Source organism: Jujubicoccus corallicola, from assembly GCF_047345645.1.
Lineage (GTDB): Bacteria > Pseudomonadota > Alphaproteobacteria > Rhodobacterales > Rhodobacteraceae > JBLEFH01.
Genome location: NZ_JBLEFH010000002.1, coordinates 337,874 through 450,669, shown reverse-complemented (window position 1 = coordinate 450,669; position 112,796 = coordinate 337,874). Strand labels below are relative to the sequence as shown.

The following is a 112,796-nucleotide window of genomic DNA, read 5'->3' as shown; positions in this document are numbered from 1 at the left end:
GACACAGGCGGAATTTTGCGGGGATGTCTATCTGGCGCAAACTTTCTCCAATTGAGCCGCTGAGAGGCGCGCCGCGCGCTTGACGCGCTCCGCCGCGAATGCAGTATCGTGCTGATCTTTCCAAGGGAGGCACCCCATGCAGGACGCGGCGGATAACATCTTCGATTGCGGCGGGATTCTGATTATCGGCGCGGGTCTGGCGGGCCTCTTCACGGCGCTGAAACTCGCGCCGATCCCCGTGACCGTGATCTCGCCCGAAAAACTCGGTGTGGGGGCCTCCTCGGCCTGGGCGCAAGGCGGCATTGCCGCGGCGATTGGCGAGGATGATCCGGCGAACCACGCCGCCGACACCGTCGCCGCCGGTGCCGGAACGGTGGACGCGGAGATCGCCAAGCTGGTGACCGGCGCGGCGCAGGAGACGATTGACGACCTGCTCGCCCTCGGCACGCCTTTCGACCGCGACGAGACGGGGGCGCTCCTCAAGAGCCAGGAAGCAGCGCATGGCGTGGCTCGTGTGATCCGCGTCCTAGGAGACGGCGCGGGCCGGGCGATCATGGAGGCTGTGATCGACGGCGTGCGCAAAACGCCCTCCATCCGCATCGTCGAGGGCGTGATCGCCGACGATATCTGCGTCGAGGATGGCCGCGTCACCGGCTGTTTCGCGCGCCGCGTGAGTGACCCTTACGGCCTGCCCCTTCATTTCCGCGCCCGTGCGACGGTGCTGGCGACGGGCGGCCTCGGCTCGCTCTATGCGGTCACGACCAATCCAAGCCGCATCCGGGGTCAGGGCCTCGGCATGGCCGCCCGCGCGGGCGCGATCATCGCCGATGCGGAATTCGTGCAATTCCACCCCACAGCCATCGCGACCGAACGCGACCCTGCGCCGCTCGCCACAGAAGCGCTGCGCGGCCATGGCGCGACGCTGATCGACGAGACCGGCCACCGCTTCGTCTTTGACGACCACCCTGATGGCGAGTTGGCACCGCGCGACATCGTCGCCCGCGCGATCTTCGCCAAAAACAAGACGGGACAAGCCTTTCTCGACACCCGCGCCGCCATCGGTGCGCATATTTTCGAGGAGTTCCCGACCGTTGCGCAATATTGCCGTGAAGCCGGGATCGACCCGGTGCGCGAGCCGATCCCCGTCCGGCCCGCCCAGCATTTCCATATGGGCGGCGTGAAATGCGACGATTGGGGCCGCAGTTCCCTGCCAAGCCTTTGGGTTGCGGGGGAGATTTCCTCTACAGGCCTGCATGGTGCGAACCGGCTTGCCTCCAACTCCCTGCTCGAAGCGGCGGTCTTTGGCGCGCGGGTGGCGGAGGATATTTCGGGGCTGGAATCCTTCCGCGAACGGCCCGCGCTGGATCTGCCTCCCGTCCCGCAGTCGCGCCAGACCGGGCCGGGGTTGAGCACGCCGCCCGAGGCGGTCGCCAAGCTGCGGGCGATCATGTCGGACCATGTGGGCGTTGTGCGGGACGCAGACGGCCTGCGCCGGGCTTTGCGCGAAATTGCCCTGCTCGAAGAGGTTGCCGCGCCCGCCTCCCGCCCCTTCCTCAATATGTGTCAGGCGGCCACGCTGGTCGCGGCGGCGGCGCTCAAACGCGAGGAATCGCGCGGCGGGCATTACCGGCGCGACTTCCCGGAGACGGATGCGGCCATGGCGACCCGCTCGGAAATCACGCTCATTGAGGCTCTGGAGATCAGAAACGCCGCCCGTCAAAGCTGACGCGCGGCGTTCAATTCCAACGAAAAACCCGCCGAAGCGGGCTTTCTCTTAACGGTAGAAGAGGTGCGGGCCGACCTGCGTGGTGCGGGTCAGGCGGCGCGACCAGCTCGGGCGCACGGCGGTGGTGTGGTAGTAGGTCGCCCCGCCGGTGATGCCTGCGCCGCCGGAGCTGAGCATCCGGTTTGCCAGCGCGTTGAGGCGGCTCACCATGCTGCGATTGCCCATCGAGTCCGACCGGCCATCGCATTTATAGCTGAACTGGCAACGATATTTGCCGTTGCTCACGCCCTGATTGACGACGCCGCAGATCGAATTCGGGAACTTCCCCGACCGTGCGCGGTTGATAATGACCTCGGCGACCGCCATCTGGCCGCGCTCGCTCTCGCCGCGGGCTTCAAAATAGAGCGCTTCGGTGAGGCACTGGAGATCCGAGCCGCCGACCTTCATAATCTGCGTGTCTTTCGCAGCGGCGAAGGGAATGACCGCCGTTTGCGGCGTCAGCGCGGCGCCGACCTTCAGCATGAAGGGTTTCGGCTCGCCCTTGTCGCCGTCCACATTGGCGTTGGCGGCTCCGGCAAAGCTGCTCACAGCGATGGTGGCAGCGGCGATCAGTTTCGTCAGGTGCTTCATATCTCGTCTCGTCACGTCAGTCTTGCTCGTCAGGGCCGCTCAACGTTCTGCGTTTCGGCCCCTCGTTTTTGGACACACATGCTGCGGCCCGGCGTTGCGGCGGGTTTTATAAAATCGGGAATGAAAGTCCACTGATGCGTGCCTGATTTTGTGATGCCCGTTTTGGGAACCACATTACGCGACTTGAACGTCACCGATCAACACGCTGATTCGTATTGATTTTCAGGGAATGGAAAAATGCGCAAGAATTCGCCTACTCCAGCGGGACCGCGACGAGAAGACGCCTTCCTTGCTGCAACTGCGAAGATCGAAGGCTCGAATCGCAGCATCACCGCCCGCCTCGCGAAGCTGCGCGCGGAGCCAGATCTCGGCCTGTTTGCTGCGCCGTTCGGTGTCGATGATCTGGCCCGCCAGTGTCGCGATATCGCCGAGTGCGGCGTCGATCCCCTGCCCGGTTTCGGCGGAGACAACGGAGACGCCGGGCGGGGTGCCGCGCAAGGTGAGCGACAGCGCGCCGCGCAGATCGACCGCCGCGCGCTCGGCGATGCGGCCCATGTCGCCCTTGGTCACGAGCACATGGTCGGGGATTTCCATCACGCCCGCCTTCATGAATTGCAGCGCATCGCCGGAGCCGGGCTGAGCGCAAAAGACGATGAGGTCCGCGTGATCCGCGATGTCGGTTTCCGACTGACCGACGCCGACCGTCTCGATAATCACCACATCGAAAAGCGCGCGCATCAGCACCATGGCGGGAAACGTGAGGTCCGAGACGCCGCCAAGCCGGGTGCGCGCGGCCATGGAGCGCATGAAGACCTGCTGGTCGTCCGGGTCATGCTCGATCCGCGTCCGGTCGCCCAAAAGCGCACCGCCGGAATTGCGCGAGGACGGGTCCACCGCGATCACGCCGACGCTTTGCCCGGTCTTGCGCAGCGCCCGCAGGAAGGCGCCGGTCAGGGTGGATTTGCCAACGCCGGGCGGGCCGGTCAGGCCCAGTGCATAGCCTTTGGGGTTCGCGAACGCCTCGTCGAGCAGGGCAAGCACCGCATCGCTGTCCGGGTCCGCCTCCATCTGCGCGAGCGCGCGGGCGAGCGCCGCCTTGCCGCCCTGGCGCAGAGCCTCAAGCGTCATCGCCAAGGGCCGCTTGCGCGGCGGCGAGACGGGCGACGGCCACGCGGTATGGCGAGCAGCTCACATAATCGAGGCCGATTTTCCGGCAGAACCGAATAGATTGCGGATCGCCACCATGCTCCCCGCAAATGCCGAGCGACAGGTTGGGGTTGCGCTCGCGCCCGCGCTCGGTTGCAAGAGTCAGAAGTTCGCCCACCCCATGCTCGTCGAGCCGCAGGAACGGGTCCTCATCATAAACGCCGAGATTGACGTAGTCGCGCATGAAGCTGCCCGCATCGTCGCGCGAGAGACCGTAGGTCATTTGCGTCAGATCGTTGGTGCCGAAGGAGAGGAACGCGCAGCTATCGGCCAGATCCCCGGCCCGGAGCGCCGCGCGCGGTGTCTCCAGCATCACGCCGAGACGGTATTCCGGCACCTCACCATATTCCGCCTCCACCTCGCCCGCGATCTTCTCGATCCAGGACGAGACGAGGTCCACCTCGCGATGCGCGGAGACGAGCGGGATCATGATTTCGGGCACCACGGCCTTCATCCCGCGCTTGGAAATCTCATTCGCGGCTTCAAAAATCGCGCGGGCCTGCATGGCGTAAATCTCGGGCATGGTCACGCCGACGCGCACACCGCGCTTGCCGAGCATCGGGTTGACCTCGCGCATGGTTTCGGCCCGGTCGCGCAGCACTTCGGGGTCCTCGCCAAGGCGGCGGCCGAGCCAGTTGAACTCCGCCTCACCGCGCGGCAGGAACTCATGGAGCGGAGGATCGAGCAGACGGATCGTCACGGGAAGCCCCGCCATAATCTCGAAAAGCTCAATGAAATCCTCGCGCTGCATCGGCAGGAGCGAGGCCAGCGCCTTGTTGCGCTCCGCCTCATCCGTCGCCAAGATCATCGCGCGCATCACCGAGAGCCGTCCTTCGGTGAAGAACATATGCTCCGTGCGGCACAGCCCGATCCCATCGACGCGGAAATCGCGGGCGACACGCGCATCATCCGGTGTGTCGGCATTGGCGCGGATCTTGATGTCGCGGGTCTGGTCCGCCCAGTCGAGCAGAGTCGCGAGCGCGCCGCCCATTTCCGCTTGCAGCATCGGCACATCGCCCGCCAGCACATCGCCAGAACTGCCGTCGATGGTGATGATGTCGCCCTCGCGGAACGCCCGGCCATCGCGCGTAGTCATCACCCGCTTGGCCTCGTCGATCACCAGATGCCCGGCCCCGACCACGCAAGGCAGGCCAAGACCGCGGGCGATCACCGCCGCATGGCCGCTCATCCCGCCCTTCGCCGTCAAAACACCCGCCGCGGCGTGCATCCCGCGCACATCGGTGGAACTCGTCTCGGTTTTCACCAAAATCGCCGGATTGCCGCCCGCATGGGCCGCAATCGCCGCTTCCGCCGAAAACACAATCGGCCCGCTCGCCGCACCGGGCGACGCGCCGAGCCCTCTGGAAATCGGGTCGCGCCTGGCCTCCGGCGCGATGGAGCGGTGCAGATGCGCCAGCAGGCTCTGAATATCGGCGCGCTGGATCGCCTCGGCCTTGCTGATCCGCCCCGCCTTGGCGAGATCCACCAGCGTGCGGATCACCGCGCGCGGCCCGCGTTTGGCCGGAGCCATGTTGATGAGCCAGAGCCGGTCATCCTCGACCAGAATATCAAAACAAAAATGGTCGCCATAACGCTCCGACGTGGCCTGATCGACCTCTTCGAGACGGTGGCGAATGGTGTCGGGCAGTGCGTCGGCCTTGAGATCGCCGCCCGGCCCCGTGAGCGCGCCATTCAGCAAATGCTCCCCGGTCAGCGGCGCGATCATCTGGACCTCACCGCCAAGCGCGGCGGCCATGGAGCGCTGCATGACGAGGCCAAGCCCGGCATCCTCCGGCGCGCCTTTGGCCATCCGCAGCATCCGCGCCGAGGTGCTTTCCCAACGGGACAGCATCGCCTTGATCGCGGCCCGAAGCTGCGCCTCGGCGGTCTGCGGGAACGGCTCGCCGACCTCATCCTCATAGATCGCCAGCACCTCTTTGAGACTGGCCGCGTCCTCGAAATCCTCCGCATCCAGCCCCTCGGCGACGATGGCAAAACCCTGCACCAGCGTCGCATAGCGGTCCGCCGCCTCGGGATTGCCCGCAACACTGTCCTCCGTCACGCCGAGAAAATGGATCGACGCGGCCCCGCCCCAAACCGATTTTTGCGGCGACGAGCGGAGCGAGACCGGATGGGCGGCGACGAAATCCTGCTCCGTCTTGGTAAATTCCGCGCCCTCGGCCAGCGCCTTCACCCGCTCGGGCGGGAGCGCCAGCGCCGCAGGCACCGGCAAATCCAGCGCATCGAGCCGCGAGAGGTTGACCGCGCGCTCCCCATAATGGGCATCGAGAATGCCCGCGCCGTGGATATGCCGGGTGTCTGCCATCAGCCCTCCAGCTTGCCGAACATGGCGACGCGGTGCATCACGTCGCGGATTTCATTGAGCAAACACAACCGGTTGCGGCGCACGGCCTCGACCGGCGCGTTGACCTGCGTGTCCTCGAAAAATTGGTCAATCGGCGCGCGGAGCGAGGCCAGCACCTCCATCGCGGCGGCGAAATCGGCGTTTGCGAGGATCGGTTTGAGGTCCGCTTCGGCCTTCTGAAGCGCCGCGAACAGCGCCTTTTCGGCATCATTTTCAAAGAGTTTCGACTCCGGCGCGAGGGAATATTCGACCCCGTCCTTCTTCTCCTCGGCGGTGAGGATATTCACGGCGCGGCGATAGCCTTGCAGCAGATTTTCCCCGTTCTCCGAGTCCACCAGTGCCTGCAGCGCCCGTGCCCGCGCGGTGAGCAGGACCAGATCGTCCTGACCGTCGAGCGCAAAACAGGCGTCGATCACGTCGTGGCGGATGCCCTCGGATTTGAGGTGGACTTTGAGGCGGTCGGCGATGAAGGCGAGGAGGTCCGTGGTCCGATCTCGATCTTCAACAAGAGCATCGATGACTTGCTGCATTCGCCCTTCGTCAACGCTCTGCTGCATTTCCTTGAAACGCTGTAAGCCGCCTTCAGATAGAAGGTTGTATTTGGATAGCATATCCAACTCAGCTTTCGCGTCAGCCAAATCAGAGTCGCCTATATCTTGATGGGTCTTCATGCTCCCGAAATTCGTCGCAATATGGCGCAGCAGCACATCAGATAGTTCGACGTTTATATCGTTCCCCAACACCGTCCGGATCGCCCCAAGAGCCGCCCGTCGAAGCGCGAACGGGTCTTTGCTCCCGGTCGGTTTCTCGTCAATCGCCCAGAAGCCGGTGAGCAGGTCGATCTTGTCGGCGAGGGCGACGGCGATGGTCACGGGGGCAGTTGGCACGGCGTCATTTGGGCCGAGCGGTGCGTAATGACCTTCGGCGGCGGCGGCGACGTCGGGCGTCTCGCCCGCTTGCTCCGCGTAATAGCGGCCCATAAGCCCCTGCAATTCGGGGAATTCATAGACCATTTCCGAGGACAGATCCGCCTTGGCGATCTCTGCCGCGCGGCGCGCCTCGGCCGGGTCCGCCCCGACCAGCGGCGCAATCTCTTCGGCGAGTGCGGCGATGCGGGCGATCCGCGCGGCCTGCGTGCCGAGTTTGTTGTGGAAGGTCACATTTTCCAGCTTTTTCAGCCAGTCGCCCATGCCCGCCTTGGCGACCCGCAGGTCGTTTTCCCAGAAGAACAGCGCGTCGGAGAGGCGGGCGGCGAGGACCTTGGCGTTGCCCGCCAGAATGGTCGCGCCGCCGTCGCTCGTCTCGCGGTTGGCGACGGTGATGTAGTGGGTGATTTGGCCGCCCTTTTTGACGGAGAAGAATTTCTGGTGTTCCTTCATCGAGGTTTGCAGCACCTCGGGGGGGAGCGTCAGAAAGCGGTCCTCGATCTTACCGATGAGCGGGACCGGCCATTCGACAAGGCCCGCGACTTCGGTGAGCAGCCCGCGATCCTCCACCAGCTCGCCGCCTTGGGCGAAGGCGAGATTTTCGGCCTCGGCGCGGATGCGCTCGGCGCGGTCATCGGCGCGCAGCAGGACATGGGCGCGCTTGAGCTTCGCCTCGTAATCCTCGAAATTCGTGACGGAAAACGCATCCGGCGCCATGAATCGGTGGCCGCGTGTGATGTTACCTGCGATGATCCCGTCGATCTCGAAGGGCACCACCTCCGCACCCTCTTCACCCGACAGGATGCAGAGGATCGAATGGAGCGGGCGCACCCAGCGAAGGCTCCCGGTCCCCCACCGCATAGATTTCGGCCAGGGGAAATTGCGGATGGTCGTCTCAAGAGTTTCGGCAATGATCTCAGGCGCGTCGCGGCCTTCCTTCACAATGCTGGCGAAATAGACCTGCCCCTTTTTGTCGTCCCGCACCTCAAGTTGGTCCTTGGTCAGACCCGTCGAGCGCAGGAAGCCTTCCAGTGCCTTTTCCGGCGCATCGGTGCGCGGGCCTTTGCGTTCCTCCCGCAGCTCCGGCGAGCGCTCCAGAAGGCCCTCGACCGTCAGCGTCAGGCGGCGCGGCGTGGCGAAGGCGGCGGCGGAGCCGTAGGTCAGACCCGCCTCGACCAGCCCGTTCGTCATCAGCTTTTTCAGCGCCTCGGCGGCGTCGTTTTGCATCCGCGCCGGGATTTCCTCGGAGAAGAGTTCGAGAAGCAGGTCGGCCATGGTTAATTCTCGTATTTATCGTTGAGCTGGTTCCACTGATAGGCGCGGCCATCGGGATACCAGGCAATGTAACGGTCGGCGCCGTCATGGACTTCTTTTTCAGCCAGCATGGCGGTGGCGCGGCCAGCTTCGATGTCCTGGGCAAGCGTTTCGGCGTCGAAACAGTCGAACCAGAAGGGCGCGGTCAGCGGGGTGGCGTCGCCTTCATTGCCGAGGCCATCCACATCGCGCGGATCAATGCGGAAACAGGCGCGGGCCTTGATCGGGCTGGTCGGCGCGTCAATGCCCTGCCAGCCGGTGACGGCCACATCGAGCCCTTCGACGGTGATGACATCCTGCTCCGCAACCTCTTCGTAATAGGCGTAATTCTGGAACCAGAACAGCGCCACGCCGAAGAGGAGCGAGAAGGCGATCAGCCCGATGACGAGGATGCGGCCACTCATGCGGCGTCCCCAAGCGGGCTTTCGAGGAAGGCGTCGGCGCACATTTTGGCCAGCGCCCGGACGCGGCCGATATAGGCCTGACGCTCGGTCACGGAGATGACGCCGCGCGCATCCAGGAGGTTAAAGAGATGCGAGGCTTTGATGCACTGGTCGTAAGCGGGATGCGCCATGACGATGCGTTTGCCGGTTTTGGGGTCGTCCTTCGGGCTGGCGAGGATGCGGGCGCATTCGGCCTCGGCATCCTTGAAATGCTGAAGAAGCGTGTCCGTGTCCGCCACGTCGAAATTCCAGCGGGAATATTCCTCTTCGGTCACCTTGAACACATCGCCATAGGTGAGCGCGATTGGCGCTTCGGGATCATTGAAGGGCATGTCCATCACGTGATCGACACCGAGGACATACATGGCGAGACGCTCCAGGCCATAGGTCAGCTCGCCCGAGACGGGGCGGCAGTCATGCCCGCCAACCTGTTGGAAATAGGTGAATTGCGAGACTTCCATCCCGTCGCACCAGACCTCCCAACCCAGGCCCCATGCCCCGAGCGTCGGGCTTTCCCAGTCATCCTCGACAAAGCGGATATCGTGCAGGCTCATGTCGATCCCGATGGCGCGGAGCGAGCCGAGATAGAGCTCCTGCAAATCCGGCGGCGAAGGTTTGATGAGCACCTGATACTGGTAATAATGCTGGAGGCGGTTGGGGTTCTCCCCGTAGCGGCCATCGGTCGGGCGGCGCGACGGCTGGACATAGGCCGCGGCCCATGCCTTGGGCCCGAGCGAGCGCAGCGTGGTCGCCGGGTGGAATGTCCCTGCCCCGACCTCCATATCGTAAGGCTGCATGATCGCGCAGCCCTTCTCCGCCCAGTAATTTTGCAGGCGCAGGATGATCTCCTGAAAGCTTTTCGGCTTTGTGCTCGGCGTCTCGGTCATGGGCCCTCTTGGGGGTTGAACAGGTCTTAGAATCCGCTCCGTTCTAGGCGTCTCGCTGCGGCGCGTCAATCAACGGCAGCGGGCGGCGCGCTGCGGCTTATCCGCGCCAGAAGCGGGGCATGAAGAGGACGAGAACGGAGAGAATTTCGAGCCGCCCCATCAGCATGGCAATAATCAGCACCCATTTGGGCGCGTCCCCGAGGGTGGAGAAGTTGCCCGCCGGGCCGATGGTCGGGCCAAGGCCGGGGCCGATATTGGCGACAGCGGTGGTCGCGCCGGAAATGGCGGTGACGGTGTCGAGGCCCATGAGGGCGAGGATCACGGCGGTCACGCCAAGCGTCAGCAGGAAGAGCATGAAGAACGCCATGACCGAGGCGACGAGCTGTTCGTCGATCCGCACGCCGTCATAGCGCGGGACAAAGACGCCATGGGGCGAGTGGATCTGGCGGATCTGGGCGCGGACGGCTTGCAGCAGGATCTGGAAGCGGAAGATCTTGATGGAGCAACAGGTGGAGCCCGCGCAGCCGCCGATAAGGCCGGCGACAAACATCACGGTGGCGGCGAAACTGCCCCAGAGCCAATAGTCAGTCGAGGCATAGCCTGTGCCGGACATGATGGAGGTGGCGTTGAAAATCGCCTCGCGGAAGCTGTGTTCCAGCCCGTCATCGAGATGCAGGACGCGGTAGAGGGTGAGCGCGACGATGATGCTGGCCAGCACCACCATGAAGCCGCGCACCTGCACGTCTTTCCAGAACGGCACCGCCTCGCCTTTCGCCATCCGCACATAGAGAACGAAAGGCAGCGAGGCGAGGATCATGAACACGCTGGCGACATATTCGGGCGGTCCCTGGAACGCACCGAAGGAGGCGTCGTAATTGGAAAAGCCGCCTGTGGAGATGGTGGTGAGCGCGTGGATGATCGCGTCGAAACTCGACATACCGACGGCGTGATAGGCGAGGATGCAGAAAAGCGTCAGCCAGAGATAGACCTGAAAGAGCCCGCCCGCGATGCCCGAGGCGCTTGGCAGCACCTTGCCGAAGGTGTCGAAGCCCTCGGAGCGGAAGAACTGCATCCCACCAACCCCCATGCTCGGCAGGAAGGCGACGGCGACGACGACGATCCCGAGGCCCCCGGTCCATTGCAGCATGGAGCGCCAGAGCTGGGTGCCGCGCGGCAGCTCATCAAGCCCGGTAAAGACGGTCGAGCCGGTGGTGGTCATACCGGAGACGCTTTCGAAAATCGCGTCCGTGAAGCTGGCATGGGGCGCGCCGAGCAGGAAAGGCAGCGCGCCGAAGAAGGGGAGCACCAGCCACAGCCCCACGGTGATGAGGAAAATCTGCTGGATGTTCAGCGATTTGCTCTTCACATCGCGGGTCGCGAGCGCGGTGGCGAGGCCGACGCCCATAGTGATCAGGCCCGACTCGGCGAAAGTGTCCCAATGGCCCTCACGCTCGACAATATCGAAGAGCATCGGGATCAGCATGAGCGCGCCGAGCGCGGTCAGGAGCACGCCAATAAGATAGGCCACCGGGCGGATGAGCCAGCTCAGTGTGCTCCCTCTCGCCCGTGCGATATCCATCAGATGGCCCCGATCCTTGCCATGAATTCATCGCGGCGCGGCTGGTCCTTGAATTCGCCGAGGAACCGCGTGGTCATCATGGAGACGCCAGGTTTGTGGACGCCGCGGGTGGACATGCAGTGATGCTCGGCCTCGATCGCCACGGCCACACCGCGCGGCGCGAGCGCATCCTGTATGGAATCCGCGATCTGCGAGGTCATTTTCTCCTGCACCTGCAAGCGCTTGGCGAAGGCATCGACGAGCCGCGCCAGTTTGGAAATGCCGACAACGCGGCCCTTCGGCAGATAGGCGACATGCGCCCGGCCGATGATCGGCGCGAGGTGATGCTCGCAATGGCTCTCGAAGCGGATGCCGGAGAGCAGCACCATCTCGTCGTAGCCTTCGGTCTCGCCAAAAGTGGTCGAGAGGATCTCTTCGGGATCGGTGTGATAGCCGCCGAACCACTCGTCATACGCCTCCACGACCCGGCGCGGCGTGTCCAACAGACCCTCGCGCGCGGGATCATCGCCGGTATAGGCCAGCAGCGTTTTGATCGCCGCCTCAGCCTCGGCGCGGTTCGGTTTGCTCATCATCGTCTCCATCACGGATGCCAGTCGCGGCATTTGGCGCAATGTGCGGTGTGACGGGGGCGGATGCAAGGGGCGGCGATATCGGTTTTTGCGTGTGGTGCGCAGGGTTAGCTCACAAATCCCGTCGCGGTGCGGGCGCGGAGGGAGGCACGCGGCGCTCACCGCTTTTTCGCGCGGCCCATCCAGAGGAGCGCGGCCACGGCGAGCAGCACGCCGCCAAGCGCCGCCGGGACGGGCATGGAGCGCATATAAGGCGTGCCGGAGCGGACCCATTCACCAAAACCCGCGCTGACCGTGCCGTTTTCCGACCCCTCGACGCGGTTGCTGTGGCCGTAATTCTCCGCCTCGCCGTAAGAGCCGCTGGGTTGCAGGTCCGGGCCGATGGAGAAACGCACTTCGCCGCCCTCCCCGCTGCCGAAGAGAAATTCCTCGAACATGCCGCTGACGTCGATGCCATGTTCCTCGACCCGCAGATCCTCCACGCCTTCCAGAACCCCGGTGATTGAGTCGTGGGCATTGGTGAAGATGTAGCGGATTTCATAGCCGTTTTCGGTCTGGAACGAATCAAAGGCGAAGGTGGAGTTCCGCAGATCGCCTTGGGAGAAAATCCGGTCGTCGACGGTGATGCTGCCCTCGAAGCGATGGCCGAGCGCATCCTCGCCGCAATCGTCGTCCTCGCAGACCTGCGGCGCGCCGATATAGCTGTAGGTGATCGGGGCCGCGCCCACAGACGCACCCAAGCCGAGAAACCCGACTGCGACACAGATTATGGTCAGCCCCCGCAACATAATCGGTGAGCCTACCACAACTCTGCGTGAGACCCTAGCTCAGACGCGATCCAGCGCCTGACGGAAATCGGCGATCAGATCTTCGGCATCCTCAAGGCCGACCGAGAGGCGCAGAAGGCCGTCCGTGATCCCCAATTCGGCGCGCTGCTCGGGCGACAGGCGCTGGTGGGTCGTCGTCGCCGGGTGGGTGATGATCGACTTGGCATCGCCAAGATTGTTGGAAATCAGGATGATCTCCAGCGCGTTCATCACCGTGAAGGCCGCCTCTTTGCTCCCGAGATCAAGCGCGAGCATGGTGCCGCCCTTGGTCATCTGTTTCTTGGCAATCTCATATTGCGGATGGCTGGCAAGCCCTGGATAGATCAGGTTTTTCACCTTGTCATGCCCGTCCAGCGCCTCGGCAATCGCGAGCGCGCTGTCGGCTTGCGCATTCACGCGAAGATCGAGCGTTTCCAGACCCTTGAGCATGACCCAAGCCGTGAAGGGGTTCATCGCGCCACCGGTGTGTTTGAGGTACATTTCGACCGGGCCGCGCACGACCTCTTCCTTGCCGAGAATGACCCCGCCGAGCATCCGGCCCTGCCCGTCGATATGTTTCGTCGCCGAATAGACGACGAGATCGGCGCCAAGGTCGATGGATTTCTGCAAAACGGGTGTGGCAAACACATTGTCCACCACAAAAATCGCATTGGCCTCATGGGCGATATCGGCGACCGCCTGAATGTCGATCACCTCAAGGCAGGGGTTCGACATGGCCTCGCAAAAGAACATCTTGGTGTTCGGTTTGACCGCGTTTTTCCACGCCTCAAGATCGGTGCCATCAACCAGCGTGATCTCGATCCCGAATGTCGGGAGCAGCGTGTCGATGATGAAGAGGCAGGAGCCGAAAAGCGCCCGCGCGGAGACGACGTGATCGCCCGCTTGAAGCTGCGAGAACACCGCGCCATTGACCGCCGCCATACCGCTCGCGGTGGCAAAACCTGCTTCCGCGCCCTCGATCGCCGCGATCCGGTCCTCGAACATCGCCATGGTGGGGTTGCCGTAGCGCGCATAGATGAACTCTTCGCGCCCGCTTTCGATGAAACGCTGCTCGGCGGTTTCCGCATCGGGGTAGACGAACCCCTGCGTCAGGAACATCGCCTCGGACAGCTCCGCATACTGGCTGCGCCGCGTGCCTTTATGGACCGCTTTGGTCCGGCTCTTCCACTCTTTGGCCATATTGTTGCCCCTTTCACAGACGAAATCTGCCTACACCCGCATCCTTAAATCATCAAGCATTCATGGAAACGTTACGATCATGTCGCATACTTCTTTGAAAAGACCCGTAAACACGACGAGGCAGTGATGGCACGATTGGGCATCATCGCCAGCGCGGACGGGCTCACGCTGGCAACTCACCAACCGGACGGCGCCGGGCGCGTCGCCGATCTGTTGCACCGCCAGCTTGCGGCGCTCCCTGACGACGCGCCGGTCACGATCCTGATCCACGGGTTCCGCTATGATCCGGCGACGCCTGCCCGCTGCCCGCATCACTGGCTGTTTTCGGGCTCGGACAAGGGGCAAGGGCGCGGCTGGTATGACGGGCTCAGCTTCGATCATGCGCCCGAAAGCGGGCTCGCGATTGGGTTTAGCTGGCCCGCCTATAGCCATGCGCGCAGCGGCGTTCAGGAAGCGCGGCATTTTGCGCGGATCTATGAGCGGGCGACCTTTGTGGGCGCATTGCTGGCGCAACTGGTGGACCTCATCGACTCCCTCGCGCCGGGTCGCCGGGTCGATGTGATGGCCCATTCGCTCGGCGCGCGGGTGGCGCTGACTGCCCTGCCTGCGCTGCGTAACGGGCAGATTTCACGGATGATCCTGATGGGGGCTGCGGAATATCGCTCCGTCGCGCGGGATTGTCTGGCGGCCATGCCCGCCCTCCAGCGCCCGCAGATCTACAACATCACCAGCCGCGAGAATGATCTCTACGATCTGCTCTTTGAGCTATTCGCCCCCAATCACGACTGGTCGGACCGCGCGCTTGGCCTTGGCCTGCCCGACGCGCCGCCAAACTGGATCGACCTGCAACTCGATTGCCCGGACCTCGCCGCATTCCTCGGCGCACGCGGTGTGCATCTCGGCCCGGCGGCGTTCCTTTCCCACTGGAATTTCTACGGCCGTGCCGGTGCCATGGCGCTTTATCGCAAGATCCTGCGGGAGCGCGAGGGCTGGTCCGTCCCTGACCTCCGCGCCGCCAATTGCCCGACCCGGCAAGCCGCCCGCTGGAGCGCGATCACCCGCCATTTGCCGCGCCCCTCCGGGATGCGCCGCGCCTGACGCGCCCCCCAAAAGCGACACCCATTGACCGGGGCGAAATCCGGCTTAGCTTCTCTCTGAGCAGCAACAAAGGATGCCCCCGATGATCGATCTTTACACATGGTCCACGCCGAATGGCTGGAAAGTCTCCATCGCGCTTGAAGAAATGGGGCTCGATTACGAGGTGCATCCCATCAATATCGGCAAGGGCGACCAGTTCGAACCGGAGTTCCTCGCCATCAGCCCGAACAACCGCATCCCCGCGATTGTGGACCGCGAAACCGGCTATTCGATCTTCGAGTCCGGCGCGATCCTGCAATATCTCGCCCGCAAAACGGGGCGGTTTTATGGTGAAGGCGAAGCGGGCCGGATCGAGGTTGAGAAATGGCTGATGTGGCAAATGGGCGGGCTCGGACCGATGGCCGGGCAAGCGCATCACTTCCTCAAATATGCGCCTGCGATGGAGCCACCGAATGATCTGCCCTATGCGAAGGACCGTTACCGCAACGAGGTGAAGCGGCTTTATGGCGTTCTGGACAAGCAACTCTCCAAAAACGAGTTCGTCGCGGGCCCCTATTCCATCGCAGATATGGCGATCTGGCCCTGGGCCAATCTTTGGGAAGGCCAGCAGCAGGAGATCGAGAATTTCCCGCATATGAAAGCCTGGCTCGACAAGGTCTGGCAGCGCGGCGCGGTGCAGCGCGGCAAGGCGGTTCTGGATGAAACCCGCTCGGACGGGTTCGACAAGGAAGCGCAAGGCCACCTCTTCAAAAGCAAGTAACGCGCATCTGGCCCCCTGCCCGCGCCCATGCTAAAGCGCGGGCAAGGAGGCCGACATGCGTATCACCATCCCCCGCCCTGACGATTGGCATCTGCATCTGCGCGACGGTGCGATGCTGGAGGGCATCGGCCCGGAATCCCGCGATTTTGCCCGTGCGATCATCATGCCGAACCTCGTCCCGCCCGTGGTGACGGGGGCGGATGCCGCAGCCTATCGCGACCGGATTAACGCCGCCGCGCCCGGCCTGACCCCGCTGATGACGCTCTATCTGACCGAGACGACGGACCCGGAGGATGTGGCGCAGGCCAAGGCTGACGGGCTCATTCACGCGCTGAAACTCTACCCGGCGGGGGCGACGACCAACTCCGCCTCGGGTGTGCGGGACATGGACAAGGTCATGCCGGTGCTGGAGAAAATGGCCGAGATCGGTCTGCCGCTCTGCGTCCACGGCGAGGTGACCACGGCGGAGATCGACATTTTCGACCGCGAGGCCGTGTTTATCGAAACCGTACTCGACCCGCTGCGCCAGCGTCTGCCGGAATTGCGCGTCGTGATGGAGCATGTGACGACCGAGGATGGCGTGAATTATGTGGAAAGCGGCGGCGAGACGATCGGCGCGACCATCACCACCCATCACCTCATCATCAACCGCAACCATATCCTCGTCGGTGGGATCAAACCGCATTATTACTGTCTGCCCGTGGCGAAGCGCGAAAAGCACCGTCTGGCGCTGCGCCGCGCCGCAACCTCCGGGGAAAGCCGGTTTTTCCTCGGCACGGACAGCGCGCCCCATGCGGACCCGGCCAAAGAAAACGCCTGCGGCTGCGCGGGCTGTTTCACGGCGACCAACACGATGTCCTGCCTCGCCGAAGTCTTCGAGCAGGAGAACGCGCTGGACCGCCTCGCCGATTTCACCTCCCGCAACGGCCCGCGGTTCTACGGCCTGCCGGTGAACGAGGACGAGATCACGCTGGTGAAGGGCGATCCCGTGACCTATCCCGACAAAATCGACACCGGCGCCGGCCCCGTGACGGTGTTCGACCCCGGTTTTCCCCTTCATTGGCATGTGGAGCGCTAAATGCTGACGACCTTCCCCGACCGCAAAGAAATCGCCCGGCTGACCGCCCGGATGCTGCTGGAAATCAAGGCGGTGCATTTCCGCGCCGACGAGCCTTACAAGCTGACCTCGGGGCTGGCCTCGCCGGTTTATATCGACTGCCGCAAGCTGATTTCCTACCCGCGCATCCGTTCCGCGCTGATGGATTTCACCGTGGCGACGCTCTACCGCGATGCGGGGTTCGAGCGCTTCGATGCGATCGCGGGCGGCGAGACGGCGGGCATCCCCTTCGCCGCATGGATCGCCGAGCGGATGGAACTGCCTATGCTCTATGTGCGCAAAAAACCCAAAGGGTTTGGCCGCGATGCGCAGATCGAGGGGGATCTCAAAGAGGGCGCGCGGACCCTTTTGGTCGAGGATCTCACCACCGATGGCGGCTCCAAGCTGAAATTCGTCGAAGCTCTGCGCAAGGCGGGGGCGGAATGTGCGCATACCTCCGTGGTGTTTTTCTACGGCGCGTTCGACAATGTCGAGGAGACGCTGGAGGGCCACGGCGTCAAGCTGCACTATCTCGCGACATGGCATGACGTGCTGGCCGAGGCGAAAGCCGGGAAGTATTTCGAACCCGCCGCGCTGGATGCGGTGGAAGCGTTTCTGGAGGCCCCGCTGACATGGTCGGCGGCACATGGCGGCGCGGACACGCTGTCGGGGCAGTCGTCTTAAAATGTGGGGCGCGCTTCCCGGCGCGCTTTATTTTTCGCGGCGCTTGAGCGGCTTTTTCAACTCGCGCTGCATCCGCTGCTCGTGACTTTCGAAGGCATCGGGCGAGGATGATGTGTTCACCGTCGCATCCATCGCAACAAAAAATGCGAAAGGGGCCATGAGCAGATAAGCGACCGGCATCCATGTTTCGGAAAGCTGCGTGAAGATCAAAAGCTCAAGAAGTCCGAAACCCGTGTAGATGGGCCAGCGGCGACCGCCCGTTATTTTCAGAATGCGCAGATAGAGCCCATTCACGACATACCAAAACGACCACATCAATACGCCGACCACCGCTCCAGCAGGAGCCGCTCCTGTTGCCGTGAACGTGCGCCCCAGGCCGACGCGCCCGGTGCGTTGTCGCGCTGGCTCATCGGGATGCGCGCGCGGGTCGCGGGGTCGCCCGCGAAGATCGCGAAGGCCATGCGGCGGCCGCTGCGCCCCTGCATGAACCCGGCCAGCGCATCGACGAAATTGAGCGTGCCGGTCTTGGCATGGAAGCTGTTGGAATTGCCGACCTGCATTTCCTTCATCGAGCCATGCAGAATGTCTCCCCACTCGCTCGCCGCGAGATACACCACCATATCGCGGGCGGAGATCTGGCTCTGATCCGACAGGCCCGAATGGTCGACGAAATTGGCGTTGCGTGTGCCAAGCTGGCCCGCCATCCAGCGGGTCATGGAATTGCCGCTCTGGCGCAGATCGCCAAAGGGCAGCCCCACATTGCGGGACGCGGCGAGGCCGATCACTTCGGCGGTCAAGTTGTTGGAATAACGCATACAATCGCGGACGATCTCGCTGAGCGGATCGGAACTGACTTCGGCGAGAACCGTGCCGCCCGCCTGTGTCGCGGCCTGTGCGGGCGGGACCGAGACCCCGGCCCCCGCCGCCAGAATGCGGAACACCTCGCCCGCATAGCGCGCCGGGTAATGGACTGGCAGATTGCGCGAGCCCGCCCCGGACACCGCGCCCGAGGCAACGGACCATTGCTCGCCGCCGGTGGAGCCCGAATAGGTGAATGTCGGCCCGCCGCGATTTGCCCGCGAGATCGAGATGCCATGCACCTGCGGCGCGTTGCGCTCGGCCCGCGCGGTCAGCGACAGCGCGCCGCTCCGCCATTGCAGATAAACCGTGTTGTAATTGAGGTTGAGCCCGCCAAGGCCGGGGTTATAGGCCACATGATCGGGCTGCTCGCTGTCGATTTCCGTGAGCTGCGGGAGCGCGGTGGCTACGGTCAGGAAGCGCCCGTTCACCTGCCGCACACCGCGCGCGGCGAGTTGGCGCGCAAGATCGGCCAGCTGGTCGGCGTCAAGCTGCGGATCGCCGGAGCCGACGAGGAAGAGATCGCCCTGAAGCACCCCGCCCGACACCGCGCCGGTGGTCATGAGCCGCGTCGAGAACCGGTAGCCGCTCCCCAGACCGAGCAGCGCATATTGCGCCGTCAGCGCCTTGGTCACCGAGGCCGGCGGGCGCGGCAGATCGGGGTTGTGGCTTTCGAGAATTTGCCCTGTGCCGAGGTCCAGCAGCGCCGCACTTGTGACACCGCCCAGACCCGAGGACGCCATGATCGACGAGAGCGCCGATTGCGCCCGTGCAGCCGAGCCTGCCATCACCGCGCTCGCGCCCAGACCCGCCAAAACCTCACGCCGATTCATCATAAAAACACCTTAATATTCGTGGATAAGAATTTGTCGCAAATCGCAGCGGGATTGGCAATTCAGCGCGGACTGAATTCTCCATAACCTTGAGTCAATTTTACGCAATCGCGGCGGCGTCCGGGCGGTCAGCGGATCCACTCACCGCGCGCCCGGATTTCCGAGGAGGAAATATCCATCATCGGCCCGTTGAGGAGCGTCCAGGCGGGCGCGTCATAGCTCGTGAGCGCCGCCGCCCGACGTGGGTCGAGACGGTAGCGCGCATACATTTTCGCGGCGGGAGAGAGGCCCGCCCGTATCTGCTCGCCCGGCCGCGCCAGCACCCCGATCGGCACATTTTCCATGATCCAGTGCCAGCGATCCCAGCGGTGGATCTGCGCCAGATTGTCCGCCCCCATGAGCCAGACAAAGCGCGTCCCCGGATAACGCTCCTTGAGCGCCGCCAGCGTCGCCGCCGTGTAGCGCGTGCCGAGGTGCACCTCGAGATCCGTGACCTCAACGCGCGGATGCTGCATGACGCCGCGCGCCACCTCCAGCCGCCGGTCCATTGGCGCGGGCCCCTCCTTTTTCAGCGGATTGCCGGGCGACAGCAGCCACCAGACCCGATCCAGCCGGAACCGCCTGAGCGCCCAGCGGGTGATATGGACATGCCCCGCATGGGCCGGATCGAAGGACCCGCCAAGCAAACCCACGCGCAACCCCGCATCGGATATGGGAAATTCGTGCCGCACCACCGCCTCCTTCGCTTCCCGCCAGCCTATGTCTTTTGGGGGGCGGGTTGTCTAGGGGGATGCGATTCTTTTACGCGGTGCTGCGGATCATGCGGTGTGCGGCCACGCCTCCTCGCGCAGGATCTCACCTGTTTCCAGCAGGGATTTGAGGTTGGACAGAACGGCCGGCCACCCCTCGCGGACACCTGCATCCATGCCCGAATCCGGTTCGAGCTCCGAATGGGTCACGGTCAGCTTCGTGTCGGGGCCGAGCGCGATGAGATCATAGGTCACGCGCGACGCCTTTTCCGCCTGCGCAGCCTCATCCGCAGGCGCCCAGCTCCAGACCATTTTCGTAGGCGGATCAATCTCCAGCACGCGGCCGCGCAGGATGACTTTGCCATCCTCATACATCCGCACATGTTCCCAAGGCGCGCCCTTTTCCCATGTCGAGCGGTTCTCGTGACCCCAGTATTTCCGCGTGAACTCACCGTCGATCAACGCGTTCCAAACCGTTTCGATACCGGCGCGCAGATAAATGGTGTAAACGAAGGTCTCCGCCAGCGGCAGGCCTGTGGACGCGCGGGTGTCCTGCGCCGGTGCTTGATCGTTAGCCATGTTTTTTCTCTCTTTCCTTGGCCTCAACGGCCTCTTTGAAATCGGCGAGCGCCTCCAGACGCGCATCCTCGAACTTGCCAACCCAGCGATGGACAATCTCCGTCAGCGGCACCGGGTTGAGATAGTGCAGCTTGTTCCGCCCCAGCCATTTGACGGAGACGAGATTGGCCTCCTCCAAAATCCGCAGATGTTTGGTGACGGCCTGGCGCGACATCGCCGCGCCCTCCGACAAATCCCCCAGCGTCTGCCCGCCTTTCATGAACAAACGATCGAGCAGGTCGCGGCGGGTTGGATCGGCCAAGGCTTTGTAAAGATCACTCATGTGACCCAATATGCAACTATATGGTTGCATGTCAAGTCAGATCGCGCCCCGCATCCCCCGTTGCCCTCACCGCCGCTTCCGCCTACATCTGGGGCCAACAGATGCAGGACGCAGTCAAAGGAGCCGGTCATGGCGAAATATCAGTATGTTTACCACATGGACGGGGTGTCGAAGACCTATCCGGGCGGCAAGAAAACCTTTGAAAACATCCGCCTCTCTTTCCTTCCGGGCGTGAAAATCGGGGTCGTCGGCGTCAATGGCGCGGGTAAATCGACGTTGATGAAAATCATGGCCGGGCAGGACAAGGAGTTTCAGGGCGAGGCCTGGGCCGCCGAGGGCGCGAAGGTCGGCTATCTGCCGCAGGAGCCGCAGCTTGATGAGACCAAGACGGTTCGCGAGAACGTCATGGAGGGCGTGGCCGAGAAGAAGGCCAAGCTCGACCGGTTCAACGAACTTGCGATGAACTATTCCGACGAGACGGCGGATGAGATGGCGGCGCTTCAGGATGAGATCGACAGCAACAATCTCTGGGATCTCGACAGCCAGATCGACGTCGCGATGGAGGCCCTGCGTTGCCCGCCGGATGATGCGGATGTCTCGAAACTCTCGGGCGGGGAGAAACGCCGCGTCGCGCTCTGCAAATTGCTGCTCGAAGCGCCCGACATGCTGCTCCTCGACGAGCCGACCAACCACCTTGACGCCGAGACCATCGCCTGGCTGCAAAAGCACCTGATCGAGTATAAGGGCACCATCCTGATCGTTACCCACGACCGGTATTTCCTTGACGATATTACCGGCTGGATCCTCGAACTCGACCGTGGGCGCGGCATTCCTTACGAGGGCAATTATTCGAGCTGGCTGGAGCAAAAGGCCAAGCGGCTCGCGCAGGAGGCCCGTGAGGACAAGGCGCGACAGAAAACGCTGGAGCGCGAGCTGGAATGGATGCGGCAATCGCCAAAAGCCCGTCAGGCCAAATCGAAAGCGCGGATCAACGCCTATAACGAGATGGCCGAGCAATCCGAACGCGATCTCGTGGGCCGCGCGCAGATCATCATCCCCAACGGCCCGCGCCTTGGCGGCAAGGTGATCGAGGTGGACGGCCTGAAGAAAGGCTATGGCGAGCGGATGCTGATCGACGGGCTGGATTTCTCGCTCCCGCCGGGCGGCATTGTCGGCGTGATCGGCCCAAACGGCGCCGGGAAATCCACGCTGTTCCGGATGCTGACCGGGCAGGAACAGCCGGACGAGGGCAGCATTGAATATGGCGACACGGTGAAGCTCTCCTATGTCGACCAGTCGCGCGACGATCTTGATGCCAACAAGACCGTCTGGGAGGTGATTTCCGACGGGCTGGACGTGATCAAACTCGGCGATGCGGAGATCAACAGCCGCGCCTATTGCGGCGCGTTCAACTTCAAGGGCGGCGACCAGCAGAAGAAGGTGAACATGCTCTCGGGCGGCGAGCGCAACCGCGTCCACCTCGCCAAGCTGTTGAAAGACGGCGGCAATGTGCTGCTCCTCGACGAGCCTACCAACGATCTCGACGTCGAAACCCTCCGCGCCTTGGAGGACGCGCTCACGCAATTCGCCGGCTGCGCCGTCGTCATCTCCCACGACCGCTTCTTCCTCGACCGCCTCTGCACCCACATGCTCGCCTTCGAAGGCGACAGCCATGTGGAATGGTTCGAGGGGAATTTCGAGGATTACGAGGCGGATAAGATCAAGCGTCTGGGTCCGGATGCGGTCGAGCCGAAGCGGGTGAAGTATAAAAAGTTTACGCGGTGATCAGCTATCTTTACCGATTTCGTCAAAAATGTGCCGTTGTTAACACTTGAACAAATCTAAATAGGCTATATTATCCCTACATAAGTTATCCGAAGGAGGACATCGGAATGATTATATCGTTAAAACGCGAAGGCGTGAGAGATGACCCTATGCGTGAAGGCGTAAGAGATTAATCCGGAATGTCGCTCACATTAATTTGTGAGAACTCTGAAGCGGTGCAGCCCTTAATCGGCTGCGCCGCTTCTTTTATACAAAACAATTGGTACCGTTTAATTACTGCACTAACGCCTTTCATATTATTCGGAACCGCATTCCTTTCATTAAAAATAGCCAAAGAGAACATTCAATCATCCAGAGAAACTGCGCGAAAAAGGGCAACTCTAGATATGATCGAAAAGGTTGAATCGACCGCACATTATCAAGATCAAGCATCCACTTTTCGATATTACAAGAGAACAAATAAACTCGGCGCTCTGCATGATGTTATCGAACAACGAGAAAAAATCGACCGATCCAAAGTTCTTGGCTATTTAAATCATTATGAATTAGTCTCCATCGGCATTCTGACAGGTACACTTGACGAAGACATTTATCGGAAGTGGATGGCAGGACCCTTCATACGCGATTGGAATGAAGCAGCAAGATTTATCCAGCGTGAGCGATGGAAGGCAGACCAAAAACATGAAGATGCTTTGGGCACGAGTTCAAGAGATAGCTCTAACGAAAACACTAAAACCAATTGGACATATAGAGATGTTGTCTTTGAGCACTATCAGTGTGTCGCACTGAAATGGGACGACAATTGTCTGAATTTAAGTGAGGATTATAGGCACCCTACGGAAGGCTGGGGAGGTCCCCCCGATGAGGCTGTAAGCCCCGCAGATGACCCACTACCTGAACCAAAGCAGGATTCCAAACCTTGCTAAAGTGTTATGTCGAGGGTGATTATAGCACTGTGTATCGTTGAAACATTAAAATTAGCACATTCACCGCCGCACCGACCGCCACACATATACCGCCACCAAAACCAGCAGCACCACATTCGTCACCGGGTTCAGCCAGTGTTCGATCCGGGCGTATTGCGACTTCAGGATGAAGCCGCCCGCGCCGAGCAGGGCGGTCCAGGTCAGGCTGCCCGTGAAGGTGCAGAGCAGGAAGAGGCCGCGCGGCATACCGGCGAGGCCCGCAGGGATCGAGATGAAGGTGCGCAGGCCCGGCACCATGCGGCCGAACAGCACCGCGAGCGCGCCGTGGCGGCGGAACCAGCGGGTCACGCGGCCGACATCCTCTTGCGAAAGCGTCAGCCAGTGGCCGTAACGGGCAATGAAGCGGGTCAGACGCGCCTCGCCCAGACCGCGGCCGATTTCATACCAGATCAGCGCGCCGAGCGTGGCCCCGATGGCGCCCGCGATCACCATCAGCACAAAGGAAAACGCGCCGCGCGCAGCGAGGAACCCGGCGAGCGGGATCACCAGTTCCGAGGGGATCGGCGGCACGATGTTTTCCGCGAGCATCAACAAGAAGACGCCGAAAAGGCCGAGGCGCTCCAGCACATTGAGGATGAGATCGAACATGGACAACTCCGTCTGCGCGCTCTCATGCCGTGAAAGGGGCGCGAGGGCAAGGCGGAGTTGCGGTTTGCGACTTTAGGGGCGCTAGAGGTCGTCGCTATGGACGCAGCAGATCGGGCCGGTGGGGACCGGGTCGCTGCTGCTGGTGATCCGCAGCTCATAAGGGGCGGCATCGAAGAAATGCCCGTCAGAACAGCTCGGTGTGGCGAGTTCTTCAACCGTTCCAGTGAGGCCCGTCGGTCCCTCGAACTGCGCGATCCGGTCCGATTGCCATGTGACACTCATGCTGCCGGAGCGCGTGACCATCACATCCGCATTGGGGCCGGTCGGGTATGTGGCGCTCATAAATCCTTCGGAAAAATCCGCCGAGAAGGTCGGCGCGTGAGACCGGCAGGCCAGCTCTGCGCCGCCGCAGGTCACGCTCCGCGACGAGCAGGTGGCGATCACGGCGGGCGTGCAGGCCGCCACGGTCAGACAGATTATGAAACAGCGCATAGATTCCTCCCCGCAAAAAGCGTGTTTGGCTTGCATTATAGCGCATTTTGCCGCAGGGTTCGCGCAGGTTACCAATATCGCTCTCTGCCGCCCTATGGCGTCACGCACCGATTTTGCCGTGACTGCCCAAGGGTGGATATTCCGTTCGCCCGGAATTTAAGGAGAAGACAGATGGCCAATGGCACCGTGAAATGGTTCAACGAAACAAAGGGTTATGGCTTCATTCAGCCCGAGAACGGCGGCAAGGACGTGTTTGTGCACATCTCCGCAGTCGAGCGTTCCGGCCTCAAAGGTCTGCCCGACGGTCAGAAGGTCACCTATGACCTCGAAGCTGGCCGTGATGGCCGCGAGTCGGCTGTGAATCTCGAACTCGCCTGAGTTCAGATCGCCTGATGACAACGCCGCCCGCGTCTTTGTGACCGGGCGGCGTTTACTTTATTGACCATCAAGTTCTTGCTTTAGAAACCCTATTCACACATGGTGGCGCTATGAGAACATCAATTATTGCCCTTTTGACCACCGCCGCGCTTGGCATTGCCGCCTGTGCGCCTGTTGAAACCTCATCGAGCCGCCCGGATGTTCCTGATGGCAGCGATGTTCAGTTGCCCGAGGCCGGCCCGACCGAAGTGATGGCGCCGGTGCGCTCCGCACAATCCGGTTTGAACGCCTATCAGCGTGTGACCAAACGCGTAGGTCCGGTCGCGACGCAATATTGCCGCCAGCAGAATCCCTCCGCGCCGCGTGCCTTCTGCGATTTCCGCATTATCGCGATCGAGCAGGATGGCCAGCCGCCGAACGCTTTCCAGACCATTCATAACGGTCAGCCGATCCTGGCCTTCAACAAGGCGATGCTGCAATCGGTGAAGAATGACGATGAAATCGCATTCATCCTGTCCCATGAAGCGGGCCACCAGATCGCGGGTCACCTCGCGCGCCGCAACCAGAACGCGCAGCTTGGCGCGATCCTTCTGGGCGGGCTGGCGCAGGCGTCGGGTCAGGTCGACGCCCGCGGTGTCGAGCAGATCGCTCAGCTTGGCGGATTTGTCGGCGGCCGCGCCTATTCGCAGAGCTATGAGCTCGAAGCCGATGTGATCGGCACCGTCATCGCCCGTCAGGCTGGCTACGACCCGCGCGTCGGTGCGCTCAGCTTCCGTCGGGTGCCGTCGGGCGGCGGTCTGCTCTCGACGCACCCGCCCTCAGAGCGCCGCTTGCGCACGGTGCTGGCCAAGGCCGACGAGCTGGACGGCAAGTAAGATGTTGAGAGACATCAGACAAAGGGGAGGCTTCGGCCTCCCTTTTTCATGATCCGTTTCTCCGCCCAGCCCCATTGAACCTTGCGCCGCAGCGGCGTATCACCCGCCACAGATTTCAAACGACGATTACGGAGGCCAGCGGCACCGCCCGCGCGCATCTGCCATGCTTCATCCCTTTTTCTTCGGTTACGGCTCGCTGGTGAACCGCGACAGCCACAATTTCCCCCATGGCGCCTTGGCGAAAATCTCGGGCTGGCGGCGGTTTTGGGGCCACCGCATTCATGCGGGCGAGGATCACGGGGTGACATCGCTCTCCGTCCATCCCGTCGCGAGTGCCGAGATTTTGGGGCTGATTGCCGCGGTGCCCGATGATGACTGGGCCGCGCTCGATCTGCGCGAGGCGGGCTATGACCGCACTATCGTGCCTGCCGACACCATCGCCCATGACGCCCATGTGCGCGAGATCAGCATCTATGTTGCCCGCCAGCCCGCGCCGACGCCCAATGAGCATTTCCCGATCCTGCAATCTTATCTCGATTGCGTCGGGCAAGGATTTCTGCGTGAATATGGTCCGGAAGGTCTCGCGCATTTCTTCGAGACCACGGACAATTGGGGCGTGATCGAGAATGACCGCCTTGATCCGCGTTACCCGCGCGCGGTGACGCTGACCGAGGACGAACGGGCGCAGATCGACGCGCATGTCGCCGCGCTTGATCTCCCGAAATAGGCGTCCATTTTTCGTGCGCGGGCGCGTAAGGACAGCCCTATGGTGAGTCTCATGTATGATAATGACACGCTCTACACCGCCCTTCTCGCCCGCGATCCGGCCTATGATGGCTTTGCCTTTGTCGGCGTGCACACGACCGGGATTTATTGCCGCCTGACCTGCGCGGCGCGCAAACCCAAGCGGGAGAATATCAGCTTTTACACCACGCCTGCCGAGGCGCGCGAGGCCGGGTTGCGCCCCTGCAAGCGCTGCAAGCCGGACGCGCCGACGGGCGAGATCGACAGCCTGATCCCGCATCTTCTGGAGCGCTTTGCGGCGGACCCGGAAGGCGATTGGTCTGATGCGGCGTTGATCGCACAGGGCTATGATCCGGCGACCGTGCGCCGCAAGTTCAAGCGCCATTATGGGCAGACCTTTCAACAAACCATCCGCGCGCAGCGGGTTGGCCGGGCGCAGGACCGGCTGGCGAGCGGCGAGGCGATGATCGAGGCGCAGCTTGATGCGGGCTTCGGCTCAGCCAGCGGGTTCCGCGATGCGTTCACGCGGCTGACCGGGCAAGCCCCCGCCAAGGCGCAAGGCGAGACGCTCAGGGCGGACTGGCTGGAAACGCCGCTCGGCCCGATGATGGCGGTGGCCGATGAGACGCGCCTGCATCTGCTGGAATTTCACGACCGGATCGCCCTGCCGACCGAGTTGAAGGCCCTGCAAAAGAAAGGGTTTCTGATCGCCCATGGCCGCACCGATGTGACCGAAGAGATCGCGGCCAACCTGCGCGCTTATTTCAACGGCGCGCCCGATCCATGGACGGTCGCGTTTGCGGAACATGGCTCGGCCTATACCCGCTCCGTCTGGGCCGCGCTGCGCGAGATCCCGTCCGGCGAGACCCGCAGCTATGGCGAGATTGCAAAAGCCCTCGACCAGACCGGCGCGCGGGCGGTGGCGCGGGCCAATGGGGCGAACCAGCTTGCGCTCATCATCCCCTGTCACCGCGTGATTGGCGGCGATGGCAGTTTGACTGGATATGGCGGCAAGATTTGGCGTAAACAATGGCTTATCGAACATGAGCGCCGCCATGCGCCCGCGCCGAAGGAGCCTCGCCTGCTATGATCCGCCTCTCGACTGACACCGACCTCGCCGCGCTGGAGCGGCTCTATGCGGTCGCCTTCCCCGAGGAGTCGCTCTGGCCGCTCGTCACGGCGCTGTTGAAAGAGCCGCAAACGGTGTCGCTGGTGGCGGATGAGGACGGGTTGATCGGCCATGCGCTCTACAGCAAAGGCAGCGCGACGGATGCGCGCCCGGCCCTGCTCGGCCCGCTGGCCGTTGCGCCGGATGCGCAGCGTCAGGGCTGGGGCAAGCGGCTCATGGCGGAGGGCGCGACCTGGCTTTTCGGCGAGGGCATCACGCAGATTCTCGTGCTGGGTGATCCGGCCTATTACGGGCGGCATGGGTTTTCTGCCGAGACCGGCATTGCGCCGCCCTACCCTCTGCCGGACGAATGGCGCGGCGCCTGGCAATCGCGGATGGCACCGGGGGCGACGCCGGGCAGCGGCACCCTCACCCTGCCCGCGCCGTGTATGGAGCCGAAATACTGGCAGCCCTGAGGCTTACGCCCGCTCCGGCCCGACCTTTTGCAGAAGCGGCATGAGCGCCCCCATATCCGGACCGCGCTCCATCCCGGTCAGCGCCTTGCGCAGCGGCATGAAGAGGCCCTTGCCCTTGCGGCCCGTCTCAGCGCCAACCGCTTTGGTCCAACCGCCCCAGGTCGTCTCATCCCAAGGACGCGGCGGCAGCATGGAAAAGGCGGTCGCGACCATTTCCTTGTCCTCATCGGCGACCAGCGGTTCCGCACCGTCGCGGCAAAGGTCCCACCAGCCTTTGATATCGCTGCGTTTATTCAGGTTCTCGCGAGCCACGGCCCAGAATTGCGGCGCGATCTCATCGGGTACACCGATGGCGCGGATTTCCTCCGCCATCGCGTCGTAATCCTGTGCGGCGATGACTCGGGCAGTCAGTGGTTTCAGATCTTCGCTGTCAAATTTCGTTGGCGCGGAGCCAAATTTCGAGAGGTCGAACCCGTCGATCAGTTCCTGATGGGTGCTGCGCAATTCCACCGGATCACTCGACCCGAGCCGCGCCATAAGCGAGAGGAGCGCCATCGGCTCGATCCCCGCCTCACGCAGATCACGCAGGCTCAATGTCCCAAGACGTTTCGACAGCGCCTCGCCCTGCGGGCCGGTCAGCAGCGAGTGATGCGCAAAAGCGGGCGGCTCGCCGCCAAGGGCGCGGATGATCTGAATTTGCGTGCCGGTATTGGTCACATGGTCCGAGCCGCGCACGACATGGGTGATACCCATATCCATATCGTCCACCACGGAGGCCAGCGTGTAGAGAAGCTGGCCATCGGCGCGGATCAGCACCGGGTCGGAGACCGAGGCCGCATCAATCGAGATCGGGCCGAGAATGCCGTCCTCCCATTCGATCCGCTCCTGATCGAGCAGGAAGCGCCAATGCCCGCCCCGCTCCGCGCGCAGCTTGTCTTTTTCATCGTCGGAAAGGTTCAGCGCGGCCCGGTCATAGACCGGCGGCTTACCCATATTGAGCTGCTTCTTGCGCTTGAGGTCGAGCTCGGTCGGCGTCTCGAACGCCTCGTAGAACCGGCCCTTCTCGCGCAGCTCATCCGCCGCCTCGTTATAGCGGTCGAACCGGTCGGACTGCTTCTCGATCCGGTCCCAATGGAGGCCCAGCCATTCCAGATCCTCCTGAATCGCGTCCGCATATTCCTGCTTGGAGCGCTCCGGGTCCGTATCGTCGAGCCGCAGAATGAACTGGCCGCCGCTTTTGCGGGCGATAAGCCAGTTGAACAGCGCGGTGCGCAGATTGCCGATATGGATATAGCCGGTCGGGGACGGCGCAAAACGGGTCGTGGTCATAAGTCTCTCCTGCTTCCCGGCCTTCTCGCCCCAAATGGCAGCTTTGTCCAGCGGCGCGAGGCTGTCCGCGCCGCTGGTGAAGGGCGTTTTAACTGTTGTCGCGCCATTTCATGATGATCGGATAGCGGCGGTCCATCCAGAAACTTTTCGGCGTCAGGCGCGGGCCGGGCGCGGCCTGAAAGCGTTTGTATTCCGAGAGATAGAGCAGCCGCTCCACCTTCTTGACCGTCTCGCGCTCGAAACCCTGCGCGACAATTTCAGCGACGGAGAGATCCGCCTCCACCAGCCCGTGCAAGATCTGGTCGAGATCCTCATAGGGCGGCAGGCTGTCCTCATCCTTCTGGTCTTCGCGCAGCTCCGCCGAGGGCGGCTTGGTGATGACCCGCTCGGGGATCACGCGACCCTCCGGCCCCATCATCCAGTCGCGGTGGTTCTCGTTGCGCCAGTGACAGGATTTGAACACGCGGCTTTTATACATATCCTTCAGCGGGTTATAGCCGCCCGCCATGTCGCCATAAATGGTGGCATAGCCGACCGCGACTTCGGATTTGTTGCCCGTGGTCAGCAGCATTTCCCCGAATTTGTTCGACAGCGCCATGAGATAGAGGCCGCGCAGACGGGACTGGATGTTTTCCTCAGTCACGTCCGGTTTGGTGCCTTCAAAGAGCGGGGCGAGCGAGCCCATGATCGCCTGACGGCCCGCCTCAATGTTGATCGTGTCGAGCCGCGTGCCGAGATGGTCTGCCACCGCGGCGGCATCTTCCAGCGAGTGTTCGGACGTGTATTCCGAGGGCATCATCACCGTGCGGACATTCTGCGGCCCGATCGCATCGCTCGCGATGGCGGCGACGATGGCGGAGTCCACCCCGCCCGAGAGGCCAAGCAGCACTTTCTTGAAGCCGGTTTTGCCAAGATAATCGCGCAAGCCCTTGACCATGGCGTGATAATCCTGCTCCAGCGACGGGCCGAGATCGACGACCTCGCCCTGCTCCACCTGCACTTTGCCGTCCTTGCGGGTCAGCGTGACCTCACTGATCTGTTCCTCGAACTGGACCATCTGCATCCTGAGCGTGCCTTTGCCGCCGATCACGAAAGAGCCGCCGTCAAAGACCTGATCGTCCTGCCCGCCGACGAGGTTGATATAGACCATCGGCACGCCAAGTTTGTCCTCATGCTGGCGCACGACGCGGTAGCGCAGGTCCATCTTGTCGACGTGATAGGGCGAGCCATTGGGGACGAGGAAAAACTCCGCGCCCTTGGCGGCGAGATCCGCCGGGACGCGTTCATGCCAAATGTCCTCGCAGATCGGCGCACCGATGCGAAAGCCCTTGAATTCGAACGGCTCTTGCGGTTCGGCGGGGGTGAAGAGCCGCACCTCGTCGAACACGGCGGCATTGGGCAATTCCTGCTTTTTCAGGATATGTTTCACCGCGCCGCCTTCGAGGATGAAATAGGCGTTATAAAGCGCGTCGCCCTCCGCATGGGGCGCGCCGATGGCCATGGCGGGACCGTCCGCGCAGTCTTTCGCCAGCGTCTCGATCCGCGATTCCGCGTCGTTGTAGAAGGCGGGTTTCAGGATGAGATCCTGCGTCTGATAGCCGGTCACGAACATTTCGGGCAGCGCGACCATGTCTGAGTCCGCCGCTTTCGCCGCCTCCCACGCTTCCACGGCCTTGGCGCAGTTGCCATCCAAATCGCCAACCGTGGCGTTTAGTTGCGCGATGGTGATCTTGAGGCTCTCGGCCATGGCGTTCCCCTTTTCTCGTCTCGCATTTGTCCTAGCCCGCCCGGACCGCCGCCACAAGCGCCGCTGCGTTGACTTTTGCTTAACCCCTCAAGCCTTGCGGGCCGCGCCGCGCAGCCCTAAAGCTGTGGGCAGAACAATCGAGCTTTCCTGACTGCCTTCATGCGCCTCGCCTTCGCCTTTCTGCTTGCCCTCCCTGCCGCCGCCCTCGCGCAGCAGCAGAGCAAGACCTATGAGAACGGCTCGGTCTATCGCGGTGAATTTGCCGAAGGCCTGCCGCATGGCGACGGGCAGTTGGAGACGCGAGACGGTTTTCTCTATCGCGGCACCTGGGTGAATGGCGAAATGACGGGCCGGGGCCGTGCGGTGTTTCCTTCGGGCGCGGTCTATGAGGGCCAGTTCACCCGCGGCGAGCCGGATGGAGAGGGCAAGATCATCTGGGCCGATGGCGGGTTCTATGAGGGCGGCTTTCAGATGGGCGTGCGCACCGGCACGGGCCGCACGGTCCTCAATGACGGCACGGTCTTTGAGGGCGGGTTTCGGGACGGCAAATATCACGGCCATGGCGTCTTGATCCGGCCCGGCGGCGGGCGGATCGAAGGCGAGTTTGTGGACGGCGTGCCGGGCGGCCATATCATCGAGATCCTACCCGACGGCACACGTTATGAGGGCGGGATGCAGGCGGGGTTGCGGCATGGCACCGGCACGCTCGTCCGCCCGGACGGGTCGAGCTATCGCGGGGACTGGGCCGAGGGCCGCATCACCGGCGACGGGATTTTGACCGGTAGCGATGGCGCGGAATATCGCGGCGCGTTGGTTGATGGCTTGCGGCACGGGCAAGGCGTGATGGTCTGGCCGAATGGCGACCGTTATGCCGGGGCGTATCGCGCCGATCTCGAACATGGGGAAGGCACGCTGACCCGCGCCGATGGCTCCGCCTATGCCGGGACGTGGAGCGAAGGGCGCATGACCGGGACGGGCCGGCTGCGCGGCGTGGGCGGCGATCTCTATGTCGGCGCGGTGGTGGACGGTGTGCCTGAGGGTGAAGGCACCGCCTACATCCCGGTGGAGCGGGACGCGGATCTCACCGGCCCCCTGCGTGCGAGGGAGCATCAGGGGGTTTTCTCAAACGGCATCCCGAACGGGCCGGGCCGCCGGGTCAGCGCGGACGGCACCGTTTATGAAGGCGGCTGGTCGAATGGCGCGCGGGAGGGCGAGGCGGTCGAGACCCTGCCCGATGGCTCCGTCTATCGCGGCAGTTTCGCGGACAACCAGCGGAGCGGCACCGGTACCCTCACCCGCCCCGACGGCACCCGCTATAGCGGCGAGTGGCGGGACGGGCTCTTCCACGGCCAAGGCGATCTGCGCTACCCGAATGGCGATCACTATGTCGGCGGCTTTCGGCGCGGCAAACGCCACGGCCAAGGTGTGCTGACCACTCCCGAGGGCGAAAACTATGACGGCACGTGGCGCGACGGCCTCATCGACCGCCCTGCCCCGGAGACGCCGCAAAACAATGACGCAGCGGAGAATTAAGGCTTGTTCTCGCAAAAACCGGCGCTAGAGTGGCGGCCATGACGATGATGACGGCTCAGTTCCTTCTTCTGCTTACCGGCCCTTGAGCGCGCCGGTTCTTGGCGCTTGCGCTCAAGGGAGACAGATCATCGCGCCCTTCATGACAGACAAGACAGAGCCACGGAGCTGAGAAATGACGGACAGCAACCGCATTTATATTTTCGATACCACTTTGCGGGACGGCGAGCAGTCGCCCGGTGCGACCATGTCGCTCAAGGAAAAACTCGACATCGCCGCCCATCTCGACGCTATGGGCGTGGACATCATCGAGGCGGGCTTTCCGATTGCCAGCCAGGGCGATTTTGAGGCGGTTCGCGAGATCGCCAAGGTCGCGCCGAATTCGGTGATTTGCGGTCTGGCGCGGGCGAGCCTCGGCGATATCGACCGCTGCTGGGAAGCCGTGCGGGAGGCGAAACGCCCGCGTATTCACACCTTTATCGGCACCTCGCCCCTGCACCGCGAGCATCAGCTTGCGATGGACAAGGCGCAGGTGCTGGACAAGATCCACGAGACCGTAACCCACGCGCGCAATCTTTGCGACAACATCCAGTGGTCGCCCATGGACGCGACCCGCACGGAGCATGATTTCCTGTTCCAAGCCATTGAAGTGGCGGTGAAAGCGGGCGCGACGACGATCAACATTCCCGATACGGTCGGCTACACCGCCCCCGGCGAGAGCGCCGAGCTGATCCGCCTCATTCGCAGGAATGTGGAAGGGATCGACGACTGCATCATCTCCACCCATTGCCACAACGATCTGGGCCTTGCGACCGCCAACACGCTGGCGGCGGTGGAAGCCGGGGCGCGTCAGGTGGAATGCACCATCAACGGCATCGGCGAGCGCGCGGGCAACACGGCGCTGGAAGAGATCGTGATGGCGCTCAAGGTGCGCAATGACATCATGCCCTTCAACACCAGCATCGACACCACCAAACTGATGGGGGCGAGCCGCCTCGTCGCAGCCGCGGCGGGCTTCCCGGTGCAGTATAACAAGGCCATTGTCGGCAAGAACGCCTTTGCCCATGAAAGCGGCATCCATCAGGACGGGATGCTGAAACATGCAGGCACCTTCGAAATCATGCGCCCCGAGGACATCGGCCTCGGTAAAACCAACATAGTCATGGGCAAACATTCGGGCCGCGCCGCGCTCCGCGCCAAGCTGAAGGATCTGGGCTTTGAGGTGGGCGAGAACCAACTCGGCGATCTCTTCGTGCGTTTCAAGGATTTGGCGGACCGCAAGAAAGAGGTCTATGATGAGGATATTATCGCCCTCGCCATGGACGCGGTTGGCGGCGGCGACAAGATTTCGGTGAAACATCTCAAGGTCGTCTGCGGCACGGACGGCCCGCAAACCGCGGATCTGACGCTGGTGATCGACGGCGAGGAGAAGCGCGCGGAAACCACCGGCGACGGCCCCGTCGATGCGGTCTTTACCGCGATCAAGGAGATCACCGGGGAGGACCCGCATTTGCAGATCTATCAGGTGGATGCCGTGACCGAAGGCACCGATGCGCAAGCCACCGTGTCGGTGCGGCTGGAGCGGGACGGCATCGTCGTCACCGGCTCGGCGGCGGATACGGATACGGTGGTGGCGTCGGCCAAGGCCTATGTCTCCGCGCTCAACAAACTGGCGCTGCGGGCCGAGCCGCGCACCCATGCGATGCACGATTCGGTCGCACCCTGATACCAAATCCGGCGCGCGGGACCTCAAGCTCGCGCGCCAAATTCGCTCTATGAGACGAAAAAATCGCGTCGCGGTAAGTTAGGTTAATCCTCTCTTTACCCTCGACCGGGCAAACACCTATAAAGCGCGGTAAGAAAAAGGGGCGGCTGCCCCGCAATTTTAGAGGTTTGAGCATATGCTGGGTGCTTTGGCGGGGCTGTTCTCCGCAGATATGGCAATTGATCTCGGGACGGCGAACACGCTGGTCTATATCAAGGGCAAGGGGATTGTCCTCAACGAGCCCTCCGTGGTGGCCTATAATCTGAGCGAGGGCAAAAAGCAGGTCCGCGCGATTGGTGAGGACGCCAAGCTGATGCTCGGCCGCACCCCCGGCTCCATTCAGGCCATCCGCCCGATGCGTGACGGCGTGATCGCGGATTTCGATGTGGCCGAGGAAATGATCAAGGATTTCATGCGCCGGGCGCAGAAACGCGGGAATTTCACACGGCCCAAGGTCATCGTCTGCGTGCCTTATGGCGCGACTCCGGTGGAAAAACGCGCGATCCGTCAGTCGGTTCTCTCGGCTGGCGCGCGCAAGGCGGGCCTCATTTCCGAACCGATTGCCGCCGCGATTGGCGCGGGCATCCCGATTGCGGACCCGACCGGTTCCATGGTGGTCGATATCGGCGGCGGGACGACCGAGGTGGCTGTTCTCTCCCTTGGCGATATTGTTTACGCGCGCTCGATCCGTGTGGGCGGCGACCGGATGGATGAAGCGATCATCTCCTACCTGCGCCGCCAGCATAACATCCTCGTCGGCGATGCGACGGCTGAGCGGATCAAGACCGAGATCGGCACCGCGCGGATGCCCGATTCGGGGCGCGGCAAGTCGATCCTCGTGCGTGGGCGCGATCTTCTGAACGGGGTGCCGAAGGAAATGGAAATCACGCAGGCGCAGGTCGCCGAAGCGCTGGCCGAGCCGGTGCAGCAGATTTGCGAAGCCGTGATGACCGCGCTGGAATCGACCCCGCCGGATCTGGCCGCTGACATCGTGGACCGCGGCGTGATGCTGACCGGCGGCGGCGCGCTTCTGGGCGATCTCGACGTGGCGCTGCGCGAGCAGACGGGCCTTGCAATCTCGGTCGCCGATGAGCCGCTGCATTGCGTCGCCCTCGGCACGGGCAAGGCGCTCGAATATGAAAAGCAGCTTGCCCACGCGATTGATTACGATAGCTGAACGGGGGTAAGCCCCGATGGCGCGCGAGGCGAAGACAAGCAGTTACGGCAGACCCATCAGACGGATTTTTATCGGTCTCGTCTGCCTCGTGCTGCTGATCGGCTTCGCGCTCTGGCGCATTGAAAGCACCCGCATAGACCGCATCCGCAACGCGGCGATCGACCAGATCGTGCCGCGGATGGAATTCTTGCTCTCGCCCATCAGTGTCACCGCGCGCATGGTCCGGGATTTTCGCGGTTATACAAGACTTTACAATCAGAACTTAGAGCTGCGCCGCGAGCTGCGCATCATGCAAAGCTGGAAGGAAGCGGCGCTGCAACTGGAGCAGGAAAACGCCCGGCTCCTCAGCCTCAACAATGTGAAACTCTCGCCCCGCCTCACCTATGTGACCGGCGAGGTGCTGACCGACAGCGGCAGCCCGTTCAGCCAGTCCGCCCTCATCAATATCGGCCGCCGCGACGGTGTGCAGGATGGCTGGGCGGCGATGGACGGGCTCGGGCTCGTGGGCCGTGTCGCCGGGGTGGGTGAGGATTTTTCCCGCATCCTCTTTCTGACGGACGCGAGTTCCCGCGTGCCCATCGTCGTGCGCCCGTCGGGCCAGCGCGGCATTGTCAGCGGCGACAACAGCGAGGCACCGATCATCGAATTTCTCGACGATCCGAAGAATGTCTATCCCGGGGATCGTATCGTCACCTCCGGCGATGGCGGCATTTTCCCACCCGATCTGCTCGTCGGGCAGGTCGCGCAGGACCCGGAGGGCCGCATCCGCGTGCGCCTCGCCGCCGAATATCGCCGGATCGAGTTTCTGCGGCTACTCCGCGAAAAAGGCGTCTCCGAAGTCTCCCGCGAGGGCAATCTGCTGACGCCAGAGATCGACCGCCTCGCCCCGGTGCAGGGGCCGGAGTGGCGCGGTGAGTGAGGAGCAAAGCGCCACGCTGCACCCCGGCAGCTTCCTCGGCATCCTTTTTCTCGGCTGCGCCTTCACGCTCATCGCCCTGTTGCCGCTGGACCTCACCACCGGCGGCGTGCCGATGCCCGACCTCGCCTTCGTTCTGATCGCCGCCATGGTGATCCGCCGCCCGGCTCAGATCCCGCTCATCTCCGTGATCCTGCTCGCGTTTTTCGGCGATCTCATCATCCCGCGCCCCTTCGGCCCGCACGCTATTGCGGTGATCCTCGCCAGCGAATTTCTGCGCGGGCGGCTGGAGGGCCGCAACGATCTGAGCCTGCTTCTCGAATGGGCGCTGGTCGCCGCCACCTTCGCCGCGCTGATTGTTTTCGTACAACTGATGCTGAGCGTGACCGGGATTCCATTGCCGCCGCCCCGTGTCATGCTAAAATGGTGGCTCCTCACGGTGATGGCCTATCCCTTCATGGTGGCCCTTGCCGCGCTGATCCCGAATAGCCGCGGGGACTACTGAGACATGACCGACAGACCGAAAGACAAGACACCGAACCGCTATATTGGTCGCCGTGCGCTCATTCTGGGCACGGCGCAAACGGCGATTATCGGTGCGCTTGGCTGGCGGATGCATCATTTGCAGGTCAAGGAGGCGGATCGCTACCGGCTCGCAGCGGAAGACAACCGGATCAATATTTCCTACATCCCGCCGGCACGCGGCTTGATCTATGACCGGCGCGGGATGCTTCTGGCCGATAACCGGCAGAATTACCGCATCCTGATGGATGAGGACGACCCCGAGCAGCGGGCGATGCTGCTCGACCGGCTCGCCAAGCTCATCCCGATCAGCGACGAGGACCGCGCCCGCATTCTGGAAGGGGATGAACGCGGCAAGGAGCTTCTGATCGCCGAGCATCTTTCATGGGAGCAATTCGCCCCCGTGGTGGTGAACGCCCCTGCCCTCCCCGGCATCAAGCCCGATGTGGGCCTCTCGCGCTTCTATCCGCATCGCGACGCGTTTTGCCATGTGGTCGGCTATGTGGGCAGGGTGTCGGATTACGATCTCTCGAAGATCGAGGACCCGGAGCCCATCCTCTACGCGCCGAATTTCCAGATCGGCAAAAGCGGCGTCGAGACGCGGGCAGAGGACACGCTGCGCGGCACCGCTGGGATTTTGCAGATCGAGGCGAACAATTGGGGCCATGTGGTGCGCGAGTTGGACCGCACCGAAGCGATCAGCGGCGCGGATCTGCATCTGACCCTCTCGGAGCGCTTGCAGAAATATGCGCTCCGGCGGCTTGGCACGGAGAGCGCCGCGGCGGTGGCGATGGACGTCACGAATGGCGATGTGCTGGCGCTGGCCTCCGCCCCGACCTTCGATCCCAACAATTTCGTTTTCGGGATTTCCTCGACCGATTACCGCGCGCTTCTGGAAAACGACCACCGGCCCCTGCACCATAAGGCGGTGTCCGGCACTTATCCGCCCGGCTCGACCTTCAAAATGGTCACCGCCCTCGCCGCGCTCGAAGCGGGGGTGATCGGGCCGAATGACACGGTGTTCTGCAACGGCGTGTACCAGTATCGCAACGCGAAATTCCATTGCTGGAACCGGGGCGGTCATGGCCATGTGAGCCTTGAGCGCAGTCTCCAGCAGTCCTGCGACATCTATTATTACGAAGTCGCGCAGCGGGTCGGGATCGACAAGATTTCCGAGATGGCGAACCGGCTTGGCCTTGGCGTGATCCATGACATTCCGGTGCCCGCCGTGCGCGAAGGGCTGATGCCCACCAAGGCGTGGAAGCAGGAAACCCGCAATGAGGGCTGGGTGCCGGGGGACACGATCAACGCCTCGATTGGGCAAGGTTTTACGCTCGCTTCACCGTTGCAACTCGCCGTGATGACCGCGCGGATCGCGACGGGCACTTCGGTCGCGCCGCGCCTCATTCGGGCCGTTGGCGGCGTGCAGCAGCCCGCGCCGGAGCCGGTCGATCTCGGCATCCACCCGACCTTCCTCAACCTGATCCGCAACGGCATGTACCGCGTGGTGAACGACCCCGCCGGCACCGCTTACCGCTCGCGGCTGACCGACAGTGTCGCCGCCATGGCGGGCAAGACCGGGACCAGCCAGGTGCGGCGGATCACGGCGGCCGAGCGCGCCCGCGGGGTTATCCGCAACGAGGATCTGCCATGGGAGCGCCGGGACCACGCGCTCTTCGTCTGCTACGCGCCGGTTGAGAACCCGCGCTATGCGATTTCGGTGATCGTCGAGCATGGGGGCGGCGGGTCCGCCGTGGCCGCGCCGATTGCCCGCGACATCATGTGGGAGCTTTTGCGCATCGCACCGCCGGGCGAAACCGATGCGGCGCCGCTCGCCAGCGGCGAGGCGCAGGGCGACCGCGCATGAGTTTCCTGACCGAAGACGACAATATCCCCACCGGCCCGGTGAAATTTTTCTATTTCAACTGGGCGCTGGTGTTGCTGATCTGCACGGTCGCCTCCATCGGCTTCCTGCTGCTCTATTCGGTCGGCGGCGGCGATCTCGACCGCTGGGCCGAGCCGCAGATGGAGCGCTTCGCCATCGGCCTCGCGCTGATGTTCATCATCGGCTTCATCCCGTTGAAAGTCTGGAAGTTTTCCGCTCCCGTCCTCTACGGCGTCGGCGTCGCGCTCCTCATTGGCGTGGCCCTCTTCGGCGAGGAAAGCAAGGGCGCGCAGCGGTGGCTGCAAATCGGCCCGGTCCGTGCGCAGCCCTCGGAGCTGATGAAAATCGCCGTCGTGATGATGCTGGCCTTCTATTACGACCTGCTGCCGCGCGAACGCGTCTCCCGCCCTTTCTGGGTGATCCTGCCGCTCGCCATCATCCTCGTGCCGACGGCGCTTGTCCTCAAACAGCCCGACCTTGGCACCTCGCTCATGCTGGCGGCGGGCGGCGGCGTGGTGATGCTGCTCGCGGGCGTCTCGCTCTGGTATTTCGCGGGCGCGATCACGGCGCTGGTCGGGCTGATTTGGGCGGTCTTTGCCAGTGAAGGCAAAAGCTGGCAACTCCTTGATAATTATCAATATGATCGGATCAACATCTTCCTGAACCCGGCGCTCGACCTCAAGGGCGACGGCTATCAGCTCAACCAGGCCAAGATCGCGCTCGGCTCGGGCGGCGTCTCCGGACGCGGCTATCTGCAAGGCTCGCAAAGCCAGTTGCAATTCCTGCCCGACCAGCACACGGACTTTATTTTCACCGCGCTGGCCGAGGAATTCGGCTTCATCGGCTCCGTCACCCTACTGACGCTCTACGGCCTCATTATCCTCTTCGCCCTCGTCTCCATGCTCCAGAACCAGAACCGGTTTGGTGCGCTTGTCACGGGCGGGCTGGCCTCGGTGTTTTTCTTCTTCTTCGCCCTCAACATGGCAATGGTGATGGGGCTCGCGCCCGTGGTCGGCTTGCCGCTGCCGCTGGTCTCCTATGGCGGCACGGCGATGATGGTGCTGATGGTCGCCTTCGGCATCATCCAAAGCGCCCATGTCCACCGCCCGCGCGGCAGTAACAGGCGACGATAACTTTAAGAGTTTCTCTTACAGAGTTGATTTACCGAAGTTTCGGCGGTTTGTCCGGATCGCTTCCCGGCGCAGGACGTTCTTGCGGCACTTGCGGCTCTGGCAACGCAATCCGCAGCGCGGCGCGCTCCAACGCGGCCAGAAGCGGGTCCGACAAATCGGGGAACACCAGATCAAGCTGCAAAGCCTCCCCGCCGTCATAACGAACCGCCTCGCCGATATTTTGCGCGACCGCCGCCTTCGCCCCATCCGGCACCCCCGTCAGCGCGAGCAGATGGCCCTCCCCGCCCTCCTTATACCGCACCTTGGCGAGATACGCGGCTTTCGCGAGGCCCGCCATATTCGCCAGTTTGCGGTCGAGCGTGGTGAGGAACCCGTCGGGCAACGTGTCGGGCCGGTCGAGCGTTTCAATCGCGCCGCGCGCCTCCTCCGCCGTCGCTAGTTCCGCCATCTCGGTCATCCACGCGACCGCTTCCGCATCCCACAGCGTCTCAGACGGCGCGCCGAGATTGACGCCGAGGCCAAGCCCCTGCCCGGCGAGCGCTTTCACCGCCGTCCGCCCGGACATCGCCAGATAAGGCGCGGCGCTGTTGGCGAAATCCGCGAGGCGCTCTTCAAGGTCGAAGATCAGCGCATAACCCGCTCCATTCACATCAAAAATCGCGGGACTCACCATATCGTCCCGCGGCTCCTCCGCGAGCAGAAGGAACAGCTCCGTCTCAAAAAGCCGCCCGAAATAGGCGAGCCGCGCCGCATCTCCGCCGGACTGCATCGCCTGATAGGCGCGGTCGATTTCGGTTTCGGTCATAGCGCGTCTAACTCCTCTTTCACGCGGCGGCGCAGCACCGGCACCAGCTCGGCCTCGAACCACGGATGTTTCTTCAGCCAAGCGGTATTGCGCCAGGACGGATGTGGCAAGGGGATCGCGGCAGGAAAATGATCGCGCCAGCCCGCGACGCGCGCGGTGACGGACATGCGGCCTTCGAAATGCCAGTTTTGCGCCGCGCCGCCGATCACGAGGGTGAGGCGGACCTTATCCAGCGCGTCCATCAGTGGCTGGCGCCAAAGCCGCGCGCAATCGGGCGGCGGCGGCAGGTCCGCGCCCTTGTCGTTATAGCCCGGAAAGCAGAAGGCCATCGGCGCAATGTCAAAGCAATCAAGGTCATAGAAGGTCTCACGGTCGACGCCGAGCCAGTCCCGCAGCCGCTCGCCTGAGGGATCATCGAAGGGCAGCCCGGATTTATGCACCCGCATCCCCGGCGCCTGCCCCGCGATGAGGATCGGCGCGCGCCCGGCCACCCGCAGCACCGGGCGCGGCGCATGCGCGGTCGCCGTCGCCGCGAAACGCGCCGCGCAATGGCGACAGTCCGCCACCGCCGTCCAAACCGATTTCAGATTTTTCCCCAGTTCCATTGCGTGAAGGGTAAGCTGTGTTTAGAAATAATGAAAACAAAAGCTAAATCAGGGGAGCCACTATGTATCGCGTCTGGAATTTCGTTCAGTCCTATTCGATCTTGCTGATAAGTGGTGCGCTGCTCGCGCTGGTTTGGGCCAATACTGCTCCCGAAGCCTATCATGGCTTTATTGAATGGGTGATCGCCGATCATTTCATCATCGGCCACCCGCATGATGGCTACCGCACCCTGACATTGCACTATCTCATTAACGACTTCCTGATGGCCTTCTTCTTCGCGATGGCGGGCAAAGAGGTCTGGGAGGCGGTGATCCTTGAGGACGGCTCGCTCCGGGGGAAAAAGGCGCTGACGCCGCTGATTGCGACGGCTGGCGGGATTGCCGGGCCGGTCGCGGTCTATCTCGGCCTCGCCCTCGTCATGGGCACCGATGTCTATCAGGAAGTGAAAAACGGCTGGGCCGTGCCGATTGCGACGGACATCGCCTTTGCCTATCTCGTCGGCCGCCTCGTCTTTGGCGCGAAGCACTCCGCCGTCGGCTTCCTGCTGCTGCTCGCCATTGCGGATGACGCGGCGGGCCTCATAATTCTGGCGGTGTTCTACCCCTCGGGCGATCTCGCGCCGGTCTGGCTGCTGCTCTCGCTCGGCGCGGCGGTGAGCGCGTTCATCCTCTTCAACTGGCTCCCGCGCCGCCTGGATCGCGGCAAACAGGACCGCCCCTTCTCGACAAAAATGGACCGGATGCTGGGCTATTGGCCCTATCTCGCCTTCGGTCTGATCTCTTGGTATGGCTTCATGCGCGCAGGCATCCACCCGGCGCTTGGCCTTCTGCCGATCATCCCCGCCATGCCCCATGCGGACCGCGCGTTCGGGATCTTCCACGAGGATGAGCATCTCGCGACGGACACGCTCAACCGCGCCGAACATGCGCTCGAAACCCCGGTCGAAGTCATCCTCTTCTTCTTCGGTCTCGCCAATGCGGGCGTCGAGTTCTCCTCCATGGGCCCGACCACATGGCTCGTCGTGCTTGGCCTGATCGTCGGCAAACCGATTGGGATCTTCATCTTTGGTTATATTTCGGGTGTCACCATGAAGCTCGGACTTCCCGAAGGGATGCGCCCGGTCGATCTCATCGTGGTCGGATTCGTGGCCGCCATCGGCTTTACCGTCTCGCTCTTTATCGCGGCGGTGGCCTTCGATGCCGGCCCGATTCAGGACGCGGCGAAAATGGGTGCGCTCTTCTCCTTCTTTGCGGCCGCTATTGCGATTGTCGCCGGGAAGGTTATGGGTGTGCAGAAACAGGAATAACGACGTGGCTCTGCCCGTCTTGGCGGGCAGAGCATTTCCCCTATGATCGAGTTTCGCAATGTCAGTAAAAGCTTTTGGACCGGCAAGCGGCGCAAGATCATTCTGAACAATGCCAGCTTCTCGGTGCATCTCGGCCAGTCGCTCGGCATTCTCGCTCCGAACGGGACGGGGAAAACCACGCTGATCAACATGATGGCCGGGATTGAGAAACCCGATGAAGGGCAGATCCTACGCACCTCGCGGATCTCCTTCCCCTTGGGTTTCATGGGCGGGGTCTCGAACAAACTCTCCGCAACGGAAAATTGCCGCTATATCGCCCGCATTTACGGGATGGACCCCGATTATGTGGAAGCCTTCTGCCGCTATCTCTGTGATCTGCAGGAATATTTCGATCAACCGCTGTCGAAATATTCCTCGGGGATGCGCTCACGATTTACCTTCTCCCTGCTCCTCGCCCTTGATTTTGACATCTATCTGATTGACGAAGGGATGCCGGGGACCACCGATGTCGCCTTTAACCAGCGGGCGGGGTCGATTTTGCAGGACCGGCTGCGTCATTCGACCGTTGTGATCGTGTCACATTCGCCGCAGATCATCGCGCAATATTGCCAAAGGGCGGCGGTTTTACGGGACGGTCATCTCTATATGTTCGATACGCTGGACGAGGCGCGCCTGCTTTATGATTTCGAGGGAAGTAGTTAACCCATGAGCCAAGACGATCCGTTTGCCAATCTGACCGGGAAGGAGCGCCGCCGGGCGCGCCGCAAAGCGGCCCGGCGCGGCCTGATCGCGCGCGATGATTACGACGCGGCGCGCCAGCTTTACGCGCTTGGCGATGATGTGCGCGAAAGCGCGCAGCCGGCCAAACCGGATATGGACGCGCGGCCCACGGGCGGGTTGCCGCAGGAGCTGCTCGACGAGGCGATCCACAATGCCAAGCAACTCGGCATCGAGGTGGAAGACGGCTATGACGCCGTGCGCAAGCTGCGGGAAGCGGGCTTTGATATTCTCGAAGATTATCAAATGGAAGCGGCGAAGTCTTCACAAGGCGCTGACGGCGGAGATGCGGAAGTTTTCCTGCCCGCCCGTCAGGTCTCCAAAGGAGCTGTTGGCGCCTATCGTCCCGCCTTTGACGACGAGGCACGGGCCGCCGAGATCGCCCGCATCCAGCGCGACCTCGCCCGCCGCCGCCGCCGGAAAATGGCGATTGTGGGGGCGCGGCTCCTGCTCTTCGTGCTGCTCCCCACGGCGCTGGTCGGTTATTATTTCTTTAATATCGCCACGCCCTTCTACTCCTCACATTCGCAACTCGTGATCCAGAAAGCGGACATGATGAGCGCGCAAGCCCCCGGCATGTTCTCCGGCTCCGGCTTCGCGACGCAGCAGGACTCCATGGTCGTGCAGGGCTATTTGCAGGGTCAGGAGGCCATGCTCCGTCTCGACGAGACCGAAGGCTGGGTCGCCGCGTTTCAGGGCGACGAGATCTCCGAATTGCAGCGCCTGCCGGAAAACGTCACCTCGTCAGAGGCTTACGACCGATACAAGAAGCTCGTGCGCGTTGGATATGACCCGTCCGAGGGCATCATCAAAATGGATGTCATCGCGCCGACCGGGGAAAAAGCCTTTGATTTTGCCAGCCGATTGATCCAGTTCGCTGAGGAACGGGTGGACAGTCTCTCGCAGGACGCGCGCACGGATCAGGTGGCAGAGGCCGAGGAATCGCTCGCCAATGCGGAGCGCTCGCTCGATGAGGCGCAGGAGCGGTTGCTGGCCCTGCAAAGCACCAGCGGCGTGCTGTCGGCCGATGCGGAAGCCGGCTCGCAGATGAGCATCATCACCACGCTAGAAGGGCAGATCACCGAAAAACGCGTGGCGCTTCAAACGCTTCTGGCCAATGCCAGCCCCAACCAGGCACGGGTCAACGCCCTGCGCGGCGAGGTGCGGACGCTGGAGCGGCGGGTGGAGGAGCTGCGCGGCACCCTCACCTCCGGCTCGGACGCGGACGCTTCGCTGGCAGCGATCCAAGGCCAGATCCGCATCGCGGAATCCGAGATGCTGACCCGCGAAACCATGCTCGCCGCCGCGCTGGAGCGAGTGGAAGCGGCGCGGCTCGAAGCCAACCGCCAGACGCGCTATCTCGCCATGGTCGAGCATCCGGTTCTGCCCGATGAGCCAAGCTATCCAAGGCGTTATGAAAACACGGCCCTCGCCTTCGTGATCTTCGCGATGCTCTATCTCGTCGTCTCGATCACCATTTCCATGCTCCGCGAACAGGTCAGCGTGTGACCCGCCCGCGGCCCGAGGTGTCGGTCAAGGATTGGGACGCTTACACCCAGCCGATGATCAACCCTTATGGCTTTCGCGAATATGACGCGCGCTGGCGGTTCCCCGAGGAGATCAACCTGCCCGGCATGACCGCCCTCGGCGCGGGCCTCGGCACCCTCATCCAGCGGCGCGGCCTGCGGCCCGCGATCGCCCTTGGCCATGATTATCGCAGCTATAGCCAGGCGGTGAAAAACGCGCTGGCGCTTGGCCTGATCCAAGCCGGGATGGAGGTGCATGACATCGGCCTTGCCCTCTCACCCATGACGTATTTCAGCCAGTTCCACCTTGATCTGCCCGCCGTCGCGGTGGTCACCGCGTCCCATAACCCGAATGGCTGGACCGGCGTGAAAATGGGGATCGACCGCCCCCGGACCCTCGGGCCGGACGAGATGGCGGAGCTGCGCGAGATTGTCATGGGCGGCCACGCGGAGATGCGGGGCGGCGGAAGCTATCGGCGGGTGGACGGCGTGCGGGAGGCCTATCTTGATGATCTCGCAAACGGTGTCACGCTGACCCGCCCTCTCCGCGTGGTTTGCGCGACCGGGAACGGCACGGCTTCGGCCTTCGCGCCGGAGCTGCTACGGCGGATTGGCTGCGAGGTGATCCCGCTTCACACCGAGCTCGATCACGACTTCCCGCACTACAATCCCAACCCCGAAGCCATGGAAATGCTTCACGATATGGCCGCGGCGGTGACGGCACACCACGCCGATCTCGCCCTCGGTTTTGACGGCGATGGCGACCGCTGCGGCGTTGTGGATAATGAAGGCGAGGAGATTTTTTCCGACAAGATCGGGGTCCTGCTCGCCCGCCGCTACGCCAAACCCGGCGCGCACTTCATGGCCGATATCAAATCGACGGGGCTGTTTACCATCGACCCGGTGCTCAGCGAGAGCGGCGCGAGTTTTGAGTATTGGAAAACCGGCCACAGCTATATCAAGGCGCGGATGGCGGAGACCGGCGCGGTCGCGGGGTTCGAGAAATCCGGGCATTATTTCCTCGCCCCGCCTATCGGGTATGGCTTCGATTGCGGGCTGCGCGCGGCGGTGGAGATTTGCAAGATGCTGGCCGAGAGCGGCGAGCGCATGGCCGATCTGCGCCGCAGCCTGCCACCCGCCTGGACGACGCCGACGCTTTGCCCCTATTGCCCGGACAGCGAGAAATATGGGCTGCTGGAGCGGATCATGGCGCGGCTGGAGCGGTTCCGCGCGGATGGCGGCACCCTTGGTGGGCTGGCGATCCGGGATGTGATCACGGTGCAGGGCGCGCGAATTGTTCTCGACAATGGAAGCTGGGCGCTGATCCGCGCGTCGTCGAATACGCCCAATCTTGTCGTCGTCTGCGAGAGCTTTACGTCAGAGGCGGAGCTGCGCGCGATTTTCCAGGATCTTGATGCGTTTATCCGGCAGGAGCCGGGTTTGGGCGATTACGATCAGAGTTTTTAAGGCTTCGCGCGCAGAAAAAAGGCGCCGCATTTTCACGCGGCGCCTTACGCTTAGGGTTGGCGATACACTCGCCGCCGGATCAATACTCCTGACGCGGCAGGGTTTTCGGCGCGCCGAGTGTCGCCCCGAAGGCCGCGGCTGCGAGGCCGAGGAGCAGGCCGACGAAGGACCAGAGTGCCGCTTTGGTGAGCGCGTTGAGCGCGGTTTCCGCCGCCTGAGCGAGACGGGTCTGCGCCTCTTCAAACGCCGCTGCGACCTGCTGACGGGCTTCCGTCACGCGGGTTTGCGCCTGATCGATCATGTTCGACGCCTCGTTGCGGGTGATGCCGGTGCGCTGCACGAGGCGGTCCACGATCTGCTGACGCTCCTCATCGGAGACGACAACCTCGCTGCCCTCACCCGTCAGATTGTCGAGGAAATCTTGGATGATCGCGCCTGCATTGCCGGGGTTCTGCGCCATTTCGCGCGCAGTTTCGACCGCATTTTCACGCAGTTGCTCCAGATCTTCCTGACCGAGCGCCGACTCGGCGATGGCGTTCTGAAACTCCTGGCGCAGATCTTCCGGGGTCAGATCCCGCGCTTCAAGGCGCTGCTCGACCGACGAGGGAAGCTGGTTCGGCATCGACACGTCAATGTTCTCGATCTGGCGCGACGCATATTGCGTGACCTGCGCGATGCCGGAGCCCGCCGCCGAGGCGCTGCTCGTCACCGCATTGAGCGAGCCGCCAACGAGGCCGCCCACGGCGGTGCCCGCGAGCCAGAGGATCGAGACCGTGACCAGGGCCCAGACGGTCGCGCCGTGGAGCATCGCGGTCATGCGGTTCGGCTGGCCCGCGAGCCGCGCTGCGACGAAACCGCCGATCAGCAGGCTGAGGATCATGGTCAGCGCCGCCCAGAAGGCCGAGCCGGTGCCAAGGCCGCTCAGCGGGTTCTCATCGATGGTCGGATCGACCACGCCAAAGCCAATCGCCATGCCCAAAAGGGTGAGGGCCGCGCAGCTTGCAAGGCCCACAACGGCACCCGCGAAGATCCCGGCCCAGGACACGCGGACCCGGTCGGCGGGGTCGGGATAGGCCGCGACGTGATCGCGAGGAGGTGTGTACTCGGTGCTCATTTTTATCCTTCCTTATTCTGTCCGATGGTCGTCAGCGCGAAGGCGGCGCAGCCGGATATCTCCACCGGAGTTCCGCGTTACTGGTGTGAGGAAGGGTAGCAGGGTGCGCAGCAAACGCACCCGCCTTGGCAATGAACTAGTATATAAAACGTCGCGTTTTTAGGGGGTTATGCGCTAGTGCGGCGGCATCCAGTGCTGGTCGATGGTGCTGTAGCGGTCCTCGTAACCGCTCAGCTCGCTCAGCCCGTCGAGGTCGAGAAGCTCCACGCCGTTGTGGTGACGCTCCACCAGACCGCGCTCCTCCAGCGTCTTGAAGGTGCGGTTCACATAGGCTTGCGTGAGGCCGATCGCGTCGCCGATCACCTCCTGGCTGAGCGGCATCCGGAACCAGTTGGTTTTGTCCGACGAGGTGACGCGCAGGCGCGAGTGGATCTGCATGAGGAAATGCGCCAGCCGCGCATCTGCCTCCAGCCGGGCGACCGCTTCGAGGCGCTCGGTCAGGATCACGCTTTCGATCGCCCCGAAGGCGAAGAAGAGCGCGGCGAGCCGGGGCGAGGTTTCAAAAAGCGCGCGCAGGCCCGGTTTGGGCAAGCGGCACAGTTCCGCATCGGTGGCTGTGATGAGGCTCGCGCGGCAGGCGGTCAGGGTCACATCGGAGATGCCGATCACGTCGCCGGGGAAATGGATGCCCTGAATATGCCGCCGCCCGTCCTTCACATCGGTCGCGGAATAGAGCCAGCCGCGCCGCACGATAAAGAGCGCGTCGGCCTTCTCACCGGGGCGGCGCAGGCGTTGGCGCGCGGGATAGCTCTGCCGGTCCGCCTCCAGCGCTTCGAGATGGACGAGGTCCTCCTCGCTCACGTCGATATAGTTGGAGACCTTGCGATAGAGGCAACTCCGTTGCTCATTGGCTGTCGTCATCTGCCCTTCATCCTCTCCCTGCCGGGCGCGCCGGGCTGGTGGCGCGCCGAGATCGTTCTGTTATTTAACCATATTCGCCCGCAATCAAGCTAGATGCGCGGACCGCGCGTCCGCGAACGCGGCGGAATCCCACGCAGGATGTAGAGATATGCGGAAAAAAGCGCGAGGCCGCAGGAAGGCCCGCGCTTATGTTTTGACGCATAAGTGACGTGGAGGCGCGTGCGCCGCCCGGTCAGGTGACGAACACCGCCGCCGCGGTCACATCCATCCGCGCGCCCGCAATCATCGCGTCTTGGGTCAGCGCTTCGACCACGTGTTTGGGTGTCGTCGCCTGCTCCAGCGTCTCGGCCATTTCGCCGTCATGGAGACGGTCCGCGATGCTGCCGGAGCAGAGCAGGAACCGGTCGCCCTCCTGCAAATCGCCGCCATTCTGATCCACGGTCAGGCGCGTATCGGCCCCGATGGCACGGGTGACGATGCCCGGCAGGCGCAGATCAACGTGATCGCGGGTGAGCAAGGTCAGGGTGCCGCCGCGCAGCAGGTAAGCGCGTGCGTTGCCCGCCCAAAGAACACTGAACATCTGCCCCTGCATCAGCAGCGTGACAGCGGTGAGCGCGTAACGCGGGCGGTTCGGCAGCGAACGCGCATAGAGCAGCGTGTTCGCCATCCCGATCCGGCCCTTGGCGTTCGAGATGAGATCGCTCATGGAAAACTGGCTGTCGATCGCGGCCACGGTTTCCGCCGCATGATCCACCGCCGAGCGTTGGTTGGGCTGATCGCCAAGCGCGCTGAGGAGCGTCACCGCCTGCCCTTCCTCATTGACGATCACCCGGTCCACGGAATCCGACCGGCTCGGCGCTTTGAGATTGGCCGAGGCGATGTCGAAACTGAGCGGGCGGCGTGTCGGGGGCGGCAGCGCGGGCGCGTCCTCACCCGTCTCGGGCGGAGCGGCGTCTTCCTTGAAGGGGCGGCTCATGAAGATGCGGTCGAAATAGCTCGGCTCCGGCATCTTGTCGAGCGAGATGGTGGCCGCCGGATCCTGCCGCGTCCACCAGAGGGTTTCGGCGTCCTCCTGCTCCTCCGCCGTGGCGAGATAGGTCACCGGTAATTCCAGCCGCGCGAGTTGCTGGTCAAACACCGCCAAAGCGAAATGCGGCGAGAGGGTCGAGCGGGCGAGGTCCTCCGCCGCATCGAACCATGGCAAGAGCCCGTGCAGCTTTTCGAGCGGTGCGGTCACGCCCGGAAGCGGCGCGGCGATGACCAGCGGGAAATACCGGCCGGCCCGGTCCACACTCGGCATCATGATCCCGATGATCGGGTCCGGCCCGAAGGTGCCCGCCGAGAGCGCCATCCGCCAGACCGGCGCGACCAGAAAGGCGTTGAGCCAGTCCCGCCCCATTCGGTCCTGACTTTCGCGCACGCATTGGCGCAGCCATTCGTCGAAGCGGTCCGTCAGGGCGCGGCTGAACCCGCGAGAGACGAAATCCCCCTGTGTCGGCACCTTTCCATAATAACCCGCCGTAAAACTCGGCGGCGTTTTCTCGCGCTTTTTCATAAGCTCTCCGGGCAAGAGAAGTTGCGGATAGCCTCAAGGCGGAACGGGTTATTTACAGAGCCGCTGGTGACGCGCAATTCCGCGCCGCGGCCTGCCACTTCAAAACGCACATTGAACTCGTTATCGGAGACGGGCGTGATCGCGCCCTCATCCATCAGGCGGAACGGCGCCCAGGGGCCGGTCGTCTCCAGCGCCTGCGCGCGGGAGCCGGGCAGCAGGGTGAGCCGCGCGACTTCGCGCTCTTCGGTCGGCCAGACAAAACTGCGCTCGCGGGTGCGGTCCTGCCCGTGGAAGGAACTGAGCCCGCCGATCTCGATCAGCGCCACCTGCGCGTTGGAGATCCATTCGAGATCAAAGGCGTAGTCCACTTCTGGCCCGGTCGCGCCGCTCGGGAAAAAGGCGCGGCGGATCGTGTCGGCATAGCGGAACTGGGTCAGCGCCTCGCTGTCCTGCCCGCTGGTGCCAAGCCCGCCGCTCCATGTCCACGGCTCGACCGTCACATCGACGAGGCCCGACAGGTTTTCGTCAAAGAAGGTCGCAAAGAGACCGTCCGGCCCGAACATGCGCGTGAAATCGGCGATGGTCACGTCCTGCGCGGCACCGGGGGCAAACGGATAGCGCCCTTCCAGCGCGCGGCGGCATTCGGTTAAGCCATTGGCCTGCCACAGCTCTTCGATAGAGCGCCGCGCATTGGCGACGGAAGCATTGCCGATCCGGCCCGCCAGTTCCACCACCCAGCGATCCGCCGGAATGGGCAAGCGGCGGCCCTCGGCCAGAAGATCCTGCGTCGCGGTGTTGAGCGGCCCTTCGGCGGCGAAAATCTCTGCCGTGCGGGCATCGGTCGCCGTGGCGCGGCTGATCTGCTGATAGATTTCGTCAAAGAGCGGATCGAGCGGGCCGAAGATATTCGCCGCTTCCTCGCCCTCGCCGGTTTCCTCCAGCCCGCGCCGCAGCGCCGCATAGGGGTCCGGCGCGGCGAGCGCATCGAAGGGGAGCGTGTCCGGCGGGGTGAAATTGCTGGCTGCTGCCTCGGCGCGCTCGCCTGCCGCTTCAAGTCCCGGCGGCGGGCCGGTCAGCCACGCCTCGCGGGTCACTTCCTGCGCGAGCCGTTCCAGCGGCTGGCTTTCCGAAGCGACGACGGAAACGAGATCCGCCGCCTCTTCCAGCCCGTTGACCTCACGGATCACAAGATCGCCCAGAAGCTCCCGCCAGACCCGCGAAAAATCGCTCCAATAGAGATTGGCCGCATCGGCGGAAATCTCGCTGGTGCTTTGGCTTTGGGTCGCCGCGGCGGTCGCGCCGCGCACCCAGCCTTCATTCGCCGCGATTTCGGACATGGCGCCGATTTGGGTCAAGATCACCTGCTGATAGCCGCGGCGGGTGTAGATGCCCTCGATCCCATCGGTCAGCGGCGCGCCGGACGCGCGGGCAAAGACGCGGGCACCGGATGGCCCGAGCGCTTGCGCCGGACTCCAGACGCCGAGATCCCGCGCGGCGCGGCGGCTGCGCAGCAGATCATAGGCCCGCTGCGACGCGCTCCGGCTGCCGATTTTCTCACGGGTTTCCGCCACAAGATTGTCGTCAATCGCCATCACCGGCAATGCGCCGGTGGCCAGCATCGCCTCCATATGCGCGGCGAGACGTTCGCGCGCGGTGCGGCGGCCCGATCCGGGATAGATCTCCTCGAAAATCTGTTCGGACTGGAGCAGAAGCGCATCGGGATCCACCGGGCCAAGACCGGCGAGCGAGAGATAATGTTTCAGCGTCTCAAAGGCGTCCGCCTCGCTCAGATCCTCTTCCTTCAGCTTGTCCTGCAAGGCGACCATGTAACGCGGGAGCAGATAGGCCCCGAGCGCATTGGCGTAGTGATCGTCATATTCCTCGACAATCGTGTCCTGCCGATCGAGGCCCAGCGCGACGCGGTGGAGCGGCAGACCCAAAGGCGCGCTCTCATCGGTTTCCGAGAAGGTCGCCGGGATGTTCGAGAGGGCATCTAGCGCCGGGAGGACGCGGAGGAAATCGGCGTCCTGCACATCGCGCACGGGGATGTTGCTCGCGAGTTCGTCATAGCGGGTGAGGTCATTGCGGACCTGCGCCAGCGCGTTGCGGTTGACGATATAGCTCGAAATCCACGACCCGGCGAGCAGCAGCGCGGCGACCGCCATGGCCCCATAAGTGACGCCCTGCATGATCTTCTGGCGGCGGGTGACGCGTTTGTCGCTCGCGACCAGCCCGGCCTCATCCATAATCACATCGCCAAAGAGCTTGTTCACGAAGAAGCTGCGGTTCATCGAGCGCGGCCCGCCAAGCTCCTGACGGAACTCGGCTTCTTGCGTGGCGGAGGCGAAATAGACGCCCCGGATCAGCGGCTCCTCGATCTGGCCGGTGCCCGAGGACAGCTCGCCAATGATCTCCTGAAGCGAGTCCTTGAGCGCGGCGACCTGCGCCGGGAAGCGGAAGATGCGGCCGCGGCGGTCAATGTCCAGCTCCTGCTGAAGGCGCTCCATGAGAAGCCCGTTCAGGCGCTCGGTCAGATCCTGATATTCGCGGCTGAACACATCCGGCACGTTGGATTGGTCGCGGGTTTCCTTGAGCGGGAAGGTGATGCCCCAGACCTGCTCGCGGCCCTCCGCGCCAAGCCCTTCAAAGAATTGCTCAAACCCGGTGAGCCGGTCCGCCTTGGTCAACACGATATAGACCGGGATCTGCGCTTTCAGCGTCGTCGCGATCTCCGTCAGGCGCTGGCGAATGGCGCGCACTTCGCGGAGCCGCGCCTCGGGCGACTGGCTCAGCAGATCGGTCAGCGAGAAGGTCAGGATCACGCCATTGATCGGCTGCGCGCGGCGGTGTTTGCGCAGCATGTCGAGAAAGCCGAGGAAGCCCGCCTTGTCCCGCTCCTGCCCCGCATCCTGCGTGGTGTAGCGGCCCGCCGTATCGATCAGGATCGCCTGATCGGTGAACCACCAATTGCAGTTGCGCGTGCCGCCAACGCCCTGCACTGGCTCGCCGCCAAGCGCGTCGCCGAGGGGGAATTTCAGCCCCGAATTGGTGAGCAGCGTCGTCTTGCCCGCACCGGGAGCGCCCATCATGAGATACCACGGGAATTCATAGACATAGCCGTAGCGCCGCCGGACGACCTTTTTCATCATCGCCATGGCGTCGCGCAGACGGCCGCGCAATTCGTCGATCTCGGCTTTCGTCTCCGCCTTGGCCCGCTGCTCCGGGCTGTCGGCGATATCGTCGATCAGATCCGCATCGGCGCGGCGGGAGCGGATCCACGAAATCAGCGCCCAGATGGCCCAGAGGCCGAAGAGAACCCCGATGGCAATCAGGCGATTGCGGGGCGAGACGAGCGGCGCGAAGTCGCCAATGACGAGGCGCGGGCCGAAGATCCAGATGAGCGCCGCAATCGCGCCGACCCAGATGAGCGCGACGAAGCGCCGCCCGACCACCGAGACATAGCTGTCGATGGTTGAGCGGAAGGAGGTCCACATGCCGACAAAGTTCATCATTGGGCTGCCTCCTCGGTCGCGGTCTCATTCTCGGGCAAAGGCGGCGCGTCCACCGGCGCGGACAACTCGCCCCCCTGTTGCAGCAGTTCCGGCGAGACGCGCGCGCCCGCAGCCCGCACCAGAATTTCGGTGCGGCGGTTCTGCTCGCGCCCCTCGGCGGTGTCGTTATCCGCAATCGGGCGCAGATCGGCCTCGCCCCGGATCTCCACGCGGTCGGGCGAGATATAGTTCAGCAGAATGTCCCGCACGGCGGCTGCACGGGCTGTGGAGAGGTGGAAATTCGACGGAAACGCGTCCGTGCGGATTGGGTTGTTGTCGGTATGCCCGATGACAGACACGTCGAAATCCTCTGCGGCCAATGCCATGCCAATCCGTTCAAAAATATCGAGAAATTCCGGCGCGATCTGCGCGCCGCCCGGCTCGAACGCCCCGGCATTGGCCACACGGACCAGCACCGCATCGCCATCGCGGTAGAGGCGCACCAGCCCCTCCTCCACTTCCGGCTCAAGAAAGGCGATCAGGCTGTCGATGGGATTGATTTCAGGCTCCACAGGCTCTTCCACAACCGGCTCTTCAACGGGCGGTTCCTCGATGATTTCTGGCTCCGGCTCCGGGATGAACAGCGACGGCGTTTCATCGGGCGGGAGCGAGGCCATGCTGTTCAGCGCGCCATCCGCCGACTGGTTGAGAAAGAGCGAGAAGGCGAGGAACATGCCCGCGAGCAGCAGGATCAGCAGCCCGCTCAGGAGCCAGAACAGCCGCCCGCGCCGCAGCGGCTGGTGCCGCGCGCTTTCGCCTTTCCAAAGCGGCGAGAGGTCGCGCTCCTGATCGCCATATTGCTGGCGAAGCGTGCGGTAGAGATTGTCGCGGACCTGCGCCAGTTCCAGCGCACCGCGCGCGGAGACGCGCGTGCGGCCTTCGAACCCGAGCGACAGGCAGAGATAGATCAGCAGAAGCAGGTCGCGGTTCGCCCCCGGCTGCGCCTGAAAATGCGTAATGAGATCAAAGACTTTATCGCCGCCCGTCACGTCATGGTGGAAGGTGGAGACAAGCCCGCGGCTCGACCATCCCTCGCCCCATGGCATATTGCGGATGACGTCATCAAGGGTCGCGCAGACGACATAATGGGCCGCGCGGGCCTGCTCGGGGAGGATCCCGGCGGCGACCAGCTTGCGTTCATAATCGCGGATCGCGGCGATCACATCGCGGCGCAGCGCTTCGAGATCGGGCGGCGTTTTGCGGTGGCGCAGACCGTAGGCGAGGTTCAGAAGCCCGGTGGCTTCGCTCACCATCACCGGGAAATCCGCCCCCGACAGCCGGAAACCGCGCATCACGGATTCGGCGGAAAACGGCGCTTCGCCCGGTGTGTGGAAATCGGTTTTGGGCTGCGACGCAGGTTGGCTCGGCGCAGGTTCGCCGCCCGGATTGGGCAGGACGATGCGCGGGCCTTCGCCGAGCGGGTCGGAGGAGTCACTCATACACGGATACCCCAAAGCTCCATTTCAAGTCCCGGAAATTCCCCGGAAAGATGCAAGGCGATGGTTCCCGAAGAGACCATCTCGCGCCAGATGTCGCCGCTGGTTTCGAGCTCGAAATAAACGGTGCCCGAGTGGAAGGGCAATTGGCGCGGCGCGACCGGCATGGGCCGCACGACAAGGCCCGGCAGCGCGACGTTGACCAGCTCGGCAATGCGCGCGACGGAGCCAATTTTGATCTGCCCCGGCAATTGGCGGCGAAGCTGTTCGGCGGGCATATCGGCGCGCACGGCCAGCACCAGCCCGGCGCCGCTCTTGAATTCGGCGTCGCTGATCATACCGACGCGCACGCCGTGGCGGCGCTCTTCGAGCGGGATCGCGACGGCCGACTGGTCCAGCACCGCCGAGAGCGAACGGCGGATTTCTTCGACCACCGGATCGAAACAGGTGGCGGGCGCATAGTGATCGTAATCGGGCAGATCGGCGGGCAGACGGTTGGCGGCGGTGAAGGTCGCAAACTCGCCGGCGAGGGAGGCGAGTTCCCGCCACACCGTTTCGGGATGCATCTGGCTCGCCTGCGCGTTGAAATGCGCCAGCACCGGCGCGGTGCGGTTGAGAAGCTGGAGCATGAAATAGTCACCCACCTCAGCCGAGCCGCGCACCGACGGATCGCCCGCGCGCCGCGCAATCGCCGCCGCGCGGTGGCGCACCAGCCCCAGAAGCTCCGTCACAAGCCCCTTTAGGCGCGGCGAGAGCGCGATGTTGAGAGCGGGCGGGATCATGTCCTCATCCAGCACCACCGAGAGATCGGCGCGCACTTCGACCACCCGCGCGATTGGCAGATGCTCAAACCCCGCCATTTCCTCGCCTTCCAGTTTCAGCACAGGCGCATAGCGGCCCACGGAAATCGGCGCGGTGAAGGTGCTGCCCGCATTGCCATCCGCGGCCTCGTAATCACTGCTGACAAGGCGCGTGGTCGCGGTCTCATCGGTGCCGGAAAACTCCGCCGTGCCGGGGCGGCGCATCGGCAGGCAGAGATAGACCAGCTTGTCCGCCACGCCTTCGCTGAGTTGCAGGGGCGGCGGCAGATCGCTTTGATCCGGCGCGCTGAGCGGCGTGCCATCCGGCAGAACCGCCGCGAAAGAGGTGAGCGCCAGCCGCCCGATCCCGAGCGCGGATTTGTCGAGGCTCAGCTCGCTAAACCCCCATGGGAACACCGAGAGCGGCAGCAGCAAGTCGCGGGCCAGCCGATCCGCCCAGCGATCCGATTGCTGGAAATGCTGGACCCGCAGGAACATGCCTTCGGTCCATGCGACGCGGTTCTCTGTCTTCATTCTCCGGTCTCCCCTGAATGTCCATGTCCGAGCCGGGCCCGGATTGCCGCCGCGAGCGCCTGCTCAGACAGGGGCGCGGCCCCGTCCTTCGGCGCGAACCGAGCCTGATAGGCCCGCCAAAACGCGGTTTCTGGCGTCAATCGTTGCAAAAACCCTCCCTCCCCGGCTTGTGCCGTGGAGATGATCTCGGGATCAAGGCTGTCTTTGGCGTCTTTCAGCGCGGCGCGGCTGCCCTCGGCCATCGCGCTTTGCATCTGGGTCAGCATGGCGATGCGCGCCGTCAGGGCCGTGATCGCCTGCCCGCTATTGTCCGACAGCGCCGCCGCCGGGTGCAGCGCATATTGGGTGGACATATCGCTTTCGGGGATGCTGACCCCAAGCTCGCGGAAATGCCGCATCAGATTGTCCTCCAGCGCCCGCAGCCCTTCGAGGGCCTTCGCCAGCGCGAGACCGGCGTTTTTGATCTGCTCCTCGGGCGCGCTTTGCACCTCTTGCGGCACGAGCCCAAGCGCATTGAGCAGCGGTTTGGTCGAGACCGGCGGCACTTTGGCTTTCGGTGCCTCCGGCGCGGCGGCGGTCTCTTGCGAGAAACGCGCGCGGGTCGTCGGCCCTTGGGTTTGTGTCAGGCGGTCGGAGCTTCCGGCACTGTCCGGGCTGTCCCAGTCATCGGGGAGCAGCTTGCTCTCAGAGGCAGGCAGGAGCGGCGATGCGGCTTCCTCCTCAAACGCTTTCGGCTCCTGCCAGTAGCGGCTCGCGGCGGATCGCGGGGCCGCCGGTGCGTTCAGCGGGTTGTCCTCGGCGATCCCCGGCAAGGGGCCGTCGCTGCCGCTGGAGGTGACATCCGAGAGGATCGCGCTGATCGACGGGGCCTGACCGAGCGAGCTTGGCGAGGCGCTGGCCTGACTGATCGTGAGTTGAATAAGCTGGCCCGACACCGTCAACCGGCTGCCATGGCCAATCGGGGTCGTGCGACCTTCCGCCGCCGCGTGACCCTCGATCTGCACATCGCCGGAGGCTTCCATTTCCAGCCCCATACCGCCGCGCCGGATGGTGACGAACGCATCCTCGCCCTCGCCCGGCACTTGCCATGTCGCGCCGGAGCGGGTGCCGATGGTGAAGGGCGTCGAGAGATCCGTGACCCGCGCCGCGCCCGCCTGCGGGCCGCTCAAAAGTTCAAGCCGCGTTTGCATGGACACCTCCAATCGGGTCGGGGCGAATGATCGCCTCGTCGCTGTCTTTCGCCGCCGGAACCGATTGCGCCCAGCAGTTCCAGCCAAGCCGCGCAGGCAGAGCGCCGCCGCCAAGCTGCGTTTCCGGGATGTCGCGCCGGTCAAGAATGACCTGCACGTCAAAGTCGATCCCCGGCGGGATATAATGCTGCACCAGTTTCATGAGCCGCTCCATCCGGGGCTGGCCCTTCTCCAGCGACAGAAAATCCGTGTAGCGCACCGGGCCGACCACGAGGCGGCATTGCCCGGCCCGATCTGGCGCTTTCGCCCCGGCCATGGCGTTGCGGCCAAGCTGCATGGAGCCGTCGAACCGCGCTTGCTCCTTTTCGGGAATGTCGCGCCAGATGAGGCGGAACTGCTCCAGCCGGACCGGCAGGCCAAGCTCCGCCTCCGCCATGGTCCGCAGCCCCTCGGCATTGCGGGTGCGCTGCGCGAGCAGCCCGGCATAGCGCAGGGTTTCATCCCCCGGCAGCGGCATGGCGTCGTGATCCGCCGCAAAGCCCAGCAGACCGTGCAGCGCCTTCAGCAGCATATTGTCCGCCCGCGCCGTCCATTTGAGGCGCGAGGCAAGATCGTATTTCTCCGCCGCGGCGACAAAGAGCCAGGTGAGCCGGTCGCTGAACAGTTCGAAAAACGCGATCATCCCGCCCGCACGGCGGCGGCGGTCGCGGGCGGCGAGTTCGGTATAGGCGGGCGGCAGCGGCGAGAGCGGGCCGAGCGCGTTCATCACCTGGCTTTCAATCTCGATCCGGTCATCGAGAACGCGCACCGCGCCAATGGGCCGCGCGGCAAGGCCGGTTTCGGGCGGCGCCAGCACGAAGAGCGGTTTCTCCTGACGCCGCGCCTCTTCCTCGGCGATCCGAAGGGCGGTCAGCGGGGCGAAACGCTCCGGGTGCTGGGTCAGTTTTTCAAAGAGGCTCACCGCTCTCATATCAGCGCCTCCTCACCCGCCCGCGCCGGGAAGGCCGCCAGCACATCGCTGCGGCCGGAGAGTTTCAGGGTCAGCCGCGTGAAGCTGTTGAGGCTGGTGTAACAGCCGAAAAACCGGTCCAGCGCCGCGCCGAAGAACACCGCCTTGGCGGGCTCGATCCGGTCCTCGTCAAAGGTCAGCTCGATGTCAGTGCCGGGGACCATGACCTGACCCATCCGGGTGTATCCCGGCGTTGTTTCCACCTTGTCGATGGCCTCGATGAGCCGCGCCGTTTCGCGGTTCTCGCGCGGATCGTAAAGCTGGAGGATGTTGCGCAGAACCGGCGTGCCGCCGCGTGTCAGCGACAGATGGTTGAGCGAGAGATGGGAAACCAGCTCCCACGCCCGGTCCGCGCTCGGCGTCGAATGGCGCGGCGGCGTCAGCGGCAAAAGACACGCGATGCCCGCCAGTTGATCCGTCGAAATCCGCGCCGTCAGCCGGGGCTGCCCGCCGCCATAGGGCAGCTTTTGCGGGAGCGTGTGGTTCGTCGCCAGCACCTCGACACTGGCGGTTTCCTCGGTCGGGACAAGCGCCTCGTTGCGGGTGTCGACGAAAAAGAGCGAGGTGCTGCCAGAGCGCGCGCCGTCATCGGTGCTGTACCGCCTGAGTTGCCAGAACACGCCCTCGGTGCCGCGCTCGGTCAGATGGTGGAAATAGGGTTTCGCCTCGCGGGTCGAGCCGTCCGACCCGGCGAGGGTGACATGGCGCACCGAATGGACCGCCCGCGTCTCCGCGCGGCGGGAGTCCGCCTGAAGCGGATAGGTCGCGCGGGTGCCATCGAGATTGATCGGCTCGGCCCGCGCGGTGAACAGGTTCACCACCGGCGCGGCGAAGAGCGAGAAGGCGCTGGCGTCGATCTGGCGCTCCAGACCGGCTGGCGCCTCGTTGAAATAGAGGTAAATGTCGAGCCGGTCCGCTTCAACGATCGGCCCTAAGGCAATGTCGAAGAAGAGATACTTCTCCGGCAACGTGAAAAACTCGGTCAGGGTGCGATAGCCGCGGAAACTCGTTTGCGGATAGGGCAGCAGCGCCTCGTCTTCCGCATGGCCCACGGGCGTCACACGCTCCGCGCCGTAATGCCGCGCCTCGGGATCGCCGCTATGGGCCGCCATGCTCATGCCGACGCAATGCTGGTGGCAAAGTTGGAACAGGGCCATCGCCTGCGGCTGCGCGGCGGAGAGATAGAGGCGGAGTTTGGTCAGCCCCAATTCGTTCAGCTTCACTTTCGCACTCGGCGCGAGGGTCAGGCGCAGCGCGCCCGCCGCCTGCAGATCCGGGCGCTGCGGCGCTTCGAGCGGGCGGTTCATGATCCGCGCGGTCTCGATCTTGACGGGGGCCAGCTCCACATCCTGCGTGGTCACGAAACGCACCTGATCGCCGTCGACTTGCTCCGATAAGATTTCCGTACCGCGCGGTATGTTTTGGCAGTGATCGAGTTGCCGGGCGGGCGTCATCCCCACGACGGTCATCGCCGGAACCGGGGCGAGATAATGCGGATAGAGCGTCTCGATCATCCCGTCCGTGAGTTCGGGCAGGCTGTCGTCGAGTTTCTGGCGGATCCGCGCGGAGGAGAAGGCGAAACTCTGAATCAGCCGCTCCACATGCGGATCATCCGACATCCCGCGCGCAAGGCGCAGGCGCCCGGCGATCTTGGGGTGATTGTCGGCAAAGCGCGTGGCCCGCTGGCGCAGCGCCCGCAATTCGTCATTGTAGAATTCGAGGAACCGGTTAGCCACGGCTGCCCTCCGACACCGCGAAATGCCCGGCGACCGGGTCGATGCGGCTTTCGAAACGGATGGGCGGCAGGCCCGGCGCGGGCCGGTATTCCGCCGCGATCCGCAAATGGAGGCTGCGGCGCTGCGGGATCATGTCCTCATGGAGCGTGACCGAGAGGTTTTCGAGGCGCGGCTCGAAGGTCGCGATGCGGCGTTCGAGATCGCGGGCAAAGGCTTCGCGCTGCGCGGGCGTGACCAGCGCAGAGGAGAAGAAATCACCAACGCCGAAGCGCAGCAGGCTGTCATCGAGATCGCGCAAACCGGGCGGCGGCGCTTCGGGCGCGCAGCGGGTGTTAAGCAAAAGTTCGAGATCGCGCCGCAGGGACTCGCGCAGGCCCGCAGGCTGCTCCGCAGGCAGCACAGGCGGGTCGCGTTCCAGATCCGGTTCCAGATCCAGAAGGCGATCCAGCAAGGATGCGGCCAGCCGATTGTCCTGCGCGCTTTCGCTCATCCGATGGTGATCTCCTCTGCGCCAAGAAAGCCCTGCATCTCGTCGCCCGCGAGCCAGGCGCGTTGCCCCTGCCCGATCATGATGCCGCCGCGCTCGATGAAATCGGTGCTGCGGCCAAGGCGTTCGGCGTCGCTGGTGGGGGCCGGATAGATGGCAGGCAGACCGAGATCCGCCTCCGCCCCATCATCGAGCGTGACCCGTGCCGGACGCAGCGCAAGATCGAGCGGGCCGGAGACCGGGCGGAAGGCAATCGACGTGACTTTCGCCAGATCAATCCAAAGATAATTGCCGCCCGCCGACACCGCCTCAAGCGCATGGGGAAGCCGGTCATCAAGATCGCGCAGATCATCGACCGCTTCGCCGTTCCATGCACCGGGGCGGGTGCCGCGCAGCGCTTCGAGCGCTTCGAGCGCTGCCACGGTTTTCGCCTCATCGCCGTCCCGCAGGGCGACATTGAGGGCGACCGCGGCCTGATCCGTCTCGCTCGCGCCGCCGGGGAAAGTCGGCACCGCACCGTTTTCCCACCACTGCGCCCGCGCCTCAAGCCCGCGCAGATGCTGGCGGAAGAGGCCGTAGCCAACCGCGTCCTGCGTGTCGATCCGCGCGGCCATGGTCGCATGGGTTTCGGCACGTTTCAGATCACCCATCAGCACCGAAAGCGCGGCCAGCGTCATCCGTGCCTGGCCACTCTCCGGCGCGGATTTGACCCATTCGACGGCCTTGGCATTGGCCTCATCCAGCGCATCGGCGTTGAGAAGATCGGTAATGGCCTGACTCATGCAGGGCTCCTTTGCGGTTGAGCGGCCGCCTCGGACCGCTGCTGCGGCGCTTCGGCGATCAGGTGGAAACTGGTCGAAATATCATCGAGTTGGAAATGCGGCTGAAGATGGATCGTGCAGCGATAAGATCCGGGCAATCCGCGAATTCCGGCGATCCGCACCCCGGCGTCGCGGAGCGGATATTGCGCCTTGAGCTCTTGGGCCGCGTCGTCATTGCCAAGGCAATAACTGCGCAGCCAGTCGGTCAGCCGCGCCTCGATCAGCGCGGGATCGGTGATGCTGCCGATCTCATCGCGCATGATGACCTTGAGATAATGGGCAAAGCGCGCGGTGCAGAGGACATATTGCAGCATGGAGGCCAGCCGCGCGTTCTGGTTCGCGAGCGGCGTCTCATAGGTGGCGGGCGCGTGAAAGGACGGGTTGGCGTTAAAGACCGGCACCGCGCTTTGATAAAGGCTGCAGAGCGGAATGATACCCTGCGCGATCATTGCCTCTTCCTGCGTCGTCGTCGGGCGGAACGCGGCGGGCGATTGCGCCGAGAGGCCATGGCGGTCGGTGTGATAGTCGTAGGGCGGGTAGAACGGGACAAGCCCCGCCCCCTGCTCATCCTGATGCACCCCGCGAATATCGGCGAACCATCCGCTTTGCTGGAAGGCCGCGATCACGGTGGCCGCGAAGGCGAACGCGCCGCCGATCACCAGCGGGCGGTCTTGGGCTTCGTCGAAGGTGAACCCGTCGATCCGGCCCGGCATGTAGCGCACCCGCGGCGCGCGGATCACGAGGCCCGGCGCGACGAGGCCGAGGAACCGCGTGTCATCCGCATTACGCAAATTGTCCCAACGGAGGCGCTGCATGGCGGCGCTGCGGTCGGGCGCGAGATCGGAGGCACCGGTGATGGCATCGAACGACCCATAGCCGAAGGTTTGCGGACCGGCGTTGAGAATGACCGGGCAGAAGGCCGCCGCCGCGACGGCGGCAAGGCGGCGCAGCGTGTCCACCTGATCCTGCGCTTGCGGCGGATCATGGGGTGAGACTTCGTAATCGCCGACCAGCAAGCCAAAGGGCAAACCGCCGGGCATTCCGAATTCGCCATCATAGACGAGGCGGAAGAGCCGCGACTGGTCGTAATCGGCGCTGCGTTCGAGATTGCGCCCGAGGCTGCGCCAATCGACATTCAGCACCCGGATCAGCACGCCGCGCCCGACACCGGCCTGATCGACCAGCTTTTTCAGCCCAAGCCAACGCGCCTCCATGGCCCGGAACGCGGGCGCATGAAGGATCGCATTGAGCTGCGCGGTCAATGCGTCATCGAGGGCGGCGATGATCCGGTCAATGCGTGCGGCCAGAGCGCGAAACGCGGCGCGCTCTGCCTCTTCTTCCGGGTTGGCCGCCCCGGCAAAGACTGCCGAGGCCGACATATCAGCTCTTCTCAGGAATCCGGGCGACCATGCGCAGGGCGGTGGTCAGCTCTTCCATCTGAAGCCACGGACGCAGCCAGGCGACCGCATTGTAGCTGCCCGGCTTGCCGGGGATCTCTTCCACCGTGACCTTCGCCTGACGAAGCGGATATTGCGCCCGCATTTCGGGGCCCGCATCGTCATTGGCGTTCACGTAGTTGTTGATCCAGCGGTTCAGCCAATCCTCGCAATCATCCGCTTCCATGAAGGAGCCGATTTTGTCGCGACCGATCACCTTGAGGTAATGGGCGAAACGCGAGGTCGCCATCATATAGGGCAGACGCGAGGAAATCGCGGCATTCGCCGTCGCTTCCGGGCTGTCGTATTTCTCAGCCTGATGCGTGGTTTGCGCCCCGAAGAACACGGCATAATCGCTGTTCTTGTAATGGCAGAGCGGCAGGAAGCCCATGGCGCCGAGCTCGCTGTCGCGGCGGTCGGTGATGCCGATCTCGGTCGGGCATTTGATGTCCGTGTCGCCCTGATCTGTCGAGAAGAGATGCATCGGCAGGCCTTCGACCTTGCCGCCATTCTCCGCGCCGCGGATCGCGGTGCACCAGCCCGATTCCGAAAACGCCTTGGTCAGGTTCGTGCCCATGACATAGGCCGCATTCATCCAGCAATAATTGTTGTGAGGGATCTGCGCGCCTTCGTAAGCGATGGCTTCGTCATAGTTGAACTCGTCCACGATCCGAGTCTCCGGCGTGTAGGGCACACGAGCCAGAACGCGCGGCAGGGTCAGCGTGACAAAGCGCGAGTCGTCCGATTTGCGGAAATTGCGCCATTTCGCATATTCGGTGCTGTCGAAGATTTTCGACAGATCGCGCGGCTTGGACAGCTCGGTGTAATCGTCGAACCCGAAGAGTTTCGGGCTGGCCGCCGAGATGAACGGCGCGAAGGCCGCCGCGGACACTTGACTGATCGACTGCAGCGTTTCGAGATCCTCGAAGCTGTTGTCGAACTCGAAATCCCCGATCAGCGCACCAATCGGCTCCCCGCCCGGCGTGCCGAACTCATCTTCATAGATGGATTTGAAGAGACGCGACTGGTCAAACTCGACCGCCTTGGCCAGATCGCGGCCAATCTCACGCTTGGAGGCGTTCAGCACGCGGATTTTCAGGTTCGCGTTGGTGTTGCTCTCCATCACGAGGTGATGCAGGCCGCGCCAGCTGCCTTCCAGCTTCACGAATTCCGGGGCCTGCATGATCGCCGCAAGCTGTTTGGAAATCTTCGCGTCGATCGCTTCGATCGCCTTGTTGAGCGTGATCGTGAGGTTCCGGTTATAGCTGACCGTGCCCGACAATGCGGCATCCGTGAGGTTGCGCAGCAGCGCTTCGGTCTGGTCCGGCTGGGTCTGGCGGGTCGCGCCGATCACCTGATCAAGCAGGCTCTGATCTTGCGCTTCAGCGGTGGTCGCTGTCTGTTTCTGAGTCGTCGCCATCAGGCTTTCCCTCCATCATTGCGCGAGTCCAGCTCATCCATGAGCTTCTTCACCGCGTCATTGTCCTGCAGGATCTCTTCCAGCAAATTCTCCAGCTCCTCGGAGCGGTCCGCCTTGGCGAGAATGTCGCGCAGCGCGTTGCGGCTTTCGAGCAGCTTCTTGAGCGCGGGCACCTGATCGACGACCTGAGCCGGCTCGAAATCATCCATTTTGGAGAAGGCGAGATTGACGCGCATTTCCTCGTCTTCCTCGCTCAGCGTGTTTTCGACGCGCATGTTGAGGCCCGGCGTCATCCGCGCCATGACCGCGTCGAAATTGTCCTTGTCGATCTGCACGAATTTCCGCTCGCCAAAGGGCTTCAGATCTTCGGTGGGGTTGCCCGAGAAATCGCCGAGCACACCGACGACGAAGGGCAGTTCTTTTTCCACCATCGCGCCCTCGGTCTCGACTTCATATTTAATATGAACGCGGGGCTTGCGAACATTTTCGAGTTTTTTGTGAATACTCGCCATTACGATCTCCTCAACATCTCATTCGCGTGTTAATCTTTGTTTACAGTTCTGCCATGCAGCATGCCATGAGTAAAAGCGGAAAACCTGTTAACCTTAACCGTCCTCCCCGGATTCACGGTCACGCTGCGGCCGGACACCGGCCATCGTCATCACGGATTCTCTGGTGTGATCATCCGGAATGAGTTCTTCAATCAGGGCGAGGAAGTCCATTCTTCCCCTCCGGACAAGGGTTTCTAGCGCATAGCCAATAGGTGAATGCGGCTCGGCTTTGCGGAAATAGGCGGAGATCCGCAAAAGCTCGCTGAACGCCTCCTCGCGGGAGGTAATCGGCCCGCCCGGCGCTTTTGTCGCAGGGTTTTGCGGCGCGGCTGCGTTAACATCTGTGCCCGCAACCTCCGCCACACCCGCCGAATCGTCCAGCCCGGCAAGGCGGCGAATGGTGCGCTCGGTGTCGTCCAAGATCTCGCGGATCTGCGCGAAAGGCGGGGCGTCGCCGCCGAGTTTCTCCGCCAAAAGCGCGTCGAGTTGATCGAGCGCCGTAATCGCCGCGCGCACCTCGCCATGGCGCTGCGACATGGCATCGACACCGGCAATGCTGATCGCCTGCTGCAGCGCATCCCGCGCGCCCGCCATTTCGGAATCCCACAGCGAAAACTGCCCCCATGGCGCGCCCGGTACGAGCGGCGTCAGGCGGAGCGGCTGGATCAGCGCACCCTCGCGCCCCACCCCATTGAGCCCGGCCATGACGGCATAAGGATCATCATCCGGCTCTTCGGGCCGCGGATGCAGATCTGCCCCAAAGAGCGCCACAAGGTCATGCACCAAACGGAACGACCGCGCGAGACCCGCATAACCATAGAGACGCGTCTCCGCCTCGATCAGCCAAGCCAGCACCTCGACATCTTTCGCCGCCTCTCTGGTGAGCTGGAGCGCCAGATCGCGCACCCGTCGCCATTCGGGGCTCGCGCCCGACTGAATGGCCCCCGACTCACCCCGTTCATGCTTGCGCTCATCGTTGCGAGCGGCCGAGCGCGCATCCCGAAGCTCACGATAAATCGCCACGCCCGGGGCCTCAAAGCGCGGATCTTTGCCGATGGGAGCGTCCTCTGCGATAGGATGTCGCAGATTTTCCTCTAGACCATTTTCAAATATCGTGACTGAATCGTGAGCTAATTCAGAATTTTGACTACTCATATCAACGTTTGTTCATGTTTCAAAGATTCGTACTTACTCTATTAACAGCATTTTTTGCGCTTGCGATATCCTTAATTTACCCCCTAAAAGACATTAACGACGGGTGAATCAAATTTGGAAACCGTAATATTACGGTTCTGAGACACCTAAACAATTAGAATTACGGGGTCACGTGGCTGTTATAGACTTGCATCAACTTATTCGGAGACTTGATCAGGTTTTGTCCGGAGCGCTGGAACGGGCCGCTGCCTTGGCGGTTCGCAACAACAATCCGACCGTGGAACTTGCGCATTTCGTGAATGTTCTCGCGCAGGACGTGATCGTGAAAGACGTCTTAGAAGATGCAGGCGTGAATGCCAGCGAGATCGTCGCCCAAAGCGACAGTTTTATCGCGACATTTGAGCGCAGCGCAGGCGGTGCGCCGTCCCTGTCCGGGGCGCTGGTGACGCTGGCGCGGGAGTCGTGGTCGGCGGCGTCGCTGCGGTTTTCGCATGACCGGGTGACGGTTCCGGTGCTGCTGCTGACGCTCTGCAGCGAAACGGATCTGCGCTCCGCCCTGCGTCAGGCCGCGCCGGCGCTTTTGAAGATCAACCTTTCGCATCTTGAAGAGAAAGCCGCGGAATTGCCCGAAGCCGCACCCGGTGGCGGCAGCGCGCCGCAGCCCGCGAGCGGTGAGGATTTCCTTGCCCAATTCGCCACCAACCTCACGCAAGACGCCCGCGATGGCCGTCTCGATGCAGTGGTTGGCCGTGATGCGGAATTGCGCCAGATGGTCGATATCCTGATGCGCCGCCGTCAGAACAACCCGATTTTGGTCGGCGAAGCGGGCGTCGGGAAAACCGCGATTGTCGAAGCCTTCGCGATCATGATCGCCGAAGGCCGCGCGCCGGGTCGCCTGAAGGATGTGGAAATTCAGGTTCTTGACCTCAATTTGCTGCAAGCGGGTGCCGGGGTGAAGGGGGAGTTTGAGCGCCGCCTCAAAGGCGTGGTCGATCAGGTGAAAGCCTCGCCGACGCCGATTATCCTCTTCATCGACGAAGCGCATACGCTGATCGGTGCGGGAGGAACAGCGGGCCAAGGCGATGCCGCCAATATTCTGAAACCGGCACTAGCGCGTGGTGAATTGAAAACTATCGCCGCGACGACTTGGGCCGAATACAAGAAATACTTCGAAAAAGACCCGGCACTCACCCGCCGTTTTCAGACGGTGAAGGTGAACGAGCCGGATATCGAAACCGCGATCCGCATGATCCGCACGGTCGCGCCGAAATTTCAGGGCCATCACGGCATTCCGATCCGCGATGACGCGATCCGCGCGGCGGTGGAACTGTCGGCGCGCTATATCCCTGAGCGGCAATTGCCCGACAAGGCGGTGAGCCTGCTCGACACGGCGGCCTCGGCGGTCGCGATGAGCCGGGAGACGACGCCGGAAGCGGTCGCTGCGCCGCGCCGGGAAGCCGCGTTTTTGCAGGCGGAGATCGACGCGCTGGCGCTGGAGCCCGCCAAGCAAGGGTTTCCGCAGCGCCTGCGTTCGCTGAAATCCGATCTGGTGAACGCCGAAAGCGAAGCCGATGCGGCGCAGAACAAGCTGAATGAGCAACTGTCGCTCGCGCAAGAAGCGGATGAGATTGAGCAAAAGGGCGGCGAAAGCGCGATGAAAGACCTCGCCGCGGCCGAGAAAAAGCTCGCCAAGGCGGGCGGGGAACAGCCGCTGGTCCACCGCGTGGTGGACGCGGGCGCCGTGGCCGAAGTCGTCGCGCGCTGGACGGGTGTGCCCGCGGGCCGCTTGCTGCGCGGCCAGATCGAAGCGGTCTCCAGCCTCAATGATCGCCTGAAATCCCGCGTTCTGGGTCAGGATCGCGCGCTCGATACGCTCTCCGAAGCGATGCGCGTTGCCCGTGCGGGCCTTCAGGATGAGCGCCGCCCGCAAGGGGTATTCATGATGGTCGGCACCTCGGGCGTCGGGAAAACCGAAACCGCGCTGGCGCTGGCCGATGAGCTTTACGGCGGCCCGTCCGGGCTGACCGTCATTAATATGTCCGAGTTCAAGGAAGAGCATAAAGTCTCGCTCCTCATGGGCTCCCCGCCGGGTTATGTCGGCTATGGCGAGGGCGGCGTTCTGACCGAAGCCGTGCGCCGCCGCCCTTACGGTGTGCTGCTGCTCGACGAGATCGACAAGGCACATCCGGGCGTTCAGGACATTTTCTATCAGGTCTTTGACAAGGGCACGCTGCGCGATGGTGAGGGCCGGGATATTGATTTCCGTAACACCACGATTCTCATGACGGCCAATACCGGCACGGATACGCTGGCGAGCCTTGCCGAAGACCCCGAAACCATGCCGGAAGGCGCGGCGCTGGTCAATGTGCTCAAGCCCGAGCTCCTGGGTCAGTTCAAACCCGCCTTCCTTGGCCGTGTATCCCTCCTGCCCTTCCTACCCCTGAGCAAGGATGTGCTGGCCGGGATTGTCGATCTGCAACTTGGCAAGATCGAAGACCGCATCGCGGCGAGCTACAACGCCCGCCTTGAGGTCACAGATGCAGCGCGCGCCGCGCTTGTCGATTCCGCAGAAGCGGGCGACACCGGCGCGCGGGCGATTGAGTCCATGCTTTCGCGCAGTATCCTGCCGAAACTCGCGGACTTTTTCCTGGATTCGGTCCTTCGCGGCGCTTTGCCGCGGGTGGTCGAGATTGACGCAAACCAAGAAGCCGGTTTTGCCGTTGAGGCGGTCGGCCCGAGGAGGCGTCAAATAAGCTAGGTCCCGGGGGAGCGCCCCTCGTGATCTGACAACCTAACCTTTTTCATTTTCCGGAGAAAAATATGCCGATTTATCTTCAGCTCGATGGTATTCCTGGCGACGCAACCCATGAATCGCACAAGAACTGGATGGACATTGAGACCCTGCACTGGAATGTTGCTCGCAACATGAACACCGCAGCGGGTTCGACTGCAAACCGTGAGGCTTCCGAGCCGACCGTGAGCGAAGTTGTCATCACCAAAGTGTCCGACAGCTCCTCGACCAAGCTCTTCGCCGAAGCGTGCACCGGCCGCACCGGCAAGACCACGGTGATCCACCTCGTCACCACCGGCAATCCGGGTGACACCTATATCGAGTACAAGCTGACCAACACGCTGGTCTCGAACTACTCGGTGGATACCTCGGGCGACCGTCCGGTTGAGACCATTCACCTGAACTTCACCAAGATGGAAGTGAAGTACATCCCGCATGACGACCAGCACAAGCCGAAGTCGCCGATGATCGCGTCCTACGATCTCGCGACCACCAAAGCTGGCTAATCGCTCTGCAAACTTCGGGGTCAGCGGCGCGTTCGCTGGCCCCTCTTCTTGACCGAAGCGCGCGGCCTGGCCCGCCATTTCGGAGGTATGATGCGCCGTTTTCCTGCCCTTGCTCCGCTCGCCCTCGCTGGCGTTCTTGCTGCACCTATGCTGCATGCGGATGAGATCGGAACCGCCGCTGACCGTCCCCTGTTCCCCGCGGCAGCTTTGCGCGATGCGCTGCGCGGCGATGCGTTCGACCATCGCGCCATCACACGAGACGGCGAGGCAGCGCTTGCCTATGCCGAAGGCTATGTTGCGGCGCTGGCCGGACAAGCCGAACGTGCCGGGTTCTGGTGCGGCGGGACTCTGATCCTGCCCCATGAAGTGACCGCACGTGTTTTCGACCATATTGAGGGGCTGGGTGACGCGGCCACGGAAATCCCTGCGGATACTGCCGTGCTGAACGCGCTTCACAACCTGGCCCCCTGCCCCCAAACGACCGAACAGGATGAGGACCCGACATGACCGCGCAGATTGATTATTCCAAACTCAAGGCGAATTACGCATCCTCTTACCCGGCGCATCCCTCTTATGTGTCACAAAAGGACCTTTTCGAGAGCATCGGCTGGGACGCCTATGTGGGCGATACGAATTACGCCAACACCTGCGCCATCCGCCTGAGCCTCGCGCTGATCAAGAGCGGCCATACGCTGTCCAGCGGCTCGCATAAAGTCCTCGACGGCCCGCATAAAGGCGCCCGCGTCGAAGTGCGCATGAGCCGCCTTGCGGAGAAACTGGCCAGCAATGCCTGGCTCGGCCAACCCGAAATCCTGAGCGCCCCCAATGTCGCCTCCGCCGTCGGCGCCCGCCAAGGCATCATCGCCTTCCACGGCATCCCCGGCTACGCGGGTGGCGGCCATATCGACCTGATCGACAACGACGCCGCGAGCCTGCGCTGCGCCAGCGGTTGCTACTTCCACGCCGATGAAACATGGTTCTGGCCGCTCCTGAAGGGACTTGTCGGTTAAAGAATTACTTATGGGCGGTGCCGAAAAGGCCCCGTCCCGCGACTCTTTTTAAAAGACTAGAAAATAAAACGCGGCGAGATCATTCGGGTCCGCCGCATTTTTTTTGCGTTGCGCAGAGGGAAATCGCAACGCGCTCGGCGAGAGAGTGCGCCTCTTTCTTCCGTTAACAAATCATTGATTAACCTAAGCAAAATTTCCTGTTTCCGCGCGCAACCCTTCTGAAAGCGCCGCTGTTCGCTGCTTTCCATCGTTAACCATTTTTAACGAGAAGACTGCCAATCGGCCCGCCGCGTCTTTTTCCTTGACTTAACGTTAATCTGATTGCAATAAGGTTCGCATAGCGGACATTATGTCCGCATAAATGAAAAGCCGCATCGTTTGCTTCCACGCACGCGAAAGCGGCTGTGGGAAGATGCGGCGAGAGCGCTTGTTTTGACGGCTGGAAAGCACGGTGAAGCGGCGGTTTTGGCGATCTTGGAGAGGAAACGACCGTTGAAGGGCCCCGCGTCGCGCGGGCTTCGCTGGCGTTAACCAATTCCTTGAGCGTCCCTCTGCGGCAAGGTGATTTCACCTTAAGCTTCTCAACATCTGGACTGGGCGGGCGGCGTCAGCGCCATCGCCCGCGACATCTTAAGACCGCCATCGGCGCCCCGCCGATACGCGCATATCTCGCTTTGAACGCGGCAGATCAACGGACCGCGCAGTTTGGAGGAAACGACACATGGACAAGCGGCTCAGCTCCCTCGCCGAAGCGGTGGCGCCCATCTCGGACGGTGCGTCCATCATGATCGGGGGGTTCGGCAATTCCGGCGTGCCCTTCGGTCTCATCGATGCGCTGATCGATAAGGGGCCGAAGAATCTGACCATCATTTCGAACAATGCTGGCGCGGGCGACACCGGGCTTGGCAAGCTGCTCCGCGAAGGGCTGGTGGCAAAATTCGTCTGCTCCTATCCGCGCTCGCGCGGCTCGGTCTGGTTCGAGAAAGCCTATGCCGCCGGGGAGATTGCGCTGGAGATTATCCCACAAGGCACGCTCGCCGAGCGGATCCGCGCTGCGGGGGCCGGACTCGGCGGGTTCCTGACCCCCACGGGCTTTGGCACGAGGCTGGCCGAGGGCAAGGAAACCCGCGTCATCGACGGCAAGGGCTATGTGTTCGAGCTGCCCCTCACCGCCGATTTCGCCCTTGTGCGCGGCGAGCGCGGCGATCGCTGGGGCAATCTCAATTACCACGGCACGGCGCGGAATTTTAACCCCATCATGGCCAGCGCCGCCGCCCATTCCATCGCCGAGGTGCGTCATCTGCTCGATGAGCCGATTGACCCCGAAGCGGTTGTCACCCCTGGCATTTTTGTCCGCAACGTCGTCGAATATGGAGTTCGCCCATGACCCTGACATCGCTTAGTGACACCCAAGTCGCCGCCCGCCTCGCGCAAGACATTCCCGACGGCGCTTATGTCAATCTCGGGATCGGCAAACCGACCCATGTGTCCTCTTATGTGCCCGATGATCGCGAGGTGCTTTACCACTCAGAAAACGGCATCATCGGCGTCGGCCCAACTCCGAAGGAGGGCGAAGAGGACCCCGAGATGATCGACGCCAGCAAGCGGCTCATCACCACCGTTCCGGGGGCAGCCTTTTTCGAACATGCGGACAGTTTCGCGATCATGCGCGGCGGGCATATCGATATCGCCGTGCTCGGGGCCTATCAGGTCGCGGAAAATGGCGACCTCGCCAACTGGGCGACGCTGGACGAGAAATTTCCCCCGGCCGTTGGCGGGGCGATGGATCTCGTTGTGGGTGTCCCGCAGATCTTCGTGATGATGAGCCATGTGAACAAGGATGGCAGCCCTAAGATCCTGAAACGCTGCACTTATCCGCTGACGGGCCTCGGCGTGGTCAGCCGTGTTTACACCGATCTCGCGGTGCTGGATGTGACGCCCGAGGGCTTCCGCCTTGTGGAGCTTGCGGCAGGCAATTCCCTTGACGATGTGCAGGCGGTCACGGAAGCGACCATCCTGCCGCCGGTGTGACACGCGCCGCTCGCATAACCCTTCGCCGCAGGCCGTTCGCCGCCTGCGGCTCCCCCTCAGGGCGCGCCCAGATGGGCCGTCGCCCTGCGCAGCCGCTCCCCATATTGCTCATGCAACTCGTCGGGCGAGATGAGGAAAGACGGCGCGCCGACATTCACCCCATAAATCGAGGTCCCATCGAGCGAGCGCACCGGCGCGGCGATGGCGTTGATCTCCGGCTTCCACGCGCCAAAACTGGTGCAGTAGCCGTATTTGTCATAATCCGTGATGGCTTTTTCGAGGCTGTCTTCCAACCGGTCGCGCTGGCCGGGGAACTCTTCAATCGCCTTTTTCAGCACCATTTGCTGCTCGTCCTTGCCGAGCCCCGCAAGGATCGCGCGGCCGATGCCGGAATAGAACAGCGGCAGGCGCGCACCGATATCAATCGAAATGCTGACGGCCTGACGCGAGCGGCGCACACCGATATAAACGGCCCGTGTTCCACTGCGCTCGGCCAGCGCGACGGTGACATAAGGGTTCGGCCCGCTGCACAAATCATTCATGTGATCGGCCACGCGCTCGCTGATGCTGGTCGCGGCCAGGGCGCTGAATCCGAGCTGCAATACCTGCGGGCCGAGGCGGTATTCGCCGCTCTCTCCGTTGCGCAGCAAACAGCCGGTTTTCATCAATGTATAGGTGAGACGCGAGACCGTGGGACGCGCCAGCCCGGTGCGGTTCGAGATTTCCTGATTGGACAGAAACCGGTCATCGCGCTTGAAGCAGGACAGAATATCCAAACCGCGCGCAAGCGCTGTGACAAATTGGCGGTCGCCCTCTTCGGGCTCACTGGCGTCGTTCTTCTGGTCTTTCATCGTTTTGTTATATCCAAATCGAAATATAAAGCCATGTCTTATCCAAACGCGTTTGGAAAGAGAAATGCCTTTTGTCCCGGCTTCGCCCACAGCGCAGACGAATCGGTTTCGCAAAGCGTTCTTCGCGTCTGCATAGCGATAATTAATGGCAGTTTTTTATATGCTGGCCAAGCGGTATTCCGCGCAATCGGTGTCAAAGCGATCGACACACAGAACGCGCGGCCCAAATATTTCCCCAATAAAATAGGAGTTTACCAAGAAATCGTGACGTTTCTTTTCGCGTCACGCCACCGAAACCGAAGGCCAGTGTCAAAAAACTTGACCCTAGGTCCAATTGTGCTATTTTTTCGCTATGCGGACAAAATGATTGCATAGCGAATAATGCAGACAGCAAAATGTCCGATGGAGGAGGAAAAATGACCAAGACAACCACCCTGCTGCGCGCAGCGCTTTTCGCGAGCGCCTTTGCGATTCCAGCTTTGGCTCAAGATATCGAGCTGCCCCGCCAACTGTCCTGGACGGCCTATGACACGGGTTCGGCAGGCTTTAACCAAGCCGTCGCGATTGGCGGCGAGCTTCAGAAGGCCGCGGGCACGAGCCTGCGCGTTCTGCCCGGCAAAAACGACATTTCGCGCACCGAGCCGCTGCGCCAGCGCCGGGTCGAGTTTTCGGCCACCGGTGTCGGGGGCAGCTTCATGGCGCAGGAAGGCGCGTTTGAATTTGCGGCCAAGAACTGGGGGCCGCAGCCGGTCCGCGTCGTGCTGGCCAATGCTGGCGGCGAGATCGGTCTTGCGGTCGCTGTGGCCGGGGACGCAGGCATCAAGACGCCCGCCGACATGAAGGGCAAGCGCATGGCCTATGTGACGGGCGCGCCGGGCCTTAACCTCAATATCGAAGCCTATCTCGCTCATGCGGGCCTGACTTGGGATGATGTGGAAATCGTCGAATTCGGCGGCTATGGCGCGTCCTGGACCGGCCTCATCGAGGGTCAGGTGGACGGGGTGTTTACCTCGACCAATGCGGGTCCGGCCTATGAAGCGGCGGCTGGCCCGCGCGGTCTTGGCTGGGTTGAGATCGACCCCAATGACGAAGAGGGCTTCAAGCGGATGACCGATGTGGCCCCGTTCTTTGCCCTCACGCATGTGACCGTGGGCGCGAATATCGACGGCACGGACGGTTATGACGGCGCGACTTATGCCTATCCCGTTCTCACCGCCATGGCGGATACGGATGCGGATCTCGTCTACAACATGACCAAGGCGATGGTGGAGCTGTTCCCGAACTATGACGGCAAGGCGCCGGGCATCAGCGGCTGGAACATCGACAATCAGGACTTCACTTGGGTTGCCCCCTATCACGACGGTGCCATCCGCTATTTCGAGGAAATCGGCGTCTGGAGCGAGGAAGCGCAGGCCCATAATGACGAGTTGATCCGCCGCCAAGAGGTTCTGAAAACCGCTTGGGATCAACTGGTTGAGGAAGACCCCGAGGATTGGGAAGCCGCATGGGGTGAGACCCGCCGCAAGGCGCTCGCCGATGCCGGGCTTCAGGTGGTTTTTTAAACCACGCGCCCCTGCCGGGGCCGCCGCCCCGGCACCCCCTGACCCTACCGCATGGCGGGATGAATGGCAGAAAACTGCCGCCCGCCACGGCTTTGAGACGCTGTGTCCTTGGATTGGAGGCCAAGATGCAATCTGCTGAAACTGCACTTAAAGATCCCGAAAGCCTGCCGGAGGAACTTCAGTTTACCCCGCGCATTCTGGCCCTGATGGGACTGACCGTGGCGGCCTTGCTGCTGGTCATCAATCAGCTCTTCAACATCCGCGCCTTCGGGATCGTGCTGATGGATGGGCGTTACCTCAATATCCTCGCGACCCTGTTTCTCGCCGCGACGTTCCTGCTTTTCGACATTAAGGGCCAGCGCTTCGGCAAGATCTCGATTTTCGATTGGCTCCTCGCCGCCCTATCCCTCGCGGCGGGTGCCTATATCGCCATCAACGCGATGAACAACCTCAATGAAGGCTGGGAATTCGCCGCGCCGCAAAGCGCCAAATGGGTGGCCTTCGTCTTCGCCGCTTTGGTTCTGGAGGCGACCCGCCGCGCGGGCGGTCTCGTGCTGGCGATCATCGTCACCATCGTCGCCTTCTATCCGAGTTTCGCGGGCTATGTCCCGTCGCCCTTCTCGGGCTTCCAAAGCTCGCTGAGCGACACATTCTCCTATCACGTCTATTCCTCGGAAAGCATCTTTGGCATCCCGATGAAAGCCTTCGGCGGCGTGGTGATCGGCTTCATCATCTTCGGCTCGGCCCTGCAACATACGGGCGGCGGCGCGTTCTTCAATGATCTCGCGCTCGGTCTCGTCGGCGGCTATCGCGGCGGCGCGGCCAAGGTCTCGATCTTCGGCAGCGGCTTCATGGGCTCCATGTCGGGCAGCGTGATTTCCAACGTGCTGACCACCGGCTCCGTCTCCATCCCCGCAATGAAACGCACCGGCTTCTCCGCCAAAACGGCGGCAGCAACGGAAGCCTGCGCCTCGACCGGCGGCGTCCTGATGCCCCCTGTGATGGGCGCCACCGCCTTCATCATGGCGTCGTTCCTAGCCATTCCTTACACCGAGGTCGTGCTGGCCGCGATCATCCCGTCGGCGCTCTTCTACTTCGCGCTCTTTGCCCAGATCGACGCCTATGCAGCCCGCCGCGGCCTGCGCGGCCTGGAACGCAGTGAAGTCCCGCGCCTGCGCGACACACTGCGCTCCGGCTGGCCCTATGTCCTCGTCTTTGCTCTGCTGATCTTCATGATGGTCGGCCTGCGCAAAGAGACCGCCGCCCCCTTCTACTCGGTCGCGCTCCTGCTCGTCATCAACCAGATCTCGCCGGCACACCGCATCGGGTTTCGCAAATTCTGCGACATCCTGCTCGGGATCGGCTCCAGCCTGGCGGAACTGACCGCTGTGATCCTCGGCGTCGGTCTGATCGTCGGCTCCTTCTCGGCCACCGGCCTTGCGGGCACCCTCGTCAACGAACTGCTCTTTATCGCGGGCGACAATGTGTTCATCCTGCTCGTCATGGGCGCGCTGACGGCCTTTGTCTTCGGCATGGGGATGACCGCAACGGCCTGCTACATCTTCCTCGCCATCGTGCTGGCACCGGCGCTCGAAGCGGGCGGGCTGAACCAACTCGCGGTCCATCTCTTCATCCTCTACTGGGGCATGGTGAGCTATATCACCCCGCCGGTGGCCCTTGGCGCCTATGCCGCGGCAACCATTGCGGAAACCAGCCCGATGAAAGCCGGCTTCGAGGCGATGCGGCTTGGCAGTATCATCTATCTGGTGCCGTTCCTCTTCGTGCTGAACCCGTCGCTGATCGGTCATGCACCAGCCTTCGAAGTCGCCCTCGCCGTGAGCTGCGCCTTTGCCGGGGTCGCGATGATCTGCATGGGGCTGCAAGGCTATGTGACCTTCATCGGCACGCTTCAGGGACGCTATGAAATGCCGCTGCGCGCGATGCTGACTTTCGGCGGTTTCTTCTTCGCCATGCCCGCCATGCCCTTCGCCGGGGTTGGCTTCGGCACCACGGCCCTGCTCGGTCTCGCCCTCGCCCTTCCGCCGATCCTGATCGCGCGGCAACGGGGGCGGACCCTGCCCGAAGCGGCCCGTTAACCCACCCACTGTGTCGCCGGAACACGCACCCGGCGGCCCACCAAAAGAACACTCATCCCCGCGAGCCGGCTCTGTCCACTCGCACCCAACATAAGGAAAAAACTGATGCTTGAAGGATATATCTATGATGGTCTGCGCAGCCCGTTCGGTCGCCATGCCGGTGCGCTTTCGGGGATCCGCCCGGATGATCTGGCCGCACAGGTGGTCAAGGCGCTGGTCGCCCGCTCCGAGTTGCCGGTCGAGCGCATCGAAGATGTCATCATGGGCAATGTCTGCCAGTCGGGTGAGGACAGCCGCAACGTGGCCCGCTTCATCGGCCTTCTGAGCGGCGTGACCACCGATGCAGGCGGCCTGACCGTGAACCGTCTTTGCGGCTCGGGCATGGCCGCGGCGCTGGACGCGTCCCGCTCCATCACCGTGGGTGAGGCCGATCTCTACCTCGCAGGCGGCACCGAAAGCATGACCCGCGCGCCCTTCGTGGTCGCCAAATCCCCGAGTGCTTGGGACCGCCAGCCGAAGATCTACGACTCCACCATCGGCACGCGCTTCCCCAACATGACCGTGGCCAAGGAATTCGGCGACTACTCCATGCCGCAAACCGCGGATAATCTGGCGGCGGATTACGAGATCACCCGCGAGGCTTGCGATGCCTACGCCTTCGAAAGCCAGCAGCGGTTTGAAGCGGCGCGTAAGGATGGGTTCTTCAAGGATGAAATCCACCCGATCGAGATTGCGGGCCGCAAGGGTCAGGTCACGGTTGTGGACACGGACGAGCATCCGCGCCCGGAAACCACGTTGGAGAAAATGGCCTCCCTCAAGCCCCTCTTCGAAGGCGGCGTCGTGACGGCAGCGAACGCATCGGGCGTCAATGACGGCGCAGGCGCGCTGCTCATCGGGGCCAAAAATCTCGGGCCGAAGCCGCGCGCGCGGATCGTCTCGGGGTCCATTGCCGGGGTTCCGCCGCGCATCATGGGCATCGGGCCGGGCTTCGCGGTTCCAAAAGCGTTGGAGCGCGCGGGTCTGACCCTCAAGGATATGGACCTCATCGAGATCAACGAAGCCTTTGCCAGCCAGGTGCTGGCCTGCTGCAAACAGCTTGAGCTCGACCCGGCGGACAGCCGTCTCAACCCCAATGGCGGCGCGATTGCGGTCGGCCACCCGCTCGGCGCATCGGGCGCACGGATCATCCTGACCGCGATGCGTCAGCTTGAGCGCACCGGTGGCCGCTATGCGTGCCTGTCGATGTGTGTCGGTGTCGGCCAAGGCATCGCCATGGTTATCGAACGTCTGGACTGAGGGAGACCAAGATTATGAATGTCATGGAAAACACCCCGCTGCGGATCGAGACCGAGGGCCAGACCGGCCTCATCATTCTCGACAGCCCGCCGGTCAACGCCCTTGGCGCAGCGATGCGGCAAAGCCTGCTCGACGCGATCACAGCGCTGAATGGCGACGAGGCGGTCAAGGTCATTGCCATCTATGGAGAGGGCAAAATCCTCTCCGGCGGCGCGGATATCCGCGAGTTCGGCAAGACCCCGCAACCGCCGCGTCTGCCCGATGTGTTCGACGTGATCGAAGGCAGCGACAAGCCGGTCGTTGTCGTCATCCACGGTGTCGCCGTGGGCGGCGGGCTGGAACTGGCGCTCTCGGCCCATGCCCGCATCGGCCTGCCCGGTGCGCGGGTCGGGTTGCCGGAAGTCTCGCTCGGCCTTCTGCCGGGCGCAGGCGGCACGCAGCGCCTTCCGCGTCTGATCCCTCTGGAGAATGCCATCGAGATCATCACCTCGGGCCGCCATGTGCCGATTGAGGAAGCGCATGATCTGGGCATCGTCGACCTGATCGGCGAAGAAACCCCGCGCGAGGCCGCGCTTCAGGCGGCGGCAGATGTCCTCTCCGGCGCGCTCAAGACCCGCCGCACCGGTGAGATCAGGATCGAACCGGATGCGAAGGCGCTGAACGCGGCCAAAGAGAAGCTGGCGAAAAAACGCCCTGCCCTCGCCGCGCCGCTCAAATGCGTTGACGCGATTGCCTCGGCCAGCCTGCCGATTTCCGAAGGGCTGAAGGCGGAGCGCGCGCTTTTCCTTGAGCTGATGGAAAGCCCAGACCGTCAAGGTCTCATCCATGCTTTCCAGGCCGAACGTGCGGTGAAACGCATCCCCGAAAGCGACGCCGAGCCGCGCCCGATCAACAGCGCGGGCGTGATTGGCGGCGGCACCATGGGCGTCGGCATCGCAACCGCGCTCCTGCAATCGGGCATCCCGGTCACGCTGGTCGAGATGAGCGACGAGGCCGCCGAGCGCGCCGCGGGCCGCATCACCAAAAACCTCGATGGCGCGGTGAAGCGCGGCAAGATGAGCGCGGAGAAGCGTGATGCAACCCTTGCAACGCTGAACACCGTCACCGGGCTCGACCATCTCAGCGATGTGGACGTGGTGATCGAAGCGGTGTTCGAGGATATGAAGGTCAAAACGCAGATCTTTAGCGAGCTTGACCGCATCTGCAAACCCGGCGCGGTTCTGGGCACGAACACCTCTTATCTCGATGTGAACGAGATTGCGGCGGCCACCTCGCGCCCGCAGGATGTGATCGGCCTCCACTTCTTCTCGCCCGCCCATATCATGCGGCTCCTCGAAGTCGTCGTGGCCGATGAGACCGCGCCTGATGTGGTCGCCACCGCCTTCGCCATGGCGGGGCGGATGAAGAAAGTCGCCGTGCGCTCCGGCGTGTGCGACGGGTTCATCGGCAACCGGATCCTCGCCCATTACCGCAAGGCGGCGGATTACATGCTGGCCGATGGCGCGTCTTTCGCGCAAATCGACAAGGCACTGGAGGATTTCGGCTTTGCCATGGGGCCCTTCGCCGTTGGCGATCTCGCCGGTCTCGACATTGGCTGGGCCACCCGCAAACGCAAGGCCCCGACCCGGCCCGCCGAGGAGCGCTATGTCGCCATCGCCGACCGGATTTGCGAGCAAGGCTGGTTCGGGCGCAAGACCGGGCGCGGCTACTACCTTTACGACGACAACACATCGCGAACGCCTAACCCTGACGTTGAGGCGATCGTCGAGGCCGAGCGCGCGGCAGAAGGGGTGTCCTCCCGCTCCTTTAGCGATGACGAGATCGTGGCCCGTTACATGACCGCCATGATTTCCGAAGCCGCCCGTGTGGTCGAAGAGGGCATCGCGACACGTCCAGTGGATGTCGATGCGGTGTTCCTCTTCGGCTACGGCTTTCCCCGCCATCTCGGCGGCCCGCTCAACTATGCGGACCGGATCGGCGCCAAGGAGCTGATCGCCCGCATCGAGCGCTATGCCGAGGAAGACCCCCATTACTGGCAGGTGCCGCCCCTGCTGCGCGACCTCGCGCAGTCCGGCCGCAGCTTTGCCGATCTCAACAAGGAGTAACTCTTATGGATCTCGATTTTACCGATCAGGAACGCGCTTTCCGTGACGAGGTGCGCAGCTTCCTCAAGGCGAAACTTCCCCAAGATATCGCCGAAGCCGTGGCTTACGGCAAGGAGCTGGAAAAGGAGCAGATCCTGCGCTGGCAGGCGATCCTTAACGAAAAGGGCTGGGTCGCGACGACATGGCCGAAAGAGCATGGCGGCACCGGCTGGACGGCGGTGGAGCGGCATATCTTCTCCGAAGAATGCGCGCTGCAGAACGCGCCGCGGATGCCCCCCTTCGGGCTCAACATGCTCGGCCCGGTGCTGATCAAATTCGGCAGCGAGGAGCAAAAGGCCGAGATCCTGCCGCGCATTATCGACGGCACCGACTGGTGGTGTCAGGGTTATTCGGAGCCGGGCGCAGGCTCGGACCTCGCCAGCCTCAAGACCCGCGCCGTGCGCGATGGCGATCATTACATCGTCAACGGCCAGAAAACCTGGACCACGCTCGGCCAGCACGCCAACAAGATCTTCTGTCTCGTGCGGACCGACAATGAAGTGAAGCCGCAATCGGGCATCAGCTTCCTGCTCGTCGATCTCGACACGCCGGGCGTGGAGATGCGCCCCATTCGGCTGATCGACGGCGGACATGAGGTCAACGAGGTGTTCTTCACCGACGCCCGTGTGCCCGTCGCCAATCTCGTTGGCGAGGAGAACGAGGGCTGGACCATCGCGAAATATCTGCTCACCCATGAGCGGACAAATATTGCGGGTATTGGCTTCTCGACCAAGGATCTAGAGCGGTTCCACCAGCTTGCCAGCAAGGTCGAGCGGGACGGTCGCCCGATTGCCCAGCATCCGCTCTATGCCGCCCGCGCGGCGGAGCTGGAGGCGGATCTCGAAGCGCTGCGGATCACCAATCTGCGGATGCTCGCCAAGACGCAGGACGGCGCCGCGGGCGGTGTCGAAAGCTCGCTCCTGAAGCTCAAGGGCACGCAGATCCGTCAGGGTTTGCAGGATCTCTACCGGTCCGCGCTCGGCTCTGCGGCCGCGCCGGTGGCAGATGATCTCTCGGAAAACGAGCTGACCATCCCGCCCGACTCCGCGCGCGCCGCGCCGGTTTATTTCAACCACCGCAAGCTGTCGATCTTCGGCGGCTCCAACGAAATCCAGCGCAACATCGTTGCCAAAGATCTGTTCCGGGGATAAGCGCCATGAATTTCCAACTTTCCGAAGACCATCAGATGCTGTCGGACTCGCTGCGGCGGTTTCTGGCAGATCAATATGACATCGAAACCCGCAACGCCAAAGCCTATACCGCGCCCTATCACGCGCCGGACACATGGGCGAGCCTTGCCGAATTGGGCGTGATCGGCTCCTTCATCAGCGAGGATCAGGGCGGTTTCGGCGGCACTGCCGAAGATGTGGCGGTCGTGTTCGAGGAAATCGGCCGCGCGCTCTGCGCCGAGCCTATGCTGGGCACGCTTCTCGGCCTGCGCCTGCTCGCCGAATTTGGCGATGCGGATCTCGTCGAAAGCATCGTCGCCGGGACGACCCGCTGCGCGCTCGCTGTCTACGAGCCGGGCGTTTCCAGCGATCTGAGCCAGCTCAAGGCCACCGCCCGCAAGGATGGCGATCAGTGGAAACTCAGCGGCCACAAAGCGTCCATCTATGGCGCGCCGGGTGCGGAGCATCTGCTGATCGTCGCCCGCACAGATGAGGGCCTAGGCCTCTTTCTCAGCAAAAGCCCCGAACTCATTCAGGCCGCTATGGTCGATGGCGGCGGGATCGCGGATCTTGTGCTGGACGATCTGAGCGCGACCTGCCTTTCCACCAATGCGCAGGACGCCATTGAGGACGCGCTGGATCTCGGCCGTATCGCGCTTTGCGCCGAAGCCGTGGGCGCAATGTCTCATCTGATCGACCTCACCGTCGACTACATGAAACAGCGCAAGCAGTTTGGCCGCGAGATCGCGAGCTTCCAGGCGCTCCAGCACCGCGTTGTCGATATGCTGGTGGAGCTGGAACAGGCGCGCTCGATCACCATCGCCGCTGTTGCAGGCTATGGCAGCGACACACAGGCGCGCACGGTGTCGATGGCGAAAAACCTCATTGGCCGCGCCGGTCGCCACATCTCCGAAGAAGCCATTCAGCTTCACGGCGGGATCGGCATGACATGGGAATATCCCGGCGCGCATTACGCCAAGCGCCTTGTCATGATCGACCACCAGCTCGGCGATCAGAACGACCACATCATGCGCATCCTCACGCTGCATGAAGGCGCGCCAGCGCAAGAGGTGGCGTGATGGACCGGGCGCCGCACGCAGAGACGACCGCGCCGGATGATCGGCTTCCGATTGATTTTTCGGGCGCCTGTGATCTCGTGGGCTACCGCTCGTCCCTCACCGAGGGGCGCGGCGGCGCCTGTTCCCTTGAGGTCGGCCCGCAGCATCTCAACCGTGTCGGGCTCTTGCATGGGGGCTTCGTCTCCATGCTGCTCGACAACGCTTGCGGCATCGCCATTCGCAACGAGATCGGTGATATCGACGCGGCGCTCGTCACCATGACGCTGTCGGTGAATTTCCTCTCCGGGGTCTCGGAGGGCCGCGTCGTCGCCACGGGCCGCGTCGTTGGCGGGGGCCGCAGCGTGAAATTCGCCGAAGCGGAACTGAAAGACGATGCCGGGCGGCTTCTGGCGACCGGCCATACCAGCTTCAAGATTATAGGCAAAAAATGAGCGAGACCGATCTTCTCGTCGCCCGCCACGGGCCGACAGTGCTGCTCACGCTGAACCGTCCCGAACGGCGCAACGCGCTGAGTCCGGCGATTTATCAGGGGCTGATGGACGCGATGACAGAAGCCGCAACCGATCCCGAGATTGCCAATATCGTCATTGAAGGCGCGGGCGGGTTTTTCTGCGCGGGCGGCGATCTCGATGCCCTTGCGGAACGGGCCTCGCTGCCGGAGGCGGAGCGCGCGGAGAAGATCGAAGCGCTCCACAGCATGATCCGCGCCGTGCGCCGCTCCCCCAAACCCGTCATTGCGGCGATTGAGGGCGGCGCGGCAGGCGCGGGCGCGTCACTGGCCTTTGCCGCCGATCTGCTGGTCGCGGCAGAAAATGCGCGGTTCACTATGGCCTATGTGAAAATCGGCCTCGTGCCGGATGGCGGCGCGACGGCCTCACTCGCCCGCGCCCTGCCCCCGCAAATGGCGGCGGAGATCTGCCTTTTAGGCGAACCGGTCGCCGCATCACGTCTGGCGGAACTGGGCGTGGTCAACCGACTGGCGGAACCGGGCTGCGCGCGTGCAGCGGCGCTGACCCTCGCGGCTGAGCTTGCGACCGGTGCGCGCACGGCACAAAGCGTCATCCTCTCTTTGCTCAATCAGGCAGGAGAGGAAGACTTCATCGGCCAGCTTGAGAACGAAAAACGCGCCATGGCGACGGCGCTTGGTGGCACGGAAGTGGTCGAGGGGATCGCCGCGTTCAAGGCCAAGCGCGCGCCGGATTTCAACGCCATTTCCGGCAGGGAGAGTGTGTAAGATGATGCGGATCGAGACGGATATCACCCGGCTTTTCGGCACACGCCTTCCCATCGTCGCGGGCGGGCTGATGTGGCTCTCCAATGCCGATTACGTCGCCGCCGCCGCGCGGGCGGGCATCATCGGCTTCATCACCGCCGCGAGTTTCCCGGAGCCGGGCCAGCTTCGCGCCGAGATCCGCCGCTGTCGCGACTTGGCAGAGGGCAACCCCTTCGGCGTCAACATCTCGATGATCCCGAAACTCATTGAGGGCGACCGGACCGAAGAGGTGTTCCGCCTCGTCGCCGACGAGGGCGTGCGGTTCATCGAAACCTCGGGCCGCAGCCCCGCCCCCTATCTGCCCATTGCGCGGGAGGCCGGGATCACCGTGCTGCACAAGGTCGCAAGCCTGCGCCATGCGCAAAAGGCCGAGGAGATCGGCGTCGATGCGGTCAGCATCGTCGGCGCGGAATGTGGCGGGCATCCGGGGCTCGAAATGATTGGCAGCTTCGTCAATGCGGGCCTCGCGGAGCGGCGGCTGACCATCCCCTGGCTCATCGGCGGCGGCGTTGGCACCGGCGCGCAGATTGCCGCGATCCTCGCCATGGGCGGCGCGGGCGCGGTCATCGGCACGCGCTTTCTCGTCGCCGACGAGATCTGGGCCCATGACAATTACAAACAATGCCTGATCGACGCGCAGGAAACGGACACGGCCCTTGGGATGCACAGCATCCGCAACACGGTCCGCGCGCTCGCCAATGAGACCATGGCCGAACTTCACGCGCTGGAGACCGCGCGCCCCGATGTGGGGCTGGCGGAGCTGATGCCCCTCATCAGCGGCCAGATCGGGCGCCGCGCCTATGAAAGCGGCGATGTCAGCCGGGGGGTGCTGTCCGCCGGGCAAAGCCTTGGGGCGGTCACCGAAATGGCGCCGCTCGCCAAGATCGTCGGCCAGCTTGAAACAGAGATCGCCACGGCGCTCAATCGCGCCGCCGCCATCCAGATCCACTAAGAAAAGGAGTGCATTATGAAAATTCTCGTGCCCGTCAAAAGGGTGATTGATTACAACGTCAAAGCCAAGGTGAAGTCGGACGGTTCCGGCATCGATCTGGCGAATGTCAAAATGTCCATGAACCCGTTCGATGAGATCGCCGTGGAAGAAGCGGTGCGGCTCAAGGAAAAGGGTGTCGCGGAGGAAGTCGTCGCGGTCTCCATCGGCGTCAAACAGGCGCAGGAGACGCTCCGCACGGCGCTCGCCATGGGTGCGGATCGCGCCATTCTCGTGGTCGCAGCGGATGATGTGCATCAGGATATCGAGCCGCTCGCCGTGGCGAAAATCCTCAACGCCGTGATTGACGCCGAAGCGCCCAAGCTGGTGCTGGCGGGCAAACAGGCCATCGACAACGACATGAACGCGACCGGCCAGATGCTCGCTGCGCTGCTCGGCTGGGGTCAGGCGACCTTTGCGAGCAAAGTGGAGATCGAGGGCGACGCGGCAAAGGTCACGCGTGAGGTGGATGGCGGATTGCAGACCATCGAGGTGAAGCTGCCCGCGATTGTCACCACCGATCTGCGTCTCAACGAGCCGCGCTATGCGTCGCTCCCTAACATCATGAAGGCGAAGAAAAAGCCGATGGAGGAGAAAACCGCAGCGGATTATGGCGTTGATGTGAGCCCGCGTCTGGAGATCACCCACACGGAGGAGCCCGCAGAGCGCAGCGCCGGGATCAAGGTTAGCTCGGTCGATGAGCTGGTGTCGAAACTCAAAGAAAACGGGGTGCTGTGATGGCTGTTCTTTTGCTGGCTGAAGTGACCAATGGGGAGTTGAACCGGGACGCAACGGCGAAAGCCGTGAGCGCGGTCAAGGGTTTGGGCGATGTGACGGTGCTCTGCGCCGGTGCCTCTGCCAAAGCCGCCGGGGAGCAGGCCGCGACGATTGACGGCGTCGCCAAGGTGCTCGTCGCCGAGGATGACCGTTACGGCCACCGCCTTGCCGAGCCGACGGCAGCGCTCATCGTGAGCCTCGCGGATGGGTTCGACCATATCGCCGCGCCCGCCACCACCGATGCGAAAAACATCATGCCGCGCGTCGCCGCGCTTCTCGATGTGATGATCATCTCGGACGTGTCCGAAGTGGTGGATGGAGACAGCTTCAAGCGTCCCGTCTATGCAGGCAACGCGATTCAGACGGTGAAATCGAAGGATCCGAAAAAGGTGCTGACCATCCGCACGGCGAGTTTCGATGCCGCGGGCGATGGCGGCAGCGCGCCGGTCGAAGATCAGGCGGCGGCGGAAGATCCGGCGCTGTCGGGCTGGGTCGCCGATGAGGTGGCCGAGAGTGATCGTCCCGAACTGACCTCCGCGGGCCGTGTGGTTTCGGGCGGGCGCGGTGTCGGCTCTGAAGAGAACTTCGCGCTGATCGAAAAGCTGGCGGACAAGCTCGGTGCGGCGGTTGGTGCCTCGCGCGCGGCGGTCGATAGCGGCTTTGCCCCGAATGACTGGCAGGTCGGCCAGACCGGCAAGATCGTCGCCCCGGAGCTTTACATGGCCATCGGCATTTCCGGCGCGATCCAGCACCTCGCCGGGATGAAGGACAGTAAAGTCATCGTCGCCATCAACAAGGATGAGGACGCGCCAATCTTTCAGATCGCGGATTACGGCCTCGTCGCGGATCTTTTCGAGGCCGTGCCGGAGTTGAACGACAAGCTGTAACATCTTGCGATGCGGGCGGAAAACCTGCCCGCATCCCCCTTTCTCGGAGCGCCCCAATGCACCGACAGAACACCCCAAGACGCGCGCCGCATCCTCGCGGCGACAGCGTCCCACGGCTCCCCCAACGGGGCGCTTTCCTGCGTTTTTCAGGTGCGTCTCGGGGCGGCGCGCCACTCGATTTGATCAAGTGAGGTTTTCATGGGCTGTTGCCACTCGCCAAGCCAAGAGACACCCAGCACCCCGGCCAGCGCCTTGCCCGCCAAACCCGGCCTGCGTCATTGGGCGGCCATCGCCGCGCTGGTCATCGTCGGCGTCAGCGCCGCCGTGATCATCCTGACCGAGGACTCGCAAGCCTGGCTCCCCGGCAGCGCTGCGCTTCTCGGCTTTATCGCGCTCGAATGGCGGCGGCTGGTCGGGAGCGCGCGGCTGATGGTGAGCGTCGTGCTGGTCCTCGCCATCGCCCTGCCCGCGCTCGGCCTGATCACCATGGCCGATCTGCACAGCGCGCTGGACCGCGGCCTTTATCTCGGTTTCTTCGTCCTCTCGCTGGGGCTCTTGCAGGACGTGGCCGGAAGCTCCCCCTTCATCCTGCGTTGCAGCGCCATGCTGCTCAACCAGCCGCCCGGTCGCCGCTATTCCGTGCTGACCGGCGGCGGCGCGCTTCTTGGTGTGCTGCTGAGCCTCGGCGCGGTTGGCCTCCTTGGCAGCCTGATCGCCCGCGGCGTCGAGAACGCGCGCGCCGTCTCCGGCGACAAGGTCGCGATGATCCGCATGGAGCGCATGACGCTGGCCTCCTTGCGCGGCGTGGTCTCGGTCCCGCTCTGGTCGCCCACCTCCATCGCCATGCCGCTAGTGATGGCGGGCCTGCCCACCCTCACATGGCTCGGCATCCTGCCCTTCGGCGCGGTGCTGGCGGCCTGCCTCTTGCTCCTCGGCTGGAGCGTCGACCGGCTGAGCTTCCCCCGCCCCGCAAGACCCGCCAGTGTCAAGAAAACCCGCGATCCCGGTGTCTTGCTCAAACTGGTCGGTCTCGTCGCGATGCTGCCGATCCTCGGCGGGCTGCTCGGCACATGGCTGGAGATCAGCATGATCAGCGCCATCCTCCTGCTCGCGCCCGCCCTCGCGATCCTCTGGCATGGTCTCCAGCAGCGCAGCGAGCGGCGCGACTGGTTGCTGCCCGCAGGCGCCCGCCAGTTCACCCGCACCAGCCTGCCGCGCCTGTCGGATATGCGCTCGGAAATCACCATCTTCGCCGCCTCGGGCGCGCTTGGCATGATGCTGGTGCCGCTCATCGACGGCGAAAGCCTCGGCGCCGCCATTGAAAGCCTCGGTTTCGGTTCCGGCTGGCTGCTCTTTTTCGGCTATCTCTTTATCGTGCTGACCTCGATCCTCGGGCTGAACCCCATCGTCTCGGTCACGCTCTTCGTCGGCACCGCCGCGCAGCTTCCCGGACACGGGCTGCAAACCCTCGATATCGCGCTGACGGCGCTGTATTCCTGGTCCATCGCTGCCGGGATCTCGCCGCTCTCCGCCTCGGTGCGCCTCGCCGCCCGGCCTATCGGGCAGCCGCCCACGGTCGTCGGGTTTCGCTGGAATGGGCGCTACACCATCGCCGCGACCGTGCTGGCCTGGCTCCTCGCCATGGCCCTCTCCGCGCTGCGTTACGCCTAGGTTTTGCCCGGCTTCGCCTGCGCTTTTTCGAGCGGCGCACGGCTGAACTGGTTGCCGGTCTCGGTGAGGATGCGCATCAGACGCATGAACTCTTTCTGATCTTCCTCGCTGAGCGCCGCCATGATCTGATCCTGCGTGGAGAGGACCGCGGGCCGGATCGTGTCCAGCAGCTCGCCGCCCTTCTCCGTCAGGGTCAGCGCACGCGCGCGGCGGTCGTCATCCCGCACCTTGCGCTCCACATAGCCCCGGCTTTCCAGCCGTGAAATCACCCCGCCAATCGTTACCCGGTCATGGGCAATCAGCCCGGCCAGCGTGGCCTGATCAATGCCCGGATGATCGCGCAAGGTCGAGAGCGCGCCATATTGCACAGGGGTCAGGTCATAACCCGCCGCCCGCGTCTCCGCCGCGAAGACGGCGACAGAAATCTGATGCAGGCGCCGGATGAGGTGCCCAGGAAGGTCATAAATCTGAGTCATTGCGTGATCCTAAGGTTTGTTAACCGGAAGGCAACAAGTGTATTTACAAGCATACTTATGATAAGTATGCACATTATATAAGCAGGGAGTAGCTTGGAGGGAGCGCCGCCATGGAGAATGCCATGCAGCCAGAGGACACGCCGGAACTGCGGCGGCTCTATGAAGGCTTCGCCGCGAATCACGTGAACCCGCTCTGGACGCAGCTTGGCGATCTGATGCCGCGCCATCCGCGCCCGCAGGCTCTCCCCCATATCTGGAAATGGTCCGATCTCTATCCGCTGGCGAAGCAGGCTGGCGATCTCGTGCCCGTCGGGCGCGGCGGCGAGCGGCGCGCGCTTGGCCTCGCCAATCCCGGCCTCGGCGGCGCGACCTATATTTCGCCGACGCTCTGGTGCGCCATCCAGTATCTTGGCCCGCGCGAAACCGCGCCGGAGCATCGACACTCTCAAAATGCGTTCCGCTTTGTGGTGGAGGGTGAAGGGGTCTGGACCGTGGTCAATGGCGATCCGGTACGGATGAGCCGCGGCGATCTACTGCTGACCCCCGGCTGGTGTTTCCACGGCCATCACAACGACACCGACCAGCCCATGGCGTGGCTCGACGGTCTCGATATTCCGTTTAGTTTTCAGAATGATGTGGGGTTCTTCGAGTTCGGCGCAGACCGCGTGACCGACTATGCCACCCCGCAATTCTCCCGCGGCGAGCGGCTCTGGTGCCATCCCGGCCTGCGCCCGCTCTCACAATTGCAAAACACCGTCTCCAGCCCCATCGGCGCCTATCGCTGGGAATTCACGGATCGCGCCCTGAACGAGCAATTGCTGCTTGAGGAGGAGGGCCATCCCGCCACCGTCGCCCAAGGCCACGCCGCCATTCGCTATGTGAACCCGACCACCGGCGGCGATGTGATGTCCACCATCCGCGCCGAATTCCACCGCTTGCGCGACGGTGTGGAGACCGTCACGCGGCGCGAGGTCGGCGCATCTGTTTTTCAGGTCTTCGAAGGGCGCGGCGCGGTCGTGCTGAATGGCGAAACGACCAAGCTGGAGACAGGCGATATCTTCGTGATCCCGTCCTGGACCGCATGGTCGTTTCAGGCGGAAACGGGTTTCGACCTCTTCCGCTTCTCCGACGCGCCCATCATCGAGCGGCTGAATTTCCAGCGCAGTTTCGTCGAGCCGGAGACGCAGAAGTGAGTGCGACACTGACAGCGGCCCGCGACGCGCTGCGGGCGCGGCAAGGCGGCGGCGCGCGCTATGATGCGGCGTCGGCCCCGGCGGAAGCGCTCGACCTCGCGCGGCGCGGCGCTGCCTATTTCAAGCGCTTACTGAACGATCTTGAAGTAGATGCTCTATGGGAGCCCTCCGCCCGGCCTGGCTGGTCGCGCCGACGGATCATCGCGGCGACCGCGCTCAACGCCCGCGAACTTGCGCAAGCCTTGGAGGACGCCACCGGCCAAAAGAGCGAGCGCGCGGCAACCGGGCCCGCCGCCCTCGATCTCGCCGAAACCCTGCCCGAGCGGGCGCTGCGCCATCTCGCCGTGCATGCCGATATTCACCTTAATGTCGTCTGGCGCGATCTGAGCGATGCAGATTGGCAATGCCGTGTGACGCTGAACGGCCGCACCCTGACCGCTAGAGACACGCCGCAACGCCGCGCTGAAACTTTATGGCGCGCCGCGCTCGATCTCGACGCCGGGGGCCGTCTGCGCGACCTGCCCGCCGCTTTGATCCCGCGCATTGTTCACTATGACTCAAGGACATACAGTAATGAGTAAGACCCTTTTCCCCTCCCCCGCATGGCCCACCGTCCCGGTCAACGGGGAGGACGCCGCCTATCCCGTGCACCGCATTTTCTGCGTCGGGCGCAATTACGCGGCCCATGCGGCGGAAATGGGCGTCGCGGTGGACCGCGAAGCGCCGTTCTACTTCACCAAATCCGCGCTGACGATCCTGCCGACGGGCAAAACCTACCCCTACCCGCCCGGCACTGACAATTTTCACTATGAAATGGAACTGGTGATCGCCATTGGCGCCCCGGCCTTCAACCTCTCGGTGAGCGCGGCGATGGAGGCGGTTTACGGCTATGCCGCCGGGCTCGACATGACCCGCCGCGACCTGCAACTGGTCGCGCGGGAAAAGGGCCGTCCCTGGGATCTCGGGAAAGATGTGGAGGGCAGCTCGGTCATTGCGCCGATCACCAAGGCGGCGGATTTTGGCAAGATCGGCGATCAGGCGATCGAGCTTCGCGTCGATGGCGATCTGCGGCAGGAGGCCAAGCTCTCGGACCTCATCTGGTCGGTCCCGGAGATCGTCGCGGACCTGTCGCATTACTATCACCTCGCGCCCGGCGACATTATCTACACCGGCACACCTGCGGGTGTTGGCTCGGTCCGCCCCGGTGCGGAATTGCGCGGCGAGATCACCGGTCTCGATCCGGTCACCCTCACCGTCGGAGCGCCCAAGTAATGCGCTTTTACGGCTACTTTCGCTCCTCTTCGGCCTATCGCTGCCGGATTGCGTTCAACCTCAAGGGGTTGGAGCCGGAGTTTGTCTCGGTCGGGCTGCGGGAGGGCGCGCATAAGACGCCGGATTTTCTGGAAATGAACCCGCAAGGCCTCGTGCCGGTGCTCGATACGGGCAAAACGAAACTGGCCCAGTCCATGGCCATCCTCGAATGGCTCGACGAGACCTTCCCGGACCCGCCGCTCCTGCCCGCCGGCGCGACCGCCTGCGCGCAGGTCCGCGCTTTCGCCCAGATCATCGCCTGCGAGATCCATCCGCTGCAAAATCTGCGTGTGCTGAACTTCATCAAATCCGAATACGGCCTTGATCAGAAAGGCGCAGATGCGTGGTGTCAGCACTGGATCGCCGAAGGTCTCGCCGCCTGCGAAGCCATCGCGGCAGCGCAGGATCACGGCGGCGATTTCGTCTTCGGCGACACGCCCGGCCTCGCCGAGATCTGCCTCGTGCCGCAGATGTTTTCGGCGGACCGCTTCGGCCTCGACACCACCCCCTATCCGCGCCTCCGCGCCGTTCACGCCGCTTGCGAGGCGCTGCCAGAATTCGCTGACGCCCATCCGATGCGTCAGCCCGATGCCATGTAATCAGGACGACATTGAGGGAGGAATTTCATGTCGATTTTAACCATCACACGCCGCACTCTGCTCGCGGCTCTGGCCTCAACGGCGCTTATCTCGACGGCCAGCGCGAGCGAGGCGCGCGAGCTTCGCATGGGGCTGATCACGCCGCCCAGCCATGTCTGGACGAAGGTCGCACAGCGCATGGCCGAGAAGCTGCCCGAGGAGTCGGATGGCGCGCTCAGCCTCGCGATTTTCCCGGCGGGTCAGCTCGGGGTGGAGCAGGAAATGTTCCAGCAAATGTCGAGCGGTCTGCTCGATGCCGGGCTGATGACCGGCGCGATCACGAGCCTGCGCGCGCCGTCGCTGCAAGGCTGGTTCACGCCCTATCTCTTTGAAGATGTGAGCGCCGCCGCCGAGGCGGCAGACAGCCCGGCAGCAAAGGAAATGCTTGATCAACTCGATCAGGCGGGCCTCGTCGGGCTTGGCTACACCTTCGCGGGTCAGCGCCACATTCTGATGAAGGAGGCGCCCGCCACCAGCCCCGAGGATCTGACCCGGCAAAAAATGCGGATCGTGCCCTTCCCGGCGATGAAAACATGGTGGGAGACCATCGGCGCGGTGCCGACGCCCGTTAACCTCACAGAGGTCTATCAGGGCCTGCAAAGCGGTCTGCTCGACGGGATCGACATCGACCTTGACGCCATGGTCGGCCTGAAATTCGACGAGGTGGCCAAGGGCCTCACCATCACCAATCACATGCCCTTCCCGGCGGTGATGGTGCTGAGTAAATCGACCTGGGAGTCTCTCACGGATGAGGAGCGCGCCGCCTTCAAAGCCGTCTCCGACGAGGCGCTGGCCTGGGGCACGGCGCAGCAGGTTGAGGCGGAAACCGCCAATCTCGCCGCGCTGGAAGGCAAGGTCGAGATCGCGACACTTGAGAACGGTGCAGAGGTCTTTGCCGAGGCAAATCAAGCCGTTCGCGACAGTTTCTCAAGTGACGAGATCATCCAGCGCTTCATCGCGGATATCGAGGGCGAATGAGCTGGCTCACCGCCCTCTCGAACGGGCTGGTCCGGCTTGAACGCTGGGCCAGCCGCCTCTTGGTGCTCGCCTTTGTCGGCCTCATCGTCGTCAATGTCGCCATGCGCTATGTGATCGGCCGCCCGATGGTTTTTGCCGAGGAACTGGCCGCGATCCTGCTCGTCTGGCTCGCCTTCACCGCGACCTCAATCACCATCCACGACCGCACCCAAATCGGCGTAACGCTGGTGACGGATCTGCTCTCCGAACGCCTCCGCCGGATCACCGCGATTGTCACCTATAGCGGCATCGCGCTCATCCTTGCGGTGCTGCTCTGGAGTTCCATAAAATGGGTCAATTCCCCCGTGGTCGCGTTTGAACAAATCATCACAACCGGTTGGCCGAAATCCCCTTTCTTCTGGATCGTCCCGATCTTTTCGCTCTTCGCGCTGATCCATGTCGCCGCCGATCTCGCCAACACGCTCGCGGCAAAAGACACCAAATCCGCGCGCGCCATGGAGGTTCAGCCATGACCGCGCTCTCCTTCGTCTCGCTGATGCTGATGGCGATGCCGATTGCCTTCGTTCTGCTCGCCGCGACCATGGTGTTCGTGATCGCCAGCGGCAATCTGCAAATCCTGAACGCGCTGCCGCAAATCCTCTTCGGCTCCGTCGAGAATTTCGACCTGCTCGCGATCCCGCTCTTCGTCCTTCTGGGCGAAATCATGAATGAAAGCGGGCTGACGCGCCGGATCATCATTGCCGCCCGCGTCTGGCTGACGCGCCTGCCCCATAACCTCGTGATCGTGAACCTCGTCTCCAACCTCGCCCTCGCCGCCATCATGGGCTCGGCGGCGGCGCAAATGGCGGTGATGTCCCGCGTCGTCGTGCCGGAGATGGAGAAGGACGGCTATCAGCGCGGCTATGCGGCTGCGATCACGGCCAGCGCGGGTCTCCTCGGCCCCATCATCCCGCCCTCGATGGTGTTCATCATTTACGGCGTGATCGCGCAGGTCTCGATTGCCGATATGTTCATGGCCGGGATCGTGCCGGGGCTGGTCCTGTTTGGGCTGATCCTCGCCATCGCCCTTTGGCAAGCGGGCCGCAACCGCATCGCGGGCCATCCCGGCGCGCCGCTGCCGACCGGCTCGAAACTCAAAGCCACCCTGCCCGGCCTCGCGACGCTGCTGATCCCGCTCACCATCATCGGCGGCATCAGTTGGGGCATCTTCACCCCTACCGAAAGCGCCGCCGTCGCCATCGTCGTGGCCCTCTTCTTCGGCGCGGCGGTCTTCCGCGAATTGCCGCTCCGCCGCATCCCCGCCATCATCGACCGGACCGTGACCAACACCGCCATTGTCCTCTTCCTGATCATGGCGGCGAAAGTCTTCGGATGGGTGCTGACCTTCAACCAGATCCCGCAAGCGGTCGCGGCTTTCATCGTCTCGCTCACGGGCGACCCGATCCTCTTTATGATCTTGATCGCGCTCGCCCTTCTCGTCGTTGGAATGTTCCTCGACGGGATCGCCGCGCTCATCATCCTGACGCCGATCCTGCTCCCGGTCGCCACCACGCAATACGGCATCGACCCGATCCAATTCGGTGTCGTCATGTCGCTGACGCTGGTGCTGGGGCTGCTCACGCCGCCGGTCGGCACCGGGCTTTATATCGCCGCCGCGCTGTCGGACATTCCGATCACGCGGCTCTCCAAACTCGTTGCGCCCTATATCCTCGCCTCGGCGCTGGTGATCACCATGGTCATTCTGCTGCCATGGATGGTGCGGCCGTTTTGATGGGGCAATATTTGCGGGCGGAGACACTTATGAAACCTTTTCGCCCCATCTTGCGCCAAATTCTTGTGGCGCGCGGTGTCGGTGATTTAGGACATCGCCAGCGCGCTGCCGCGCCGTGATGTAACCAGAACTGGCCGAGGCCAGAGCATGTTCGGGAGGACCCCATGAGCCACTATGAGTTGATCAAAGAGGGCAGCATTTTGCCCGAAACCGCTGCGGGCGCGCTTTATGACGGCGCGTTTCGTCCGGCATCGGATACGGTGGATGTGACCGAGAAAGCCACAGGCGAGGTCTTGTTTATGGGCGGTATGGCAAGCGCGGCGGATGTGGCTGACGTTTGCGCCAAGGCCGCAAAGGCCCAGCAGGAATGGGCCGCTTTCTCGCCGGTCGCGCGCGGCGATGTGCTGCGCAAATTCGCGCAGCTTTGCGAGGACCATGCCGAGGAGATCGGCGCGTGGATCATCCGCGAGACGGGTTCCATCCCGCCCAAAGCGCCGTTTGAGATCATGACCTCCGCCCGCGAAGCCATTGAAACCGCTGCGCTCTGCGGCCAGCCCGCCGGGCATATTCTCGCCTCCGAGCATAACCGCGCCTCTTATGCGCGCCGCGTGCCGCTTGGGGTTGTCGCGGTGATCACGCCGTGGAATTCGCCCTTTATCCTTGCGGCACGGGTGATGCTCCCGGCGCTCGCCATGGGCAATGCCTGCGTGCTGAAACCGGATCTGCAAACGCCGGTCTGCGGCGGCTATCTTGTCGCCAAGCTGTTTGAACTGGCGGGCGTTCCCGCGGGTGTTGTCGGCGTTCTGCCCGGCGGCGCGGAGACCGGCGCGGCGCTGGTCGCCGATCCCAACGTCAATATGGTGTCCTTCACCGGCTCCACCGCGACGGGCCGCAAAATCGGCGCCGTGGCAGGCGAGCAGCTCAAAAAGGTCTCGCTGGAACTCGGCGGCAACAACGCGGCGATCATCTTCGAGGACGCCGATCTCGACCGCGCGGTCTCCGCGACAGCCTTCGGCGCGTTTTTCCATCAGGGGCAGATCTGCTTCACCATTGGCCGCCATCTCGTCCATGAAAGTGTGGCGGAGGCCTATGCGACCAAGCTGGCGGAGAAGGCGAAATCGCTCCATGTCGGCAACCCGGCGGTGGATATGTGCCATCTCGGCCCGATGATCAACGACACCCAAGCCGCCCGCGCCGAAGCGCTGATGACGGAGTCGGTGGAGATGGGCGCGAAGGTGCTGGCCGGCGGCGCGCGGGACGGGCTGAATTTCACGCCGACCGTGCTGTCGGATGTGACGCCCGACATGCCGATCTACACTCAGGAAATCTTCGGCCCGGTCGCGCCGATCATCCCGTTCAAGACCGATGACGAGGCTATCGCGCTCGCCAATGGCGTCGATTACGGCCTTGCGACTTCGCTCTTCACCCGCAACCAAGCCCGCGCGATGGCGCTGTCGAAACAGCTTCGCACGGGGATCGTCCATATCAACGATCAGACCGTGGTGCATGAAGTGTTCGGCCCCATCGGCGGTATGGGTGCGTCGGGCAATGGCGCGCGCTCTGGTGGGCCGGGGGTGCTGGAGGAATACAGCCAATGGCAATGGGTGACGGTGAACGACGACGTTCCGGATTATCCGTTTTAAAATAACGCTCTGTGCGCAAACCTTAAAGACCAGCGCGGCTCTCGCTGCGCTGGTCTTTTCCTTGCGACGAACGCGCCCGCGAAGCGCGAGCGCACGCCGCCGCTTACTGCAACCGCTGACCTTCCGCGTCGAAATAATAGGCGCTCTCGGGGCGGAAGCCGAAACGCAGCTCCTCGCCTTCCCCGACCGCGTGCTGGCCGAAAAGCCGCGCGGTGATCTGGTGCTCGGCGATATCCGCAATGACATTGGTGTCCCCGCCGAGTTTCTCCACATGGCTGACCCGCGCCGAGAGCGGCCCGTCATCGGCGAGAAACAGATCCTCGGGGCGCACGCCCATGGTGCGGCCATCGCCGCCCGCGACCACACTCGCCGGGAAGAAATTCATCGAGGGCGAGCCGAGGAACCCGGCCACGAATTGGTTCGCCGGGTTGTTGTAAAGCTCCATCGGGCTGCCGATCTGCTCGACCCGGCCGTCCCGCAGCACGACGATCTTGTCGGCGAGGGTCATGGCCTCGGTCTGGTCATGGGTCACATAGATCATCGACGCACCAAGCTGGCGGTGCAGATTGGCAATCTCGATCCGCGTGTTCATGCGCAGCGCCGCGTCGAGGTTCGAGAGCGGTTCGTCAAAGAGGAACAGCTTCGGCTCGCGGACAATCGCGCGGCCAATGGCGACGCGCTGGCGCTGACCGCCAGACAGCTCCGAAGGGAACCGGTCCAGATAACGACCAAGATCGAGCATGTTCGAGGCTTTCTCGACCCGCTCTTCGATCACCGCTTTGGACTGCCCCTCCTGCTTGAGCGCGAGGGTCATGTTGCCGCGCACATTGAGATGCGGGTAAAGCGCATAGGACTGGAACACCATGGCGATGCCGCGCTTCGACGGCGGGGTGACATTCACCTGCTCACCGCCGATGAAAATCTCGCCGGAGCTTGCATCCTCCAGCCCCGCGATCACGCGCAGCAGGGTGGATTTGCCGCAGCCGGACGGGCCTACGAAGACGGTAAATTCGCCCTCCTGCACCTCCAGATTGATGTCTTTGAGGACATGCACCTCGCCGAAGGATTTGTTCACATTGTTCAGGGTGAGAGCGGTCATGATAAAGTCTCCTCAAGGGCAACCGGCTGGCCGGTGCGAATGCTTTGATCGGCGGCAAGGCAGATCGCCAGCGACTGAACGGCGTCGTTCATATGGCCGCTGAGATCGAGATCATCCTTGATCGCGCGAAGGATATAGGCCTGTTCGGCATTACAAAGGGATTGGTGATCGGGCTCGTCCGGCATGTCGATCAGCCGGTCGCCCGAGGGGGTGTGGACGCGGATGAAGCCCACGCGGGTGTGGCCATCCACATCGGCAGAGCGGGTGCGCCCGGTATCGACGATGGACACCGCGCCTTTCGGGCTGACGATGTCTTTAACGAAAAACGCCGTCTCCGAGATCATCGGGCCCCAGCCGACCTCATACCAGCCGCAAGAGCCATCGGCGAAGGTCACCTGAAACTGCCCGTAATTGAACATGTCTTCGGCAATTTCGTCCGTAAGTCGCAGGCCCATGCCGTTGACTTTAACGGGCTTCGCGTCGGTGATCTGGCACATCACATCAACATAATGCACCCCGCAATCGACGATGGGCGAGGTGGTTTCCATAATCTCCTTATGGACCTCCCACTCATCGCCGCTCGATTGCTGGTTGAGGTTGAGGCGGAACACATAGGGGCCGCCAAGGGCGCGGGCTTCCTTGATGAGCCGCATCCATGAGGGATGATGGCGCAGGATATAGCCGACGACGAGTTTGCGCCCGGTGCGTTTGGCCGTCTCGACCACGCGCTGCGCATCCGCGACGGTGCTGGCGAGCGGCTTTTCCACGAACACATGCGCCCCGGCCTCCATCGCCGCGCAGGCGTAATCCGCGTGGCTGTCCGTATGGGTCGCGATCACCACGAGGTCGGGCTTGGTCTCCATCCCATCCTCGAAACTGGTGAAGAGCGGGTAGGCGTGGAAGGGTTTCGGCAACCGCACCGGCGAGCGGTTGACGAGGCCGACGATCTCCACATCCGGGTCCTCGTGATGGGCCAGCGCGTGCGAGCGGCCCATCGTCCCCATGCCAATGATCAGCACTTTGATCATTTCACGGCCCCCGAGGTGATGCCGCGGATCAGTTGCCGCGAGAAGATCACATAGAGGATCAGCACCGGCAGGATCGCCATGGAGAGCGCCGAAAGGACGGCGTTCCAGTCGGTCACGAACTGGCCGATAAAGACCTGGCTGCCGAGGGTGAGGGTTTTGGTTTCTTCCGACGGCGCGAGGATCAGCGGGAACCACAGATCATTCCAGATCGGGATCATGTTGAACACGGCCACCGTGGCCATGGCCGGACGCACCAACGGCAGGACGAGGCGGAAGAAGATGGTGTATTCCGAGAGCCCGTCGATCCGGCCCGCGTTTTTGAGATCATCCGAGACCTGCCGCATGAACTCCGAGAGGATGAACACGGCAAGCGGCAAGCCCTGCGCGGTATAGACGAGGATCAGCGCCCAGAGGGTGTTCACCAGCCCCGTGGCGACCATCATTTCGAGGATCGCGACGGTGCCGATGCGGATCGGGATCATGATGCCGAGCGCCAGATAAAGCCCCATCAGCATGTTGCCGCGGAAGCGGTATTCCGAGAGCGCATAGGCCGCCATCGCGCCGAAGAGCAGCACTAAGAAGAGCGAGCCGATGGTCACGATCATCGAGTTCTGGAAATAGAGGAAGAAATCCCCCTGTTTCATCACCGTCTCGTAGCCGATCATCGAGAAGCTCTCGGCGTTCGGCAGGGCCAGCGGCTCACGGAAGATGGAGCGGCGGTCCTTGAAGCTGTTGATCAGGATCACAAAGACCGGGAACAGCGCGATCAGCGTGTAGATGATCAGGGCACCATGCATCAGCGCGGTGCTCAGCGGATTGGAACGAGCTTTGTTCATCATGCCCTCCTTAAAGCTGGTAGCGGCGCATCCGGGTCTGGATGCCGAAAAGATAGAGACAGACACCGACAAGGATGATCGCGAACATGGCGCCGGCGATGGCCGAGCCCATATGCGGGTCGCCCAGCTGAAGCTGGAAGCCGAAGAAGGTGCGATACATGAAGGTGCCGAGAATATCGGTCGAGAAATCCGGCCCTGCCAGCGCGCCTTGCGCGGCGTAGATCAGATCGAAGGCGTTGAAATTGCCGACGAAGGTCAGGATCGAAATGATCCCGATCGAGGGCAGGATGAGCGGCAGTTTGATCTTCCAGAAGGCCGCCATGCCGGTGATCCCGTCGACTTCCCCCGCTTCGAGAATTTCTTCGGGGATGGTCAGGAGCGCCGCATAGATCAGCATCATCGGGATGCCGACAAACTGCCAGACAGAGACCAGCGCGAGCGTCGTCAGCGCGGTTTCCTCGCGGCCAAGCCAGGGCGCGAAGAGGGATTTGAGGCCGACCCAGTCGAGCATGGTCGGCGCAATGCCCCAGATCGGCGAGAGGATCAGTTTCCACGCAAAGCCGACAATCACGAAGGACAGGATCGTCGGGATGAAGATCGCCGAGCGGTAGAGTGCGGCAAAGCGCAGGCGCGGGTGGCTCAGAAGCGCCGCGAGCGCGATCCCGATGGGGTTCTGCACCAGCATATGAATGAGGAAAAACCAGAAGTTATTGCCAAGCGCATTCCAGAACTGTTCGGCCCAGAGCGGGTCGAAAAACAGGGTGCGGAAATTTTCCAGCCCGACAAAGACGCGCTCCTGATCGACGCGCGTGTAAAGCGCGAGACGCAGCGTGTTGATGAGCGGGAAGATCATCACAGCGGTATAAACAATGACGGCTGGCGCAAGAAATACGAGGATATGCCAGCGGGTTCGCGCGGGTTTCATAATTCTCTCCGAATATGGGCCCGGCCGCGCACGCGGCGACCGGGTTATGTGGGGCTAAGGCCGCGTTATTGCTGCGGCTCGTACCAGCTCGACAGGCCGTCTTGCAGTTCCTGGCCCAGCTCTTCCGGGGTGGACGTGCCTTTGATCGCGGCAACGGAGGCCCCCCAGGTTTCATTTTCGAGGTTCGGCGTGCCGCGCGACAGGATCTGATAGGTCGAGCGGATCGTGCTTTCGCACTCATCGCGCCAGCCGACCATTTCGCGCGCCACCGGATCTTCAAGCTCCACCGGCGTGTTCGACAGCGGGAAGAAGCCCGGCACCGAATTGCCAAAAATCTCGGCGAACTCGGGGCTGGCCACCCATGTCAGGAAGGTGCGGGCGGCCTCCGGGTTCTCGGTGTTGGCGTTCATGCCGATCCCGATATCGGTGTGATCCGAGATGTAGCAGGTGTCGCCCTCATTCAGCACAGGCGGCTTGAACGCGCCCATTTCGAAGTCGGCTTGAGTGTTGAAGCCTGCGATCTCCCAGGACCCGGCCGGGAAAATCGCCGCGCGGCCGAGGGTGAAGATGTTCTGGCTGTCCGGATAGGTCTGCGCTTCATAGCCATCGCCGAGATAGTCGGCCCAGCGGGCGAGGGTCGCGAAAGGTGCGGTCCACTGCTCATCGGTCAGCTTCTGCTCGCCCGCGATCAGCGCGAGACGGCCTTCTTCCCCCTTCCAATAGGTCGGGCCGATATTCTGGTAGCCCATCGTCGCGGCTTCCCACTGGTCGTTCACGCCCATGGCCATGGGGATATAGGTGCCGTCTTCCTTGATGGTGTCGAGCAGGGCGAAGAATTCGTCTTCCGTGGTCGGCGGCTCCAGCCCCAGTTCCTCAAAAATCTCGGTATTGTAGAGGAACCCGTGGATCACAGAGGCCATCGGGATGCAGAAGGTCGTCGCGCCATCATCGGTCTGCCATGCGGATTTCGCCACATCGGAGAAATTCGCCATCGCCTCCATATCGCTCAGATCGGCGAGATGGCCCGTCTCGAAGAGCGCCAGCGAGGCGTCAAACGGGCGACAGGTGATGATGTCCCCCGCCGAGCCTGCCTCCAGCTTGGAGTTCAGCACGGCGTTGTATTCCGGCGGCGAGGACGGGGTGAAGTTCAGTTTGATCCCCGGATTGGCGGCCTCGAAGGCCGGGATAATCTGGTCCTGCCACAATGTCAGATCGTCATTGCGCCAGCTTTCGATGGTCAGCGTCACGTCCTGCGCCTGCGCGCTGGTCGCAACCAGCGCCGTCGTCGCAAGTGCCAGTTTGAGAATGTTTGTTGTCATGTTTGACCTCCCTTTTTAAACTTACTTAGCGCGCCAGAGCGGCACGCAACCGGCCATTGGCCTGTTCTAACTTTGCGCGGGCCACCTCGGGCGAGGCAACACCTGTGGCGATCAGGATGGCGGCTTTGACCTCGCCCCCTGCCGCATCGAGCGCCCGTGCCGCGATATCCTCCTCGACATCGGCGATCCGGCTGACCGTCGCCAGCGCCCGCGCGCGCAATTTCTGATTGTCTGCCCTGAGGTTGACCATCATCCCGTCATGGACATGACCCAGATCCACCGCCATCAGCGTAGACAGCATATTGAGCGCGATCTTCTGCGCCGTGCCCGCGCCCATCCGGGTCGAGCCGGACAGCACTTCCGGCGGGCTTTCGGCGCAAATCGCGTGATCGGCGTGATCGAAAAGCGGCGCGCCGCGATTGTTGGAAATGGCAATGACCGCCGCGCCCTGCGCCTTCGCGATCCGCGCCGCCGCCACAGTGTAGGGCGTCGTGCCGCTGGCAGAGACGGTGATGATCGTGTCTTGCGGGCGCAGATCTTGCAGCAAAACATCCAGTGCTGCGGTCTCATCCTCCGTCCCGCCGGGCATTTCCGGCCCAGTCGGCAGACCGCCCGCCATGTGAATTTGAATCTGTGCATGGGGAATGGAGAAGGTCCCCCCCAACTCCTGCGCATCGGCTGCGGCCATCAACCCCGAAGATCCGGCCGCTATATAATAAAGCGTGCCGCCGGAGCGGATCGCCTCCGCCATGGCGCGCGCACCGTTAACTATGGAGCCCATCCCGCCGCGCACCGATTGCGCCGCCGCGACCTGACCCTCCAGAAGCAATTCCGCCACCTCGCCAAGCGGGCGCGCATCAAGCCCTACGGCCTCTTCATGCAGCGCTTCTGTCTGTGGAGTGGTCATGTGATTCCCTGTCTGTTTGAATCAGCATACCTATATAATACCTTTCGTTCAACATAATTGTGACCTCCCCTTAATTTAGGTTAAAACCCTTGAAATATCTTATATTTGGTATCTTTTAGGTATTTCTTTCTCCCTATGGGTATGCTAATGGTTATATCCATGGAACATTCTCAAGACATCTCAGTTCTTGCCATCGATGGCGGCGGCACACGCTGCCGCATCGCAATCTCCAAGGGCGATAAAATCGTCCTGAGCGAGACCGGCTCCGCGAATATCTCCACCGATTTCGAGGGTGCTGTTCATGAAGTTTTACGGGGCCTTAACGGTCTCGCAACGCAACTGAATTGGCCGGTCGACACGCTCGCCGCGCTGCCGGCCTTTATCGGGCTGGCGGGCGTCAGCGAGCCGAAAATGGCGGACCGTTTGCGCGCCGCCCTGCCCTTCCACAAAATGCGAATCGCGGATGATCGGCCCGCGGCCCTGCGCGGCGCGCTCGGCGAGAAGGACGGGTTCATCGCCCATTGCGGCACCGGCTCTTTCTATGCGGCGCAGCAAAAAGGCGCGGCGCGGTTCGCCGGGGGCTGGGGTCCGGTGCTGGGGGATGAAGCCTCCGCCCACTGGATCGGTCGCGCGGCGCTCAAGGCGACCTTGCGGAGCGTGGACGGCCATATCGCCCCCTCCCCGCTGACCGAGCGTTTGCTGAAAGATTTCGGCGATGCGTCCGGCATCATCCGCTTCGCCCGCACCGCGCGGCCCGCGGATTTTGGCGAGCTGGCCCGCCGCGTGACCGATTGCGCCGCTCATGGCGACGCGCTCGCCCGCGACATCATGCATAAGGGCGCGCTGGAGATCATCGACAGCCTGCCGAAACTGGGCTGGACAGAGGGCGACGCGATTTGTCTCACCGGCGGGATCGGGCCGCATTTCGCGCCCTATCTCCCGGCAAAGATGAAAGAGAGCGTCGTCTATCCCGAGGGCGAGCCGTTGGTTGGCGCGATTGCCCTCGCGCGCGATTTTGCCAAGGAGCCTGCCTATGCACATCGTTGACTTCCTCCGCCCGGAACACTGGCTCACCGAGAGCGGCGGCCCGCGCTATGTGCAGCTTCGTCGGCGGTTGAAAGAGGCGATCGAGCGCGAAATTCTGACGGCGAACACGTCGCTCCCCCCGGAGCGCGAGCTGGCGGAGATCACCGATCTGTCGCGCGTCACCGTGCGCAAGGCCATTCAGGAACTGGTCCGCGAAGGGCTGATTGAGCAGCGGCAGGGCTCCGGCTCTTTCGTGCGCGAGCAGGTGACGCGGATCGAGCAAACGCTCTCGCAACTCACCTCTTTCACCGAGGACATGTCCAATCGCGGGATGGAAACCACCTCGCGCTGGCTGGAGCGCGGCATTTTCAAGCCGACCGCCGATGAGGCGCGGCTCCTCAATCTCGACGAGGGCGCGCAGGTCTCGCGCATCTATCGTTTGCGCGAAGCGGGCGGGCGGCCCATTGCGCTGGAGCGGGCGTCGCTGCCCCTCGACATTCTCCCGAACCCCACCGAAGTGACCACCTCGCTTTACGAAGTGCTGGCCCGCGCCGGCAACCGCCCCGTCCATGCGCTTCAGAAGATCTCGGCAATCAATCTGGAGGCGCGGGAGGCGGAACTTTTGGGCGTCGCCGAAGGCGCGGCGGGCCTCAATATCGAACGCACCTCATTTCTCGAAAGCGGGCGTATCGCCGAACTCACCCGCTCCCTTTATCGCGGCGACGCCTACGACTTCGTGGCCGAGCTGCGCCTTTAACGAAAGGCTATTTTCATGACCACCACCAAAATGCGTGAAGAAATCTTTGAAATCCCGAGCGCGGTTGAGCGCCTGCTGACGCAGGGCGAAACGGCGATAACCTCCAGCGCCGCACGGGCACGCGAGCTCGATCCGCGCTTTCTCATTTCCGTCGCGCGCGGCTCGTCGGACCACGCCTGCGCCTATCTCAAATATACCAGCGAGCTGATCCTGAAGCGCCCCATGGCCTCGGTCGGCCCGTCGGTGAACTCGGTTTACGGCGTGGATCTGGACGCGAAAGGCGCGCTCGGCATCTCCATCTCGCAATCAGGCCAGAGCCCGGACATCGTGAGCATGACCGAAAGTCTGCGCCGCCAGGGCGCGCTGACCGTCGCGATCACCAATAACGGCGAGTCCCGTCTCGCCGCCGCCGCCGACACGACCCTGCCGATCCATGCCGGGCCGGAACTCAGCGTCGCGGCGACCAAGACTTTCGTGACCTCGCTCGTCGCCGGGCTGTGGCTCCTCGCCGAAATCAAGCAGGATGCCGAGCTGATCGCAGCCATCAAGGCGCTGCCGGGCTATCTCGAAGAGGCCACAAAATGTGACTGGTCAGCAGCCGCCGAGGCCATGAACGGGCAGTCGCTCTTCACCCTCGGGCGCGGGCCGTCCTGGCCGATTTCCAGCGAAGCGGCGTTGAAATTCAAGGAAACCTGCCTCATTCACGCGGAAAGCTACTCCTCCGCCGAAGTGCTGCACGGCCCGGTTTCCATCGTCGATGAGGGCTTCCCGGTCATCGCCTTCGCCGCCGGAGATGTGGCCGAGGAAGGTATCGCCAAAACCGCCGACGCGCTGGCCTTCAAGGGCGCGAATGTATTCGCCCTGACCGACAAGGTCACCAGCGCCGCGACGCTGCCGCATGTCCGCACCGCCCATTGGCTGACCGACCCGATCGCCGCCATCGTGTCCTTCTACGGCATGGTCGAATCCGTCGCCGTGCGCCGCGGGATCGACCCGGACACGCCGCGCCATCTCAACAAGGTGACCGAAACCGTATGAGCCGGGACAGTGTGACGTTTCACAACGGGCGGATTTTCGACGGAAACCGCCTGCGGGACGGGGTTGCGCTCCGCTTCGAGCATGGCCGCGCCACGGCGCTCCGCCCTGCGGAGAAGCTCGACGGTGATGGTGAGATCATTGATCTTGCGGGGGGTATTCTGACGCCCGGCTATTTTGACCTGCAGGTCAATGGCGGCGACGGCGTGATGTTCAACGATGATCCGAGCGTGGATGTGCTGCGCCGGATCGCGGCCGCGCATCGCCGCCTTGGCGTGAAGGCGCTGCTCCCGACGCTGATCACCGACACTGCGGAGAAAACCCGCGCCGCCATTGCCGCCGCAACCGATGCGGTGGCCGAGGGGGTGTGCGGCATCGCCGGTCTGCATCTCGAAGGCCCGCATCTCTCTATCGCCCGCAAAGGGGCGCATGATCCGGCGCTGATCCGGCCCATGGAGGCGGCGGATCTGGACGCCATTTTGACCGCAGCGCAAGCGCTTCCGGCGCTGAAAGTCACCATCGCGCCCGAGAATGTCACCGAGGATCAGGTGCGCGCCATGGCCAGCGCGGGCGTGATCGTCTCGCTCGGCCACAGCGACGCGGATTACGCCACCTGTCGCCGCTATTTCGCCGCCGGTGCGCGCTGCGTGACCCATCTTTTCAACGCCATGAGCCAGCTTGGCAACCGTGAGCCGGGGCTGGTCGGCGCGGCCCTCGCCGATGGCGCGGCCTCGGCGGGACTGATCGCCGACACGGTCCATGTCCACCCGGAATCCATCCGCACCGCATGGGCCGCGAAGCGCGGGCCGGGACGGATTTTCCTCGTCAGCGACGCGATGGCCGTGGCCGGGACGGACGAGACCAGTTTCACCCTCACTGACCGCAGGATCAGCCGCAAAAACGGCGTCCTAACCTTGCCGAATGGCACACTCGCCGGGGCGGATCTCGACCTGACCACCGCCATCCGCGTGATGGTGGAGACCGTCGGCATCCCCTTGGACGACGCGCTGCGCGCCGCGACCAGCACGCCCGCCGCGCTGATTGGCCGCCCGCTCGTCGGGCCAGACGCGCAGCAATGGCAATTGTCGAAAATGATCCGCATCGCGCCGGATCTCTCGGACGTTAAGGCGCTGCGTTAAGTCGGGAGAGCGAAACGAAACTGCGGACCAGAGCGCCTGCGGTCTCTTTCTATGCATGTGATCCGCCGTTCCGCGCCGCCATAGCGGCTTTCACATATTGCAGCACCAGCGCGTCGCGTTTCGCGGCGAGATCTTCCTGTGAAATCCCGTCCGTCGCCTCGCTAACCCCGCGCTCCAGCGCGTCCACAGTGGCGGGATCGAGATCGGGTTTGCCGAGGTCATTCCACCAGCTTTGAAACGGCGCGCCAAGATGGTCGCAAAAGCCGCGAATCCCGCCCGCGCCGCCGCCCAAGTGAAAGAGCGTGTTCGGCCCCATCGCGGCCCAGCGCAGACCCGGCCCATAGGTGACCGCCTTGTCCACATCTTCGAGACTGGCGACGCCCTCCATCACCAGATGCACGGTTTCGCGCCAAATCGCGGCTTGCAGGCGGTTGGCGATATGGCCGGGAATTTCGCGATGGAGGCGCACGCAGACCTTGCCAAGGGACTCGTAGAACGCTTGCGCACGGTCCAGAACCCCGTCGAGGGTGCGCTCATTGCCCATGATTTCCACCAGCGGGATCAGATGCGGCGGGTTGAACGGATGCGCCAGAATAAGGCGACCCGGCTCGGCAAAGCCGCGCTGCATATCCGAAAGGGTCAGGCCCGAGGTGGAGCTGCCGATGATCGCGTCTTCCGCCAGATGCGGCTCGATCTGGGCGTAAAGCGCGTGTTTGATCTCCAGCCGCTCCGGGACGCTTTCCTGAATGAACTCTGCGCCTTGGACTGCCTTCACCGGATCGTCGGTGAAGGTGAGCCTGTCGCTCTTGCCCGCCTCAGCCCACCCCAATTCCCGCAAGGTCGGCGCGACCGTTTCGACCAGCGCCCGCACGCGATCGGGCGCGCCCGCATCGGGATCGTAAACGCACACATCGCGCCCCGAAGCGGCGAACAGTGCGGCCCAACTTGCGCCGATGGTCCCGGCCCCAAGCACGGCAATCTGGTTAAAACTCATGATCTTCCCCCTATCTCAACCCGGCATAAATCGCGTTGCGCAGACCCACGCGATGCGCGGCGCGATGCTCTGGCGCGTGGGTCAGAAAGACGACGCTGAGCGCGTTCGCCGGATCGACCCAGAAATTCGCGCCGGAGACCCCCGGCCACAACATTTCACCAACACCGCCAGGAATATGAAGCGTTTTTTCGGTACGCACGGCAAGGCCAAGGCCGAAGCTTAGCCCGTTTTCAGGCCATGGCGCCGTGATGCCCAAGGCCGAGGTATAGTCGCCATAGTCGACATCGGACGGCAGGTGGTCGCGGGTCATCAGGGCGAAGCTCTCGGGTTGCAGGATCTGCGTGCCCTCAAACCGCCCAGATTGCGCCAGCATCGTGGTGAACCGGACATAGTCATCGGCTGTCGAAAACAGCCCCGCCCCGCCGGAGTGCCATTTGCCGGGCCGAAGCTGGTGTGGCCTATCCCGAGCGGCTCGATCACGCACGCATCTGTCAGAGCGCCTACGCTTGGAAGCCCGGAATGGAATCCCTGCTCCAGCGAATTCTCGCGCTTGTTCAAAAAGGAATATGGTAAAGCGCCGAGCAAGGTGTGAGCCGCGCCCGCACCGAGGGTCCGGCTCCAGAATGGACGCCGCGCCGCGTGGAAAGCAAAATTCTGGCCCACGGGCCACCGGATAACCCGAATTTTCTCCCTATCATCCGCAAAGATATTGCAATTTGGCGAACAAATGGACCATTTGCAGCGTAAGACCCATCGGAACAAAGGGGACCAGATCATGGCTCTATTCCAATTCTCCCGCCGCCTGAACCGCAGCCTTGGCGTTGCCGCCATCGCGCTTGCCGGTCTGTCGGCGCCCGCGAACGCCCAAGAGCGCGACATGCTCAATGTGTCCTATGACATTGCCCGCGAGCTTTACGCCGCGCTGAACCCGGTTTTCATCGAAAACTGGGAGGGCGAGTCCGGCGAAACGCTCACCATCGAGCAGAGCCATGCTGGCTCCTCAAAACAGGCCCGCGCGATCCTGCAGGGGCTGAAGGCGGATCTCGTGACCTTCAATCAGGTGCTCGACGTGCAGATCCTCGCGGAAAACGGCTTTGTCGATGAGGACTGGCAGCAGGATCTGCCGAACAACGCCTCGCCCTATTACTCGCTTCCGGCCTTCCTTGTGCGCGGTGGCAACCCGAAAGGCATCGAGGATTGGGACGATCTGGCGCGGGAAGACGTGTCCATCGTGTTCCCCAACCCCAAAACCAGCGGCAATGCGCGCTACACCTATCTCGCGGCCTATGCCTATGCGCTCGATGCGTTTGAGGGTGACGACGCGCAGGCACGCGAATTCGTCGGCAAGGTGCTGAACAATGTCGCCGTGTTCGACACCGGCGGGCGCGGCGCGACCACAAGCTTTGTCGAGCGCGGCATCGGCGATGTGCTGATCACCTTCGAAGCCGAAGTGGAAAACATCCGCGCCGCCGAGCCGGAAGGCGAGTACGAGCGCGTGGTCCCGGAAGTCTCGCTGCTGGCGGAATTCCCGGTCGCTATGGTCCGCAAGGTCGCCGAAGAGCGCGGCACGACGGATGTGGCGGAAGCTTATCTTAACTTCCTCTACAGCACAGAAGCGCAGGAAATCATTGCGTCTTTCAACAACCGCGTCCATGACGAAACGGTGGTGGAAGCCACCGCCGATCAATTCCCCGAAGTGGAGCTGCTGACCGTCGAGGATGTGTTCGGAAGCTGGCAGGAAGCGCAGGAAACGCATTTCAGCGATGGCGGCACGCTTGACCAGATCCAGCGAAACTGATCTTTCGCAAAGCTGAACCCCGCCCCTCGCGCGTCCTCGCGCCGGGGGCATCTTTGATGGACCGATCCGCATGACCGCCGCCCTGACGCGCCGCAGCCCTCGCATCCTGCCGGGATTTTCCCTGTCTCTGGGGATCACGGTGCTGTTTCTGTGCCTGATCGTGCTGCTGCCGCTGAGTGGGCTTCTCTGGCAACTCGCACAGCTTGGGCCGGGCGATTATCTGCGGATCATGTCATCGGACCGGGTGCTGGCCGCGCTGCGGATCACCATCACCGCAGCCCTCGCGGCGACGCTCCTCAACGGCGTCTTCGGCCTCATCCTCGCCTGGGTGCTGACCCGTTACCGCTTCCCCGGACGCGGCATCATGGATGCACTGGTCGATCTGCCCTTCGCGCTTCCGACCGCCGTTGCCGGGATCGCCCTCGTGGCGCTTTACGACCGCTCGGGCTGGGTTGGACAACTCTTGGACCCACTCGGCATCCAGATCGCCTATACATGGTGGGGCATCGTGATCGCGATGGCCTTCACCTCGATCCCCTTCGCCGTGCGCGCCATCCAGCCCGCCATCGAAGAATTGGACCCCGCCGAAGAGGCCGCCGCGCTCACCTTGGGCGCAACCGGCCCGCAAATGTTCTTCCGCGTGCTGCTGCGCCCGCTTCTGCCCTCGATCCTCACCGGTATCGGCCTCTCCTTCGTCCGTTCGCTCGGCGAGTTTGGCGCGGTCATCTTCATCGCGGGCAACCTGCCCTATGAAACCGAGATCGCCTCGCTGCTCATCCTGATCCGCCTCGACGAGTTCGACTATCCCGCTGCCGCCGCCGTCGCGGGCACGTTGCTCGCCCTTTCGCTGGTGCTGCTCGTCGCGATCAACGTGATGCAGAACCGCCTGCAATCCTATCTGCGGGTGGGGGCGTAATATGGCCAAACCCATCCTCATCACGCTGGCGATCCTCTTTCTCGCGGTCATGGTCCTCATGCCCGTGATCGCCATTTTCGACCGCGCCTTTGCCGAGGGCGTCGGCGCCTATCTCACCGCCATCACCGATCCCGAAACACTCGCCGCGATCCGCCTCACGGTGATCGCCGCGCTGATCGTCGTGCCGGTCAACATCATCTTCGGCGTCGCCGCCGCATGGCTGATCGCGCGCTACCGCTTCTGGGGCCGCCGTGTGCTGCTCATCCTGATCGAGCTGCCCTTCGCCATGTCCCCCATCGTGGCGGGCCTCGCCTTCCTGCTGATTTATGGCGCGTACGGCCCCGTCGGCGCGGCGCTGGAACCCTTCGGCATTCAGCTCATGTTCAACCTCATCGGCATCGTTTTGGTCTCGCTCTTCGTCACCTGCCCCTTCGTGATGCGGGAGATCCTGCCGGTCCTCCAAGTCACCGGCGAGGAAGAGGAAAAAGCCGCCCTCACCCTCGGCGCCAATGGCTGGCAGGTGTTCCGCCATGTCGTCATGCCAAATATCTCATGGGGCCTCGCCTACGGCACCGTCCTCACCATGGCCCGCGCCATGGGTGAGTTCGGCGCGGTCAGCGTGGTCTCCGGCGCGATCCGGGGCCGCACCATGACCCTGCCGCTCCAGATCGAGCTGATGTACAACGATTACAACGCCACCGGCGCATTCGCCGCCGCCACGGTCCTCGCCGCGCTCGCCTTCGTGACCCTGGTTCTGCGCAGCGTGCTGACCCGTTTCGGCCCAAGGAAAGAGGCCCATTCATGACCTTTCAGGCGATCGACATTCACAAATCCTTCGAGAACACCGATGTCCTCAAAGGGGTCTCGCTGACCGTCGAGGCAGGCGAATTCGTCGCCCTGCTCGGCCCGTCCGGCTCCGGCAAAACGACGCTGCTCAACATCATCGCGGGCCTCGCCCATGCCGATCAGGGGCAGCTCCTGCTCGACGGTCAGGACATCACCCGCCTACCCGCCGGCAAGCGCCAATTCGGTATGGTGTTCCAAAGCTATGCTCTCTTCCGCCACATGACCGTGGCCCAGAATATCGCCTTCGGCCTCAAGGTGATGGACGGCAAACGCCGCCCGAAAGGCGCGGAAATCGACCGCCGTGTCACGGCGCTGCTGGAGATGGTCGAACTCCCGGATCTCGCCGACCGCTATCCTGCGCAACTCTCCGGCGGCCAGCGCCAGCGCGTCGCCATGGCCCGCGCCCTCGCCATCGACCCGCAGCTTTTGTTGATGGACGAACCGTTCTCCGCGCTCGACGCCCAAGTCCGCCACTCCCTCCGCGACGAAGTCCGCGCCCTGCAACGCAAGGCCGGCGTCGGCGCCATCATGGTCACCCACGACCGCAGCGAAGCCTGCGCCCTCGCCGACAAAATCGCCGTCATGGACCACGGCCGCATCGTGCAATTCGACACCCCGGACGTGCTACGCGATGCTCCTGCGAGCGATGCGGTGAGGGCGTTGTTTGCTTCGGCGGAGTGAGGTTCTGCACCAATCCGCTACGGAAACGTCGTTTAAAGTCGTCGTCTCAAATCGTCGGTAAATCGGGCCATGTCACAAGACAGGGCTGCTGCGCCGCAGTTTGTCTCGAGATCGAATGGCTATCGAAATAAAGCGCAAAGTCTGAGATGGATTTGGCAAGCCGCGGATATGTCTCCGCATTGCGAAAATACGCGTCGTCGAGCCAGTCGGGTGTGATGACATCCAGAAACCCCTGCGCCTCGCGGGCACGCAGCGTCGTTGCGATCGCCTTCGACGCGCTTTGATAGGGCGCAGCATCGTCGGACAGATCTGCCGCGACATAGACGCAAGCATCCGCAGAAAATGTCAAAACACTTGCGCAAACATCATCCGCCTGCGGTGTGTGCAACGTGCTCAGCGCCTCGACAAGCGCATAGGGATCGATCTGGCACAGCGTCGCGAGGGTCAAGATATCGTCGCCCGGCCCAAGATGATCGTCCTTTTGATAGTCAGGGGCAGGCCAAGAGAAAGACCCGCTTTCAAACCAATCCCAGAAAAGACGCTGACTGATCAGACGCAACGGCGCCTTCAGTTCCTCAGGCCAGAACCAGAAGCCGGACCGCACGAGACTCTCCAAGATCTCTTCGTATGAGAAGCCGCTAGAATCGCCGGGTGGTTTGCCCGTTAAAAAATCACGGACGCCATAGGGCATGAAAAGTTTCAGCGTCTCGACGCCGCCTGAGCAATTCGGATGCTCGGAGTAAATCTGCACATAATCTTCAGGCTTTGGCGCCTCCCCTTTTTGCGCAAGGCGCGCAGTGCGGCGGATGCGCTCCTGCACCTCCGGGGTATAGCATTGAGAACAGAGAACCGTCGGAGCGCTGTGATATCGGAATTGTTCCACCGCCTCCGCGAAGAGCGCATCGAGCGGCGGGAGGTCCGTTTGCAAGGGATACAGATAGTCCGGGCGCTGCGACATATGCGTTGATTATAATCTAAATTCTCACTCTATAAATAAGCGACGCCCCGGTTTATGAAAAGATTCGGGTTTCATTTTCAGGTGGGTCATGAATTCGAAAATATTGCGCTCGATCATGGGTG

Annotated in this window: 106 protein-coding genes (2 of these 106 running past the window's edge); 59 read left to right on the top strand and 47 right to left on the bottom strand. The window is 63.2% G+C overall.

The features are described 5' to 3' along the window. Positions 1–55 carry the 3' end of a CAP domain-containing protein gene (locus ACMA5I_RS04930; protein WP_525885127.1) on the top strand. The gene continues 575 nt to the left of window position 1, outside the view, so the window shows 55 of its 630 coding nt (coding positions 576–630); its start codon lies beyond the left edge, outside the window; it ends in the stop codon at positions 53–55. An 81-nt stretch (positions 56–136) separates the two neighbouring features. Beyond that, the gene (locus ACMA5I_RS04925; protein WP_525885126.1) at positions 137–1,726 is read left to right on the top strand and encodes an L-aspartate oxidase; all 1,590 of its coding nucleotides are present in this window, start codon (positions 137–139) and stop codon (positions 1,724–1,726) included. A gap of 48 nt (positions 1,727–1,774) precedes the next feature. On the opposite strand, the gene ACMA5I_RS04920 is transcribed toward ACMA5I_RS04925, so the two are convergent. From ACMA5I_RS04920 to metZ, 10 genes are all read right to left on the bottom strand, one after another. Next, the gene (locus ACMA5I_RS04920) at positions 1,775–2,356 is read right to left on the bottom strand and encodes a cell wall hydrolase (protein ID WP_525885125.1); all 582 of its coding nucleotides are present in this window, start codon (positions 2,354–2,356) and stop codon (positions 1,775–1,777) included. Between the two features lie 222 nt (positions 2,357–2,578). Next, positions 2,579–3,484 (bottom strand): ArgK/MeaB family GTPase, encoded by a 906-nt coding sequence (locus ACMA5I_RS04915; RefSeq protein WP_525885124.1) that lies wholly within the window; start codon positions 3,482–3,484, stop codon positions 2,579–2,581. Beyond that, the gene (locus tag ACMA5I_RS04910) at positions 3,474–5,888 is read right to left on the bottom strand and encodes a putative PEP-binding protein (RefSeq protein ID WP_525885123.1); all 2,415 of its coding nucleotides are present in this window, start codon (positions 5,886–5,888) and stop codon (positions 3,474–3,476) included. The genes ACMA5I_RS04915 and ACMA5I_RS04910 overlap by 11 nt, the downstream gene beginning before the upstream one ends. Continuing rightward, positions 5,888–8,128, bottom strand: coding sequence for a glycine--tRNA ligase subunit beta (gene glyS / locus ACMA5I_RS04905; protein ID WP_525885122.1), 2,241 nt, complete (start codon positions 8,126–8,128; stop codon positions 5,888–5,890). The genes ACMA5I_RS04910 and glyS overlap by 1 nt, the downstream gene beginning before the upstream one ends. A 2-nt stretch (positions 8,129–8,130) precedes the next feature. After that, positions 8,131–8,571, bottom strand: coding sequence for a DUF6446 family protein (locus tag ACMA5I_RS04900; protein WP_525885121.1), 441 nt, complete (start codon positions 8,569–8,571; stop codon positions 8,131–8,133). Continuing rightward, the gene (locus tag ACMA5I_RS04895; protein ID WP_525885120.1) at positions 8,568–9,497 is read right to left on the bottom strand and encodes a glycine--tRNA ligase subunit alpha; all 930 of its coding nucleotides are present in this window, start codon (positions 9,495–9,497) and stop codon (positions 8,568–8,570) included. Before ACMA5I_RS04895 ends, ACMA5I_RS04900 begins: the two co-directional genes overlap by 4 nt. A gap of 97 nt (positions 9,498–9,594) precedes the next feature. Beyond that, positions 9,595–11,076 (bottom strand): TrkH family potassium uptake protein, encoded by a 1,482-nt coding sequence (locus tag ACMA5I_RS04890; RefSeq protein WP_525885119.1) that lies wholly within the window; start codon positions 11,074–11,076, stop codon positions 9,595–9,597. After that, the gene (gene folE / locus ACMA5I_RS04885) at positions 11,076–11,678 is read right to left on the bottom strand and encodes a GTP cyclohydrolase I FolE (RefSeq protein ID WP_525885118.1); all 603 of its coding nucleotides are present in this window, start codon (positions 11,676–11,678) and stop codon (positions 11,076–11,078) included. The genes ACMA5I_RS04890 and folE overlap by 1 nt, the downstream gene beginning before the upstream one ends. Positions 11,679–11,803: 125 nt before the next feature. Continuing rightward, positions 11,804–12,385: a hypothetical protein gene (locus ACMA5I_RS04880; RefSeq protein WP_525885117.1), complete on the bottom strand. Its 582-nt coding sequence runs from the start codon at positions 12,383–12,385 to the stop codon at positions 11,804–11,806. An 87-nt stretch (positions 12,386–12,472) separates the two neighbouring features. Beyond that, positions 12,473–13,651 carry an O-succinylhomoserine sulfhydrylase gene (gene metZ / locus ACMA5I_RS04875; RefSeq protein WP_525885116.1) on the bottom strand — a complete coding sequence of 393 codons (1,179 nt, stop codon included), beginning with the start codon at positions 13,649–13,651 and terminating at the stop codon, positions 12,473–12,475. A 126-nt stretch (positions 13,652–13,777) separates the two neighbouring features. Between metZ and ACMA5I_RS04870 the strand changes: the two genes are divergently transcribed. From ACMA5I_RS04870 to ACMA5I_RS04855, 4 genes are all read left to right on the top strand, one after another. Then, positions 13,778–14,749, top strand: coding sequence for an alpha/beta hydrolase (locus ACMA5I_RS04870; protein WP_525885115.1), 972 nt, complete (start codon positions 13,778–13,780; stop codon positions 14,747–14,749). 73 nt (positions 14,750–14,822) lie between these two features. Beyond that, entirely contained in the window at positions 14,823–15,509 is a 687-nt protein-coding gene (locus ACMA5I_RS04865; protein ID WP_525885114.1) for a glutathione S-transferase family protein, read from the top strand. A gap of 55 nt (positions 15,510–15,564) precedes the next feature. Beyond that, the gene (pyrC, locus tag ACMA5I_RS04860) at positions 15,565–16,587 is read left to right on the top strand and encodes a dihydroorotase (protein ID WP_525885113.1); all 1,023 of its coding nucleotides are present in this window, start codon (positions 15,565–15,567) and stop codon (positions 16,585–16,587) included. Beyond that, positions 16,588–17,289 (top strand): orotate phosphoribosyltransferase, encoded by a 702-nt coding sequence (locus tag ACMA5I_RS04855; protein ID WP_525885112.1) that lies wholly within the window; start codon positions 16,588–16,590, stop codon positions 17,287–17,289. It begins immediately after the preceding gene. A 27-nt stretch (positions 17,290–17,316) separates the two neighbouring features. On the opposite strand, the gene ACMA5I_RS04850 is transcribed toward ACMA5I_RS04855, so the two are convergent. From ACMA5I_RS04850 to ACMA5I_RS04830, 5 genes are all read right to left on the bottom strand, one after another. Next, entirely contained in the window at positions 17,317–17,604 is a 288-nt protein-coding gene (locus tag ACMA5I_RS04850) for a hypothetical protein (RefSeq protein WP_525885111.1), read from the bottom strand. Next, a complete protein-coding gene (gene dacB, locus ACMA5I_RS04845) occupies positions 17,604–18,983 on the bottom strand; it encodes a D-alanyl-D-alanine carboxypeptidase/D-alanyl-D-alanine endopeptidase (protein WP_525885110.1) in 1,380 nt (459 codons plus the stop codon). The genes ACMA5I_RS04850 and dacB overlap by 1 nt, the downstream gene beginning before the upstream one ends. 125 nt (positions 18,984–19,108) lie before the next feature. Beyond that, the gene (locus ACMA5I_RS04840) at positions 19,109–19,711 is read right to left on the bottom strand and encodes a nicotinate-nucleotide adenylyltransferase (protein WP_525885109.1); all 603 of its coding nucleotides are present in this window, start codon (positions 19,709–19,711) and stop codon (positions 19,109–19,111) included. 87 nt (positions 19,712–19,798) lie between these two features. Continuing rightward, positions 19,799–20,308, bottom strand: a complete 510-nt coding sequence (locus ACMA5I_RS04835) for an SRPBCC family protein (protein WP_525885108.1) — start codon at positions 20,306–20,308, stop codon at positions 19,799–19,801. Further along, the gene (locus ACMA5I_RS04830; protein WP_525885107.1) at positions 20,301–20,630 is read right to left on the bottom strand and encodes an ArsR/SmtB family transcription factor; all 330 of its coding nucleotides are present in this window, start codon (positions 20,628–20,630) and stop codon (positions 20,301–20,303) included. Before ACMA5I_RS04830 ends, ACMA5I_RS04835 begins: the two co-directional genes overlap by 8 nt. Positions 20,631–20,759: 129 nt before the next feature. On the opposite strand from ACMA5I_RS04830, the gene ettA reads away from it, so the two are divergent. Continuing rightward, entirely contained in the window at positions 20,760–22,415 is a 1,656-nt protein-coding gene (gene ettA, locus ACMA5I_RS04825) for an energy-dependent translational throttle protein EttA (RefSeq protein ID WP_525885106.1), read from the top strand. A 179-nt stretch (positions 22,416–22,594) separates the two neighbouring features. Continuing rightward, positions 22,595–23,341, top strand: a complete 747-nt coding sequence (locus tag ACMA5I_RS04820; protein ID WP_525885105.1) for a DUF4760 domain-containing protein — start codon at positions 22,595–22,597, stop codon at positions 23,339–23,341. Between the two features lie 60 nt (positions 23,342–23,401). On the opposite strand, the gene ACMA5I_RS04815 is transcribed toward ACMA5I_RS04820, so the two are convergent. Both ACMA5I_RS04815 and ACMA5I_RS04810 read right to left on the bottom strand, forming a co-directional pair. Next, a complete protein-coding gene (locus ACMA5I_RS04815) occupies positions 23,402–23,989 on the bottom strand; it encodes a VTT domain-containing protein (protein ID WP_525885104.1) in 588 nt (195 codons plus the stop codon). Between the two features lie 81 nt (positions 23,990–24,070). After that, complete coding sequence (locus ACMA5I_RS04810; RefSeq protein WP_525885103.1) at positions 24,071–24,481, bottom strand: hypothetical protein; 411 nt, start codon at positions 24,479–24,481, stop codon at positions 24,071–24,073. Positions 24,482–24,652: 171 nt separating this feature from the next. Between ACMA5I_RS04810 and ACMA5I_RS04805 the strand changes: the two genes are divergently transcribed. The 5 genes from ACMA5I_RS04805 (at position 24,653) to ACMA5I_RS04785 (ending at position 28,062) form a co-directional block, all read left to right on the top strand. After that, positions 24,653–24,859, top strand: coding sequence for a cold-shock protein (locus ACMA5I_RS04805; RefSeq protein WP_525885102.1), 207 nt, complete (start codon positions 24,653–24,655; stop codon positions 24,857–24,859). Positions 24,860–24,969: 110 nt separating this feature from the next. Then, the gene (locus ACMA5I_RS04800; RefSeq protein ID WP_525885101.1) at positions 24,970–25,734 is read left to right on the top strand and encodes a M48 family metalloprotease; all 765 of its coding nucleotides are present in this window, start codon (positions 24,970–24,972) and stop codon (positions 25,732–25,734) included. Positions 25,735–25,897: 163 nt separating this feature from the next. After that, positions 25,898–26,461, top strand: coding sequence for a gamma-glutamylcyclotransferase family protein (locus ACMA5I_RS04795; RefSeq protein ID WP_525885100.1), 564 nt, complete (start codon positions 25,898–25,900; stop codon positions 26,459–26,461). Between the two features lie 39 nt (positions 26,462–26,500). Further along, positions 26,501–27,568, top strand: a complete 1,068-nt coding sequence (locus ACMA5I_RS04790) for a bifunctional transcriptional activator/DNA repair enzyme AdaA (protein WP_525885099.1) — start codon at positions 26,501–26,503, stop codon at positions 27,566–27,568. Next, positions 27,565–28,062, top strand: coding sequence for a GNAT family N-acetyltransferase (locus ACMA5I_RS04785; RefSeq protein WP_525885098.1), 498 nt, complete (start codon positions 27,565–27,567; stop codon positions 28,060–28,062). Before ACMA5I_RS04790 ends, ACMA5I_RS04785 begins: the two co-directional genes overlap by 4 nt. Positions 28,063–28,065: 3 nt before the next feature. On the opposite strand, the gene gltX is transcribed toward ACMA5I_RS04785, so the two are convergent. Together gltX and ACMA5I_RS04775 are read right to left on the bottom strand one after the other, a co-directional pair. Next, on the bottom strand, positions 28,066–29,391 hold the full coding sequence (gene gltX, locus ACMA5I_RS04780; RefSeq protein WP_525885097.1) for a glutamate--tRNA ligase: 1,326 nt from the start codon (positions 29,389–29,391) through the stop codon (positions 28,066–28,068). 88 nt (positions 29,392–29,479) lie between these two features. Further along, positions 29,480–31,138 (bottom strand): NAD+ synthase, encoded by a 1,659-nt coding sequence (locus tag ACMA5I_RS04775; protein ID WP_525885096.1) that lies wholly within the window; start codon positions 31,136–31,138, stop codon positions 29,480–29,482. A gap of 159 nt (positions 31,139–31,297) precedes the next feature. On the opposite strand from ACMA5I_RS04775, the gene ACMA5I_RS04770 reads away from it, so the two are divergent. The 7 genes from ACMA5I_RS04770 (at position 31,298) to rodA (ending at position 40,066) form a co-directional block, all read left to right on the top strand. Further along, the gene (locus ACMA5I_RS04770; protein ID WP_525885095.1) at positions 31,298–32,671 is read left to right on the top strand and encodes an MORN repeat-containing protein; all 1,374 of its coding nucleotides are present in this window, start codon (positions 31,298–31,300) and stop codon (positions 32,669–32,671) included. A gap of 172 nt (positions 32,672–32,843) precedes the next feature. Next, positions 32,844–34,394, top strand: a complete 1,551-nt coding sequence (locus ACMA5I_RS04765) for a 2-isopropylmalate synthase (protein WP_525885094.1) — start codon at positions 32,844–32,846, stop codon at positions 34,392–34,394. A gap of 175 nt (positions 34,395–34,569) precedes the next feature. Beyond that, positions 34,570–35,610, top strand: coding sequence for a rod shape-determining protein (locus ACMA5I_RS04760; protein ID WP_525885093.1), 1,041 nt, complete (start codon positions 34,570–34,572; stop codon positions 35,608–35,610). A gap of 16 nt (positions 35,611–35,626) precedes the next feature. After that, entirely contained in the window at positions 35,627–36,529 is a 903-nt protein-coding gene (gene mreC / locus ACMA5I_RS04755) for a rod shape-determining protein MreC (protein WP_525885092.1), read from the top strand. Continuing rightward, on the top strand, positions 36,522–37,031 hold the full coding sequence (locus tag ACMA5I_RS04750) for a hypothetical protein (protein ID WP_525885091.1): 510 nt from the start codon (positions 36,522–36,524) through the stop codon (positions 37,029–37,031). The genes mreC and ACMA5I_RS04750 overlap by 8 nt, the downstream gene beginning before the upstream one ends. Before the next feature lie 3 nt (positions 37,032–37,034). Then, positions 37,035–38,915 carry a penicillin-binding protein 2 gene (gene mrdA / locus ACMA5I_RS04745; protein WP_525885090.1) on the top strand — a complete coding sequence of 627 codons (1,881 nt, stop codon included), beginning with the start codon at positions 37,035–37,037 and terminating at the stop codon, positions 38,913–38,915. Then, the gene (rodA, locus tag ACMA5I_RS04740) at positions 38,912–40,066 is read left to right on the top strand and encodes a rod shape-determining protein RodA (protein ID WP_525885089.1); all 1,155 of its coding nucleotides are present in this window, start codon (positions 38,912–38,914) and stop codon (positions 40,064–40,066) included. The genes mrdA and rodA overlap by 4 nt, the downstream gene beginning before the upstream one ends. Before the next feature lie 28 nt (positions 40,067–40,094). Here the strand turns inward: rodA and ACMA5I_RS04735 are convergent, their stop codons facing one another. Then, the gene (locus ACMA5I_RS04735) at positions 40,095–40,871 is read right to left on the bottom strand and encodes an SseB family protein (RefSeq protein ID WP_525885088.1); all 777 of its coding nucleotides are present in this window, start codon (positions 40,869–40,871) and stop codon (positions 40,095–40,097) included. After that, the gene (locus tag ACMA5I_RS04730; RefSeq protein WP_525885087.1) at positions 40,868–41,476 is read right to left on the bottom strand and encodes a uracil-DNA glycosylase family protein; all 609 of its coding nucleotides are present in this window, start codon (positions 41,474–41,476) and stop codon (positions 40,868–40,870) included. Before ACMA5I_RS04730 ends, ACMA5I_RS04735 begins: the two co-directional genes overlap by 4 nt. Before the next feature lie 62 nt (positions 41,477–41,538). On the opposite strand from ACMA5I_RS04730, the gene ACMA5I_RS04725 reads away from it, so the two are divergent. From ACMA5I_RS04725 to ACMA5I_RS04710, 4 genes are read left to right on the top strand one after another with little or no spacing between them, the layout of a single operon-like run. Continuing rightward, positions 41,539–42,783 carry a Na+/H+ antiporter NhaA gene (locus ACMA5I_RS04725; RefSeq protein ID WP_525885086.1) on the top strand — a complete coding sequence of 415 codons (1,245 nt, stop codon included), beginning with the start codon at positions 41,539–41,541 and terminating at the stop codon, positions 42,781–42,783. A 42-nt stretch (positions 42,784–42,825) separates the two neighbouring features. After that, positions 42,826–43,485: an ABC transporter ATP-binding protein gene (locus ACMA5I_RS04720; protein WP_525885085.1), complete on the top strand. Its 660-nt coding sequence runs from the start codon at positions 42,826–42,828 to the stop codon at positions 43,483–43,485. Positions 43,486–43,488: 3 nt separating this feature from the next. Next, positions 43,489–45,069, top strand: a complete 1,581-nt coding sequence (locus ACMA5I_RS04715; protein ID WP_525885084.1) for a KpsE/RkpR family capsule polysaccharide export protein — start codon at positions 43,489–43,491, stop codon at positions 45,067–45,069. Continuing rightward, the gene (locus ACMA5I_RS04710; RefSeq protein ID WP_525885083.1) at positions 45,066–46,553 is read left to right on the top strand and encodes a phosphomannomutase/phosphoglucomutase; all 1,488 of its coding nucleotides are present in this window, start codon (positions 45,066–45,068) and stop codon (positions 46,551–46,553) included. Before ACMA5I_RS04715 ends, ACMA5I_RS04710 begins: the two co-directional genes overlap by 4 nt. A 79-nt stretch (positions 46,554–46,632) precedes the next feature. Here ACMA5I_RS04710 and ACMA5I_RS04705 read toward each other — a convergent pair whose 3' ends face one another. The 15 genes from ACMA5I_RS04705 to tssA all read right to left on the bottom strand — a co-directional run bounded on the left by ACMA5I_RS04705 (position 46,633) and on the right by tssA (position 66,269). Then, the gene (locus tag ACMA5I_RS04705) at positions 46,633–47,667 is read right to left on the bottom strand and encodes a TIGR04086 family membrane protein (RefSeq protein ID WP_525885082.1); all 1,035 of its coding nucleotides are present in this window, start codon (positions 47,665–47,667) and stop codon (positions 46,633–46,635) included. A gap of 174 nt (positions 47,668–47,841) precedes the next feature. Further along, positions 47,842–48,588 carry a Crp/Fnr family transcriptional regulator gene (locus ACMA5I_RS04700; protein WP_525885081.1) on the bottom strand — a complete coding sequence of 249 codons (747 nt, stop codon included), beginning with the start codon at positions 48,586–48,588 and terminating at the stop codon, positions 47,842–47,844. 232 nt (positions 48,589–48,820) lie between these two features. Beyond that, complete coding sequence (gene tagF / locus ACMA5I_RS04695) at positions 48,821–50,143, bottom strand: type VI secretion system-associated protein TagF (protein WP_525885080.1); 1,323 nt, start codon at positions 50,141–50,143, stop codon at positions 48,821–48,823. Next, on the bottom strand, positions 50,140–53,655 hold the full coding sequence (tssM, locus tag ACMA5I_RS04690) for a type VI secretion system membrane subunit TssM (RefSeq protein WP_525885079.1): 3,516 nt from the start codon (positions 53,653–53,655) through the stop codon (positions 50,140–50,142). The genes tagF and tssM overlap by 4 nt, the downstream gene beginning before the upstream one ends. Then, complete coding sequence (gene tssL, locus ACMA5I_RS04685; protein ID WP_525885078.1) at positions 53,652–55,133, bottom strand: type VI secretion system protein TssL, long form; 1,482 nt, start codon at positions 55,131–55,133, stop codon at positions 53,652–53,654. Before tssL ends, tssM begins: the two co-directional genes overlap by 4 nt. Continuing rightward, positions 55,130–56,464 carry a type VI secretion system baseplate subunit TssK gene (gene tssK, locus ACMA5I_RS04680; protein WP_525885077.1) on the bottom strand — a complete coding sequence of 445 codons (1,335 nt, stop codon included), beginning with the start codon at positions 56,462–56,464 and terminating at the stop codon, positions 55,130–55,132. The genes tssL and tssK overlap by 4 nt, the downstream gene beginning before the upstream one ends. Continuing rightward, positions 56,461–57,654 (bottom strand): FHA domain-containing protein, encoded by a 1,194-nt coding sequence (locus ACMA5I_RS04675; protein ID WP_525885076.1) that lies wholly within the window; start codon positions 57,652–57,654, stop codon positions 56,461–56,463. The genes tssK and ACMA5I_RS04675 overlap by 4 nt, the downstream gene beginning before the upstream one ends. Beyond that, entirely contained in the window at positions 57,638–58,624 is a 987-nt protein-coding gene (tssG, locus tag ACMA5I_RS04670) for a type VI secretion system baseplate subunit TssG (protein ID WP_525885075.1), read from the bottom strand. Before tssG ends, ACMA5I_RS04675 begins: the two co-directional genes overlap by 17 nt. Next, entirely contained in the window at positions 58,621–60,399 is a 1,779-nt protein-coding gene (tssF, locus tag ACMA5I_RS04665) for a type VI secretion system baseplate subunit TssF (RefSeq protein WP_525885074.1), read from the bottom strand. Before tssF ends, tssG begins: the two co-directional genes overlap by 4 nt. Then, positions 60,392–60,889, bottom strand: a complete 498-nt coding sequence (tssE, locus tag ACMA5I_RS04660; RefSeq protein ID WP_525885073.1) for a type VI secretion system baseplate subunit TssE — start codon at positions 60,887–60,889, stop codon at positions 60,392–60,394. The genes tssF and tssE overlap by 8 nt, the downstream gene beginning before the upstream one ends. Next, positions 60,886–61,668 (bottom strand): type VI secretion system accessory protein TagJ, encoded by a 783-nt coding sequence (locus ACMA5I_RS04655; protein ID WP_525885072.1) that lies wholly within the window; start codon positions 61,666–61,668, stop codon positions 60,886–60,888. The genes tssE and ACMA5I_RS04655 overlap by 4 nt, the downstream gene beginning before the upstream one ends. Continuing rightward, positions 61,665–63,086 carry a type VI secretion system contractile sheath large subunit gene (gene tssC, locus ACMA5I_RS04650; RefSeq protein ID WP_525885071.1) on the bottom strand — a complete coding sequence of 474 codons (1,422 nt, stop codon included), beginning with the start codon at positions 63,084–63,086 and terminating at the stop codon, positions 61,665–61,667. Before tssC (ACMA5I_RS04650) ends, ACMA5I_RS04655 begins: the two co-directional genes overlap by 4 nt. Before the next feature lies 1 nt (position 63,087). Further along, entirely contained in the window at positions 63,088–64,563 is a 1,476-nt protein-coding gene (gene tssC / locus ACMA5I_RS04645) for a type VI secretion system contractile sheath large subunit (protein WP_525885070.1), read from the bottom strand. Continuing rightward, positions 64,563–65,075: a type VI secretion system contractile sheath small subunit gene (gene tssB / locus ACMA5I_RS04640; RefSeq protein WP_525885069.1), complete on the bottom strand. Its 513-nt coding sequence runs from the start codon at positions 65,073–65,075 to the stop codon at positions 64,563–64,565. Before tssB ends, tssC (ACMA5I_RS04645) begins: the two co-directional genes overlap by 1 nt. A 93-nt stretch (positions 65,076–65,168) precedes the next feature. Beyond that, positions 65,169–66,269 (bottom strand): type VI secretion system protein TssA, encoded by a 1,101-nt coding sequence (tssA, locus tag ACMA5I_RS04635; RefSeq protein ID WP_525885068.1) that lies wholly within the window; start codon positions 66,267–66,269, stop codon positions 65,169–65,171. A 220-nt stretch (positions 66,270–66,489) separates the two neighbouring features. Here tssA and tssH point away from each other — a divergent pair, with 220 nt between their 5' ends. The 6 genes from tssH (at position 66,490) to ACMA5I_RS04605 (ending at position 72,607) form a co-directional block, all read left to right on the top strand. Then, complete coding sequence (gene tssH, locus ACMA5I_RS04630; RefSeq protein WP_525885067.1) at positions 66,490–69,027, top strand: type VI secretion system ATPase TssH; 2,538 nt, start codon at positions 66,490–66,492, stop codon at positions 69,025–69,027. Positions 69,028–69,089: 62 nt separating this feature from the next. Continuing rightward, positions 69,090–69,566: a type VI secretion system tube protein Hcp gene (locus ACMA5I_RS04625; protein WP_525885066.1), complete on the top strand. Its 477-nt coding sequence runs from the start codon at positions 69,090–69,092 to the stop codon at positions 69,564–69,566. Positions 69,567–69,656: 90 nt separating this feature from the next. Further along, entirely contained in the window at positions 69,657–70,073 is a 417-nt protein-coding gene (locus ACMA5I_RS04620; protein ID WP_525885065.1) for a hypothetical protein, read from the top strand. Beyond that, the gene (locus tag ACMA5I_RS04615; protein WP_525885064.1) at positions 70,070–70,576 is read left to right on the top strand and encodes a T6SS effector amidase Tae4 family protein; all 507 of its coding nucleotides are present in this window, start codon (positions 70,070–70,072) and stop codon (positions 70,574–70,576) included. Before ACMA5I_RS04620 ends, ACMA5I_RS04615 begins: the two co-directional genes overlap by 4 nt. Positions 70,577–71,297: 721 nt before the next feature. Beyond that, a complete protein-coding gene (locus tag ACMA5I_RS04610) occupies positions 71,298–71,963 on the top strand; it encodes a 3-oxoacid CoA-transferase subunit A (protein WP_525885063.1) in 666 nt (221 codons plus the stop codon). After that, positions 71,960–72,607, top strand: a complete 648-nt coding sequence (locus tag ACMA5I_RS04605; RefSeq protein ID WP_525885062.1) for a 3-oxoacid CoA-transferase subunit B — start codon at positions 71,960–71,962, stop codon at positions 72,605–72,607. The genes ACMA5I_RS04610 and ACMA5I_RS04605 overlap by 4 nt, the downstream gene beginning before the upstream one ends. Positions 72,608–72,663: 56 nt before the next feature. Here ACMA5I_RS04605 and ACMA5I_RS04600 read toward each other — a convergent pair whose 3' ends face one another. After that, positions 72,664–73,458, bottom strand: coding sequence for an IclR family transcriptional regulator (locus ACMA5I_RS04600; protein ID WP_525885061.1), 795 nt, complete (start codon positions 73,456–73,458; stop codon positions 72,664–72,666). 416 nt (positions 73,459–73,874) lie between these two features. Between ACMA5I_RS04600 and ACMA5I_RS04595 the strand changes: the two genes are divergently transcribed. The 12 genes from ACMA5I_RS04595 (at position 73,875) to ACMA5I_RS04540 (ending at position 88,400) form a co-directional block, all read left to right on the top strand. Then, entirely contained in the window at positions 73,875–75,020 is a 1,146-nt protein-coding gene (locus tag ACMA5I_RS04595) for a TAXI family TRAP transporter solute-binding subunit (protein WP_525885060.1), read from the top strand. 125 nt (positions 75,021–75,145) lie between these two features. Next, positions 75,146–77,116, top strand: coding sequence for a TRAP transporter permease (locus tag ACMA5I_RS04590; RefSeq protein ID WP_525885059.1), 1,971 nt, complete (start codon positions 75,146–75,148; stop codon positions 77,114–77,116). A 105-nt stretch (positions 77,117–77,221) separates the two neighbouring features. Beyond that, positions 77,222–78,412 carry a thiolase family protein gene (locus ACMA5I_RS04585; protein WP_525885058.1) on the top strand — a complete coding sequence of 397 codons (1,191 nt, stop codon included), beginning with the start codon at positions 77,222–77,224 and terminating at the stop codon, positions 78,410–78,412. A 14-nt stretch (positions 78,413–78,426) separates the two neighbouring features. Beyond that, the gene (locus ACMA5I_RS04580) at positions 78,427–80,517 is read left to right on the top strand and encodes a 3-hydroxyacyl-CoA dehydrogenase NAD-binding domain-containing protein (RefSeq protein ID WP_525885057.1); all 2,091 of its coding nucleotides are present in this window, start codon (positions 78,427–78,429) and stop codon (positions 80,515–80,517) included. 5 nt (positions 80,518–80,522) lie between these two features. Further along, positions 80,523–81,707 (top strand): acyl-CoA dehydrogenase family protein, encoded by a 1,185-nt coding sequence (locus tag ACMA5I_RS04575; RefSeq protein ID WP_525885056.1) that lies wholly within the window; start codon positions 80,523–80,525, stop codon positions 81,705–81,707. 5 nt (positions 81,708–81,712) lie between these two features. Continuing rightward, positions 81,713–82,804: an acyl-CoA dehydrogenase family protein gene (locus ACMA5I_RS04570; RefSeq protein WP_525885055.1), complete on the top strand. Its 1,092-nt coding sequence runs from the start codon at positions 81,713–81,715 to the stop codon at positions 82,802–82,804. Beyond that, the gene (locus ACMA5I_RS04565; protein WP_525885054.1) at positions 82,804–83,235 is read left to right on the top strand and encodes a PaaI family thioesterase; all 432 of its coding nucleotides are present in this window, start codon (positions 82,804–82,806) and stop codon (positions 83,233–83,235) included. Before ACMA5I_RS04570 ends, ACMA5I_RS04565 begins: the two co-directional genes overlap by 1 nt. Continuing rightward, on the top strand, positions 83,232–84,038 hold the full coding sequence (locus ACMA5I_RS04560; RefSeq protein WP_525885053.1) for an oxepin-CoA hydrolase, alternative type: 807 nt from the start codon (positions 83,232–83,234) through the stop codon (positions 84,036–84,038). Before ACMA5I_RS04565 ends, ACMA5I_RS04560 begins: the two co-directional genes overlap by 4 nt. Before the next feature lies 1 nt (position 84,039). Further along, positions 84,040–85,029, top strand: coding sequence for an NAD(P)H-dependent flavin oxidoreductase (locus ACMA5I_RS04555; protein ID WP_525885052.1), 990 nt, complete (start codon positions 84,040–84,042; stop codon positions 85,027–85,029). Positions 85,030–85,044: 15 nt separating this feature from the next. Beyond that, positions 85,045–85,803, top strand: a complete 759-nt coding sequence (locus tag ACMA5I_RS04550; protein ID WP_525885051.1) for an electron transfer flavoprotein subunit beta/FixA family protein — start codon at positions 85,045–85,047, stop codon at positions 85,801–85,803. After that, the gene (locus ACMA5I_RS04545; RefSeq protein WP_525885050.1) at positions 85,803–86,729 is read left to right on the top strand and encodes an electron transfer flavoprotein subunit alpha/FixB family protein; all 927 of its coding nucleotides are present in this window, start codon (positions 85,803–85,805) and stop codon (positions 86,727–86,729) included. Before ACMA5I_RS04550 ends, ACMA5I_RS04545 begins: the two co-directional genes overlap by 1 nt. 198 nt (positions 86,730–86,927) lie before the next feature. Further along, entirely contained in the window at positions 86,928–88,400 is a 1,473-nt protein-coding gene (locus ACMA5I_RS04540; RefSeq protein WP_525885049.1) for a hypothetical protein, read from the top strand. On the opposite strand, the gene ACMA5I_RS04535 is transcribed toward ACMA5I_RS04540, so the two are convergent. Beyond that, positions 88,397–88,876, bottom strand: a complete 480-nt coding sequence (locus ACMA5I_RS04535) for a MarR family winged helix-turn-helix transcriptional regulator (protein WP_525885048.1) — start codon at positions 88,874–88,876, stop codon at positions 88,397–88,399. The genes ACMA5I_RS04540 and ACMA5I_RS04535 overlap by 4 nt on opposite strands. A gap of 110 nt (positions 88,877–88,986) precedes the next feature. On the opposite strand from ACMA5I_RS04535, the gene ACMA5I_RS04530 reads away from it, so the two are divergent. The 8 genes from ACMA5I_RS04530 (at position 88,987) to ACMA5I_RS04495 (ending at position 96,410) form a co-directional block, all read left to right on the top strand. Next, positions 88,987–90,069: a cupin domain-containing protein gene (locus ACMA5I_RS04530; RefSeq protein WP_525885047.1), complete on the top strand. Its 1,083-nt coding sequence runs from the start codon at positions 88,987–88,989 to the stop codon at positions 90,067–90,069. Next, positions 90,066–90,650, top strand: coding sequence for a maleylpyruvate isomerase N-terminal domain-containing protein (locus ACMA5I_RS04525; RefSeq protein ID WP_525885046.1), 585 nt, complete (start codon positions 90,066–90,068; stop codon positions 90,648–90,650). Before ACMA5I_RS04530 ends, ACMA5I_RS04525 begins: the two co-directional genes overlap by 4 nt. Then, complete coding sequence (locus ACMA5I_RS04520; RefSeq protein WP_525885045.1) at positions 90,643–91,341, top strand: fumarylacetoacetate hydrolase family protein; 699 nt, start codon at positions 90,643–90,645, stop codon at positions 91,339–91,341. Before ACMA5I_RS04525 ends, ACMA5I_RS04520 begins: the two co-directional genes overlap by 8 nt. Next, a complete protein-coding gene (maiA, locus tag ACMA5I_RS04515) occupies positions 91,341–91,979 on the top strand; it encodes a maleylacetoacetate isomerase (RefSeq protein WP_525885044.1) in 639 nt (212 codons plus the stop codon). Before ACMA5I_RS04520 ends, maiA begins: the two co-directional genes overlap by 1 nt. A gap of 27 nt (positions 91,980–92,006) precedes the next feature. Next, entirely contained in the window at positions 92,007–92,996 is a 990-nt protein-coding gene (locus tag ACMA5I_RS04510; RefSeq protein WP_525885043.1) for a TRAP transporter substrate-binding protein, read from the top strand. Then, positions 92,993–93,508, top strand: coding sequence for a TRAP transporter small permease (locus ACMA5I_RS04505; RefSeq protein ID WP_525885042.1), 516 nt, complete (start codon positions 92,993–92,995; stop codon positions 93,506–93,508). The genes ACMA5I_RS04510 and ACMA5I_RS04505 overlap by 4 nt, the downstream gene beginning before the upstream one ends. After that, a complete protein-coding gene (locus tag ACMA5I_RS04500) occupies positions 93,505–94,767 on the top strand; it encodes a TRAP transporter large permease (RefSeq protein WP_525885041.1) in 1,263 nt (420 codons plus the stop codon). The genes ACMA5I_RS04505 and ACMA5I_RS04500 overlap by 4 nt, the downstream gene beginning before the upstream one ends. Before the next feature lie 164 nt (positions 94,768–94,931). After that, the gene (locus tag ACMA5I_RS04495) at positions 94,932–96,410 is read left to right on the top strand and encodes a benzaldehyde dehydrogenase (RefSeq protein ID WP_525885040.1); all 1,479 of its coding nucleotides are present in this window, start codon (positions 94,932–94,934) and stop codon (positions 96,408–96,410) included. 103 nt (positions 96,411–96,513) lie between these two features. Here the strand turns inward: ACMA5I_RS04495 and ACMA5I_RS04490 are convergent, their stop codons facing one another. From ACMA5I_RS04490 to ACMA5I_RS04465, 6 genes are all read right to left on the bottom strand, one after another. After that, positions 96,514–97,509: an ABC transporter ATP-binding protein gene (locus tag ACMA5I_RS04490; protein WP_525885039.1), complete on the bottom strand. Its 996-nt coding sequence runs from the start codon at positions 97,507–97,509 to the stop codon at positions 96,514–96,516. Next, positions 97,506–98,537, bottom strand: coding sequence for a Gfo/Idh/MocA family protein (locus tag ACMA5I_RS04485; protein ID WP_525885038.1), 1,032 nt, complete (start codon positions 98,535–98,537; stop codon positions 97,506–97,508). The genes ACMA5I_RS04490 and ACMA5I_RS04485 overlap by 4 nt, the downstream gene beginning before the upstream one ends. After that, a complete protein-coding gene (locus tag ACMA5I_RS04480; RefSeq protein ID WP_525885037.1) occupies positions 98,534–99,373 on the bottom strand; it encodes a carbohydrate ABC transporter permease in 840 nt (279 codons plus the stop codon). Before ACMA5I_RS04480 ends, ACMA5I_RS04485 begins: the two co-directional genes overlap by 4 nt. 10 nt (positions 99,374–99,383) lie before the next feature. Beyond that, positions 99,384–100,298, bottom strand: a complete 915-nt coding sequence (locus ACMA5I_RS04475; protein WP_525885036.1) for a carbohydrate ABC transporter permease — start codon at positions 100,296–100,298, stop codon at positions 99,384–99,386. Positions 100,299–100,363: 65 nt separating this feature from the next. Beyond that, positions 100,364–101,617, bottom strand: coding sequence for an ABC transporter substrate-binding protein (locus ACMA5I_RS04470; protein WP_525885035.1), 1,254 nt, complete (start codon positions 101,615–101,617; stop codon positions 100,364–100,366). A gap of 25 nt (positions 101,618–101,642) precedes the next feature. After that, positions 101,643–102,524, bottom strand: coding sequence for an N-acetylmuramic acid 6-phosphate etherase (locus ACMA5I_RS04465; RefSeq protein ID WP_525885034.1), 882 nt, complete (start codon positions 102,522–102,524; stop codon positions 101,643–101,645). A gap of 159 nt (positions 102,525–102,683) precedes the next feature. Here ACMA5I_RS04465 and ACMA5I_RS04460 point away from each other — a divergent pair, with 159 nt between their 5' ends. Genes ACMA5I_RS04460 through nagA form a run of 4 tightly spaced genes read left to right on the top strand, consistent with a single transcriptional unit; the run spans position 102,684 to position 106,481 of the window. Continuing rightward, positions 102,684–103,571, top strand: a complete 888-nt coding sequence (locus ACMA5I_RS04460; RefSeq protein WP_525885033.1) for a glucosamine kinase nucleotide-binding domain-containing protein — start codon at positions 102,684–102,686, stop codon at positions 103,569–103,571. Beyond that, positions 103,558–104,307: a GntR family transcriptional regulator gene (locus tag ACMA5I_RS04455; protein ID WP_525885032.1), complete on the top strand. Its 750-nt coding sequence runs from the start codon at positions 103,558–103,560 to the stop codon at positions 104,305–104,307. The genes ACMA5I_RS04460 and ACMA5I_RS04455 overlap by 14 nt, the downstream gene beginning before the upstream one ends. Positions 104,308–104,322: 15 nt before the next feature. Continuing rightward, positions 104,323–105,345 carry an SIS domain-containing protein gene (locus ACMA5I_RS04450; protein WP_525885031.1) on the top strand — a complete coding sequence of 341 codons (1,023 nt, stop codon included), beginning with the start codon at positions 104,323–104,325 and terminating at the stop codon, positions 105,343–105,345. After that, entirely contained in the window at positions 105,342–106,481 is a 1,140-nt protein-coding gene (nagA, locus tag ACMA5I_RS04445) for an N-acetylglucosamine-6-phosphate deacetylase (RefSeq protein WP_525885030.1), read from the top strand. The genes ACMA5I_RS04450 and nagA overlap by 4 nt, the downstream gene beginning before the upstream one ends. 49 nt (positions 106,482–106,530) lie before the next feature. On the opposite strand, the gene ACMA5I_RS04440 is transcribed toward nagA, so the two are convergent. Together ACMA5I_RS04440 and ACMA5I_RS04435 are read right to left on the bottom strand one after the other, a co-directional pair. Next, entirely contained in the window at positions 106,531–107,475 is a 945-nt protein-coding gene (locus ACMA5I_RS04440) for a 3-hydroxyacyl-CoA dehydrogenase family protein (RefSeq protein ID WP_525885029.1), read from the bottom strand. Between the two features lie 10 nt (positions 107,476–107,485). Next, complete coding sequence (locus tag ACMA5I_RS04435; RefSeq protein ID WP_525885028.1) at positions 107,486–108,145, bottom strand: serine hydrolase; 660 nt, start codon at positions 108,143–108,145, stop codon at positions 107,486–107,488. 105 nt (positions 108,146–108,250) lie between these two features. Between ACMA5I_RS04435 and cysP the strand changes: the two genes are divergently transcribed. The 4 genes from cysP to ACMA5I_RS04415 all read left to right on the top strand — a co-directional run bounded on the left by cysP (position 108,251) and on the right by ACMA5I_RS04415 (position 111,716). Continuing rightward, positions 108,251–109,273, top strand: a complete 1,023-nt coding sequence (gene cysP, locus ACMA5I_RS04430) for a thiosulfate ABC transporter substrate-binding protein CysP (protein WP_525885027.1) — start codon at positions 108,251–108,253, stop codon at positions 109,271–109,273. Positions 109,274–109,343: 70 nt separating this feature from the next. Then, positions 109,344–110,189, top strand: a complete 846-nt coding sequence (gene cysT / locus ACMA5I_RS04425; RefSeq protein ID WP_525885026.1) for a sulfate ABC transporter permease subunit CysT — start codon at positions 109,344–109,346, stop codon at positions 110,187–110,189. 1 nt (position 110,190) lies between these two features. After that, the gene (cysW, locus tag ACMA5I_RS04420; protein ID WP_525885025.1) at positions 110,191–110,994 is read left to right on the top strand and encodes a sulfate ABC transporter permease subunit CysW; all 804 of its coding nucleotides are present in this window, start codon (positions 110,191–110,193) and stop codon (positions 110,992–110,994) included. After that, positions 110,991–111,716 carry an ABC transporter ATP-binding protein gene (locus ACMA5I_RS04415; RefSeq protein WP_525885024.1) on the top strand — a complete coding sequence of 242 codons (726 nt, stop codon included), beginning with the start codon at positions 110,991–110,993 and terminating at the stop codon, positions 111,714–111,716. Before cysW ends, ACMA5I_RS04415 begins: the two co-directional genes overlap by 4 nt. Before the next feature lie 46 nt (positions 111,717–111,762). On the opposite strand, the gene ACMA5I_RS04410 is transcribed toward ACMA5I_RS04415, so the two are convergent. After that, a complete protein-coding gene (locus ACMA5I_RS04410; protein ID WP_525885023.1) occupies positions 111,763–112,536 on the bottom strand; it encodes a hypothetical protein in 774 nt (257 codons plus the stop codon). A 226-nt stretch (positions 112,537–112,762) separates the two neighbouring features. Between ACMA5I_RS04410 and ACMA5I_RS04405 the strand changes: the two genes are divergently transcribed. Further along, positions 112,763–112,796, top strand: partial view of an SMI1/KNR4 family protein gene (locus ACMA5I_RS04405; RefSeq protein ID WP_525885022.1) — the beginning only. Its footprint extends 1,367 nt past the window's final position; only the first 34 of its 1,401 coding nucleotides appear in the window; it begins with the start codon at positions 112,763–112,765; its stop codon lies off the right edge, out of view.

Excerpts from the sequence above, each read along its gene's own strand:
- ACMA5I_RS04910 (WP_525885123.1), bottom strand. The coding sequence starts at position 5,888 with ATGGCAGACACCCGGCATATCCACGGCGCGGGCATTCTCGATGCCCAT.
- ACMA5I_RS04575 (WP_525885056.1), top strand. The coding sequence starts at position 80,523 with ATGGATCTCGATTTTACCGATCAGGAACGCGCTTTCCGTGACGAGGTG.
- ACMA5I_RS04835 (WP_525885108.1), bottom strand. The coding sequence starts at position 20,308 with ATGGCTAACGATCAAGCACCGGCGCAGGACACCCGCGCGTCCACAGGC.
- ACMA5I_RS04790 (WP_525885099.1), top strand. The coding sequence starts at position 26,501 with ATGGTGAGTCTCATGTATGATAATGACACGCTCTACACCGCCCTTCTC.
- ACMA5I_RS04865 (WP_525885114.1), top strand. The coding sequence starts at position 14,823 with ATGCCCCCGATGATCGATCTTTACACATGGTCCACGCCGAATGGCTGG.
- ACMA5I_RS04785 (WP_525885098.1), top strand. The coding sequence starts at position 27,565 with ATGATCCGCCTCTCGACTGACACCGACCTCGCCGCGCTGGAGCGGCTC.
- ACMA5I_RS04440 (WP_525885029.1), bottom strand. The coding sequence starts at position 107,475 with ATGAGTTTTAACCAGATTGCCGTGCTTGGGGCCGGGACCATCGGCGCA.
- glyS (WP_525885122.1), bottom strand. The coding sequence starts at position 8,128 with ATGGCCGACCTGCTTCTCGAACTCTTCTCCGAGGAAATCCCGGCGCGG.
- tssM (WP_525885079.1), bottom strand. The coding sequence starts at position 53,655 with ATGATGAACTTTGTCGGCATGTGGACCTCCTTCCGCTCAACCATCGAC.
- ACMA5I_RS04550 (WP_525885051.1), top strand. The coding sequence starts at position 85,045 with ATGAAAATTCTCGTGCCCGTCAAAAGGGTGATTGATTACAACGTCAAA.
- ACMA5I_RS04625 (WP_525885066.1), top strand. The coding sequence starts at position 69,090 with ATGCCGATTTATCTTCAGCTCGATGGTATTCCTGGCGACGCAACCCAT.
- metZ (WP_525885116.1), bottom strand. The coding sequence starts at position 13,651 with ATGGCCAAAGAGTGGAAGAGCCGGACCAAAGCGGTCCATAAAGGCACG.
- ACMA5I_RS04730 (WP_525885087.1), bottom strand. The coding sequence starts at position 41,476 with ATGGAACTGGGGAAAAATCTGAAATCGGTTTGGACGGCGGTGGCGGAC.
- ACMA5I_RS04735 (WP_525885088.1), bottom strand. The coding sequence starts at position 40,871 with ATGACCGAAACCGAAATCGACCGCGCCTATCAGGCGATGCAGTCCGGC.
- cysP (WP_525885027.1), top strand. The coding sequence starts at position 108,251 with ATGGCTCTATTCCAATTCTCCCGCCGCCTGAACCGCAGCCTTGGCGTT.
- ACMA5I_RS04850 (WP_525885111.1), bottom strand. The coding sequence starts at position 17,604 with ATGTGGTCGTTTTGGTATGTCGTGAATGGGCTCTATCTGCGCATTCTG.
- cysT (WP_525885026.1), top strand. The coding sequence starts at position 109,344 with ATGACCGCCGCCCTGACGCGCCGCAGCCCTCGCATCCTGCCGGGATTT.
- tssL (WP_525885078.1), bottom strand. The coding sequence starts at position 55,133 with ATGAGTGACTCCTCCGACCCGCTCGGCGAAGGCCCGCGCATCGTCCTG.
- tssB (WP_525885069.1), bottom strand. The coding sequence starts at position 65,075 with ATGGCGAGTATTCACAAAAAACTCGAAAATGTTCGCAAGCCCCGCGTT.
- ACMA5I_RS04475 (WP_525885036.1), bottom strand. The coding sequence starts at position 100,298 with ATGAAACCCGCGCGAACCCGCTGGCATATCCTCGTATTTCTTGCGCCA.
- ACMA5I_RS04855 (WP_525885112.1), top strand. The coding sequence starts at position 16,588 with ATGCTGACGACCTTCCCCGACCGCAAAGAAATCGCCCGGCTGACCGCC.
- ACMA5I_RS04505 (WP_525885042.1), top strand. The coding sequence starts at position 92,993 with ATGAGCTGGCTCACCGCCCTCTCGAACGGGCTGGTCCGGCTTGAACGC.
- ACMA5I_RS04465 (WP_525885034.1), bottom strand. The coding sequence starts at position 102,524 with ATGACCACTCCACAGACAGAAGCGCTGCATGAAGAGGCCGTAGGGCTT.
- ACMA5I_RS04820 (WP_525885105.1), top strand. The coding sequence starts at position 22,595 with ATGTCGCTCACATTAATTTGTGAGAACTCTGAAGCGGTGCAGCCCTTA.
- ACMA5I_RS04705 (WP_525885082.1), bottom strand. The coding sequence starts at position 47,667 with ATGAGCACCGAGTACACACCTCCTCGCGATCACGTCGCGGCCTATCCC.
- ACMA5I_RS04810 (WP_525885103.1), bottom strand. The coding sequence starts at position 24,481 with ATGCGCTGTTTCATAATCTGTCTGACCGTGGCGGCCTGCACGCCCGCC.
- ACMA5I_RS04480 (WP_525885037.1), bottom strand. The coding sequence starts at position 99,373 with ATGAACAAAGCTCGTTCCAATCCGCTGAGCACCGCGCTGATGCATGGT.
- ACMA5I_RS04815 (WP_525885104.1), bottom strand. The coding sequence starts at position 23,989 with ATGTTCGATCTCATCCTCAATGTGCTGGAGCGCCTCGGCCTTTTCGGC.
- ACMA5I_RS04655 (WP_525885072.1), bottom strand. The coding sequence starts at position 61,668 with ATGAGTCAGGCCATTACCGATCTTCTCAACGCCGATGCGCTGGATGAG.
- ACMA5I_RS04535 (WP_525885048.1), bottom strand. The coding sequence starts at position 88,876 with ATGACTCAGATTTATGACCTTCCTGGGCACCTCATCCGGCGCCTGCAT.
- gltX (WP_525885097.1), bottom strand. The coding sequence starts at position 29,391 with ATGACCACGACCCGTTTTGCGCCGTCCCCGACCGGCTATATCCATATC.
- ACMA5I_RS04470 (WP_525885035.1), bottom strand. The coding sequence starts at position 101,617 with ATGACAACAAACATTCTCAAACTGGCACTTGCGACGACGGCGCTGGTT.
- ACMA5I_RS04565 (WP_525885054.1), top strand. The coding sequence starts at position 82,804 with ATGGACCGGGCGCCGCACGCAGAGACGACCGCGCCGGATGATCGGCTT.
- ACMA5I_RS04555 (WP_525885052.1), top strand. The coding sequence starts at position 84,040 with ATGATGCGGATCGAGACGGATATCACCCGGCTTTTCGGCACACGCCTT.
- ACMA5I_RS04610 (WP_525885063.1), top strand. The coding sequence starts at position 71,298 with ATGGACAAGCGGCTCAGCTCCCTCGCCGAAGCGGTGGCGCCCATCTCG.
- ACMA5I_RS04455 (WP_525885032.1), top strand. The coding sequence starts at position 103,558 with ATGCACATCGTTGACTTCCTCCGCCCGGAACACTGGCTCACCGAGAGC.
- ACMA5I_RS04760 (WP_525885093.1), top strand. The coding sequence starts at position 34,570 with ATGCTGGGTGCTTTGGCGGGGCTGTTCTCCGCAGATATGGCAATTGAT.
- ACMA5I_RS04600 (WP_525885061.1), bottom strand. The coding sequence starts at position 73,458 with ATGAAAGACCAGAAGAACGACGCCAGTGAGCCCGAAGAGGGCGACCGC.
- ACMA5I_RS04900 (WP_525885121.1), bottom strand. The coding sequence starts at position 8,571 with ATGAGTGGCCGCATCCTCGTCATCGGGCTGATCGCCTTCTCGCTCCTC.
- ACMA5I_RS04775 (WP_525885096.1), bottom strand. The coding sequence starts at position 31,138 with ATGGCCGAGAGCCTCAAGATCACCATCGCGCAACTAAACGCCACGGTT.
- maiA (WP_525885044.1), top strand. The coding sequence starts at position 91,341 with ATGCGCTTTTACGGCTACTTTCGCTCCTCTTCGGCCTATCGCTGCCGG.
- tssC (WP_525885070.1), bottom strand. The coding sequence starts at position 64,563 with ATGGCGACGACTCAGAAACAGACAGCGACCACCGCTGAAGCGCAAGAT.
- mrdA (WP_525885090.1), top strand. The coding sequence starts at position 37,035 with ATGACCGACAGACCGAAAGACAAGACACCGAACCGCTATATTGGTCGC.
- ACMA5I_RS04890 (WP_525885119.1), bottom strand. The coding sequence starts at position 11,076 with ATGGATATCGCACGGGCGAGAGGGAGCACACTGAGCTGGCTCATCCGC.
- ACMA5I_RS04795 (WP_525885100.1), top strand. The coding sequence starts at position 25,898 with ATGCTTCATCCCTTTTTCTTCGGTTACGGCTCGCTGGTGAACCGCGAC.
- ACMA5I_RS04570 (WP_525885055.1), top strand. The coding sequence starts at position 81,713 with ATGAATTTCCAACTTTCCGAAGACCATCAGATGCTGTCGGACTCGCTG.
- ACMA5I_RS04520 (WP_525885045.1), top strand. The coding sequence starts at position 90,643 with ATGAGTAAGACCCTTTTCCCCTCCCCCGCATGGCCCACCGTCCCGGTC.
- tagF (WP_525885080.1), bottom strand. The coding sequence starts at position 50,143 with ATGAAAAAGCGCGAGAAAACGCCGCCGAGTTTTACGGCGGGTTATTAT.
- ACMA5I_RS04490 (WP_525885039.1), bottom strand. The coding sequence starts at position 97,509 with ATGACCGCTCTCACCCTGAACAATGTGAACAAATCCTTCGGCGAGGTG.
- ACMA5I_RS04545 (WP_525885050.1), top strand. The coding sequence starts at position 85,803 with ATGGCTGTTCTTTTGCTGGCTGAAGTGACCAATGGGGAGTTGAACCGG.
- rodA (WP_525885089.1), top strand. The coding sequence starts at position 38,912 with ATGAGTTTCCTGACCGAAGACGACAATATCCCCACCGGCCCGGTGAAA.
- ACMA5I_RS04895 (WP_525885120.1), bottom strand. The coding sequence starts at position 9,497 with ATGACCGAGACGCCGAGCACAAAGCCGAAAAGCTTTCAGGAGATCATC.
- ACMA5I_RS04675 (WP_525885076.1), bottom strand. The coding sequence starts at position 57,654 with ATGCAAACGCGGCTTGAACTTTTGAGCGGCCCGCAGGCGGGCGCGGCG.
- ACMA5I_RS04770 (WP_525885095.1), top strand. The coding sequence starts at position 31,298 with ATGCGCCTCGCCTTCGCCTTTCTGCTTGCCCTCCCTGCCGCCGCCCTC.
- ACMA5I_RS04615 (WP_525885064.1), top strand. The coding sequence starts at position 70,070 with ATGACCGCGCAGATTGATTATTCCAAACTCAAGGCGAATTACGCATCC.
- ACMA5I_RS04510 (WP_525885043.1), top strand. The coding sequence starts at position 92,007 with ATGTCGATTTTAACCATCACACGCCGCACTCTGCTCGCGGCTCTGGCC.
- tssA (WP_525885068.1), bottom strand. The coding sequence starts at position 66,269 with ATGAGTAGTCAAAATTCTGAATTAGCTCACGATTCAGTCACGATATTT.
- cysW (WP_525885025.1), top strand. The coding sequence starts at position 110,191 with ATGGCCAAACCCATCCTCATCACGCTGGCGATCCTCTTTCTCGCGGTC.
- ACMA5I_RS04590 (WP_525885059.1), top strand. The coding sequence starts at position 75,146 with ATGCAATCTGCTGAAACTGCACTTAAAGATCCCGAAAGCCTGCCGGAG.
- tssE (WP_525885073.1), bottom strand. The coding sequence starts at position 60,889 with ATGAGCGAAAGCGCGCAGGACAATCGGCTGGCCGCATCCTTGCTGGAT.
- ACMA5I_RS04500 (WP_525885041.1), top strand. The coding sequence starts at position 93,505 with ATGACCGCGCTCTCCTTCGTCTCGCTGATGCTGATGGCGATGCCGATT.
- ACMA5I_RS04765 (WP_525885094.1), top strand. The coding sequence starts at position 32,844 with ATGACGGACAGCAACCGCATTTATATTTTCGATACCACTTTGCGGGAC.
- ACMA5I_RS04870 (WP_525885115.1), top strand. The coding sequence starts at position 13,778 with ATGGCACGATTGGGCATCATCGCCAGCGCGGACGGGCTCACGCTGGCA.
- ACMA5I_RS04560 (WP_525885053.1), top strand. The coding sequence starts at position 83,232 with ATGAGCGAGACCGATCTTCTCGTCGCCCGCCACGGGCCGACAGTGCTG.
- tssK (WP_525885077.1), bottom strand. The coding sequence starts at position 56,464 with ATGAAGACAGAGAACCGCGTCGCATGGACCGAAGGCATGTTCCTGCGG.
- ACMA5I_RS04585 (WP_525885058.1), top strand. The coding sequence starts at position 77,222 with ATGCTTGAAGGATATATCTATGATGGTCTGCGCAGCCCGTTCGGTCGC.
- ACMA5I_RS04460 (WP_525885033.1), top strand. The coding sequence starts at position 102,684 with ATGGAACATTCTCAAGACATCTCAGTTCTTGCCATCGATGGCGGCGGC.
- tssC (WP_525885071.1), bottom strand. The coding sequence starts at position 63,086 with ATGTCGGCCTCGGCAGTCTTTGCCGGGGCGGCCAACCCGGAAGAAGAG.
- ACMA5I_RS04540 (WP_525885049.1), top strand. The coding sequence starts at position 86,928 with ATGGGCTGTTGCCACTCGCCAAGCCAAGAGACACCCAGCACCCCGGCC.
- ACMA5I_RS04720 (WP_525885085.1), top strand. The coding sequence starts at position 42,826 with ATGATCGAGTTTCGCAATGTCAGTAAAAGCTTTTGGACCGGCAAGCGG.
- ACMA5I_RS04830 (WP_525885107.1), bottom strand. The coding sequence starts at position 20,630 with ATGAGTGATCTTTACAAAGCCTTGGCCGATCCAACCCGCCGCGACCTG.
- ACMA5I_RS04580 (WP_525885057.1), top strand. The coding sequence starts at position 78,427 with ATGAATGTCATGGAAAACACCCCGCTGCGGATCGAGACCGAGGGCCAG.
- ACMA5I_RS04915 (WP_525885124.1), bottom strand. The coding sequence starts at position 3,484 with ATGACGCTTGAGGCTCTGCGCCAGGGCGGCAAGGCGGCGCTCGCCCGC.
- ACMA5I_RS04415 (WP_525885024.1), top strand. The coding sequence starts at position 110,991 with ATGACCTTTCAGGCGATCGACATTCACAAATCCTTCGAGAACACCGAT.
- ACMA5I_RS04805 (WP_525885102.1), top strand. The coding sequence starts at position 24,653 with ATGGCCAATGGCACCGTGAAATGGTTCAACGAAACAAAGGGTTATGGC.
- ACMA5I_RS04485 (WP_525885038.1), bottom strand. The coding sequence starts at position 98,537 with ATGATCAAAGTGCTGATCATTGGCATGGGGACGATGGGCCGCTCGCAC.
- ACMA5I_RS04450 (WP_525885031.1), top strand. The coding sequence starts at position 104,323 with ATGACCACCACCAAAATGCGTGAAGAAATCTTTGAAATCCCGAGCGCG.
- ettA (WP_525885106.1), top strand. The coding sequence starts at position 20,760 with ATGGCGAAATATCAGTATGTTTACCACATGGACGGGGTGTCGAAGACC.
- ACMA5I_RS04925 (WP_525885126.1), top strand. The coding sequence starts at position 137 with ATGCAGGACGCGGCGGATAACATCTTCGATTGCGGCGGGATTCTGATT.
- dacB (WP_525885110.1), bottom strand. The coding sequence starts at position 18,983 with ATGATGAATCGGCGTGAGGTTTTGGCGGGTCTGGGCGCGAGCGCGGTG.
- ACMA5I_RS04605 (WP_525885062.1), top strand. The coding sequence starts at position 71,960 with ATGACCCTGACATCGCTTAGTGACACCCAAGTCGCCGCCCGCCTCGCG.
- ACMA5I_RS04700 (WP_525885081.1), bottom strand. The coding sequence starts at position 48,588 with ATGACGACAGCCAATGAGCAACGGAGTTGCCTCTATCGCAAGGTCTCC.
- ACMA5I_RS04595 (WP_525885060.1), top strand. The coding sequence starts at position 73,875 with ATGACCAAGACAACCACCCTGCTGCGCGCAGCGCTTTTCGCGAGCGCC.
- nagA (WP_525885030.1), top strand. The coding sequence starts at position 105,342 with ATGAGCCGGGACAGTGTGACGTTTCACAACGGGCGGATTTTCGACGGA.
- tssG (WP_525885075.1), bottom strand. The coding sequence starts at position 58,624 with ATGAGAGCGGTGAGCCTCTTTGAAAAACTGACCCAGCACCCGGAGCGT.
- ACMA5I_RS04530 (WP_525885047.1), top strand. The coding sequence starts at position 88,987 with ATGGAGAATGCCATGCAGCCAGAGGACACGCCGGAACTGCGGCGGCTC.
- ACMA5I_RS04495 (WP_525885040.1), top strand. The coding sequence starts at position 94,932 with ATGAGCCACTATGAGTTGATCAAAGAGGGCAGCATTTTGCCCGAAACC.
- folE (WP_525885118.1), bottom strand. The coding sequence starts at position 11,678 with ATGCCGCGACTGGCATCCGTGATGGAGACGATGATGAGCAAACCGAAC.
- ACMA5I_RS04620 (WP_525885065.1), top strand. The coding sequence starts at position 69,657 with ATGCGCCGTTTTCCTGCCCTTGCTCCGCTCGCCCTCGCTGGCGTTCTT.
- mreC (WP_525885092.1), top strand. The coding sequence starts at position 35,627 with ATGGCGCGCGAGGCGAAGACAAGCAGTTACGGCAGACCCATCAGACGG.
- ACMA5I_RS04725 (WP_525885086.1), top strand. The coding sequence starts at position 41,539 with ATGTATCGCGTCTGGAATTTCGTTCAGTCCTATTCGATCTTGCTGATA.
- ACMA5I_RS04800 (WP_525885101.1), top strand. The coding sequence starts at position 24,970 with ATGAGAACATCAATTATTGCCCTTTTGACCACCGCCGCGCTTGGCATT.
- ACMA5I_RS04920 (WP_525885125.1), bottom strand. The coding sequence starts at position 2,356 with ATGAAGCACCTGACGAAACTGATCGCCGCTGCCACCATCGCTGTGAGC.
- ACMA5I_RS04715 (WP_525885084.1), top strand. The coding sequence starts at position 43,489 with ATGAGCCAAGACGATCCGTTTGCCAATCTGACCGGGAAGGAGCGCCGC.
- pyrC (WP_525885113.1), top strand. The coding sequence starts at position 15,565 with ATGCGTATCACCATCCCCCGCCCTGACGATTGGCATCTGCATCTGCGC.